Here is a 101,919-nt window from a genome sequence, read left to right as displayed (position 1 = left end):
CTTCAAGGGCTTCTCCGCTTTAATCCACGATTAATTCATATTTTTATTCTATATTGAGCACGGAAAGACTGATACAGGTATATGTTCCACGCTGCCGAGATAAAGGAGTTACAGCGCCGCATCGCCTTGTATGATGATGAAGCAGCCTATAAAGAGTTGTTCCTGGTATTCTACAAGCCGCTGCAGCAGTTTGCCAATTCTTTTGTGAGATCAAATGAAATGGCAGAGGAGATAGTGTCCGATACTTTCATCATGGTGTGGGAACGCCGTCATCAGTTGGAAACCATCTCCAATCTTCCTGTTTATCTGTACGTCAGTACAAAAAATACCGCACTTAAATATTTATTGAAACAACAGAAACAGGTAGCCATCACCATTGATGAGCTGTCTGTAGAGCTGGAAAGCCCGTATCACAATCCGGAAGAGCTGATGGTAACAGCCGAAATGCTGCACCGGATTCAACAGGCGATAAATGGCCTGCCTCCAAAATGTAAAATGATATTCAAGCTCATCAAGGAAGATGGACTGAAGTATAAGGAGATTGCCGAGATATTGAATATTTCTGTGAAGACCATCGACAACCAGCTGGCCATTGCATTGGCCCGCATTGCGCGGACGATCAACGTCAATCTCAAGAAAACCACCCGCTGGTAGCGGGTTTCCGGGCAACAAATTTTTTTTATTTCCTTTTAGTAGATGTTGTAAAAAAATGGCTCCTTGTAGAAGAGAGCATATTGTTTCACTGTTATGTCTACTAAACGCACCTGGGAATTAATTGGGCGAAAACTCGCCGGCGAGGCCTCCGCAGAAGAACTGCGGGAGCTGGATCAGCTATTGCGCGCGCATCCTGAACTGCATTTACCGGTAGATACTATGTCGGATATCTGGAAACAATCTGCGGATGCAGACCGGGCCGCGGGCGAAGATGCCCATCGCCGGCATATCCACCGGATGCAACAGATGGGGATAGATATAGGGAGAATGGAAGACCAGGAAGATGCCACCTATCTGCTGGAAGGCAGCAGGCGCAGGCACTATCGCCGTTACCTGGTAGCTGCCGGTATCAGCGGCGCTATGCTGCTGGCCGGATGGTGGGCCTGGAAGCCCGGCGGCAAACACCGTCCCGCGGCGTTGTCCGAAGTAAGCACCCGCAATGGCTCCCGTACCAGTATCCAGCTGCCGGATGGCTCACGGGTATGGCTAAACGCTGGTAGCAAACTCACGTACGACAAAGACTTCGGCAGCAGCTCCCGCGAAGTGTCGCTCAGCGGCGAAGCCTTTTTCGATGTCGCCAAAAATGCAGAACTGCCATTCATCATACATACCGCCGCTATGGATGTGCGCGTACTGGGCACCCGCTTCAACATCCGTTCCTACCCGGGCGATAAAAATACCGAAGCCGCATTGATACAAGGCAGTATCGAGGCCTCGCCGAAAGACAGGCCCGCAGAAAAGATCATCCTGAAACCCAATGAAAAGATACTGGTACTGAATGCCATCCCTTCAGGAGGCAGCGCCGCCAGCCGCCAGCACAGCGACCCGGTAGTGGCCGTACAGCGCCTGACCTATTACGAATCAGCTGATAGCACCGTAGCTATAGAAACATCCTGGATGGATAATAAACTGGTATTCCGCGATGAATCTTTCGCCTCACTGGCCAAACGCATGGAACGCTGGTATGGCGTAACTATCCGCTTCAGCGAACCGCAGGAAGAGCAATTGCGCTTCACCGGCGTATTCCAGGGAGAGACCGTCCAACAAGCACTGAACGCATTAAAACTGATAGCCGCATTTAATTACACCATAAAAGACAACGAGATCACCATCAACCAGTAAATATAAATTCCGTTATGAACAAAAGCATGTATAACAGTTCGTGAAAATGCAGCATAAAAAACGGGAAATGCGCCAACATTTCCCGCTGAAGCATTCACAGAAGCCTTGTCCGTATTGAGACACAGCAGGGACTTCTATTTTTCACCTCAAGATTTAAAAGTATGAAAAAATCGCTAACATTTAGGGAGCGAACACCCCATGCCCTTAAAAAAGCTCTTTTGATTATGAGATTAGCCGCGATATTGCTGCTGGCTGGCGTACTACAGGTAACAGCCGGGGCGAAAGGGCAAGGTATCACCCTCAAGCTCAAAGAGGTGGAGATTGCCAAAGTATTGAGTACAATTGAAAAGCAGGGAAGCTACCGCTTTCTCTATAACAACGCGCTCAAAGATATCCGCCGCAAAGTGGACGTAGATGCGCAGAACACCGCATTGCCCGAGCTGATGGGCAGTCTCTTCGAAGGCACCAACCTCCGCTACCGCCTCATGGAAAACAACCTCGTAGTGATCATGGCCAATACCAATGAACTACAGGATATCAGGATCACTGGTAAAGTGACCACGGGCGCAGGCGGCCAGCCGCTGCCCGGCGTTACCATCAGCGTGAAGGGCACCTCCCGCGGCACCGTTACCAATGCCGACGGTACCTATACTTTAACAGTGCCCGAAAACGCCACCCTGGTTGTTTCCTTCATCGGCTTCACCACACAGGAAGTGCCGGTAAACAGCCGGCCTGTTATCAATATCACCATGACCGAAGCCGTGACTACCGTAGAACAGGTAGTGGTAGTAGGTTACGGCGTTCAACGCAAGGTAGATGTTACCGGCGCCATCACACAGGTGAAAGGAGAAGAGATCTCCAAACAGCCCGCCACCAACGCCATGAGCGGCCTGCAAGGAAAAGTAGCCGGCGTACAGATCACCAACAGCGGCAAGCCCGGCGCCGCACCCACCATCAAGATCAGGGGCACCGGTACCATCTATGGGAACACCAACCCGCTGTATGTAGTAGACGGTGTGTGGTATGATGATATCACCTTCCTCAATCCTGCCGATATCGAAAATGTGAGCGTGCTCAAAGATGCTTCCAGCGAAGCCATCTACGGGGTGCGCGCCGCCAACGGCGTGGTGCTGATCACCACCCGCAAAGGCAAGGCCGGCAAGGCTTCTGTTAACTACAACGGTTATGTTGGCTACCAGAAAGTAACCAACGAAGTGAAGATGGCCAACGCCAATGAATACGCCACCCTCGTGAATGAGCTGGCCGCCGCTAACGGCACCGCACCGGTATTTGCCGATCCTTCACAATTTGGCAAAGGCACCGACTGGTACCACCAGATACTCCGCAATGCCATGATCACCAATCACCAGATATCTGTAAATGGCGGCACGGAAAAATCTACCTATAACTTTTCCATCGGGTATCTTTACCAGCAGGGCCTCGTGAAGAACAACGATTTTAGCCGCTATACTGCCCGCCTGCAAAACGATTTCCAGGTATTTGAACCACTGCGTATAGGCTATACCGTTACTGCCGCCGCACAGAACTCGCATGACGCGCCGGAGAATATCTTTACACAGCTCTATGGCGCTGCGCCGGTAGTGCCCGTGCGCTATGCCGATGGATCTTATGGCGATCCCAATCTCTACAACATCGGCGATGGCAACAACTATAACCCGCAGGTAACGCTCGATGTTTATAATCAAATTACCAAACGTTATGTGGTAACCGGTAACGTTTATGCCGACCTGCGTTTTGCCAAGCACTTCACCTTCCATACCAGCGCTGGTGGCGAATTTGGCGATAGTACCATCCGCAACTATACACCGGTATACAAGGCCACCTTCAAGCAACAGAATGCCATCAGTAAACTGATGCGCACCAGCGTGGAACGCCGTAACTGGATCGTGGAAAACACCCTGACCTACGACAATAAATTTAAAGATCATTCCCTGAAAGTGATGCTGGGACAGGGCGCGCAACAATACAGGCTCTATAAACTCATTGCCTCTGCCAACAATGTTCCCAACAGCAGTGAAGGAGACCTCTACCTGCGATTGGGAAACACAGATGGCCGTGAAATCAAAGATGAAGGCGACCTGTACACCGTAGCCTCCTATTTCGGCAGGGTCAATTATGCTTATAAAGATAGATACCTGCTCACCGCCTCCATGCGTATAGACGGTTCTTCCAAATTCGCCGTAGATAACCGCTGGGGCTATCTTCCCGCCGTGGGCGTGGGCTGGGTGATCAGCGATGAACCTTTCCTCAAAGAAAGTAAATGGCTCAATAGCTTGAAACTGCGCGCCAGCTGGGGGCAGATCGGCAACTCTTCCGTGCCGTCCAATATCCCCATCCTGCGCGTAGCCCAGGATCCTTACCTGACGGCCATCTTCGGAGGTATCGTGAATACCGGCGCCAGCGTCAACTCCATCGTGCCGCCTACTTTATATTGGGAAAAAGGAGAGGGTACTGATATTGGACTGGAAGCCAGCCTGCTTAATAACCGCCTCTATGCAGAACTGGGAGTATATAACAGGCTGACCAAAGAAGCCATCTTTGACATCCAGATTCCTGCAACTGTAGGTACGCAGTCCAGCACCATTATCGCCAACCAGGCGAGCATCCGCAACCGCGGCGCGGAAGTGACCATCAACTGGAAAGATAATATCAGCAAGGATTTCAGCTACGCTATCGGCGGTAACCTCGGTTATAATGAAAACAAGGTAATATCAGTAGTAACTGGTGGCAACCCGATCTATGGCGGCGGCGGCGCCTCCACCGGCGGCGCGCTCGCTACCCGCACCGTGGTAGGACGCCCTATCGGCGAGTATTTCGGCTATCAGGTAGATGGTATCTTCCAGACAGATGCGGAAGCAGCCGCTTCTGCACAGAAGACAGCAAAAGCAGGTGATTTTAAATATAGAGATGTTAGTGGTCCTAACGGAAAACCCGATGGCGTTATCGACTTCAACGACCGCGTGCCGCTGGGTAACCCGAACCCGAAGTTCACCTACGGCATCAACACCAGCTGGAACTACAAGCAATTTGACCTGGCGCTCGATTTTCAGGGCGTTGCCGGCGTACAGGTATACAATGCCAATCCCGCGCTGCGCTTCGGTAACGAGAACTTCACGCAGGACTTCTACAACCACCGCTGGCATGGCGCCGGTACCTCCAATACCTATCCTTCTGCGAAGATCGGCGGCGGCGATAACTATCTGCCCAACTCTTTCTTCGTAGAAAACGGCAGCTATTTCAGGATAAGGAACATGCAGCTGGGATACACCTTGCCCGGCGATCTCTCCAAGCGCTGGAAGATGCAACGTTTACGCATATACGTAAATGCGCAGAATGCTTTCAACTTCTTCAGGTATAAAGGATTTTCGCCTGAAATCGGCGGCGGGCCCAGAGATGCCGGCATCGATAACAACGTATACCCGCTGTTCGCCACTTACAATTTCGGCGTGAATGTAACCTTCTAACCTAAATTATCTGAATCATGAAACGTTATCATCAATATAAATATCGTATAGCCGCTTACGTGATGCCTGTCATCATGATGATGGGTACCGCTTGTGGCAAGAAGTTCCTCGATGTGCCGCCACAAGGGCAGCAACCGGGCGCACAGTTCTGGAAATCACAAGGAGACGCCACCAAGGCCGTGAATGCCATGTATGCCAATCTGCACGAATGGAAACAGGTGGCCTTTGCTGCCATTGCCATTGAGAGCCTGGGCTCAGATGATACAGAAAAAGGTTCCAGTCCCTCCGACGCTACTTTCTTCAACAAGTACGACGACTTTTCCGTGGGCGCTACCGAAGGGCAGCTGCTCGATTTCTGGAAAGGACAATACCAGGAGATCAACTTCTGTAACCAGGTGCTGGACAATGTTCCTGGTATCACGATGGATGAAAGCCTGAAAGCGAGATACCTCGCCGAAGCGAAGTTTATCCGCGCCTATGCCTACTTCCGGCTGGTAAGAGCTTATGGCGATGTGCCACTGCGTCTCACTGTGCCCAAAGGAGCGGAAGAATACAACATACCGCGCACACCGAAAGACCAGGTATGGGCTGCCATCGAAAAAGACCTCAGCGATGCCGCCGCCGTGCTGCCGCAAAGCTATGGTCCTGCTGATGCCGGCCGCGCCACCAAAGGCGCCGCGCTCGCCCTGCACGCCAAAGTAGCCATGTACCTGAAAAAATGGAACGATGTGCTTAACTACAGCAACCAGGTGATGGGCCTGGGTTATGTGCTCTTCCCCAACTACGAACAGCTGTTCCGCATTCCTAATGAGAACAATTCAGAATCTGTATTTGAGATACAATGCCAGCTGATACCCGGTAACCCGGACGCTTCCAACTCGCAATACTCCCAGGTACAAGGCGTGAGAGGCGTTGTAGGCGGCGGCTGGGGCTTCAACGTGCCCACGCCTGACCTGGTGAAAGAGTTTGAGCCCGGCGACCCCAGGTTGAACGGCACCATCCTCTTCCGCGGCACCACTACGCCTGAAGGCGATGCTATCCCACCCAGCGGCGATAACCCGATGTACAACATGAAATCGTATGTGCCTTTCCGTTTGTTTGTGACCGGCTACAACGAAGGCTGCGATCAGAACATACGGGTGATGCGCTACGCAGAAGTGCTGCTCATGAATGCCGAAGCAGCCAATGAACTGGGCAATGCTTCCCAGGCGCTGCAATCGCTCAATGCCGTGAGAAGGCGTGCCCGCGGCGGCAATGGCGCCATCCTTCCGGATGTGACCACTACCGACAAAAACGCGCTGCGCAATGCTATCTGGCATGAAAGGAGAGTAGAGCTGGCCATGGAATTTGATCGCTACTTCGATGTGATCCGCCAGGGACGCGCCGCACAGGTATTCGGTCCTAAAGGCTTCACCGCTGGTAAAAATGAAGTATGGCCGGTGCCACAGAACGAGATCGATGTAAGCGCTGGCAAACTGACACAGAACCCCGGCTATTAATCTCAAAAAAAGATCATCATGAAAAAAGCTCCTTTATATATGCTTCTGGCATCGGCCATATCACTTGCCGGATGCTACAAAAAATTTGATCCGGCCTCTTATGCGCCACCACTGCGCATTGGCGGCTATACCTCCGCCAGCGAGATCGCCCCGGGCAACCTGGTGGCCTATTGGTCGTTCGATGGTTCTTCTATCGACAGCGTCTCCAAAACTACCGGCGACAACAAAGGCGTCACCTTTACCGATGGCATCAAAGGCAAATGCCTGCAGGGCGCCAGCAAATCGTATATGCTGTTCAATCCCGGCGCATCCATCCTCAACCTGCAAAAATTCACCGTTACCATGTGGGTGAAATCACCGCAGAATACCGATGGCATCGTAGGATTGATAGGTCTCAGCAATACGCAGTCTTTCTGGGGCAACCTCGATGTGTTCTTTGAAAACGGCAGCACCGAAACCACCGGCAAGCTGAAAGTGCATGTATCCGGCGCCAACCAGGAAGCATGGCTCGGCAACTATGATCTGCAGAACCCCTGGAACAGCTGGACGCACATCGCGCTATCTTATAATGGTGCAGACACTTTTCGTATATACGTGAACGGCGCCCGTATCGACAGCAAAGCGGTAACGGGTTATGGCCCTGCCAAATTCGTGAACCCGGGCAAGATGGTATTTGGCACCATGCAGTTCCAGACAACGCCCAGTCTTACCTCGGCTACTTCTGCGCAGCCCTGGGCCAGCTATCTCACAGGTAACCTGGACGAAGTTCGTATATACAATACCGTTATTAATGACGATGATATCAGCTCGCTCTCTAAACTGGAAGCGAGAGGCAAATAAACTTTATGTGGCGGATCATTCCTGTTTTTATTGGCTGTCTGCTGGCAGCGCATGGTTGTAGCAAAGGCGGTAGCGATCATTCGCTGCCGCCCGCGCCGCCGCCGTCTTTCAGCCTCAACGCCCTCACGGTAAACGGCGTGTTTAACGGCTTCAAATACCAGGGCGTGAATACCTCACCGGTGATCAGGCTTTCCTTCACCGAAAAGATTGATGCCGGCACTGTAAACAATGCATTCAGCTTTGCCAGCAAATCCGGTACTGCCGTGCCTTTCACCGTATCGATGGATAATGGCGACAGCACCGTCATATTGCGACCATCGGCGCCCCTGCGATACCTCACCAGCTATGATGTGGCGGTGAACGGTAACCTGCGCTCGGTAAAAAAAGGCGAACTGTCATCTGCACTGAGCCTGCAAATGCTTACGCAGATAGACTCTACAGATAAATTCGCCCGCATCACGGATGAGGCGCTGCTCACATTGGTACAACAGCAAACCTTCAAATATTTCTGGGATGGAGCGCATCCGGTGAGCGGCCTCGCAAGAGACCGGAACACTTCGGGCGAAACCGTTAGCAGCGGCGGTTCCGGCTTTGGTATCATGGCCATCGTGGTAGCGGTACAGCGCGGATTCATCACCCGCGCCGCAGGCCTCGCACAATTGCAAAAGATCGTCGCCTTCCTGAAAACGAAAGCAGAAACTTTTCACGGCGCCTTTCCACACTGGCTCAATGGCACTACCGGCAAAGCCATCGCCTTCGGCCAGAAAGATGATGGCGCCGACCTGGTAGAAACGGCTTACCTGGTACAAGGCCTGCTCACCGCCCGCCAGTACTTCAATGATGCGGCCCTCAGCAGCGATATCAACAGCATCGCCGACGCCGTAGAATGGAGCTGGTTCAGGAAGAACAATGAGAATGTATTGTACTGGCATTGGAGCCCGGACTACAACTGGGACATGAACATGCCCATCCGCGGATGGAATGAATGTCTCATCACGTATGTGCTGGCTGCCTCTTCCAAAAATTATAGTATACCCAGGATCGTCTATGATGAAGGCTGGGCCAATAACGGCAGTATCAGGAACGGCAACCAGTACTACAATCTCCAGCTTCCGCTCGGCCCGGCCCTTGGCGGCCCGCTGTTCTTCTCCCATTATTCTTTCCTCGGTATTAATCCGAATGGATTGAAGGATCAGTATGCGGATTATCAGCAACAGGTAGTGAATCATACGAAGATCAACGCCGCCTATTGCAGTGCCAATCCTGCCGGGCATTATGGCTACAGTGCCGATTGCTGGGGACTTACCGCCAGTGATATCCCCGACGGCTATACGGCGAGTTCGCCCACGAATGATGTGGGCGTGATAGCGCCTACGGCCGCTTTATCATCGTTCCCGTACACACCGGATGCATCCATGCGCGCGCTGAAATTCTATTATTACAAACTGGGCGACAAGCTCTGGAAAGCATACGGTTTCACCGATGCGTTTTCACTCGAACAAAGTTGGTTTGCCGATTCCTTTCTGGCTATCGACCAGGGGCCGGTGATCATCATGATAGAAAATTATCGCAGCGGCCTGCTGTGGAATCTTTTTATGAGCTGCCCGGAAGTCAAGACCGGCATGCGTTCGCTGGGGTTTCAAGGCCCTGGCTTGTAAGATCATTTGATATTTCGCCCCTACCAATATTTCGCCCCTACGGGGCGTATTGATGGCGATCAATGACCCGTAGGGGCATCATATTGGTAGAGCGAAATGTCTATAACAATATTTTATGAAGAAATGTATTCTCTTTTTGTGCGGGATCATGCTAACCCTTTACGCGGCAGCGCAAAATACCAGGCGTAGCGCCCCCGCTATTCAACAGGGCCTCTCGGACAGCGCCCTGCTTGATCTTGTGCAACGGCAAACCTTCAAATACTTCTGGGATTTCGGCCACCCGGTATCCGGCATGGCCAGAGAGCGAAGCAACAAAGCCTATGATTATGGTGATGAAGTAGTGACTACCGGCGGCACCGGCTTTGGCGTGATGGCCATCATTGTAGCGGCCGAACGCGGCTGGATACCGCGCGATTCCGCCGTGGCGAGGCTGAACAAGATGATCAATTTTTTGAGGAAGGCAGATCATTACCACGGCATCTTTCCGCACTGGATGAATGGCAGCACCGGCAAAACAATTCCATTCAGCCGTAAAGATGATGGCGGTGACGTAGTGGAATCGGCATTCCTGTTCCAGGGCCTGCTCGCCGCCCGCCAGTATTTCAACCGCGAAACGCCGCAGGAACATGACCTGCGTAACAAGATCAACTGGACCTGGAACGAAGCGGAATGGAACTGGTACACCCGCGATGGCCGTGATGTCATGTACTGGCATTGGAGTCCTAACAACGGGTGGAGCATGAACCACGAGATCAGGGGATGGAATGAATGCCTGATCACCTATGTGTTGGCAGCATCATCTCCCAACTACGGCATCCGGCCTGAAGTATATTACCATGGCTGGGCCAACGGCGCCAACTTTCTCAACGGCCGCGAGTTCTTTGGCATCAAACTGCCGCTGGGCCCCGATTACGGCGGACCGCTGTTTTTCTCGCACTATTCTTTTCTCGGCCTCGATCCACATGGACTGAAAGACCGCTACGCCGATTATTGGGAACAGAATAAGCAGCATACGCTCATTAACCGCGAATACTGCATCCGTAACCCGAAAGGCTTCAAGGGCTATGGCGCCGACTGCTGGGGACTTACCGCCAGCGACACCTACGACGGCTACAATGCGCAGTCGCCGGAAAATGACTGGGGCACCATCACGCCCACAGCGGCTTTGTCGGCCTTTCCATATACACCGGAATATTCCATGCAGGCGCTCAAATATTTCTATTATAAACTGGGCAACAAAATATGGAGCCAGTACGGTTTCACGGATGCATTCAATGAAACCCGGCAGTGGTACGCTTCTTCGCATATTGCTATTGATCAGGGACCGATCATCGTGATGATCGAGAATTACCGCAGCGGCCTGCTGTGGAAACTTTTTATGAGCTGCCCCGAGATACAGCAGGGATTGAAGAAGCTCAATTTTCAAAGTCCGTATTTAAAGTAACAGACCATGCGCGCGATCCTGTTTGCGTTGTTGCTATTGGCAACGGCCACTTCTTCTGCACAAAATACATATTGCAATCCTGTCAATATAGACTATGGCTATTGTCCCATCCCTGGTTTTACAGAATGGGGCAAACACAGGGCCACAGCGGATCCTGTGATCGTCAACTTCAAAGGAGACTACTATCTTTTCTCTACCAATCAATGGGGGTATTGGTGGAGCAAGGATATGTTGCAGTGGCATTTCCTGCCGCACAAATTTCTGAAGCCCTACCATCATGTGTACGATGAGCTGTGCGCACCTGCGGTATGGGCCATGGGCGATACTTTGCTGGTATTTGGTTCTACCTACACCCGCGATTTTCCGATCTGGATGAGCACTGATCCCAAAGGCAATCAATGGAAAGAAGCCATCGACTCATTTGATATCGGCGGCTGGGACCCGGATTTTTTTCTGGATGATGATGGACGACTCTACATGTACAACGGCAGCAGTAACACCTATCCTTTGTATGGCGTGGAGATCAACCGGAAAACATTTCAACCCGTTGGCACGCGCAAGGAGCTTTTTCTGCTGCACCCGCAACGCTACGGCTGGCAAAGGTTTGGAGAGTATATGGACAATACTTTCCTCGATCCTTTCGTAGAAGGCGCCTGGATGACCAGGCACAATGGCAAATACTACCTGCAATACGGCGCGCCAGGCACAGAGTTCAGCGGCTATGCCGATGGGGTGGCTGTGAGCGATCATCCACTCGGGCCTTTTGTACCGCAGGAGCATAACCCGGTATCGTTCAAGCCTGGCGGATTTGCCCGTGGAGCAGGCCATGGCAGCACCTTTCAGGATAATGATGGGTATTGGTGGCATGTATCCACTATGGTGATATCTGTGAAAAATAGTTTTGAACGCCGTATCGGTTACTGGCCCGCAGGCTTCGATAAAGATGGCGTAATGTATTGCAATACGGCCTTCGGCGATTATCCGCATTACCTGAAGAGAAGCGGTGAGAAGGGTTCTTTCAGGGATGATGGCAATACCTTTACCGGCTGGATGTTGCTGAATTACGACAAGCCCGTTACCGTATCTTCCACGCTGGGCGGCTATCTGCCTAACTACGCCGTGGATGAGAGCATCAAAACGTATTGGAGCGCTGCCACCGGCAACAAAGGAGAGTGGCTGCAATCCGACCTGGGGCAACTCAGCACCGTACACGCCGTACAAATTAATTACGCCGATCAGGATGCCACTTTTTTAGGTAAACAGGAAAATATCTATCATCAATATAAACTCTGGTATTCTGTAGATGGTAAACGTTGGAAGATATTGGCAGATAAAAGCAATAACACCACAGATGTACCGCACGATTACGTGGAGCTGCAACAGCCGGTGAAAGCGCGTTTCATCAAATTGGAGAACATACATATGCCTACCGGAAAATTCGCTATCAGCGGACTGCGGGTATTTGGTAAAGGCAATGGCGCGGCGCCTGATACTGTAAAACAATTCCTCGTGCTACGCACAGAAAAAGATAAACGCAGCGCCTGGCTCAAGTGGCAACCCGTAGATAATGCTTATGCCTACAATATCTACACCGGCATCGCGCCTGATAAATTGTATAATTGCATCATGGTGCATGGCAGCAATGACTACTATTTCAAAGGAATGGACAAGGAGCTGCCTTACTATTTTTGTATTGAAGCCGTAAACGAGAATGGCGTTTCTGCAAGAACAAGTGTGATAAAAGTATTTTAAATAAATATGATCGCCCATCGGGCGATCATATTTATTTATGGCTGTTACGGAACTACCACAGTGTTTACATTGGAATAATCACTATAAACCAAAACAGGAGAGGTGTACACAATTCCTCTTGTTCTGTATTCATAAGTACCGGCGCCTCCCAATGCATTTACGTTAATCGGCGGAGGATTGTTAAGCCCGGTCATGGTATAGCTGTTCCATGCGGTGGTACCGGCTTTCCTGTATTCAAAGTAATTGGTATTGGAATATCCCAGGCTTGGAAAGTGACAAGGCTGACCGCACAACGAAATGAGCGGTATCGGCTGGATCAGGTGATCAGTGCCGGATACAGACCCATTTGCGGTGTAGGGGAAAGTTTGATAAGAGTTAGGTGTCAGGCTTGCGAAGCTGGTATAGCTGGTGCTGAAATAATCGATTTGAGCACAGTCGGTATGCAAGGTCACCTTGGTGCGGAAAGTGCCATAGCTACAGAAGTATTGATAGCGTATGGTGACCTGGAAGGCCACCCTGTACCGGTTTACATTGGAGCCTAAAGATCCGTCGTAGTACGTACTATCCAATTGAAAAGAGGGCACTCCCGTTGCAGCTGTTGCAGGCGCAAAAACAGGCCAGCTGCCCGCTGGCAATTGAACGGTACCCAGGCTGCCTGTTGTGACCAGGTTGGCAGGCACATCTATCCGGTAAAGGAAATTGAGCGAAACGGTGGTATTGGTATCGCTGGTGCAACCATTAATAGTGGCGATATATCCCAGGTAGGTGGCCTGGTAACTGGAAGGATCGATGAAGACGCCGCCACAAAGCCCGTCGGTACGGCTTAACGCGGCGCTCTTTTTCAAACTGTCCAGTCTCGACTGGGATAATTTATTCCCGTCCTTATCGGAAGGAAACAGCGCTACTTTCTCATTTGTAAAAGAATAACTCCGGGTAACAGGTTTGCTGTCAGTGGCCGCCGGACCTGGCGTTGGAACCGTATCATGTTTCTGACAGCTGCTAATAAATAAAAATAGAGATGCCGCCAGTAGCAGCGCATAGGAACTGATTTTCATAGTGAGGGTTTTAACAAATAAAACTAAGGGGAAGCGCTGCGAACGGAAGGCATTATTCAAATATCTTGTTTAACTGTTCTCCGGGGTTTTGGAGAAAGTCTGCCACGCTGCTCAATTCCTTTAATTCGCCATGCTCATAATCTGCACAGGCGAGGCATTTCTTCTTGGGATACCATACCAGCAGCCCTTCCGGGCTATAGTTGTCTACATCGGATAAAAGATCCAGGAAGGTATGTCCTTGCCAGTTGACCTCTTTGATATCTACAATGCGATTAAATTTCACGGTATCCAGATCATTGTTCTGTGCGGCTACGCATACAGCAGTGGGGTTATAGGGGAATACCATATCAGGCAAATGCAGGTTCACATCCACGCCGGCGTCAAGAAGCATTTTAACGGCGGGGTATTGGCGGCTGGAAACGGCCTGCCGTAGTGATCTTCCATCTTCTTTCAACTGATAACCATTGGCCAGCAGTACCGGGATGTTGTTATATTGATTGCCGTAAAGGGCTGCGCTGAGTGGCGTTTTACCTACTTGGTCGGGCGCATTTACATTTGCCTCTTTATCAATCAGCAATTGTACGATAGCAGGTTTACAATTGGAGGCGGCCATGAGCAGCGCGGGATGCGCTTCATCATTGACGGCCGCATTTTTGTTCAGCAACCAGTGTATCACTTGTGTCTTTTGTTCACACAAGGCCAGTGTTAATGGAGTTGTATCAATTTGCCCGGTAACATTGAAAACGGCATTCACGTCCGATCCCTGCGCGAGAATATTTAGGGATTTTTTGATTGACGGATTTTTTGATTTGAGGGAGCTGAAATTCCCCTCAAATCAAAAAATCCGTCAATCAAAAAATCCCTAAATATTTCAATAGCTGCTCATCACGCCCCAGCCAGAGCAGGCGTCCCAGCCCACGCCGGCGGTATAGCCGATGTTGGAGGGAGTGGTGATATTATCTCCCTGCGTAATATCGCGGCAAAAATTATTTGGCGTGGCATATAGTTTTGGCTGCACAAATCCTGCTTTGCTATTTTTCTTTTCATTGTTGAGCGCAAAGAAAGCGGCCATCAGCGGCGCCACGGCGCTGGTGCCGCCGATAACGGCCCACTGTCCATCTACCAATATTTTATAACCGGTATTAGGAGAGGCGTTGCCGGCAACGTCGGGTATACCACGACCTTTGAATTTTGTTTCTGCTGATAGCGGAACACCGGTCGTTAACTGGTAATCCGGCAAAGGGAAGAAATCACTCACACCGCCGCCGGTAGCGGAATCCACAGCATCATGCCATACGATCTCATTGCTGACGGTATGATTTGTGATCTGGGCTCTGGTGCCGCCGCAGGCCAGCACATAGGGGCTGGAAGCGGGAAAGTCCACATGCACATGCCCATCGTAGCCATTTACACCCGGTTGTTGATCTGATGAGCCCATATCGCCTGCGGCTGCGCAGATCGTCACGCCCAGCACGCTCGCGGCTTTGAATGCTTCATTGTAGCTATTCATAGACTGCTGCGTCCAGCCGCTTTCCGCTGCGCCCCAGCTGATGGAGATCACAGCAGGACGATTCACTTTATCGTGCAGGGCAGTGGTGATGGCATCGAGAAAACCCTGGTCGGTATTGGGTGCGAAGTATACCACGATCTTTGCGCCGGAAGCTACGGCCCCGGCCACTTCTATGTCCAGCATCACTTCTGCGTCGGGGCCATTGGCGGTGCCGGGATTGTTATAGCCGCCATCCACGCCTACCGCTTTGACTTTTGGCAGCGGCCTTTGCAAAGTGCTGAAATAAGTGCCGAGATCTTTTTTGCGGTAACCGCCGTCGAGCTCAATGAGCGCGATACATTGGCCTTTGCCCGTTACGTTCTGCGGATAGCCGTAGGCGTTAGCAACATCGTTGGGAGCATAGCCGCTGAAGGTTACGGTGCGCGGATTCACGGCGCCATCCATTTTCAATACCTGGAATAGCGGTTGCGCGGCGGCTCTGTTGTCGAGGCCGAACACGCCTTCCACTACGCCTTCCAGGTTGGCGGGAATATGAATCTGACCGGAGCGGCCGCGGAACATACGGCCATCGCCGGCATCGTAGTTGGCAAGATGCACCTGGAAAGCGGTTTCGAAATATTTGATCTTGCCGCGCAATATCACGCTGCGACGGGCATGATCAATAAGTGTTACAGAGAGGTGGTTGTCGGCTGCAAATTGTTCTATCAGCTCGATATCGCTCTGTGCGGCGCCAAATTCTTTTTCATATTCTTCCAGCGAATATTGTTGCCGGTCTTTGAGTGAAGTGTCGAGCGATCGTTTTCTTCGGATCCTGATGGTAACGTCGATCGCATCGCTGGTGTTAATGGTGGTCATTTTAGCGGCATCCGGAGCGGCTTTGGCGCTGCCTTTCAGCGGTACCATGGGAAATGGTCCTGATGAGGAATGGCTGTTTGTCATGACATGAACAGATTTAAAATGCCAGGAAATAAATACACGTGGCCTGTCGGAGATTTGCTGGTGCCCGTCGGTTTAATTTGGGGTTTATGAGATAGATCGAAGTTACTGGATTCCTGCGACACAAAAAAAACAGCCCCGCGGTTTGCGGAGCTGTGGATGATATAAATAACTGCTGAATCCTGCGATTAATAACCGGCTTGTGCGGCACGCTGTTTTCTTTTCTTCTTGTCTACCAATGCACCGGTACCAGCGCCTACGCCTGCGCCGATGAGCGTACCGATGGCAGCGCCTTTCAGGTGGTCTTTGTTCACGATCGCACCGGTGATAGCGCCTGCGCCAGCGCCTACTACTGCGCCTTTGGCGGTGTGGCTCCAGTCTTTCCAGATACGTTTACGATGCGGCGCAGCCGGCGCTGCTGCTGGTGCAGCGGCATTATTGGCGGCCGGTTCTGCTACGGGCGCTGCTGCAGTAGCACCGCTGGTATAGCCTTCAGCCGGAGAGGTGTGGATGTATTTACGGCCGTGTTTTACTGCATTCATGGAATCCACTACCTGCTGTTTTACAGCGCTGATCGTATTCATGGAATCGATGGTGGCTTTCTTCGCATTTTCAATAGCGGTGGCATTGTCGCTGTTACCCTTACAAGAGAACAGCATTGCTGCGGCGGCCATTGCTATGAATATCTGTTTCATGGTTAAAGTTTTTTACGCGTTAGTTTTCAACCCTGCCACTGTCGAAAACCGTGCCAATTTAGCTCAAACCGCCGCCAGTGCTTCATTTTCATATGATTGTCGTAGTTGTAGCGGGTCGGTTGCTCCTGTAACTCCATACAGTGAGCATAGCGCCCAAAGATACGATCAATGCGCCAATCCAGGGTGTGGCCGGCAATCCCAAAGTAGCTTGCTCTACTACGAGGCCGCCTACCCAGGAGCCGATGGCTACGCCCAGGTTGAAAGCCGCAATGTTCAAGGCAGAAGCAATATCTTCTGTGCCAGGCAGGTATTTCTCTGCCAGCTGCACAATGTATAATTGTAGTCCGGGCACATTGGCAAAGGAGAGACCGCCCATCAGGAACAATGTGATAACGGCTGGTATTTTATAATGCGCAGTGAAAGTGAAGATCACCAGCACTACGGCCTGTAACAGGAATATACGGATGAGCACACGCGCAGGATTGGTATTGGCTACTTTGCCGCCGATTACATTGCCGAGCGCAATCGCTACGCCATATACCAGTAATAACAGGCTTACCGCATTGGAAGAAAAGCCCGTCACTTTTTCGAGCAGGGTAGCCAGGTAAGTAAAGGCCACAAAGGTGCCGCCATAGCCCAGCGCCGTGATGGCCAGCACCAGCAGGATATGCCAGTTGCGCAATACCTGTAGCTGGTCTTTCATACGTAATACAGGCCCGTTTTTGATATCGCCCGGCATGAGCAACAGCAATGCGATGAAGCTGACGGCGCCCAGGATAGCCACGCCAATAAAGGTGCTCCTCCATCCGAAATGCTGGCCAATAAAGGTGCCCAGCGGCACGCCGGCGATGATCGCAATGGTAAGACCAGCAAACATAATGGAAAGGGCAGTAGCGCGTTTGTCGGCCGGCACCAGCGCCGCCGCGATGGTAGCGCCAACGCCAAAGAATACGGCATGTGCAAAGCCGGTGATGAAGCGGGCGATGAGCAAGGCAGTGAAATCAGGCGCGGCAGCAGAGGCGATATGTCCTGCTATGAACAACACCATCAAGCCCAGCAGCAGCGGCTTGCGGGGCAAACGCGTAGTGAGCGCCGTCAATACCGGTCCGCCTAATGCCACGCCCAGCGCATACATGCTCACCAGCAAACCGGAGGAAGAAATGCTCACTTTCAAACTACCGGCAATCGTAGGCAGGATGCCCACCGCCACAAATTCGGTGGTGCCGATAGCAAATGCGCTGATGGTGAGCGCCCATAACGCCGGCGGTAATCCTTTGCCCGCGCGTGTTTCAACAGATGCCGCTTTATGTTCTCTTTCTAATGTGATCGTTTCCATATTCGTCTTTTATTTTTAACAACACAAAATTATTCTGGCCTGAATCATTATCCTAATAACTTAAATTGTAGATTTGTATCATTAAAATGATAATTGATGTTACTCAATTTCGAATGGTTCCGGACCTTCAAAACCATTTATGAAACGGGCTCACTCACCGCAACTGCCCAGCAGCTCTATATTTCACAGCCTGGCGTGAGTTTACACCTCAACTCGTTGGAAGCCTATGTGGGATATAAACTGTTCGACCGCTCCGCGCGGCGCATGGTGCCCACTGAAAGGGCCAAAGTGTTCTATAACTACATTCTTGATGCGGTTAACAAACTGGAAGCGGCAGAGGAACATTTTCATAAAAGCTCGCAGGAGCATCTCTCCACCATCAGCATCGGCATGTGCCTGGAAACATTCCAGTTCACGCTGGAGCAATACATTTCTTCCCTGCCGTTTAATGTCAGCATCAAATTCGGGGAGTATCCCGAAATGCAGCAAGACCTCGACCATGGCCTGCTGGACCTCATCATCACACCACAGAAAGGCAACCAGCCCAACATCGCTTACAAGGCCTTTTCAAAAGAAAGGATCATACTGGTGGGCGGTGGTAAACAGGATGCCCGCCCTTTTGATAAACTCATCAAAGCCGGGAAATACAAGGAAGCAGAGGCCTGGCTCAAACAACAAACCTGGTACAGCACTGCCGCCGATATGGAAAATCTCCGCAAGTTCTGGCACACCAACTTCAACAGCCATCCCGATTTCAAGCCTAACTACATCGTGCCCAACAAATGTTCGATCGTACGTTGCATGATCAACAACAAAGGCTTCGCTGTTATCCCGGATTTCCTTTGTCGCAACGAACTGCAAACCGGCCAGCTCAAAGAAGTATGGCAAGGCAACCAGGTGATGGAGAACACGCTTTATTTCGGTAAAAGAAAGAAAACCATGTTCTCCAAAGAGATCAGCGTCATAGAAAGTTTCTTTGTAGAACAAGGGAAAGAAATGGCAGCTGCATAAACCTGAGCCACCCGGACAACAAAATTGAGCTGTTGGAGAAACCGGTCGCATAGCGCAAGTACCGATCTTTGTATCGTTCATTCATTAAATAATCACTATGACGATCACAAAAATTAAGCTTGGCCAGCATGGCCCACTCGTTTCCAAACTCGGACTTGGCTGTATGCGCATGTCTGTCAACAGGGGCGGCGGCGCAAGAGATGAAAATGAAAGTATTGCTACCATTCAGGCCGCGTTGGACAATGGCATCAATTTCCTGAATACCGGCGATTTTTACGGCAGCGGCCACAATGAGCTGCTGGTAGGCAAAGCGATCAAAGGCAGAAGGGATGATGCTTTCATCAGCGTGAAATTCGGCGCCGTCTTTTATAACCATCAATTGATCGGTCTGGATCTCCATCCCAGGTCTATCAAAAATTTCATCAACTATTCCCTGGTACGCCTGGGCATAGATACCATCGATCTTTATCAGCCTTGCAGACTTGATAACAGCGTTCCCATTGAAGACGTGATCGGCACGGTAGCAGATATGATCAAGGAAGGGAAGGTGCGTTACCTTGGCGTGTCGGAGATCACTGCTGAACAGCTGCGTAAAGCGCACAGCGTATATCCGGTAAGCGCTTTGGAAATCGGCTATTCATTGGCCGACCGGCAAATAGAAAGCAAGCTGCTTCCCACGGCCAAAGAGCTGGGCATCGGCGTGGTGGCCTTTGCCAACACCGCTGAAGGCTTGTTGACAGGGGAGATGAAAGCGCCGCTTGCTGCCAATGATTATCAAAATCATTTCTCACGTTTTCAGGGAGATAATCTCATCAAAAATCTGGAGAAAGTAGAATTGTTGAAAGAAATGGCGAAGAAAAAAGGCTACACGCCCACACAGCTGGCGATCGCCTGGGTGAATGCGCAAGGCAATGATATCATGCCGTTGGTAAGCATGAGCAAGCGATCCCGCTTGCCAGAAAATATGCAGGCCATGGAAATCGTCTTCACACCAGAAGAGATGAATACGCTGAATACGCATTTTTCGCCCGGCGCCATCCTTGGTAGTACTTATTTGCAACGATAGATAGCGTAGCTTCGCACAACCTTTAATACTTTACGTAAATGGTAAACCCGACCGAAATAGTTCCAGGCGTCGTCTTTTACGCTTATCTCACTGCCAGGCGAAAGGAGAAAGTGAGCTTTCTGAAAAATAATATCCTGGTATTGCAGGTGTCGGGGCAACTTACGCTGGAAACCGCCAGCCAGCAAGTGTCTATGCAGAAAGGTGAGATGTTGCTGATCGGTAAAAATCAATTAGGACAGATCACCAAATCTCCTTTGCCGGGTGAGGACTATGAGGTCATCGTTATTTCACTGGAAGAAGATATGTTGAGAAAGATCGCGCTGGAAGAGCAGATAGAAGTGCGGCAAAAATACGTAGGCCCACCGAACATACTTATTCCTGCCAACGAATTCCTGCAAGGCTATTTCCAGTCTGTGGTGCCTTATGTGCGTAATCCCTCCGGTAACATAACCGCCGATATCGGCCTGCTGAAAGTAAAAGAGGCAGTGAAGCTGCTATTGCATATCATGCCCCGGCTCAGCGATTTTCTCTTCGATTTTTCTGAACCGCACAAGATCGACCTGGAAAAATTTATGCGCAGCAATTTTCATTTCAATGTGCCGGTCGAAAAATTTGCACAGCTCACGGGGCGCAGTCTTGCCGGCTTCAAACGCGATTTCCAGAAGATCTTCGGAATGGCGCCCCGGCAATGGCTACAGGAGAGACGCCTGACGGAAGCCAGATATCTGATAGAGAAAAAACACCTGAAACCTTCTAACATCTACCTCGATCTTGGCTTTGAAACGCTATCGCATTTCTCTCATTCTTTCAAGAAAAAGTTCGGTAAAGCGCCGTCTGAATTGCCTGCGGGCGAACTATAAAAAGGGTCAGGCGCTTCAAGCGCCTGACCCTTTTTATAGCTTTTACCAGTCTTACATGATCTTCACTACAAATGCACCATCAGCTACATCACCGGGATGAATATTGCTCAGGTCTACAAGGCAGTCTTTGCCTTGTTGTTTCCATTTAAGGCTTTTATTGCAGCCAAGAATGCGCATGGTAGCCTGTTTGGCGGGTGTATAGTTGCGGAGGGTAAGTTGCTCGTGATATTGTGGAACGATGCAATACAGCGCGCCGGGCTTGCTGGTAAAGAACATTTCGATGTGCGCATGTTCTTTGGAAGGCATCACCATGCGGGAAATGCTGTAGTCGGACATAAAGGCGCCTTCTTTCATTTTGAATGGTTCGCCCGGGCTCCATTGCCGCTGTACTTTCCAGGGCTTGGTATTGTAAATGGCTTCGCCATTGACTTGCAGCCAGGCGCCGATATCGAGCAGCTTTTGCTGCATGATCACAGGGATGCGGCCATCGGCAGTGGGGCCGATATCCAGCAGGAGGTTGCCGCCGCGGGCTACGATATCGCAAAGCAAGAGCACGAGGTCGTTGCTCTTTTTATAGTCGTCGGCAGTTTCCATGCGGTTGTAGCCGTAGGATTGTCCGATACCCTGGCTCTCTTCCCATATCACGCCGGGTTGCATGCCGCTGCCATATTCTGAGGTGAGATAAGTGGCGCCATTGTTTTTACCGCGGGTATTGCTGCCCCAGCGGTCGTCTACCACTACTTCATCTTTTACCGGCGACTCATTGAACAGCCATGCCAGCAGGGCCGGGCTTTTCCAGGCGGTGTCGGGGATATCCCATTCTCCGTCAGAAAAGATAACGGAAGGCTTGTAACGGGTAACGAGGTCCTTGAATTGTGGCGTCATCACTTCATCGATATAATGGCGCTTGTCTTTCTGCCATACAGGATTGAACCATTCATAGAGCGAGTAGTAATACCCCATCTTCAGTCCTTCTTTGCGGACGGCATCGGTGAGATCGCCCAGCAGATCGCGTTTAGGCGTTCCCGTTACCGCGTTCCAGTTGCGGCCCCAGGATTCGTTGGCCTGGGCATTGTTCCAGAGGCAATAGCCCTCGTGATGTTTGGAGGTGAGCACGACGTATTTTGCGCCGGAGCGGCGGAAAACATCGGCCCATTGCGCCGGGTTGAACAGGGAAGCGGTGAACTGCTGTTCCAGTTGCTGATAAGGAACATCTTTGCCGAAGTTCTTATCATGGAAGGCGCGTACCTGCTGATGACTGCCTTCTTTGGTGCCATCGAGGTTGTACCAGTACCATTCAGAATACCCGCCAGGGCCTACTACAGCATAAGAGGGAACGGCGTATACGCCCCAGTGAATAAAGATGCCGAACTTGGATGCATTGAACCAGGCAGGGATGCCGCGTTTGTTGAGCGAGGCCCAGTCGGCCGTATACTTTTGCGCAAACAAGCCGCCAGAGGCGATCAGCAGTGATAATGACAAAATGAGCTTTCTCATAACGATGGAAGGTTGCTATGTTGCTAAAGATATAAAAAGTTATATTGGAAGCTAGGTCTGGTGAAGATTACATCTATCTTTGCAGTTTTAATATCATGTCTATCCTGCCTGTTGATCAGGGCTTATTCATCATCTTCGTATATGCATCACGATAAATCCATTCAATCATTCCTGGCGGGAAAATCACCGCAAACCCTGGCGCTGTTCGAACATTTTGTAGCCCGCTTTGCCGAAGTGGGGCATATAGAACTGCATGCCGCCAAAACCATGATAGGCGTGGTGAACGGGCGGGTGCGCGTTGCCTGGATCACCCAGCTGGGCAAGAACTTTGTGCATGTGGTATTCCCGTTTAAAAAGGCTTACCCGGATAATCTCTGCTTTCAGAAGATCGCGCAGGTGCCTGGAGAGCAGCAGTTCAATCATCACTTCAGGATGTATGCGCCAGAAGATGTGAATGAAGAGGTGATGGGATTTATGAAGATGGCCTGGCAGGAAGGCTTTTGAGACCCTTGAAAAAATTATCCCCGTCTGAATCGCCTTTCCCCGCTGCGCCGGACGCCGTATAATCTTCAGCTTTGCGTCATAAAAATTTTTTTATGACAACAACTAACAGATACCAGGGAAAAAGAGCATTAGTAGTAGGCGGAACGCATGGCATGGGACTGGCCACCGTCAAGGCTTTGCTGGATGGCGGCGCCACTGTGCTGCTCACCGGCCGCAATGAAAAGAACCTCGCTGAAGTACGGGACGCGCTGAAAGGCCGCGCACAGGTGTTGCGCACAGATACGGCAGACCTCCAACATATTCAGGCGCTGAAATCCTTTGTGGAAAAAGACTTTGGGCCGATAGATTTTCTGCATTACAATGCCGGTACGGCCAGGCTCGAAACCTTCGAAGCCATCACGCCGGAGATATACGACGAAACTTTCAATGTCAATACCAAAGGCGCATTCTTTACCGTGCAGCAGCTGGCGCCGCATATCACGGATGGCGGCGCGATCGTGTTCACATCTTCTGTTGCCGATGAAGGCGGCATCAAAGGCATGACCCTTTACAGCGGCTCCAAAGCGGCCTTACGTTCTTTTGCCGCCGGCATGGCGGCAGATCTGATGCATCGCAATATCCGGGTGAATGTGGTGAGCCCGGGTTTCATCAAAACGCCTACCATGGGGGTTCCTGGCCTGACGGCAGAGCAACGAAAGGCATTTGAAGATCTCGGTGACGCACGTACGCCGATGAAGCGGCACGGCTCCGCAGAAGAAGTGGCGAAAGCGGTGCTGTTCCTCGCCTTCGACGCTACCTTTACCACCGGCGCCAGATTGCTGGTGGATGGCGGCTTGCAGGAGATAGTTATTTAGAGATTTTTTGATTTACGGATTTCTTGATTTAGGGAGATTTTGGGCTCCCTCCTTAAATCAAGAAATCCGAAAATCAAAAAATCCCTAAATATCTACTAGATTTGTAGACTAATAAAAACATACCATGATCAAAAGATGTATGATAGCCGCCTGGCTGTTGTTGAGCCTCCACAGCGTTATTGCGCAGAACAAGACGGTGGTGTTCCAGTCTGATTTCGGTCTCAAAGACGGCGCCGTATCCGCCATGAAAGGTGTAGCCGTTACCGTATCGCCCGAATTGAAACTGTATGATCTCACCCATGAGATACCTGCTTATAACATCTGGGAAGCGGCTTATCGCCTGGAACAAACGGTGCCCTACTGGCCCGCAGGCACCGTGTTCGTATCCGTAGTAGATCCCGGCGTAGGCACCAACCGCAAATCCGTAGTGCTGAAAACAAATGCAGGTCATTATATCGTTACGCCAGACAATGGCACGCTCACGCTGATCGCCGAAACAGAAGGCATCGCCGAGATCAGGGAAATTGATGAAGCAGTGAACAGGCGGAAGGATTCTAAAAAATCTTATACCTTCCACGGCCGCGACGTATACGCCTATACGGGCGCCCGACTGGCTTCCGGCGCCATCACCTTTGAACAGGTAGGCCCTGCATTGCAGAAAGATGTGGTGAAGATACCCTATCAGCAGCCTGCCCTACAAAACGGCACGCTCAAAGGCAGCATCGCAATACTGGATGTGCAGTATGGTAATATCTGGACCAATATCCCCGCCGATCTCTTTAACCAGCTGCATCCGCAGTTTGGCGATATCCTGCATCTCGCCATCTTCCACAACAACAAAAAAGTATATGCCGGCGACCTGCCTTACAGCGAAACTTTCGGCGCGGTGGCAATAGGCAAGCCCCTGGCTTATCTCAACAGTCTCCTGCAATTGTCCTTTGCACTGAACCAGGGCAATTTCGCAGCAGTTCACCATATCGGCAGCGGCAACGAATGGAGCGTTGCGGTTACCATTACCCATAAAAAATAGTGAATGAATAGATATTTACTGTCCATCGGCCTGCTGTTACCATCAACCCTTTACGCACAGGAAAAAAGGGATACCACTAAACCGAAAACCGTACAACTGGGAGAAGTAGTAACTGTGGGAACCCGCAGCAGTGGCCGTACACGACTGAACACGCCCGCACCCGTAGATGTGTTTCAGCTCTCGAAGATACAAACGCTCGTGCCGCAAAATGATATCAACCAGATATTGCAATATGTATCGCCTTCCTTTAATTCCAACCGGCAGTCTTCTTCCGATGGCAGCGAACATATTGATCCCGCCAGCATCCGCGGCCTTGGCCCGGATCAGCTGCTGGTGCTGATCAACGGCAAACGCCGGCATACCACTTCGCTGGTCAACAACCAGGGCACGGTGGGCAATGGCTCCGTAGGCACCGACCTCAACGCGATACCCGCTTCCGCGATCGAGCGCATTGAAGTGCTGCGCGATGGCGCTGCCGCACAATACGGCTCGGATGCGATCGCCGGCGTGATCAACATCGTCCTGAAAAAGAATACCAACGAATTAATGGCAGCGCTCACCGGCGGCATCACTTCCCGCAATGATGGCGGTCTGGGACAACTCGGCCTTAACTACGGCACAGGTGTTGGCAAAAATGGCGGCTACCTCAACATCACCGGCGAGGCCTATTACCGCGATCGCACCACCCGCGCCCAAAATAATAATCTCATCATCTTCGATCAATCTTCTCTCAACAATTATTTCGCGTACGACTTTGCACAAGACCCTGCTGCATCCAGGAAGTATGACGATGATATGTTGAAACAGAAAGGCTTGAAGAGAGATGATTTTAATTTCCAGATAGGCGATGCGCGCATTAAGAATATCGGCAGCTTTTTCAATCTGGGCCTGCCTTTCCGCGATGGCAAAGGCGAGTTCTATGCCTTTGGCGGTTACAGTTACCGGCAGGGAGAAGGGTATGGTTTTCGCCGCCTGCCCAGCGATCCCTCGGTAAATGTGTATAGCATCTTTCCTGATGGCTATCAGCCCAACACTACTTCACATATCCATGACCGTAGTATTGCCGTAGGCGTGAAACATAAGCTGGGCGCCTGGAATGCGGACCTCAGCAATACCATCGGCGATAACCGTTTTGATTATATCGTGAATAATACGGTAAATGCTTCGCTGAAAGATAAATCGCCTACCAGTTTCCAGGCCGGTGGCCACGAGTTTTTACAGAACACTACCAACCTGGATATCAGCCGCCGTTTTGCGCAGGTGGCCGCCGGCCTGAACCTCGCATTTGGCGCGGAGTTCAGGGTAGATGATTACCGTATCCGCACAGGAGAGGAGGCCTCCTGGAAGAACTATGCGCTGGTACAGAACCCTGATGGTACGGTGTCCAATCCATCCGGCTTGCAGGGCGGTTCGCAATCTTTCAATGGATTCTCCCCGCAGAATGCGATCAACAAAAGCCGCAACAATACCGGCGTTTATGCCGATGCCGAATTGGACGTGACTTCCCGCTGGCTTATCGGTGGCGCAGCACGCTTTGAACATTACAGTGATTTTGGTTCCACCCTCAGCGCCAAATTTGCCACACGCTATAAAATTCTGGAAGGCCTCAACGTGAGAGGGGCTGTGAGCAATGGTTTCAGGGCGCCGTCTTTACATCAGCAATACTTCAGTTATGTGAGTACTGATATTTTGCCGGACAACACACTGGGGCAATCAGGCTTCTTCAACAACCAGAGCGCCGTGGCCAGGGCATTGGGCATCCCGCAGTTGAAACAGGAAACTTCGGTGAATTATAGTCTGGGTATCACGGCCCAACCCGCGAGAAATTTCAATATCTCTGTAGATGGCTATCTGACGGATATCAAGAACAGGATTGTGCTCACGGGCAGCTTCGGCTTTGATCCGCAGGGCAACCCGGTGCCGGCTATCCAGCAGCTGCTCAATCCCCTGGGCGCTCACTCTGCGCGCTTCTTCAGCAATGCGGTGGATACCCGCACCGCCGGTGTAGATGTAGTGGCGGATTACACCGCGCATATGCAGGCACATACCCTGAATGTGTCGCTGGGCTTCAATTACAACCGCAACAAGATAGTAGGCAGCCTGCATCTGCCGGCGCAGCTGAAAGGGCAGGAGCAGGTATTCTTTTCGCCGAACGACAGTATCCTGATCACGGAAGGCACGCCCAAAGTGAAAGCCAACCTGGCGCTTACCTACAGCTATAAAGGTTTCAGCGTGCTGCTGCGCAATGTGTATTTCGGTAAAGTGATGCGCAACAGTTTCCCCTATGGAGAAGTGCAGGAGCATGCCGGCAAAGTGGTGACTGATCTGTCGCTCAGCTATACCGTGCATCGCTTCACGTTTACATTGGGCGCTAATAACATCTTTGATGTGTTCCCGGATAAACAGGTGTATGGCAATAGTTACTTCGGAGTGTTCAAATACGCCTCCGTACAGATGGGCTCTTTAGGGGCTAGCTATTTTGCAAGACTCACGTTAAGGCTGCCGCATAATTAGTGTTGAGCGGTGCATTTGTGACAAGGAAATACTATACATTTGTAAGAAACCTACACAAACTGCTATGATCAACATCGCTTTGCCAATTTATGAAGACGTAGTGTTATCGTCTGTATCCGGCGTGCTGGATATTGTTGCAGGCGTTAACGGCTATCTGGCTGCGGCCAGCGCTCCACCAGCCTTCAAAATAACGCTGGTGAGTGAAAGGGCGAAGAACATCCAGCTCTTCCTGCCTGCACAGTTTGTTGACAGTAAAACCCTGGACGAAATGCATGAGGCAGACCTGATCATTGTGCCTGCCTTTCCCGCAGGGCCGGACCCCATTATTGAAAAGAACCAGGCCCTGATCAGCTGGCTGCGGGAGATGCATGCCCAAGGCACAGAGGTAGCAAGTCTTTGCATGGGCAGCTACTTCCTCGCGGAGGCCGGGTTGCTGAAAGGCAAACCCTGCACCTCACACTGGATAGCTATCGCGGATATGAAGCAACGTTATCCGGATATCAACGTGCTGCCGGATCTTGTGATCACTGATCAGGATGGCATCTACACCAGTGGCGGCGCGTTCTCATCGCTGAACCTGGTATTGTATCTCGTGGAAAAATTCTGCGGCCGCGAAGCAGGTATCTGGGCGAGCAAGATGTTCTCCATCGATATCGACCGCAACAACCAGGCGCACTTTGCCGTGTTCCAGGGGCAGCGCCGTCATGAAGATGAAGAGATACTGAAAGCGCAAACTTATATTGAACAGAACTACCATCTTCCTATCTCTATCGACCAGATAGCGGAGATAACGCATATGAGTAAACGAAATTTCATCCGGCGCTTCAAAACCGCTACCAGCAATACGCCGCTGGAGTACCTGCAAAGGGTGAAAATTGAATCAGCCAAGAAAGCGCTCGAACATGGCGGCGAGAATATCAGCACGCTGATGTATGATGTAGGGTATAACGACCTGAAAACTTTCCGCATGGTATTCAAGCGCATCACCGGGCTTACACCGCAGGATTATCGCCGAAAATACAGCCGTGTGGCGGCAGAAGCATAGCATATTTTTTCCCGCAAAGCAGCAAAGATACAAAGCAGCAGAGACATAGCTTTACGTCTTTGCTGCTTTGCGTCTTTGCGGGAAAAAATGCGTACTACAGTTTCTGTGTGAAGTGGTGGGCGGAGATATAATAACCTTGCTTGAAATACAGCTTGTGCGCAGGCGCCAGGGCATGCCCTGAATCCAGTTGCAAGTTGTCCACTCCCTGTTTTTTTGCCAGGTTGTGCACATGATCCAGCAACAGGGCTGCATAGCCTTTGTTGCGGTGGTGGGGAGAAGTGACCAGGTCGTCGATATAGATGGTTCTGCCGGAATGCAGTTTGTGCATATGCCGGAAACCGGCAACGGCAGCCACTTTGGATGGATCTTCATCCGCAGTGACATAAACAAGCTGGTAGCCGTCTTCTTCCTGCATCTCCTTGATCATCGGTATCAACCGCTCTGCGGCGATATGCGGACGGAGCACAAGGATCACATCTTTGCAGGCTTCGAGCGCTGCATCGTCGGTAGCATAATGAACAGTACGTGTCATAGTTATGATTTATAAAGCAGGTGGAAGGAGCGAGGCGATGGCGATACGGTTCCAGGCATTGATGACTGTTACCGCCATCACGATTTCTGCCGTACCTTGTACGCCGAAATGTTTTACGGCCTCCTGGTAAGTGGCCTCTGTAAGCCCTTTCTGGCTAACGAGCGTCACTTCTTCGGTCAGTGCCAGCAGAGCTCTTTCTTCTTCGGTGTAAAGCGGTGTTTCACGCCAGGCGTTGAGGAGGTAAATGCGTTGTTCTGTTTCACCGAGTTTACGGGCATCGGTGCTGTGCATGTTCAGGCAAAAGGCGCAGCCATTGATCTGCGAAGCACGTATCTTGATCAGTTCTTTCTGAATCTTGCTGAGCACTTTCAGATTGTCCATTGACCGGGAGAAGGCGTACATCGCTTTGTATGACTCCGGCATTTCGTCCGGCATATTGAATCTCTGTTTCATCTGATATTGAATTTGCGAACAAATGTACCAAGTGTGTGGACTATCTTGGTAGTCCACTTTTTAATTGATAGATAGTCCAGATGTTACCATTTAAAACATTGATCCGGATCGACAAGCAATCGAAACAACCGGTATACCAGCAGATCGCCAACCGCTTTGTGGGCCTGATCCAGGAAGGGGTGCTGAAACCTGCTTCCTTCCTGCCTGGCAGCCGTGTGCTGGCTGAGCAATTGCAACTGCACCGCAAAACCGTGGTGGCGGCCTATGAGGAGCTGATCAGCCAGGACTGGATCGTGTCTATCCCGCGCAAAGGCATGATGGTAGCCACCAATCTGCCAGTGGTGAAGCCGCGCACCTTTGCGGATATCTCTTCTCCCTATGATCACGGTCCCGGCTATACGTTTAATGAAGTGCCGACTATTACAGTCAGCGTCGGTAACAGGGCAGTCAACACCCGGCTGGTGGTCAACGACGGCTTCCCGGACGTGCGTGTTGCGCCGCTGGACGAGTGGGTAAAAGAATGCCGCTCCATCATCCAGAGCCCGCGCTACAACAGGCTGCTGATGTATGGTACGGCCAAAGGCAGCGATACGCTGCGACAGGAAACGATTAAATACCTCACCAATACCCGTGGCCTGAACATCGGGCTGGACAATATTTTGCTGACCCGCGGCGGGCAGATGGCCATCTATGTGGCCGCCGCCACGCTTATCAATAAGGGAGATTATGTGATTGTGGGCAGTCCCAATTATTTCTTTGCAGACCTTACGTTTGAGCAGCTGGGCGCTAAATTGCTGCGTGTGCCGGTAGATCAGGACGGTATTGATGTAGATGCAATCGAGCAATTGTGCCGTACTAAAAAAGTGAAGATGTTGTATGTCATCTCCCATCATCATCATCCCACTACGGTAACGCTCAGCGCCGAGCGCCGCATGAAATTGCTCGACGTGATCCGCAGGCACAAGCTGGCGGTGATAGAAGATGATTACGATTATGATTTCCATTACAGCTCGGCCCCGATCGTGCCCCTGGCCAGCGCCGACCATGGCGGTAATGTGATCTATATTGGTTCGTTTACCAAATCGCTCGGACTATCCCTGCGCATGGGCTTTATGATTGCGCCGGCGGTATTTGTGCAGCAGGCCATGGCTTTGCGCCGACTGATGGACCTTCGCGGCGATAACCTGTCGGAAGAGGCGCTGGCGCGTATGCTGGCCAGCGGCAGCATTGAGCGGCATCTGAAAAAATCGCACAAGTTGTATATGGAGCGCCGCGACCTGCTCTGTGAACTGCTGCAAAAGCATCTCGGCGATGTATTGCATTTCACGCCACCACTCGGCGGTATGGCGCTGTGGCTGCCTTTCCCGAAGAACATACCACTCGGCGAGGTGGCCGCGAAAGCGGGTAACATGGGCGTAGCCATGACAGATGGACGGCATTACAGCTATGCCACCAAACCCTTGAATGGCTTGCGTTTCGGCTTTGCGTCGTTCAATAATAAGGAATTGGCGGAAGTGGTGGCGGTGTTAACGAAGATTATCCGGAAAGATTACCGTTAGGCCTTTACTTTCAGGCGCCAGGTTTCCTGTACCCTGCGGTGCTGCCGCAATTGCTCCAGTTGCGCGTCATCGGCAATTGACAGCAGATGGGTGAGAGAGCCGAGCTTGTGCCGCTCCCTTTCGGCCTTTTGGTCCACTTCAAAACCTGCGGCCGCAAAGAAGCTGGCAGCCGCTTCAACAGATTCGAATTTATTGTCTTCGATGCGATGCTGTTCCAGGAAGCGTTGCAGCTCATCATTGCGATTTAGCTGTTTATCCGGATCGCTGCTTTTGATATAGATATCGGCCGTGATCCAGTAGCCGCCGCGCAGCTGGAGCGCCTTGCGTACATTGGCGCAGAGTTGCTGCTTTTCGCTGTCGTTGAGGTACATGAGCAAGCCCTCATTTACAATGGCAATTTCACCAGGTGGGAAACGATCGATAATATTCATGAACTGTGCTTCATCCAGTGCGTTGAGCGGCAACAGTTCCAAGGTGCCGGTAGCAGGCTGCTGGCCGTTTTGCAGGGCTTGAACAAAAGGCTTTTTGCTGACGATCATATCGGGCAGATCGGTATCAATATAGTGGTAGTTGCCTTCCCGTACCGCCTGCAATCCGCGGAAAGAGAAGCCAGACGATAGTTCCAGCACATTGGTAACAGGCAGAGGGGCCAGCAGTTGGTCGATACTTTTGTAGCGGTGTTCGAAATGCACCACCCTGGCCCAATATAGCAGATCGTTGTTGGCGATGTCCGGTGAATACTCATGGTTGCTCATCATCAGCTCGGCCGCCTGGCGTGCAAAAGGAATATCGGTGAGGCCTTTCAGCAGCAGGAGCGTGCTCGCCGAAGGGCTGATGGTATTAAAATCCCTTGTTTCCATGATATCTTTTTTCAGGAAGACGAATGAACCGGATGGATATTTTATTTTTTAAAATTTTTGTGGATGATGTAGCAATGAGCAGGGATCATGTTTTGATGCCCCGGATGGATGATCGCATTTTGAAACCCGGATCAACATCCGCATTTTTTAATACCCGGGCTGACGCCCGGGCCTACCGAGCTATCGACCCTACGGGGCTGATCGAAGCGTGTGTTGATTAATGCGATTGATACCGCCCCTACGGGGCGGCATATTGGTAGATGCGATACGGGCTACCAATATATCGCCCCGTAGGGGCGAAAGCAACTCGCAACATCAACGGATCATTTTCATAATCCGGTTCCAGCGCAGTCCTTCATCACCGTAGCTCATCCAGGTGAGCCATGCCTTGCCAACTATATGGTCTTCCGGAACAAAGCCCCAGAACCTTGAATCCAGTGAGTTGTGGCGGTTGTCGCCCATCATCCAGTAATAATTCATGCGGAAGGTATAGTGGTCGGCGGGAGCGCCGTTGATGAGGAACCGGCCATCTTTTTCTTCCAGTTTGTTGTGCTCATATATTTCAATGATGCGGCGGTATAATTCGATATTGTTTTTATTGAGCGCGATGCTTTGTCCGCGTTGTGGCACTACCAGCGGTCCGTAGTTATCCTGGTTCCAGCTGAAGTGAAGGGTATCGTGCGGAAATACGGCGATATCAGGTGTTTGACTGAGATAAGGGGTGATGCTTTTGATGATGGGGAACGACTGCAAGGTAGCCACCTCAGAAGTGGTGAGGTTACAGAGGTAAAGCCCGGGCTGGCCGGTTGCTGCGGGTTCGTCGATGACGCCCATTTCCTTCAGGCGCATGGGGTTGAGGGCTTCGCCATTGGTTTGCACAAGGTATTGCAGTTCGCTGGTGGGCGACGTATAGGCTTTCACGTTATTGACCCAGGCGATGCCCTGTATGATCTGCAGGGTGTCGCCGGCTTGTGCTACGCAGCGTTTGATGATGTTCTCCCGCTTATCTACCGGCCGGGCGAGGATATGGTAGCGGTTCCATACGTTTTCACGGCCCAGTTCACGTACGAGATCGTAGTAGTTATTGGTGGCTTCCACTTCCAGGGCTACGGTATCGCCGGAGGGGAGGTTAAACACTACCACATCATTGCGGCGTATGGCCGAAAGGCCGGGCAGGCGCTTGTAGGGCCATTGTACGGCAGTGCTGTAGGAAGGGGTATATTTTGTAAGTGGCACCTTGTTATGCACGAGAGGGATGGCGAGGGGCGTGACAGGGATGCGCGGCCCGTAACTTACCTTGCTCACGAAAAGATAGTCGTTGATCAGCAAGGTCCTCTCCATCGAGCCAGAGGGAATGCTATAGGCTTCAAAAATGAAGGTGCGTACCAAAGTGGCCACCAATAAGGCAAAGAGGCCGGCGTTGATCCATTCGCGTATCACGGAAGGTTTGCCGCTTTTCTTTTCCCGCTTGAAAAATCTCATGATAACAATTTTAATATGTTGAATCTATATCATTTAACAGGGATGGAAATGCATATTTTGATCAGCGGTGATTAGTCTCCTGCAAAGGTTTTCTGGTGGAGTGGCCGCGCTGCAAGAAAAATTCCCTATCTTTATCTCGCAAAAAACAACCCGCCAAGTCATATGGGAAAACAGGAAACCTCCTCCAACAAGAAAGAGCACGAAAAGAAAAAACAGCAGCGGAAGCAGGAAAAGGAAGAGCGCCGGAATGAGCGGCAGGCCAGCAAAAATAAAGGCAAAAGCCTCGAAGATATGATGGCCTATATCGATGAATTTGGCAATATCACTTCCACCCCTCCTGACCCTTCCAAACGTGCAGAGATCAAGGCCGAAGATATCCAGATCGGCGTGTCCCGCCGCCAGGATGAACCGGAAGAGCTGATCAGAACCGGTATCGTTACTTTCTTCAACGAGTCCAAAGGATTCGGATTTATCAAGGACCTCAAAACACAGGAAAGCATTTTTGTGCATGTGCGCGGACTGATAGACCGTGTAAAAGAAAATTCCAAAGTTGTTTTTGAGGTGGAGATGGGACCGAAAGGGCCGAATGCGGTGAATGTGAAACTGGCCTAGCTTGTTCTTTTCTTCCACACATTGGAAAAAATTTGCCACACTAACCCCGGGATATTCTGTTGTTGCGCCTTGTGAAAGAAAGGCATGATTTTATGGAGAAAGAAAGAATAACAAAAGCAATAATTTTTTTCTTTCCATCCAAAAAAGATCATTATGCCAAATTCATCAAGGAACACCCGAGCCGCTTCTTCCAAGCCTGCCACCCGCTCCTCTGATGGCAGAAAGGGAAAAGAAGAAATGCCTCATTCGAAATTCCATGCGCTATTTATGGATGAGATCAAAGATATCTATTGGGCGGAGAAGCGCCTGGTAAAGGCATTGCCTAAAATGCAAAAGGCCGCTACCTCCGAAGAACTCGCTGCTGCCATTGGAGAACATCTGGAACAAACCAAGGGACATGTGTCCAGACTGGAAGAGATTTTTGAGCAGATGGGACAAACCCCTGCCACCAAAAAATGCGAGGCCATGGAAGGCCTCCTGGCAGAAGGTGATACAGTACTGAATGATACAGAAGAAGATTCTATGGTGCGCGACGCGGGTATCATCATTTCTGCACAGAAGATAGAACACTACGAAATTGCCGCCTATGGCAGCCTGCGCACACTGGCAAACCTGATGGGGCATAACGACGCTGTTCAACTGCTGGAACAAACACTCAATGAGGAGAAAGAAGCAGACGCGTTGCTTACCCACATTGCAGAAGGTACTGTTAATGAAAGTGCGCTTGCCGAATAAAAATAGCTGTTAAAAAGAGAACATGAATCCTGCCTGGCCGTTCCGCAAAAGCGGAACGGCTTTTTTATTGCAGGTATCAGGACCAGTGCCAGTCGCGGATCTCAGGCATATCCTCCAGGTGCTCACGGATATAATGACGATGTTCCGCTAACTTGTTTTCAAAGAATTTGATCACGCCTTCCGCCGGCGGATAGCGGTGCGCCGCCCGCTCCACCGCCGCAATGGCCAGGTGGTAGCGGCTCATATTGTTTAATACCGTCATGTCGAAAGGAGTGGTAGTAGTGCCCTCTTCCATAAAGCCGCGCGCATGAAAACGTGTTGGTCTTGGCCGGCCATGTACAAGGTCGTGTATCAGTCGCACGTAACCATGAAACGCAAAAATAACCGGCGCATCGTCTGTGAACAATTCCCGGAAATACTCCGTGGTAGCGCCATGCGGGTGATCTTGCTCCGGTGATAATGCCAGCAGGTTGACTACATTCACTACCCGCACTTTCAGATCGGGCAGCTGCTGCCGTAACAGCCATGCCGCCGCCACTGTTTCGAGGGTAGGCACATCGCCCGCGCAAGCCAGCACCACATCCGGCTGCTGCCCCGCGTCGTTGCCGGCCCATTCCCATACGGAGGCGCCACGCGAACAATGCGCCGCCGCTTCGCCTGCTGACAGCCATTGCAGCATGGGCTGCTTACCAGCCACCACCACATTCACCAGGTTGCGGCTGCAAAGACAATGATCCATCACGGCCAACAGGCAATTAGCATCCGGCGGCAGAAAGATACGTATCACCGTACTTTTTTTATTGACCACCGTATCAATGAACCCGGGCCCCTGGTGGCTGTAGCCATTGTGGTCCTGTCGCCAGCTGTGAGAGGTGAGCAAGTAATTGAGTGAAGCAATATCCTTGCGCCACGGGATCTCGCGGCACATCTTGAGCCATTTGGCATGTTGACTGAACATGGAATCGATGATGGTGATGAAAGCTTCGTAAGAGGCAAACAGGCCATAGCCGCCCGTGAGCAGATAGCCCTCTAACCAGCCCTGGCAGAGGTGTTCACTGAGCACTTCCATTACGCGGCCTTCAGGCGATAGCTGCTCATCGGTATCGAGTTGCAATGCTGTGAACATCCTTTCTGTGGCTTCAAATACAGCGCCCAGGCGGTTGCTGTTGGTTTCATCAGGAGAGAACAAACGGAAATGATGCTCATCTTTATTTTTTGTGAAGATATCGCGCAGCAGGTTGCCGAGGCGCGTGGTGCCCTCTTCCGTAACGGCGCCGGGCGTTTGCACCGGCACGGCATAATCCATGAAGTCGGGCATTTGCAATTGGCGCAGTAACAGGCCGCCATTAGCATAGGGCGTGGCGCCCATGCGCAGCGGGCCTTTGGGCGCCAGCGCTTGCAGCTCGGGCAGCAGTGTGCCATGCTCATCAAATAATGTGGTGGGTGCGTAGCTGCGCAGCCATTGTTCCAATAATGCCAGCTGTGCAGGGTTTTCGCGGACTTCTGTCAGCGGTACCTGATGCGAGCGGAAGGTACCCTCGATGGGTTGGCCGTTCCAGCTTGCGGGGCCTGTCCAGCCTTTGAGCGTGCGCAAGATGATCAGGGGCCAGCGGGGAAGGGCGAAAGGTTGTCCGCCGCGCACGGTAGACTGCATATAACGTATCTGGTGGTAAGCCTTGTCCAGCGCATCTGCCAGGGCTTCGTGCACATCCATCGGATCATCGCCGCCAACGAAGATGGCTTCATAGCCTAGACCGGAAAACAGCTGTGCGAGCGCATCGTCGGGCATCCGGGCCATCACGGTAGGGCTGGAGATCTTGTAACCATTGAGATGCAGGATGGGCAATACGGCGCCATCGCGCAGAGGGTTGAGGAAGTGGATCGATTTCCAGCTGCCTTCCAGTGGCGCGGTTTCGGCCTCGCCGTCTCCCACCACACAGGCCACGATAAGATCAGGATGATCGAATGCTGCGCCGAAAGCATGCGCCAGCGAATATCCCAGCTCGCCGCCCTCGTGTATGGAGCCGGGCGTATGCGGGCTTACGTGGCTGGGCACGCCGCCGGGAGAGGAGAACTGCGTGAACAGCCGCCGCAGGCCCGCTTCATCACGCGAGATATCGGGATATACTTCGCTGTAAGTGCCTTCCAGGTAAGTGTTGGCCAGCAAGGCAGGCGCACCGTGGCCCGGACCGCAGATGAATAATACTTCTGCATTGGTATCTTTTATCAACCTGTTGAGATGTACATAGATCAGGTTGAGGCCCGGAGAAGTGCCCCAGTGGCCCAGCAGCCTGGGTTTGATGTGTGCTGCCCGCAGCGGTTCGCGTAGCAGCGGGTTGTCTTGCAAGTATATTTGTGCGGCCGACAAATAATTGGCGGCCTGCCAGTAACGCTGCATCAATTGCAGGGTGTTTGCGGATAGTGTGCTCATACGCCGGTTGTTTTGTGCGCCTGCAGCCATTGACGGGCATGCTGCGCCATGACTAAAGCCTCGTTGGTGGCCATCACTCTCACGGTTACGGCGCTGGCCGGCGCCGAGATCACCGCAGCATGCTGCGCGTTGGCGTGGAGGTCCAACTGGATGCCCATCCAGTTCATATTTTCACATATGCGTTCCCGTATGATGGCCGCATGTTCGCCGATACCGCCGGTAAACACGAGGGTGTTGATACCGCCAGCGGCGGCAGCGAGCGCGCCCAGGTGTTTGCGGGCCTGGTAACAGAATTGCGCAATGGCGGCTGCAGCCCTGGGATGATCGGGCGCGGCCTCCAGAAGCCGCTGTACCTCTGGCTCCTGGCCGGAGACGCCTTTGAGGCCCGCCTCTTCTGTAAATAGTTTTTGCAACGCGGCCCCGTCCATTTTTTTATTGTTCAGCAGGTACAACAATACGCCGGGGTCCATATCGCCGCTGCGGGTGCTCATCATCATACCGCCGGTAGGCGTCAGGCCCATCGTGGTGTCGATACTGCGGCCCTGCGCGGTAACCACCATGCTGGCGCCATGACCCAGGTGTGCGATCAATACCTTGCCCCTGGCGGCTTGCGGCGTTATGGCCTGTAATTGCTGAAGAATATATTCATACGATAATCCATGAAATCCATAATGGATGATACCATCTTCCCGCAGGTGTGGCGGCAAGGGATAATACCTCGCCACCGCCGGCATATGCGCATGAAAAGCGGTGTCGAAACAGGCCAGGGTAGCAGCTTGCGGAAAAGGATGCTGACAGTCGCGTATCAGCTGCAGTTGTGCCGGCAGATGATTGGGAGCAAGGGGAATTAATTCCTCTAGTGTGGCCATTACCTGTGGAATAACTTCAGTAGTATGAAAATGATGGAGGCCTCCCTGCACGATCCGGTGTATGATCGCAACAACCGGATAGGTCTTCAGAAAAGGTAAACATACCTGCAAGGCATGCGTAACATCCGGCAGCTCCCATTGCTGTTGCGCGATGATACGGCTGGCGCCGTCTTTAACGGTGACCTGCCCGGAATGCCCGATGCCATTGGCTTCCGCTGTTAGCAGCAGGCGGGCATTGCCTGTATCCGCTATGGCGCATTTCAAGCTGGATGAGCCGCTGTTGACCGTCAATATCACTGGCTGTTGCATATGTTGTTTATGTCAACAAAATGCCTGCCGGGCCATAGAAAAAAGGCAGCGCCGGAAAAAAGCGCTGCCTAAAACAACAAACAAATATGAGGAAAGATGAAACGTTTCAGCTCGTACGGGCATTATAACGTTAACGCATATACGCAATTACTCTTCCGGGTCCAGTGTTTCTTCTTCATCACGGCCCCATTCACCAGGCTCATCATCTTCCAGGTTCTCCGGTTCTTCCAGCTGATCGTCGTCATCTTCCAGGTCTTCATCGCGGGAACGGCGCGTACCGGGCGGGATACCGGGATCAAGGGAACCGTAGCGATTTTCGTCCTTCAAAGGCCCTGCAGTAAGGCCAGGGGTGAAAGTGGTGTGCTTTTGCATAGGAAAAAATTTTAGGTTCAGTGAAAGCGGCACAAAGACTACGCCATTTCCTGGTTTTTTATTATTTTAACCGCATGATCATTGATACATTACAACAAGCAAGCCTGTACCATGGATTGGGACAACGATTTATTACTGCGTTTGACTATCTCGCCCGGACAGACTTTACCCGACTGGAAAAAGGAAAATATGAGATCGACGGCAGCCATATCTTCGCCATTGTAAATGAATACGATACAGTAGATGCCAGTAGCGAACAGATGGAGGCCCATAAAAAATATATCGATGTACAATACATCGTGCAGGGAGAAGAGATGATAGGGCACAATTTCATGAATGGCCAGCAGCCTTCACAGGCTTATTCTGATAGCGAAGATTACATGCTGTTCGCAGAGAAACCATCGTTCTTTACCAAACTGCAACAAGGCCATTTTGCGATCTTTTTCCCCACAGATCTGCACATGCCGAACCTGCAGGTATCGGCGCCCGCGCCAGTAAAGAAAGTAGTCATAAAAATAAGTGTCAGCTAAGATGAGTATCATATTAAGACCGATCCGCCCGGACGACGATCAGGCCCTGGCCAGCATCATCCGGAAGGGCATAGAAGAATTTGACGTGCCCACAGAAGGCACGGCCCATACAGATCCTACCACCGACCGGCTGTTTGAGCACTTCAAGGCGCCGGGTGCGCTTTATTGGGTGGCCGAAGAAGATGGCGTTGTGCTGGGTGGCTGCGGCGTATATCCTACGCCCGGGCTGCCAGACAAATGCGCGGAACTGGTCCGTTTCTTTTTATCTGCCGCCGCCAGGGGCAAGGGTCTTGGTTTACAGCTGATGGAAAAGACTTTCATCTCTGCCAAAGCCGCCGGATGGAAACAGCTTTACATCGAATCATTCGCGGAAATGAAACGCGCCGTAGCCATGTACGAGAAAGCGGGCTTCCGTTACGTCCCGGCAGCACTGGGCAACTCGGGCCATCATGCCTGCACGGTGTGGATGGTGAAAGATCTTTAATATTAATCACTCACGCATATATGAACCTGATAGGAAATATTATCTGGCTCATCTTCGGAGGCCTCTATACCTGCTTAGGCTATCTTGTTGGCGGGCTAGCGCTTTGCCTCACTATCATCGGTATTCCCTTTGGCCTGCAATGCTTCAAGATAGCCGCTCTCACGCTGGTGCCTTTCGGTCGCCAGGTAAGGGAAAAGCCAGGCGCCATCGGTTGCCTGTCTACCATCTTCAACATCATCTGGATATTCACTGGCGGCATCTGGATCGCGGTAGGTCACCTCTTTTTCGGTTGCCTGCTGGCGATCACCATCATCGGGATACCCTTTGCCCGTCAGCATTTCAAGTTGATGAGCCTTTGCTTTGCGCCTTTCGGTAAAGAGCTGGTGTAATTGTTCCCACCAATATGCCGCCCCTCCGGGGCGATATACAAGCAGCCAGCGTTTCAGCCATCAACATATCGTCCCGTAGGGACGGCATATTGGTAGCCGATGCATCACCTACCAACAACCGCCCCGTAGGGGCGGCACCTTAATAGTTATAATGATATGCAACTCACAGGAATCATCATAGGTATCTTACTACTGGCCGGCAAACCGCTGCCACAGGCGCCTGCCGTGAAAGAAGGCGATATCATCTTCCAGGAAAGCAGCGGTGACTTCAGCAAAGCGATACAACTGGCTACACATTCGCGGTACAGCCATTGTGGCATCATCTTCAAAAAAGACGGGCAATGGTACGTATATGAGGCGATAGAGCCGGTACACTATACCCCGCTACAGGAGTGGATTGCAAGAGGTGTGCAGCGGCATTATGTGCTCAAGCGCCTGCATCGTGCGGATAGCGTGCTGACGCCCGGAATGATCGAACATATGAAACAGGCCGGCAATCAATACCTTGGCAAGCATTACGATTTTTATTTTGGCTGGTCAGATGAAAGGATGTATTGTTCCGAACTGGTATGGAAGATATATAAACAGGCTACCGGCCTTGAATTGGCTGCCCTGCAGCCTTTGAAGGATTTCGACCTCGGCAGCGCGCCCGTGAAAGCACAGTTGCAGAAGGTGTATGGCGGTAAGATTCCTGCATCGGAAATGATCATCTCACCCATACAATTGTTCAACTCCCCGCTGCTGGAAGAAGTAAACCATTAGCATATGAAAAAATGCCTGTTGCTGCTTTGGTGCAGCATCGCTCTCCACGTGACGACCAGCGCCGCACAGGTAAAGGTGCTGGTCATGGCTTCCCGCGATAAGGACCATAAAAACATGATCGCCGCTGCCAGGCCCTGGTTTGCACGGCTGGCGGCCGCACAGCATTACCAGATCGATTTCTCCGACGATACCAGTTTGATCAACACCGCCAACCTGCGGCATTACCAGGTGTTTGTGCAATTACAGCTGGCGCCTTTTGACTTGTCTGACCAACAGCAGGCCGCCTTGCAACAGTACATTGAAGCGGCCAATGGCTGGGTAGGCATTCATGCCGCAGGCCTTACCGGCAGCGAGTTCTATGCCAAGGGAAGACGGAACTGGCAATGGTTTGAAGATTTCATGGGCGGCGTGAAATATTCCCCGCATCCTGCTTTTCAGCAGGGTGTAGTGAAGATAGAAGATACTGCACACCCACTGATGAAAGGCGTGTCTGCCAGTTTCCGTATCGGCGATGAATGGTATGAGTTCGGTAAGAGCCCTCGTGGAAACGTGCATGTACTGGGCATTGCAGACGAATCGTCTTATCATCAGAACAAACCGATGGGCGATCATCCCGTTATCTGGACCAATGAAAACTATCCGCGTACCGTTTATATTGGAGTAGGACATAGCCCGGAAGTATTTGCCAGCAAGGATTACACGACGCTGTTGCAAAATGCCATTCGCATCGCGGCCACACCGCTCCAGTAGAGGCATGTGCTGGTATTGTATGAGAATGGCGGGCATCATATCGCCTTCTCAAAGGCCACCCGCCAATGGCTCGATATGGGCCTTGCATACTTGCCGTTGAATGATTATTTTGGGAGTACATCATTCCACGTAAGACTATGGAAACATTCAACCCGCAACGACGCCGTTTCATCAAAGGCGCTGCCGCTTCCCTGGCGCTGGCAGCCATCAGCAGCCCTGCACTCAGTTTTATCCATCCGCCCAAACCTTACCGTGTAGCCCTTATCGGCGCCGGATGGTATGGGAAGAGCGACCTCTTTCGCCTGATACAGGTAGCGCCCGTAGAAGTGGTCGCCCTTTGCGATGTAGACAAACACCAGCTTTCAGAAGCCGCCGCCATGGTGGCCCAACGCCAGGCCTCGCGCAAAACGCCCGCTACGTATAGTGACTACCGTAAGATGCTCTCCGATCACAAACTGGATATCGTATTGATTGGCACTCCTGACCATTGGCATGCACTTACCGCTATTGCGGCCATGCAGGCAGGCGCACATGTGTATGTGCAGAAGCCGATCAGCGTAGATGTGATGGAGGGAGAAGCCATGGTGGCCGCCGCCCGTAAATATAACCGCGTTGTGCAGGTAGGCACACAACGCAAAAGCACGCCGCACCTGATCGATGCAAAGAAAAATGTGATAGATGCCGGCTTACTTGGCAAGATCGCGCATGTAGAGATGTGTTGCTACTATCACATGCGCAACAACGGCAACCCGCCAGAGCAGCCTGTGCCCGACTTCTTCGATTACGAAATGTGGACGGGTCCTGCGCCGCTGCGGCCCTACGACGGCCTGCCGCATATCCGCTGGTGGCGCACTTTTATGGAATATGGCAATGGCATCATGGGCGATATGTGCATCCATATGTTCGATACAGTTCGCTGGATGTTGCAGCTGGGATGGCCTCATCGCATCAGCTCCACCGGTGGCATTTATGTGCAGCGCGAAGGCAAATCCAATATCGCGGATACGCAGTCGGCGATTTTTGAATACGATCAGCTCAACTGTGTATGGCAGCACCGTACCTGGGGAACGCCCGCCGATCCTGCATATCCCTGGGCTTTCAAAATATATGGCGAGAAAGGTACGCTGGCCGCCAGCACCATGCAATATGATTTTATTCCTGAAGGCAAAAACGGAACACCGATTCACAAGGAGGTAGTGTATGAAAAAGAAAAGTATCCGGAAGATGTGACTGAAGCGGGCATCGAGCTGAATGCCGCGCCAGCCACACGTTTGCACATGCTCGATTTTCTGGCGGCCATTGAGCATAATACCCGGCCGGCAGCGGATATTGAGCAGGGGCATATCTCTACGGCCAGTTGTATCCTGGCTAATCTCTCCATGAAACTGGGCCGTCCGCTCAGTTATGATCCTAAAAAGCGTATAGTCGTTAACGATAGAGAGGCTACTGATTTACTGCGGAGACCATACCGCGGCCCATGGCAGCATCCGGAGGTGTTATTGTAAATCTGATATGGTGAAAATATAAAAAACTGCATCTGTTCTGGTGTGTGTATTTCCTGCAACTTTGTAAAAAAATAAAGGAAGGAAAAATGTTGATCACACCATGTACGCAGGAAGACCTGCCTGTAATTCTCGCCCTGTATGATGCTGCCAGGGCTTATCAGCGAAGTAAGCAGTATAATGTATGGCCTCCTTTCGATCTGGCTCTGACAGCAGCAGAGGTGAAAGAGCAGCGCTTGTATAAGATAGAGATAGAAGGGGAGATCGCCTGTATTTTTTCTATTGTATATAATGAGCCGCCGATCGTATGGAAAGATGCGGAAGAGAATACAGCGATCTATCTGCACCGAATCGCTACCAATCCGGCTTTCAAGGGCCGCCGCCTGCTCACGCCCATCATAGAGTGGTCGCGGACGCACGCCAGAGATATTCACCGCTCATTGATCCGCATGGACACCTGGGCAGATAATGATAATCTCACTGCCTATTATGTAGGCTACGGCTTCAAGTTATTAGGCACTTCCTACATGCCGGCGGAAGAAGCCAAGGCAGCGGGTTTGCCAGGCCACTACTGGGATAACACCGCTAACCTTTTTGAAATGAATATTTAGGGATTTAGGGATTTTCGAATTTTGGGATTTTGGGATTTATTGATCGTGTTTTGTTGCCCGGTACAACAAAACACAATCAATAAATCCCAAAATCCCAAAATTCGAAAATTCGAAAATCCCTAAATCCCTAAATCCCTAAATTCTTATCGGAATACCGGCATAGCCGGGAAGTACCATCCATTATAAGTGATGGTTTTCTTCAGTGCGCCGCTGCTGGCGTCGTAGATCAGTATACGGTTGATATTGCCGGTATAGGGGCCATTGATAGTAGTGGCCACCAGTTCGTTTGTAGCCTTGTTATAGGCAATACCACAACCATAGAAGTACTGGCCGCTGGGCAGTGTAATGAATGGCGTATTCAGGGAGGTGATATCACCGATCACATAGCGATACACTTTGGTGCCGCCTGCAAAGCCGTTGTTGGCCGGCAGGAATACGACGTTGTCAACAGTAGATGCGCAGATGCCTGCATGGCGCCATGCGCCCCAGGGAGAGGGGATGCTTACAGGCAATTTTACCGCTGATCTGGCCAGAGTGCTGGCATCGATGCGCACGAGTGAATCGGCGGTAGCAGCCCACACGCTTCCTTCTTTCGCAATGGCAAAGGCGAGGTTGGCCTGGCCCAGGTTGCGCACGAGGCTGTAGTTGGTGCTGTTGAGCGCCACGATGCCATCTGTTTGCGATAAGGCGAAAATGTAGTTGCCGGCCAGGGTCATATCGCCGGTATAGCCGGACACGCTGCTCAGTTTTGTACCGAGGGTGAGGCCGGGTAACGCTAAGGGATATACGCCGTCGCCGGTGCTCAGCAGGCCGCGGCTGGCGTCTATTCCCAGGAATGTGTGACCATCATTGGCAGGCAATGAATTGATACGGCCGCTCTGTACCATCGTTGTAGCGTCTGTAACCACCAACGGTCCGCCAGCTTTCACCACGATGTACATCTTACCATTGAAGATAGTGGCGTATTGCAAGGTGTTCGTAGGGGCGCCTAAGCTATCGGAAGGGTTAGCCGCCTTGTAAACATTGGGTACCAGCGAATCGCCGCTGTAAGAATAGAAATAGAGGTCGCCGTTCTCATGGCCGAACCAGCCTTCGTTGGCAATAAAGAAGCCGTTGCTGTAATTGGCGGGCAGACTGGCGGCATTCATCGCGCCTTTGCTGCCATTGATGGGCGACAGATCCCTGGTGTCGTTCTTGGAACAGGAAACAACTGCTACGCACAACAGTACATAGAAGAGATGCAATAGATTTTTCTTCTTCATAAAGGTTTACTTTGAAAGGGAATAATGGATGCCTGCATGTACAGCTCGCGATACTGCCACATGCCCGCACCGGGTTTCATGTCTGGTAAAAAAATCGGTACCATGTCCATACTTTTCACCCGAAAATATTGGACGACTGACGGCAATTGGCAGGTCTTCTGGCTCTCCTGCTTTTCCGGTGGCCTTCCCGTCCGCAATAGCTGCGGACAGTGGCGGGAGCAGATCCGGAAAAACGATTCAGATGAATGCAGGATCACAGCTACGGGGATAGCTCCGGTATTGCACCGGATTCCCTTTTAATGTTTCGGTTCGGCGAACCTTAACAACCAATTACAGCCGCAAACCTACGTTAACTAAAATTAATTACCAAGCGGAACTATAGAGTATAACGGAGATGTATATACGTTATTTGCAGCTTATCATGATCGCCCCATGTTGTATTTATTTTAACTTTTGAGAAGGTTACCTTTTGCAGCAAGGGCGTATAAAGGGTAAACAGACTTGCTATGCGTCCCTCCATTCCACTGTGGGTATTACCCGCCCTGATGCTTGCTGCCTGTCAGCAAGGAACCTATCATCAAGACAAACAAGACAAGCCAATGGCTGAAGTAGCCGCCATCGCGGATTCCGCCAGTTTCTCAAATGATATTACTTCACTCAATTCCGCTTCGCGAAAGCGGGTGCGCACGGCCGATGTCCGGTGTCGCGTCAGGAATGTTTATGCCGCCACTTCCAGGCTTGAACAAGCTGTGAACGGTGTTAATGGCGTAGTGGTGGAGAGCGCGCTCACCAATGATTTTGGCGCACAAACAGACTTGCCCTACAGTGCAGACTCCCTGCGGCATATACAGCTATATACGCCCACGGCCAATCTCACGCTGCGCGTGCCCACCGCACAACTGGATTCAGTGGTGGCCGTACTCACCAATAATGCTACGTTTATTGATCACCGTAACTTCAAGGATACGGACTATACGCTGGCCTATCTCTCTAATTCTTTAAGGAACAATCAGCCCGTAGAAGAGAAAGTAAAACCCGGGAAAGGCGCTACGCCACTGCAAGTAGCGCAGTATCATGATGGGAAGCGGGAATCATCTATCGACCGGAAGATAGAGAACATGGAGATACTCGACAATGTGCATTACGCTACCTTCACGGTACAGTTATTCCAACCACAGGAAGCAGATGTGCAGATCATTGTCAACCCGGAACGTATTACCCGCGCAGGTTTCGGTACCGAGTTGCTGACAGCGCTGCGCAATGGCGCAGATATTTTCCGCAATGTATTGCTTTTCTTCCTGCAACTGTGGCCCTTCCTGTTATTGCTCACAATAGGCCTCGCAGGCTACCGGCGCTGGTTTTCACGCTCTGCGTGAAAAAAATTATCTTTACTCCTATGAGGAAATTATATTCATTGATCGCTGCCTTGCTCTTCGCAGTTCCGTTGTTGGCCCAGCAGTATAACAACTATTTCAACGCGCGTTTTCATATCAGCATGTTGTACCCGAAAGATTTTACTGCACAACCCGAATCCTTTAATGGCGATGGCAGAAAGTTCGTCGCCAAAGATGGTCAGGCCGAGATCATCACCTACGGCTCCCTTGTGCTTGAAGAGACAGGAACTACCACCAGTCAGCAGTTTGAAGACTATGCCTTTGACCTCAAGGTAGCGTATAAAGTGATCAAACCAGATTACCTGATCATGTCCGGCACTAACAGAGATGGTAATATCGTGTACCGGAAAACATTGAAGAGGAAGATCAGCTATCCCGGAGATACCGGCAAAAATACCTGGGTATGGCAAACGGTGATGATCACCTATCCGCCGTCACAACAGGCGCAGTACGCGGACTATTGCAAGTATATCGCGCAACAATTCAAATGAGACCAGGATTAAACGGATTTATAAGATTACCCTGATTTAACGCGAAGATCGCTGGTGGCGGATTTAAGCGAAGAAGCCCTTGAAGCGCTCAAAGCGCTTCAAGGGCTTGAACCTCGTTGATCTTCGCGTTAAATCAGGGTAATCTTATTAATCCGTTTAATCCTGGTCCAGGCAAATTTTTTTTTCTATATTTAGCGGATATCAACCTTTATATGACTAAACCCGTTACTGCAAGATTATTATCGCTGGATTTTTTTCGGGGTGTAACTGTAGCCGCCATGATCATGGTGAATAACCCCGGCGACTGGAACCATGTGTATGCACCTTTGGAGCACAGCAAATGGAATGGCTGTACGCCCACTGACCTTATTTTTCCTTTCTTCCTTTTCATCGCAGGCGTATCGATCCCGTATGCATTGGGTACGCGCCGCGAAGATACTTCACAACACCGGCGTCTTATCTTGCAGGCCTTACGGCGTGCATTGATCATCATTGGCCTGGGCCTGTTGTTAAGGATCATGTTTTCCTGGGACTTTGCGCATCTCCGCTTCCCTGGCGTATTACAGCGCATAGGGGTGGTGTTTGCCATCTGTGCTATTCTCTTTATTAAAACCAGTCGCCGCACGCAGATATGGATCTTCGGCAGCCTGCTGGTGATCTATTATCTGCTGATGAATGTTGTGCCAGTGCCTGGCACAGGCGCTCCCAATATGGAGCCGGAAACTAATCTCGCTGCATGGATCGACCGCCTCGTTTTCACACCGGCGCACCTTTGGGCGCAAAGCAAAACCTGGGATCCGGAAGGCTTGCTCAGCACCGTCCCAGCTATAAGCACCGGCCTCTTTGGCGTGCTCGTTGGCGCCTGGCTGCGCCGCAAAGACCGCGATGATGCGGTAAAAGTAACCTGGATGTTCGTATATGGATTCGCCGCCGTGATACTGGCGCTTATCTGGGATACTTTCTTCCCGATCAATAAATCCCTCTGGACCAGCTCCTTTGTGTTATACACCGGCGGATTGGCCACCATGGCCCTCGCTGCCTGTTACTGGCTCATCGATGTACAGAGAAGAAAAAAATACCTGACCTTTTTTGTCGCCTTCGGACGCAATGCCATCACGGCTTATGTGCTCTCCGGTCTCGTACCACGACTTTTCAATACCATCAAAATAAGCGGCGGCACCTTACAGCACTGGCTATACGAAAACTGGTTCAGCTCCTGGTTATCTCCTTTGAATGCTTCGCTGGGCGCGGCTTTGTTCCTCGTGCTGCTCATCTTCCTGCCCATCATCTGGATGTATCGCAAAAATGTGATCGTCAAGATCTGATCATCTCGCAGAAAATAAAATTCGATATAGTAAATGGAACTGTTCCCTACCCAATACTCCACTTTATCCTCAGTTGCCCTGAAACACAGGATAGAAAAGGATTACGGCTTTAGCGGCTTATCATGTAAATTCCTCCAAAGGGGCGTGAGCGATACGTATATGCTCAGCAACCAGACGGATAAATATATCTTGAAAATTTTCCGGACGGTGCACCGCACTAAAGAAGAGATCAGCGGCGAAATAGCATTGCTCGAACTCCTGCGAAAGAAAGGCGCCAAAGTCTCTTATGCGCTGCAAGACCTGCACGGCAACAGTATCCAGGCATTCAATGCCGCGGAAGGCCGGCGCTATGGCGTGGTGTACACTTTCGCCAAAGGGCAGCGCGAAACGATATTGAGCGATGCGCAGCTGAAAGTCCTGGCACATGAAATGGCCTTTCAGCACAATATCCTTGCCGATGCGCGCGTCCCTTATCCGCGGCCGGTATACACCGCAGCTACCACCGTGTGGGAGCCGCTCCGCGTACTGGAACCCATGTTTAACGAGTACGGCTACACGACGGAATACGAATGGCTCAAAACCGCCGCTGCCGATGTGTTGAGAAACCTGGAAGCCCTGCAGCCACAGCATTTCAGCAGGGGATATTGCCATTTTGATTATTTCCCGCACAACTACTTTTTCGATGAGCAGAACGGCATCACCGTTTTTGATTTTGATTTTGCGGGAGAAGGTTACCTCGCCTATGATCCAGCCAGTTTGTATACCTTCTATGTAATGTTGCTTTCCATGAAGCGTATCACAGCAGCAGATTTTCAGCACAGCATGCAATGGTTCATAACGCATTACCGGCAGGTGAGGAGTTTCTCCGACGATGAAGTGAAAGCCTTGCCACTCTTGGGTTTCATGCTACTGCTGCGTTACCTGCAATTTCAATATGAAACCTACGACGATTATACCCATCACTATTTCAATCCCCGTTTCGTGAAAGAGCGGATCGGCCTTCTGCAACAATTGTTGGAGCAGCCTGTAATGCAATCGCAGTAAATTCAGTAACTTTAGAAAAAAGATATTATGTCGATTACATCAGAGACAGAGTTAAACGGAATGAAGCGCATCAGCGAAGTGGTAGGTGTAACGCTGAAAGAAATGCGCAACTATGCGAAACCTGGTATGACCGCCCAAGAGCTGGATGAATACGGTGGTGAGATATTAAAGCAGTACGGTGCGCGCTCGGCCCCGAAGCTCACATACGGCTTTCCCGGCTGGACCTGCATCAGCGTCAACAAAGAAATCGCGCACGGTATCCCATCTTCCCATAAAATATTACAGGAAGGCGATCTGGTGAATGTAGATGTGTCTGCAGAACTGGATGGCTATTGGTCCGACAACGGCGGTTCTTTTGTATTGGGCCAGGACCTGCATGGTCATCAGCCTTTGATCGATACCTCCAAACGTATTTTGCACAAGGCCATCCACCTGATCAAAGGCGGGGTGCGCATCAGCGATGTTGGCAAATTGATCGAATCAGAAGCGCGGAAATCCGGCTATACCGTGATCCGCAACCTGGCCGGCCATGGCGTTGGACGCAGCCTGCACGAATCGCCGGAAGATATTCTCAACTGCTACGAGCCTGCCAACAGGGGCCGCTTCAAGCGCAATAGCATCGTAGCCATCGAAACATTTATTTCCACGGCTTCCAATTTCGCCAACCAGGAAAGAGATGGCTGGACGCTCACCGGCAACAAAGGCGGCTTCGTTGCACAGCATGAACATACGATCATGATCACTGATGGCGCACCTGTGATCCTCACTGCTGCCAACGAAATCTGGAATTAATTGGTAATTTGCGGCCATTATGGCTTTATACACTACCACCGGCGCCGTTACCATCACTTGTAACAAGCGCCTCACACCGTACCTGGAACAGGAAGTAAAAGAGTTGGGCTTTACGGTGGAAGAGACTTTTGTGACAGGCGTGCGCTTGCAGGCATCCATCAATGAATGTATCCGTTTGAACCTGCAGCTGCGTTGCGCCAGCCAGGTGCTCTACAGCCTGAAACAATTCGAGGCCCGCGATGCAGATGATATCTACCGCGAACTGAAATCATACCCCTGGGAAACCATCTTGCCTGATGATGGCTATTTCTCTATCACCAGCAATGTGCTCAACGATACCATCAACAACAGCATGTTTGCCAACCTGCGCGTGAAAGACGCTGTGGTAGACCGTTTGCGCGAGAAAACCGGTAAGCGGCCTTCTACCGGTGCGGAACTTACCGGCGCCGTAATACATCTCTTCTGGAAAAATGAACATGCCGAAGTGTTCATCGATACTTCCGGCGATTCGCTGGCCCGTCATGGCTACCGCAAGATACCTGGCCGCGCGCCCATGCTGGAAGCGCTGGCCGCCGCCACCATCCTGGCTACCAAGTGGGATCGCCAATCGCCCTTCATCAACCCGATGTGCGGCTCCGGCACCGTTGCCATTGAAGCAGCGCTGATCGCCACTAACAGCCGTCCGGGCCTTTTCCGCGATAACTACGCTTTCATGCACCTGCGCGGCTATAACGACGCCCTCTACCTCCAGGAACGTGGCGAGCTGGAAAAGCAGATCAAAGAAGTGCCCGGCCTACGCATCATCGCTACAGACCTCAGCGAGGCCGCCATCGTGAATGCCCGCAAAAACGCCCGTGCCGCCGGCGTAGATGATATGATCACTTTCAAAGTATGCGACTTCGCCGCCACCGAAGTGCCCGAAGGTACTAACGGTGTCGTATATATGAATCCGGAATACGGCCTCCGCCTTGGAGAGCTTACCGCCCTTGAAACCACCTACGCCCGCATTGGCGACTTCATGAAACAAAAATGCCGCGGCTACCACGGCTACATCTTCACCGGCAACCTCGATCTCGCCAAAAAGATCGGCCTCAAAGCCAGTCGCCGCATCGAATTCTACACTAGCACCATCGACTGCCGCCTGCTCGAGTACGAACTGTACGAAGGCACGAGAAGGTAGTCTTGCTCAGGATTATAAGGATTGAAAGGATTACCAGGATTTTTTTACTGGATTAAAAAAGATTAAAGAAGATGGAAGAGGAGATCAATGAGGTTCCAGCCCTTGAAGCGCTCAAAGCGCTTCAAGGGCTATCGTCGTAAAGGTCTTCCCGTTCATCTCCTTTAATCTTTTTTAATCCAGTAAAAAAATCCTGGTCATCCTTTCAATCCTTATAATCCTGAGCAAGACAAACTACGCGGCGTTTAGCGCCGCAACGTCTTCAGGAGCGAGGGACAATGTTACGCCCTGCATCAGTTCATGCAGTTGCGCTTTGTTGGTGGCGCTGGCAATGGGCGCTACGATGGCGGGACGGGTGAGGAGCCATGCCAGTGAGATGCCCGCTGGTGTAGCGTTGTATTTGGCGGCGAGTTGATCCAGTACTGCCAGGATACGTTGGCCTTTGTCGTTCAGGTAGCCGAGGGCTTTCTGGCCGCGGGCGCTGCTTTTTTGTACGTCTGCGGGCGTGCGGTATTTGCCGCTGAGGAAGCCGCTGGCCAGCGAGTAGTAGCTGATCACGCCGATCTCGTTGTCGGTGCAAATCTTTGCCAGCTCGGCTTCATAGCCGGCGCGGTCGTACAGGTTGTATTCGGGCTGGAAGGTATTGTAGCGCGGATAGTGATTTTTTTCGCTGGCACGCAAACTTTCCAGCAGGCGGGCAGCGCTCATGTTAGAGGCGCCGATGGCGCGCACTTTGCCGGCTTTTACGAGCTCGGCATAGGCTTCCAGCGTTTCTTCTACCGGCGTAGATTCGTTGTCGTAGTGCGTTTGATAAAGATCAATATAGTCTGTTTGCAGGCGCTTTAAGGAGGCTTCCGCTGCTTTGAGGATATAGGCCTTGCTTACATTTTTACCATCGCCGAGGCCCATGTCGGCGCCGGCTTTAGTGGCAACGATCACATGATTGCGGTTGCCGCGCTGCTTCATCCATTGACCAATGATCGTTTCGGATTCACCGCCTTTATTGCCCGGCGCCCAGCGGGAATAGACATCCGCCGTATCTACCAGGTTGAAACCGTTGCCGGTGAATTCATCGAGCAGGGAGAAAGAAGTGGATGCATCGGCCGACCAACCGAATACATTGCCGCCAAAGGCCAGGGGCGCCACTTCCAGCCCTGACCGTCCCAGTTTCCGTTTTTCCATAAGATTAAATTTTTACTTCCAAAAATGCTATTGTAATTTAGTTACTTTTGTTGTTTATACATTCATCCTTATATGGCACACCGATCAGTAAACATCTCCCGCGAAGATTTTATCTGGCTCACCTCCACCTATGGTAAAGACACCGGCAATTCTTATTACGATACGAAAGAAGATGTGATCCATGAGATATTCAGGGATAAGATACTGATTGGTACGGCTTTCCTGAGTCATGCTTCCTATGAGCTGAGTTTCGCCGGAGAGACGCTACAGATAAGGAAAAACCGTCTCGACAATTACAAGCTGCACGAAAAAGCCAGGCTGATACCGGATGATATGCAGGAAGAAGATGAAGATGAGCTGATGCTGCGATGGCACAACCTGCTCCGCGAGCTGCGGATCCGGGAGAAGCTGAAAGGCCTCGGTAATGCCCATGATTCGCTGGCGCAGCTCTACCTGGATATTTTCCAGGAGGATGAGGCAGAAGAGCAGATCGCCCTGCTGCCGGAAGTGATACGCCCTGATCCCTCAAGCATCTGGGAGGAGCTCTCGCTCGCCTTGCAGAATACCGGCAACCTGGCCGATTTTGAATGGCAGGAACTGACCGATACAGGCATCTACTCCCTCAACGAACTGACGCCACTGCAAGATGCCGGCGCCGTGCTGGAAGTACCTTCCGCAGAAGCATATGAAGATATCCTCGCCGCTCCCGATTTTGCGAAAGCACTACTTGACTTTGTCAACCATCAACTGGTGGAATACGAATTGAAAATAGTGGCCACCGGCACCGCCATCGATGAGTACCAGGCCTTCACGTGCTTGTCCATGCAGGATTTCAGGCTCGCCAATGCCATGCACAAAATGGAAGAACTGGGCCTTGTGTGCTTCTTCTAAAACATTAAAATCTCCTTAAATCCGCTCGCTACAGGGACACAACAACTCATCATTGAATACCTTAGTAGCTCCAAATTTTATGTTCTGTTGAGGTTATTGCGGCAAATATTCCTGGTACTCATCACCGTATTTATCCTGCCTCTTTCGCAGGAAGGTCATGGTGTTGCTACCAGTACGCCGTATCATCTTCCCGCTTTATCTTCCTCACTGGCTTATGGCCATCCTGTTCCGGCAATAAAACCACAGGCGCGCTATCGCCAGACCGTCGAGAAATTCAAACGCCGTCCGGTAGGCATCAACGACTATAACGACCAGGCCTGCGCCGTTACTGTCACCACCTGCCGCAATCGTTTTATCTACGTACAACGCACCCGCAAAGGATATCATCAAAACAGGTATCTCCATGTACCTATACCGCTCCGCAGCTGGAGAGGCCCGCCCATAGCCTGATCTCACGAACCTGTCTTTTTTCTTTTCTGACGCGCCGCAACCTGCGGGGCCCGTTAAATAATGTGAACTTATGAACATGCATACCTTCGCAAAGAGGGGGCTTATGCTGCTATCACTAGGTGTGATATCCTGCACGGCACTCTTTGCAAAGCCGGTGGCAGACAGCCTTTCCCTGCACCAGGCGATTGCGCTCACGCTGGCGCACTATCCGGCTATACAATCGAAACAGGCTTTGATCAAGGCCGGAGAAGCAGCGATCACCGATGTTAAACACAACTGGTATCCTGCATTGAAATTACATGAACAAGTGAACGCCGGTACCGACAACGGTATCTATGGATCTTATTTTACCATGGGCATGATCCCCTCTACCTCCGGCGGTATCCGTGCCAACAACAGTGATCAGCTGATGAGCGGCAACATCGCGATGGCAGAAATGCAATGGGAGATCTACAACTTCGGCGCCTATGGCAGCCAGCGGCAGGCAGCGCAATCCGCGCTGCACGCAGAACAGGCCGACCTGGACAATACCGCCAACCAGCTTACCGCCACCGTTATACAGGACTATCTCGAACTGTTACGCCTATACGAATTAAGGAAGATACAGGAAGATAATATCCGCCGTACGGCAGAAGTACAGCGGGCCGTTACCGCCATCGTATTGCATGGCCTCAAACCTGGCGTAGACAGCGCCATCGCGGCAGCAGAGCTGTCCAAAGCAAGGCTAAACCTCCTCGATGTGATCAACCAGTACAACCAGGTACGCATTCATCTTGCTACGCTCACCGGCCTGGATACCGCGCTGGTACGCCCGGACACGGCCAACGGCGCCCGCCTCATCGGGATGCTGAACGCCGGCGATACCATGGATACTGCCATGAGCAGTCATCCCATGCTGCAATACTATGAAGCGCTTTACCAGCGCCAGCGCGCAGAAGAAAAGGTGATCCGCAAAAAGGATCTGCCTAAAGTGAGCCTGCTCGCCGCCGGATGGATGCGCGGTTCCAGCGGATCTTTCAATGATTACTACGACAAGAACCTCTGGAGCGGCCTCGGCTACAGCCGCCGTAACTACCTGCTCGGCGTAGGCATCACCTACAACCTGGTGGATATCAAACACACGCGCGACAAGCTCGCGGTGCAACGCTACAAATCAGCCGCCGCACAACACGACCTGGAAACCACGCGTAACACGCTCGACGGGCTCCTGCAGCAGTCGCGCGCCGACATACTAACGTCAAGGGATAAACTGAAAGAGCTGCCCTTGCAGCTGGGCGCCGCCCGTGCTGCCGCCGTACAGAAAATGGCGTTGTATAAAGCCGGCTTAACCAACATCATCGAGGTTACCAACGCACTGTTTGTGCTCAACCGCGCAGAAACAGACCTGGTGCAAACCCGCGATGCTGCCTGGAAAGCCCTGTTCAGGGCCGCCTACGCCAACAATAGCCTGTCACAATTATTACCTGAACTGAACTAAATGGAAATATATGTCACTTGTATCTTCCGCACTGAAAAAGCCGATAGCCGTAGTGGTGATCACCGCCGGCGTGCTGCTGTTCTCCGTGCTGGCCATCCTGAAAATACCGATCGACATCTTCCCAAAGCTTAATCTGCCTACTATCTATGTGATAGAGCCTTACGGGGGCATGTCGCCGCAACAGATGGAAGGCTTCTTCGCTACCAGCTTGCAGGACCAGTTCCTGTATGTAAACGGTATCAGGAACATCTCCAGCAAAAACATACAGGGCTTGACCTTAGTAAAGCTCACCTTCTACGAAACTACCGATATGGCGGAAGCCTCCGCCCAGGTGGCCTTGCAGGTAAACCGTGCGATGAAGTTCTTCCCGCCCGGCGCCCTGCCGCCACAAGTGGTGCGCTTCGACGCCTCCTCTTTACCGGTAGGTGAATTGGTGTTGAGCAGTCCTACCCGCTCGCTCAAAGAGATCGCCGACCTCGCCAGCACGCGCATCAGGCCTATGTTTGCGACCGTGCCCGGCCTGTCGGCGCCGCCGCCCTTCGGCGCCAACTCCCGCTCCGTGATCGTGGATGTAGACCCGCAAAAGCTGCGCAGCTTCAACCTCTCGCCAGATCAGGTGGTGGAAGCTATCGCTAAAAATAATGTGATGACGCCCTCCGGCAACATCCGTATCAACAATACCATGTACGTTACCACGCTCAACTCCCTCGAGCAGAAGGTGGCGGACTTCGGCAGCATCCCCGTTAGCACCAACGGCAATGCCAGCGTATTTATCAAAGACGTAGCCCGCGTAATGGACGGCTCGGATGTTACCGTTGATTACGCCCTTGTAAATGGCAAACGCTCTGTGTACATCCCCGTGGTGAAAACAGCCGATGCCTCTACCTGGGAAGTAGTGAAAACACTGAAAGGCAAACTGCCCGAAATACAGAACCTCTTGCCGGATGATGTGCATCTCTCTTATGAATTTGATCAGTCGGTATTTGTGATCAATGCCGTGAAAAGCCTTGTCACAGAGGGTTTGCTGGGAGCGCTGCTCACCGGTTTGATGGTGCTGCTCTTCCTGCGCGACCTGCGCAGTTGTATGGTGGTGGTGGTAACGATTCCTGTGGCGGTGCTCAGCGCGGTAATGTGCCTGCAGCTCTCCGGGCAAACGATCAATATCATGACCCTGAGCGGACTGGCGCTGGCCATCGGTATCCTGGTAGACCAGGCCACGGTAACGATCGAGAATATACATCAGCATCTCGAAATGGGGAAATCCAAGCGCAGGGCCATTTTCGACGCCTGCGAAGAAATTTCTTTTCCGCTCTTGCTGATACTCTTATGTATCCTCGCAGTGTTTGCGCCTTCCTTTATCATGAAAGGCGTGCCCCGCGCCATGTTCCTGCCGCTGGCGCTGTCGATCGGTTTCGCGATGATTGCTTCTTACTTTGCCGCGCAAACATTGGTGCCCGTGATCTCCAACTGGTGGCTGAAAACGCATTTACACCAGCATGCGCATGCCAGTCTTGCCCTCGATGATGCCGAAGTGAAAGAGATCAACAGTCACCTGCGCCATGAACATCAACATCCGGAAAAAGTGAAAGGCTTTGAACGTTTCAAACTCGCCTTCATGAACCTTTTGGAACGCGGCATGAAAAAAATGCGTATATCCGTTACCGTATACCTGATTGGCGCGCTGCTGCTGGCAGGCGGCTGCTACTGGTGGATAGGGAAGGACCTCATGCCGCACGTGAATGCCGGCCAGTTCCAGCTGCGCCTGCGTGAACCTGATGGCACCCGCCTCGAACGCACCGAAGCCAAAGTGCATGAAGTGCTTAATCTCATCGACAGTACCGTGAATGGCCATGTGGCCATCAGCTCATCTTATGTGGGCCTGATCCCCAGCAGTTATGGCACCAGCAACCTGTACATCTTCAACAGCGGTACGCACGAAGCGGTAGTACAGGTGAACCTGGACGAAGATTATAAGGTAGATATTGAAAAGTTGAAAGATGAATTGAGAGATAAGATCAGGCAGCAGATGCCGGAGATGCGCGTCTCCTTTGAGCCGATCGACCTTACCGAGAAGATCATGAGCCAGGGCGCCTCTAACCCGATTGAGGTGCGTGTGGCTGGTAAGGATATGAAGCAGATACAAGACTTTGCCGGCAAGATCGTGCACAATATGCAGCAGGTATCTTACCTGCGCGATGTGCAGATCGCGCAGCCGATGCACTTCCCGGTGATCGCGATCAATATCGACCGTTTCAAGCTGGCGCAGATGGGCCTCGATATCAGCCAGGTGGCGCGTTCCATCACTGCCGCTACTTCTTCCAGCCGCTTCACAGAAAAGAACCAATGGCTCGATGAAAAGGTAGCCTACACTTACCAGGTGCAGGTACAGGTGCCGGAATATAGCATGACCGCCATCAACGACCTGAAAGAGATACCGCTTGTAAAAGGGCAGCCACGGCCAGTGCTGGCCGATGTGGCCACCTTCAGCAATACAGAAATGCCGGGAGAATTTGACCGTGCCGGTCCGCGTAGGTTCGTTACCGTTAGTGCCAATATCAGCGGCATCGACCTCGCTACTGCCACCAAGGCCGTGCAACGTGCGGTAGCCGATGCAGGCGCCCCGCCCAAAGGTTTGATCACGGAACTGAAAGGCGCTTCCAGTTTGCTGGTGGAAACGCTCGACAGCTTGCAGGGCGGGCTTGCCGTGGCCGTCGTTGTCATCTTCCTCTTGCTGGCGGCCAACTACCAGTCATTTAAATTATCGTTAGTAGTGCTAACGACTGTGCCGGCGGTGATCAGTGGCGCCTTGATCGCCTTGCTGCTCACCGGCGCTACGCTTAACCTGCAATCGTATATGGGCATGATCATGTCTACCGGCGTGTCGGTGGCCAATGCCATCCTTATTGTCACCAATGCGGAGAAGTTGCGCCACGAATACCGCGATGCGCGCAAAGCGGCCATCGTGAGCGCTGGCGTGCGTTTGCGCCCCATCCTCATGACCAGCCTTGCCATGATTGCCGGTATGATACCGATGGCTTCCGGCCTCGGTGAAGCCGGTGATCAAACCGCACCGCTGGGCCGTGCGGTGATCGGCGGCCTGATCGCCTCCACACTGGCGGCTTTGCTCATCCTCCCGCAGGTATACGCCTGGATGCAAGGTAAAACCTCTTATGAAGATCCTTCACTGATGCCCGCAGACAAGGTATCCCTATCTCATCACCATCAATTATCTCAACATGAAATCATATAAATATCAACTGCTGTTCGCAGCAACAGCGATATCAATAGCGGCCTGCCACTCTGCTGCCATGCCAGAAAAAAAGAAGGAGGCAGCAACGCAGCAATACCAGTTGGCAAGGGCTGTAAAACGGCCACTGTCGGGCAGTATACAGTTGCCCGGTGTGCTGGAGGCTTATGAAAAAGTGAGCATCTATCCCAGGGTGAATGGCTTCGTGAAAAGTATCACGGTAGACAGAGGTTCCCGCGTGAAGAAAGGACAGGTGCTGTTGCAGCTGGAAGCGCCGGAGATCACGCAGCAGTACTTTGCAGCGCAATCAAAATATATACAGGCTAAAGCGATGTTCGCCGCCAGCAAGGATAACTACGAACGTACTGTGGCCACCGCAGAAACGCCGGGTACCATTTCAGCGCACGACCTTGAGCTGGCCAAAGCCCGCATGCTGGCCGACAGCGCCCTGATGAACAGTGAGAAGGCTAATTTCAACGCGATGGAAGCAACACGCAGTTATCTCACTGTTACCGCGCCTTTTGACGGGGTGATCACGGAGAGGAATATACATCCCGGCGCGCTCGTGGGGCCGAATACCAAAGTAGATGATAAACCGATGCTCATGCTGGAACAGGAAGACAGGCTCAGGTTGGTGTTGCAGGTACCGGAGATGTACAGCGCACAACTGATGCAGCGCTCTGCGGTGAACTTTGAGGTGAATGCCTTGCCAGGCAGCAGTTTCACCGGCAACATCACGCGGCAGGCCGGTACGCTCAACGACAAGTACCGCTCAGAAGCCGTAGAAATAGATGTGCCTAACAGCAAGCATCAACTCAAGCCGGGCATGTACGCCGAAGTGACGATCCCGGTGGATGGCTCTGCACAGGCCCTGGTAGTGCCTTCTACGGCAGTGGTAATGTCTACCGAGAAGAAATATGTCATTGTGGTAAAAGACCATCACGCCAGATGGGTGGACATACAGGAGGGCAATCATCACAACGATTCCACGGAAGTGTTTGGCCGCCTTGAGGAGAAGGACCAGGTGATCGTGAATGCCTCCGACGAGATCAGGGATGGCATGCTTATCAGATAAAAAAAACGGCCGTCCCGATGAGTCGGGACGGCTTTTCAGCTAACTGTTCCGTCTATATTGATTTTAATGTTCCTATTGAAAAAAGGGAACGATAACATCCACCTAGTAATCAATAACGGATTTTACCTGTTGTTCAAAAAAAACTTCCTTCCGCTCATGTGGCCTACATGACGGTATATATTGAATTACTTCATTTAAAAGGATGATTGCCTGCCGGGTTATCGCCTTGAAGGGGCTTCTGTTGTTCGTGCTTATCTATTCCGTATTTTCTTTATTAACACGGATCGATTTCAAATTGTTTTGAGCGGAGGAAAATTAGAAGTTAAAAAGCTCGCGTACGCCGAGGGCCAGCATCTGTACGCCGATCACGGCGAGGATAAGTCCCATCATCTTGGTGATCACCATCATTACGTTGGGGCCGATCACTTTTACGATGCGTTCGCCTGCAATAAAGAGGAGATAGGTGATATAGCAGATGACGGCATAGATTGCCATGACGATGGCCAGGTGAACGATATCTTTGGCGGCAGAATAGCTCATGGAAGTGGTGATGGCGCCAGGGCCCGCCAGCAGGGGCATCGCAAGCGGAGTGATGGCTACGCTGATACCCTGGTCGGCCTTTACGGGCTGGTCGCCCAGTTTGCTGCTTTGTATCTTGTCTTCCTTGCCGCCGCGCACCATCTCGTAGCCGATCACAAATACCAGGATGCCGCCGGTTACACGCAGCGCCGCCAGCGTGATACCGAATACATGGAAGATGAGCTTGCCCGCCACGCTGAAAACGGCAATGATACAAAACGCAATGAGTACTGATTTGGTGGCAATATTACGTTTGGCCTTTTTATCCATATAGGAGGTGAGCTCCATAAATACCGGGATCGCTGATATAGGGTTTACGATCGCCAAAAGGCCCATGAATACAGTGGTTGCAAACGCAATGTAGTTATCGAATAATGCCATCATACAGGCAATATATGAAAATTTATCAATTATAAACAGATTTCAGTTAATTGCGCAAACGGGGGAGTTGCCAGTTGTAATGCAGGCTTAAAAGGCGTATGCCCACTATAACGGTAACGGCTACACTCTGTAGAAGGTCTGCCGGCATATTATAGTTCGATCCGACAATATACAGCGTACCGCCGATGATAGAAGCGCCGGCATATATTTCACGGGTGAAAAGGATGGGCTGCTCGCCGGATATTACATCGCGGAGCATGCCGCCGAAAGTGCCCGTGATCGCGCCCAGCGCCACGCAGATAGGCATGGGCAGGCCTGCCGCCATGCCTTTGTTGATGCCTGTGATGGTAAACAGGCCCAGGCCAATGGCATCGAAAATGGTCAGCCACCTGTGCAGTCTTTTTACATAAGAGAAGAACAAGGACGCAATGATGGCGGCAATGATGATGGCGCTGTTGCTGAGCTCATCGGTCATCCAGGCTACGGGCGTGGCGCCGATGAGCAGGTCGCGCACGGTACCGCCGCCGATGGCCGTAATAAAGGCCAGCGCCAGTAAACCAATCACATCGTAAGATTTGTTGATGGCGGCCGTAGCGCCGGAAATGGCAAAGGCAAAGGTGCCTAATAGTTCAAGTGCGTGTATGAAAGTGAGCTGCATGCTTAATAATCGTAGTCGTATTCTCCCCGCAAGGTACGCTCGATTTGGTTACGCAGATCATGGCTAAATCCCTCTACTTCAATTTTGGGGTGATGATCCAGATTGATGCGGAATCGTCCTTTCTCTTTGATCACCAGGTCGTAGATGTCTTCCAGCAACGCATATAACAGCCTCCGGGTATTTTCGGCAATCTGCGCCAGGAAAGAGTCTTCCAGGTTGTGGAATTCACGGTTCTTATAAGACAGTGTAACTTGTATCATAACATATGGTTTTTCGACAGGATAAAACTTTCATTTTTCTGTCAGCTGGCACGGGTTATCTTAACCAACTGATTCTCATTAAATAAATGTTATTAATGCATAAAAATAGATAAAAAGATATAATCTTTGTTCCAACAGCCAATCATTTTATCCACATGTATAAAAAAGCGGACAGATTTATACTACCTTCCTCGGTTATAACTTATTCTAGCATAATGAAAAGAATCACACTGATTGTTTTACTGATTGCTGTGGCCAGTCATACCCTGCTGGCGCAGCCAGGAAAAGGAGTAAGGTGGAGCCGCGACGGCCGCTCCATCTGGAAATTCACACCGGGAGGCCTTGCGCAGGAACCTATTGCCGGCGGCGCTCCGGAAGTAAAGATACCTGCCGCCAAACTCATTCCTGCCGGGAAGTCCACCCCGCTGATGGCCAGGGATTTCTATTTCTCTGATGACGAAAAAAAAGTATTGCTCTATACCAACGCACATCGCGTATGGCGCTATGATACCCGGGGCGATTACTGGGTGCTGGATATTGCCAGCGGCAAGCTGCAACAGCTCGGGAAAGACAAACCCGCCGCTTCTCTCATGTTCGCCAAACTCTCGCCTGATGGCTCCAAAGCGGCCTATGTGAGCGGGCATAACCTTTACGTGGAAGATCTCTCCACCGGCAATATCAAGGCACTCACCACTGATGGCACCCGCCGTTTCATCAACGGTACCTTCGACTGGGCCTATGAAGAGGAGTTCGGCTGCCGCGACGGCTTCCGCTGGAGCCCCGATGGCAAAAGCATTGCCTACTGGCAGATCGATGCCACGAAGATCCGCGATTTCCTCATGATCAATAATACCGATTCCATCTACTCCTTCACCGTACCGGTGGAATACCCGGTAGCAGGTGAAAGCCCTTCTGCCTGTCGCGTAGGCGTAGTGGACATCGCCACCGCCAGCACTACCTGGATGAAAGTGCCCGGCGATCAGCAACAGCACTATATTCCACGTATGGAGTGGATCCCCGGCCGCAACGAACTGATCATCCAGCAGCTGAACCGCAAACAGAATGAAAGCAAGATCATGATCTGCCAGGCTGCTAACGGTAACGTACACACGCTGTATACCGAAAGCGACAGCGCCTGGATAGATGTGAAATCCCGTTGGGATGAAGACAACATCGCCGGATGGGACTTCCTGCGCGGTGGTAAATCTTTCATCTGGGTGAGCGAGCAGGACGGATGGCGCCATCTCTATAACATCTCCACCGATGGCGGTAAGGCCACCCTGCTTACGCCGGGCAACTATGATGTGATCAACATCTCCAAGATTGATGAAGCCAACAACGTGATCTATTTCCTCGCATCGCCGGAAAACCCCACCCAGCAATACCTTTACAAGGTGGCGCTGAGCGGCGGTAAAGCAGCGCGTGTAACGCCTGCCGACGAAGCCGGCACACATGATTATAAAATATCTCCTTACGGCAACCTGGCCATTCATACGTTTAACAATGCCAGCACTTATCCTGTAAAAGAAAGTGTGGAACTGCCCGCCCACAAAAGCAATAACAATGCGGTGATGAATGCGATCAAAAAATCTGCTGCCACCGCTTCCGGCTTGGAATACTTCAGTATTACCACTGTTGATGGCGTGCAGATGAATGGCTGGATGAAAAAGCCGGCGAACTTTGATCCTTCTAAAAAATATCCGATCGTATTTTATGTATACGGTGAGCCCGCAGGTGCCACCACACTGGATGTGACGGGAGCCGGCCGCAATTTTCTCTACGATGGCGATATGGCGGCTGACGGTTATATCTATGCCTCTATGGACAACCGAGGCACCCCGCTGCCCAAAGGCCGCAACTGGCGCAAATGTGTGTACCGCAAGGTAGGTATCATCAATGCCCGCGACCAGGCCATGGGCGCGCAGGCGCTGATGAAAAAATATCCTTTCATCGATCCGGCGCGCACAGCGGTATGGGGCTGGAGCGGCGGCGGTTCCATGACGCTGAACCTGATGTTCCAGTATCCGGAGATCTACAAAACAGGTATTGCGATCGCAGCAGTGGGCAACCAGCTGACCTACGATAACATCTACCAGGAAAGATATATGGGCCTTCCGGAAGAGAACCGCGAAGATTTTGTGAAAGGATCGCCCATTACCTACGCCAAAAATCTCAAAGGAAACCTGCTTTACATCCACGGCACCGGTGACGATAACGTACATTACCAGAACGCTGAAATGCTGCTCAATGAACTGATCAAATACAACAAACAATTCCAGTTCATGTCCTACCCGAACCGTACCCACAGCATCTCTGAAGGGCCTGGTACTTTTGAGCACCTGTCTACTTTGTACACTACTTATCTGAAATCACACCTGGAGGCAGGAGCTAAATAAAAAAATAAGTGAGCTTGCCCGGCTGGGGGCAAGCTCACTTATTTTACTATCTTCGTGGCCCTAATTAAAAAAGTTTTATGTCCAAAACCAGCATCACAGGCATTGTAGCCGCAGTAGTGGTGATCATTTGTGCGTTTCTGCCATGGGCTGTTATTGAGAGCCGTCATTTTGTTTTTACCGGGATGAATACGACCGGGTCCAATTATGGAGAGCCGGGCAAGCTGAATATTGTGTTGTCGGTGCTCGCCTCGGTATTGTTTGTGGTAAAGAACAAGTGGGTGGCGCGTATGAACCTGTTTGTTGGCGGCTTTTTGCTGGCATGGACTTTCCGCAACCTGATGTTATTCTCCCGTTGCGAGATCGGGGAGTGCCCGCAAACGGGTATGGCGTTATATCTCTCGCTGGCGGCGGCAGCTGTTGTTTTTGGCTGCGTGCTGTTCACCAAAACCCGCCAATGATCTACCACACTTTATGTAATATCCAGGCGCCTGCCAGGATGCCTGCGCCCATGAGCCAGTAGCGTATTACGACAAGCAGCGGGCGTTGCGCGGTTACTTTCGCTTTAATGAAACTGAAGAGGGTTAAGCCCAGGAAAACCAGCATCATACTGGTTTGTGCGGCGGCGCCGAAATTTTCATTGGCCAGGAAAGGGCCGAAGGAAAGGCAGCCGCCTGCCACGAAGAAGATGCCGGTGAGGATCGTACTGCGTATGGCACGGATACGGCTAAACGTAGTTTCCTGTACCTGTTCCGTAGCCAGTGTTTGTTCCCACAGCCGGGCATCTTTCTGCATTTCTTCCGCTATCTGTTCGATGGTGCCATCGTTGATATCCAGTTTTTGCAGCTTGTTACGTTCCGCTGGTGTGAGCAGGGGGCTATCATGTTGTGTGTCGCCCCTGTTGGCCTGGAAGGCGCCATACATCACGAGCAGGGCGCCTGCGGCGAGGATGGCGAGATGGATATTATAGAAGGTTTGTACCTCGAGGTCGAACCCCTGGATCACCTGTGTGGCAAAGAACAGCAGGAACAGGCCATCGGGGAAGCCTATGAGGAAATCGGTCGTCCATCCGGAACTGCGGATCGCCTTTGATGATGTGGTCATATCAAATGTGGCCGGTTAGCTGAAAGCCTTTTCGAGGCTTTTCTGGATCAGGTGAATGCACTCCTGTACCTGTGTGGCATTGATGCACAGGGGAGGCGCGAAGCGTATTTTATCGCCATGTGTTGGCTTGGCGAGCAGGCCGTGTTCTTTCAGCACCAGGCAGAGGTCCCAGGCGGCTTCGGGGTCATCGTGTTTGATCACGATGGCGTCGAGCAATCCTTTACCGCGCACGGTGGTGATATATGGTGATTGCAGCTGACGCAGGCCATTACGGAGCAGTTCGCCCATAGCAGCGGCATTGTCGGCCATATGTTCATCTTTCAGTACCTGTAATGCGGTGATGGCCACTTTGCAGGCGAGCGGGTTGCCGCCATAGGTGGAGCCGTGTTCGCCAGGTTTGATAGTGAGCATGATTTCATCGTCGGCCAATACGGCGCTTACCGGCAAAGTACCGCCGGATAAGGCTTTGCCGAGGATGAGGATATCCGGCCTTACATTTTCATGGTCGCAGGCCAGCATCTTGCCGGTGCGGGCGAGGCCGGTCTGTATTTCATCGGCGATGAAGAGCACATTAGCATCCTGGCAGTATTGACGGGCTTGCGCGAGGTAGCCTTCATCCGGCACCATCACGCCTGCTTCGCCCTGGATGGGCTCTACAAGGAAGCCGGCAACATTTTTATCCTGCAAGGCCTGTTCCAGCGCAGGCAGGCTGTTGAACGGGATCACTTCATAGCCCGGCATGAAAGGACCGTAATGGTTGCGGGCGGTAGGATCGCTGCTGAAAGAGATCACGTTGAGCGTACGGCCATGGAAATTGTTGGCGCATACAATGATCTTAGCCTTGTTTTCCGGGATGCCCTTTACGAGGTATCCCCAGCGGCGGGCCAGTTTCAGCGCGGTTTCCACGGCTTCAACGCCGGTATTCATCGGCAGTACTTTGTCGTAGCCGAAATATTGCGTGATATATTGCGCATATTCTCCCAGCAGGTCGCTATGAAAAGCGCGGGAGGTGAGCGTGAGCTTCTGTGCCTGTTCTATAAGAGTGGCAATGATCTTGGGGTGGCAATGCCCCTGGTTCACGGCGGAATATCCTGATAAAAAATCGTAGTAACGTTTACCGTCTACATCCCACAGATATACGCCCTCGCCGCGCTCCAATACAACCGGTAAAGGGTGATAGTTGTGCGCGCCATACTGTTCTTCCAGTGCCAGGTAATGCTGGGTTCTTTCGCTGATCGTGAATGCTGGTATCATAATTTCAAAAGTACGTCATTTCGCGGAGATTGCCTGACAGCGGCTGTGGAAGCGCTTCAAGTGCTTCTCCGCTTAGATCCGTAATTCTTAATTCTTAATTCTTAATTCGTAATTAATATTATTTAGCCCTTGAGCTTCCTGATTAGATCGATGTATTCCTGCATGGCTGCCTCTTTGCTTTTGCCCTTCAGTGATTCCCATGCTTCGTGTTTGGCTTTCGCTACAAAATCAAAAGGGTTGGCAGGAGGAGGGGTGTCGATGTCGCCGGTAGTGCCCTGTTTGTATAAAGCATAGAGTTGCAGCAGGGTTTCGTTGGAGGGTTTTTCTGTCAGCGTTTTGCTGGCTGCTACAGCGGCTTCGAATTGTTGTACGAGTTCCATATATGTGATAATTGGTCATCACTAAGATGCAGATAATTAATCATTCCGTCAAAAAAAGCTGTGTGTAACTAATTACTCACAGCGCACAAACTAATGAACTAATTTTAATACCTTTGCAGGCTGAAAAGGTTATAAGGACTGCTAGACAAGCCTTTGGACCAGCAAAATATCATATGAAGAATATTCGTAATTTTTGTATCATTGCCCATATTGACCACGGGAAGAGCACCCTGGCAGACCGCTTATTGGAGTTTACCAAAACAATTTCTGACCGCGACATGCAGGCGCAGGTGCTGGATGACATGGACCTGGAACGTGAGAAAGGTATCACCATCAAGAGCCACGCTATTCAAATGAACTACACCGCCAAGAACGGCGAAAAATATATCTTTAACCTGATCGATACCCCCGGCCACGTGGACTTCTCTTACGAAGTATCCCGCGCGCTGGCCGCCTGCGAAGGCGCGCTGCTACTGGTAGACGCCGCCCAGGGTATCCAGGCGCAAACCATCTCCAACCTCTACCTCGCACTGGAAAACGATCTTGAGATCATCCCGGTGATCAACAAAATTGATATGCCCGGCGCGATGATCGAAGAGGTGAAAGACCAGATCATTGAACTGATTGGTGTGAAGGATGAAGATATCCTCCTGGCCTCCGGTAAAACCGGTATCGGCATTGAGGAGATACTTGAAGCGATCGTAACCCGCATCCCCGCTCCGAAAGGCGAACCTGAAGCCCCGCTGCAGGCGCTCATCTTCGACAGCGTATTCAACTCTTTCCGCGGTATCATCGCCTATTTCCGCATCTTCAACGGTACTATCAAAAAAGGCGACAAGATCCAGTTTGTAAACACTGGTGAAGAATATGAAGCCGATGAAGTGGGTATCCTCAAACTGGGCCTCGAACCTAAAAATATCGTCACCACCGGCGACGTAGGCTATATCATCACCGGTATCAAGAACGCCAAGGAAGTGAAAGTGGGGGATACCATCACCCTCGCCAGCAACCCTTGCCTGGAGGGCATCAAAGGCTTCCAGGAAGTGAAGCCGATGGTATTTGCCGGTATCTTCCCGGTAGTGACAGAAGACTTCGAAGAGCTGCGCGATTGCATGGACAAGCTCCAGCTCAACGATGCCTCGCTCACCTATGAGCTGGAAACCTCGCAGGCGCTGGGCTTCGGCTTCCGCTGCGGCTTCCTCGGCATGCTGCACATGGAGATCATCCAGGAACGCCTCGAAAGAGAGTTCAATCAAACCGTGATCACCACCGTGCCCAACGTAGGCTTCATCGCCCACGATACAAAAGAGAAAGTAATACAGGTGAACAACCCGGCTGAAATGCCCGACCCTACCAAGCTGGAAAGGATCGAAGAACCTTTCATCCGCGCGCAGATCATCACCAAACCGGAATACATCGGTAACATCATGACGTTGTGCCTCGGCAAACGCGGCATCCTGCTCAACCAGAGCTACCTCACCACCACCCGTGTGGAACTGATGTTTGAACTGCCGCTCACCGAAATCGTATTCGACTTTTACGATAAACTTAAAAGCCAGACCCGCGGCTATGCTTCCTTCGACTATACGCCGATCGGCTTCCGCGACAGCGATATCGTGAAAATGGATATCCTCCTCAACGGCGATAAAGTGGATGCCCTCAGCGCATTGATCCACCGCAGCCGTGCGCAGGACTTTGGCCGCAAACTCTGCGAAAAACTGAAAGAACTGTTGCCACGCCAGCAATTCCTCATTGCCATACAAGCCGCCATCGGCGCCAAAATCGTGGCACGTGAAAATATCAGCGCCATGCGTAAAGACGTTACCGCCAAATGTTATGGCGGCGACATCTCCCGTAAGCGTAAACTTCTCGAGAAACAGAAAGAAGGTAAGAAACGTATGCGCCAGATCGGTAACGTAGAAGTGCCGCAGGAAGCATTCCTCGCCGTCCTCAAACTCGATGATTAATGTAGTTATTTGTTTATTTTGTTATTTAGATATTTGGTTCAGATTAGTTCCTAAATTGAACCAAATATCTAAATAACAAAATAAACAAATAGCTAAATGAAAACATTCTTCCTCTTACTTGCGGTATGTTTTTCCGCGTTAGCCCATGCGCAGCAAGCCTCTCCGCTGCCAGCCAGCCAGGTGATCAAAGAAGCCGGCATACAGGCCTCCAAAGAAAAGAAAAAGGTATTCATTATTTTTCACGCTTCCTGGTGCGGATGGTGCCATCGCATGGATACTGCCATGAATGATGCTGTCTGCAAAAAATCATTCGATGATAACTATGTGATACGTCATATCACCGTGCAGGAAAGCCCCAACAACAAAGCATTGGAAAACCCCGGCGGCGCTGATCTCCTGAAAAATTATCATGGCGATGAGCAAGGCATTCCGTTCTGGCTCGTATTAGACGATCACGGCAAACTCCTCGCCGATAGCCGCATGGCCGCCGCCGATGGCCAACTGAAAAACGTTGGTTGTCCTTCCGAAAAAGAAGAAGTGGATTATTTCATCACCGTACTACAGAAAACTTCCCGGCTGGGCGCGTCCGCGCTGGATGCGATCCGTGCGCGCTTTGCGCGGAGATAATTTTTGGATTTAAGGATTTTCGGATTTATGGATTTAATGGAAGCGGAGATGGCAATATTGTTTGTCTTCGCTTCCATTAAATCCATAAATCCGAAAATCCATAAATCCAAAAATCCCCGAACAGTTTTCCTGTTTCCAATGTTTATCACTTAAACTGTATGTATGCGAAAATGGTTAAGGATCGGGCTTATTGCAGGAGGATCGCTGGTGGCGCTTATGCTGGTACTGTTGCTGTGCGCCGCCTGGTATATTCATGCTAACAAAGCCGCTTTCCTGGCGCAGATAACGACACAGGCCAATGAACGGATCAATGGACAGCTGACGATAGAAGACATGGAACCCTCGCTCATCAGGAGTTTTCCGAATATCTCGATCGCATTGAAGAAAGTAGTGCTGCGCGACAGCCTCTATGCGCAACACCAGCAGCCGCTGCTGGATGTGGACTATATTTTCGTACGGGTGAACACGTGGTCACTGTTACGCAAGCACGTAGATGTGAAAGAAATTACCCTGCAAGATGGCGCTATCCGCCTGTTTACGGACAGTACAGGCTACAGTAATACCTATGTGCTCCAGAGAAAGGAGAATGCCCCGAAAAAGACGCCCGGCCGCCAGGCCGATTTCCGCAAGATCATACTGGATCATATCCGCTTTGTGATCGACAACCGGCAGAAACTGAAACTGTTCGACCTGGAGATCAAATCACTGGAGGGAAAAGTACAAAGCTTCGATTCCAGTCTCGCCATCCATCTCAATACAAATATCCTTTCACACAGCTTTGCATTTAATACCAGCAAAGGCAGTTACCTGAAAGGCAAAGTCATGGACATGCGCCTGGATGTTACGTTCAACAAGCATTCCCGCGTATTGGATATTCCGCAGCAGGAGATCAGGATAGATGGTAAACCAGTGAAGATAAAGGGAGATTTTGTATTTGCAACACAACCGCCTGCCTTCCATCTCCTGATCAATGTCAACCAGGTATTGTTGAGCGAGGCCGCCTCCTGGCTTTCTCCCAATATCTCTTCCAAACTCAATACTATTGGCCTTGGCGCCCCGCTGGATGCAGAAGCAGAGCTGAACGGCCATATGAAATACCGCGATACTCCGCATGTAGTTGTGACCTGGAAAACGGCTAACAACGTGCTCACTACCAGTATGGGAGAATGGACAGATTGCAGTTTTACCGGTCGTTTCAACAATGAAGTGATACCCACCGCAGGGCATAACGATGAAAATTCAGCAGTTAATATTTTTAATCTCTCCGCAAAATTATCCGGCGTAAATATCAAGGCTGACACCATCCGCGTGGTGAACCTCAAGCAGCCCTTGCTGCGCGGGCATTTCAGGTCGCAGTTCCCTTTAACCGATCTCAATGCATCGCAGGATATGCCTTTGCAGTTCAGTGAAGGCAATGCGAATGTAGATTTGTATTATACAGGCCCCGTGCTGAAAGATGATCAAACGCCTTCTTCTTTGCGAGGCATCGCACAGGTGAGCAAGAGCAATTTTGTTTACCTGCCCCGTGAACTGTCGTTCCACGATTGCAGCGCCACCCTGCGTTTCACCGGGCAGGACCTGCTCCTGGAAAACATCCGCCTGCAAACAGGGCACAGCAATTTGCAGATGGATGGCAAAGTGAAAGATATTCTTCACTTCTATTTTTCAGCGCCGGAGAAGATCGTGATCGATTGGAATATCCGGAGCGAGCAGATCGATCTGAATGAATTTAAATCTTTCCTTGCGCCGAGAAAGAAAGGGAAAGCTGCCGTAGCAGCCCGCAAAGCCAGGATGGGCAAGGTGTCGCAGCAGCTCGATCAGATGCTGGCAGCCAGCAACGTGAACATGCAGGTACTGCTGAACAAACTGGTATATAAACATTTTACTGCCCAGCAGGTGAAAGCGTCGCTGCTACTAACGCAAACGGATATACTCCTGAACCAGATATCCCTGCAACATGCCGGCGGCAGCCTACAGGTGAAAGGTAATGTGCATCAGCAGGGCAATAACAATATTTTCAAGCTGAATGCGAATATGAACAATGTGAGTATCAGCCAGCTGTTCTATGCCTTCGATAATTTCGGGATGGAGGCCTTGTCTTCGAAAAACCTCCGTGGTACCGTGTCTGCAAAGGCCGACCTGAAAGGCAATGTGCTGGACAACGGCGCGCTGGCCAAACATTCCCTCTCCGGCTCTGTGAGCTTTAACCTGAAACAGGGCGCCCTGCTGCATTTCGGGCCGCTGGAAGATATCGGGCAATTTGTATTCCGCCGGCGCCACCTGGACAGCATTACGTTTGAAAACCTCAGCAACACTTTCCGGATAGATGGCAGCAAGATATTCATTCCTCCTATGACCATTGCCTCCAGCGCCGTAAATATCGATATGCAGGGCGTTTACGGCCTCAATGGCGGCACCAATATCAGCCTGGATATTCCCTTGCGCAATCCGCAGAAAGACGCCGATATCACCGATAAAGAAGAGAAACGGCGCCGGAGCAGGAAAGGTATTATCATCCATCTCCACGCCGTATCCGAAAAAGACGGGAAGGTGAAGATCAAACTGGGCAAGGGAGATAATTGAATGACGATAACTAGAATTTAAATGCGATACTGCCGTTGAAACTCCTTAACTGCTGCGGGTTTACGGTGGAATAACCGATCCAGTATTCTTTGTTGGTAAGGTTATTCACTTTGATACCCAGGCGGAGGCGGGTGGTTTCATAAAATACGCTGCTGTTCAACACCGCATAGGCAGGGAGGATAAAGGCGCCGAGGTTAGCGTCATTCACCACTTTATTATCGCTCGCGTACATACCGCCGATACCAAATCCAAGTCCTTTTACAAGGCCCTTGCCAATACGGTAGCTGACCCAGAGGTTGGCAACGCTGGGAGCGCCTGCGGTGGCGGGTCTCAGGCCATCCAGATTTTTCCCGATCTTTTCGTATTTCGAATCATTATAAGCATAGCCGGCCACAATGTCCAGGCCACGCAGCGGACTGGCAACTACTTCTGCCTCTATGCCTTTGCTGTATTGCGTTCCGTCCTGTACGGAAAAGTTGGGATGATCAGCGTCTGCACGTATCACATCTTTCACACGGATCTCATAATAGCTCAGGCTGGCGGTCAGCTTCCCTGCCAGCAAAGCGAGCTTCATACCGCCTTCCAGCTGATTGGCCTGTTCCGGCTTGAATGCTTTTCCCGTAGCGGTAACGCCTTGTTTATTTGTGAAACCGTTCTGATAGTTGGCAAACAAGGACACGATATCTTTTACCGGCTGGTAAACGATCCCGAACTTGGGCGACAAAGCCGTTTGCGTATAGCCGCCAGCGTAAGTGCCGGTGGCATCGTTGTAATTACCTTTAAAGTCGTAGTAGTCCAGGCGCAGGCCAGCTTGCACCAGCAGGTTATCTGTAATGTTCAGCACATCTGAAATGTAGGTGCTGTAAGTGTTGGCGATAAACTTTTGCGGGTAGGTGAAAGCATATCCTTTGGTATCGTATACCTTATCCAGGTTTCTGCGGTTGAAGTCCTGGTACGTAGGAATGTATCCGTGAGAAGGGATGGTATCATAGGTGTTGCCGGCAAAGAACTGATCGGAGTGATGATGGAAGAAATCGAGCCCGCCTACAAAACGGTTCCTGAGACTGCCAATTTTGAAATCGCCGTTGAAGTTCTGTTGTATCTCTGTTACCTGGTCGCGGCTATTGTTCGTGAGTTGATCATTACGGGAGATGTAGTTGGCGCCGGGAGCGGCGCCGGGCTTCACCTGGGCGTCGGTCAGCAGGTAGAAGTAGGGCGAGGGGCCATCAGAAAAGCTGTTGGTGCTGGTGAAGTTGGTTTGCATAGACCACTGATCTGAGAGCTTGTAATTCATTTGTCCGACCAGGTTAGTGACCCTGGAGGTTTGGTACAGGTCATTGGAGCTGTAAGCGCGTTTATAATCTATGGGTAATTTGTCGGCACGGTCGGTACCCAGGTCTGCGATCTTCTGGCCAGGAGAGAAGAAGAATACGCCCAACCCGGTGTTTTGTCCTGCGAAGTATTCTACATCAAAATTAAAAGACAGGCGGTCGTTTGCGCGGTAGCTGATACTGGGCGCCAGTGCGATGTTCCGGTTGAAGCCATAGTCGCGGAAAGAGCCTTCATCATTGTAAGCGGCATTTACGCGCAGCAGTACGGTGCGGTCTTTATCAAGCGGGGTATTTACGTCGGCGCTGAAACGTTTAAAGCCATAGCTGCCGGCGGCAAAGCCGGCCTCGCCACCAAAATGATCGTAAGGTTTTTTGGTAACACGGTTAATCAGGCCGCCATAAGAGGTAAGGCTGCTGCCGAACAAGGTGGCGGAAGGGCCTTTGATCACTTCTATTCTTTCCAGGTTAGCGGCATCGATGCGTGAGGTAACATTGCCCGCAACGCCGTTGCGCAGCTGGCTTTGTACGATGAAGCCGCGGGAGTTATAGTAGCTGCCGCCATCGCCGCCACGGCCGCTGGCGTCCCACATTTTAGTGATGCCGGTGGCATTCTGCATGGCATCATCCACGGAAAATACCTGTTGCTGTTGCAGCAGATCTTTGGTAATGGTAGAATACACCTGCGGGTTCTCCATATTTTTAAGTGGCATCTTGGCCACATCGTAAGTGGACGCACGCGTAAGCCTTTGCTGGGCGCCTGTTATCACCACTTCCTGCAAAGCCTTGCTGGAAGCGGTTAATTTCAGGGAGATGTTGGTGGTTTTGCCGCCGCTCACCGTTATTCTTTCTACAACAGTGTTATGTCCTGTTACGGAAACGGTCAGGTCATAGCTACCCGGGGTAATATGATAAAAGACAAATGAGCCATCATCGCCGGTAACGGTGGTGGTATTCGTTTCGCGGATCAGTACTAGTACATCTGCCGCTGCTTTGGCGTCTGATGTATACACTTTGCCCCGGATGGCGCCTGTTTTCTCTTCCTCCGGATCTGCTGCAGATGCCTTACCTACGGTCAATATGAATAGTACCAATGCCAATATTCCTGATATCCTTGAGTGCATAGTTTAATTTTCTGCAAAGTTGACGAGCGCATCATCCTTACTCAAATCAGATCAGGAAAATGATTTACGCAATTGGGAAAAAGGCGGAAGCAAAAAAATGTTACCATGCCGGGGTTACCTTCTGTTGTTTTTCAGTATTCAAGGAAGTTTTTACTTATGTTTGTCAGGCGCCAGGTTGAAAATTTGACCAGGCTAACGGTAACGAATACACGTAACCCTGTTGCTATTTATTGCACAAGCATCCGCATCCATACTGAAATTACCGGGTACCGGTGTCGAGAACAATGTGATCACCCGAGTGTTATTAGAGAAAACCCGTGACTATAAAAATTTATCAGAATAAAAATCTCGAATCATGAAAGCAGTAGCAGTCGCAAAATTTAAAGACACGCCGGTAGTGATGGACCTGCCGAAACCCGTGATACGCCCGGGCGCCGTGTTGATCAAGGTCGCCGCCGCCGGTATCAATCCTTTTGATTGGAAGATGATAGACGGTATTATGAACGATGGAAAAACACCACATCATTTCCCTTTGATCATGGGCGTAGATGGGGCTGGTACGGTGGAAGAGGTGGGAGAAGGCGTAACACGTTTCAAGGTAGGAGATCGCATCTTCGGGCAGTTCATCCACATGCCTATTGGCGAAGGTTCTTATGCGGAGTATGCGATCGTGCCGGAAAAGGCCGCTATCACACAAGCGCCGAAGAAAGTCAAACCGGAAGAAGCCGCCGCAGTGCCTACTTCCGGCATGACGGCACAACAGCTGCTGGAAGGTCTTCACCTGCATAAAGGCGACGTGCTCCTCATCAATGGCGCTACCGGCGGCGTAGGTTCTTTTGCCACACAGCTGGCGGCTGCACAAGGTATCCAGGTGATCGCTACTGTTTCTGACGATGTAGCCGCGGCCCGTATGAAAGAGCTGGGCGCCAAATATACTGTTAACTATCATGCATCCCCATTGGTGGCGCAGGTGAAAACACTTTTCCCTGAAGGCATCAATGGCTTGATCGACCTCGTCAGCGATGCAAAAGGATTCGCTGCAAACCTCGACCTGTTGCGGACCGGCGGCGGCGCTTACACCACCATGTTTAACGCAGATGAAGATGCGATGAAGGCCAGGAATATACGCGGAGGCAACTTTGAAACCAAAAGCAGCGCCGCTGCGCTGGACAGGCTCGCGCATGCGATCGACAGCGGAGAACTGCATATACCTATTGGGACGAGGATAAAGCTGGAAGACGCGCCTGAAGCCATTGCGCAAAGCCGCCTGGCAAGAGCGAAAGGAAAGACGATTATTGTAATCGGAGGATAAACAGTAAAGCCCTTGAAGCGCGCAAAAACGCTTCAAGGGCTTCGCATTATTTTACAGGCACAGTAGCCTTGTATATTTCTACGGCATCACTGGTAGTGATCTGGTAAGATTCTCCATAAGCAGCAAACACGCTCTGGCCTTTCTTCAGCTCGATAGTGTCAGAACCTTTGATGGTAGCCGATCCTGAGAGCACGATCATGATCTCCGCTGCTGCGGCGGTATTTTCGTATAGCTGTCCGCGTTGTACATTGATACGGCTCACTACAAAGTCCGGGGCGGGAGAGTGGTAGATCCTTTCGAGGCCGCCTTTCACGGCATCGCCGCTGAGTATCTGCGGATGTACGCCTTCAAAGCGGGTATGCTTCAGCAGTTCCGGCACATCGATATGTTTGGGGGTCAGGCCGCCGCGCAGCACATTGTCGGAATTGGCCATCAGCTCTACGTTCTGGCCTTCGAGGTAGGCATGCGGGATGCCGGCATCCTGGAACACCGCTTCGCCGGGCTGTACCTGCATGATGTTGAAGAAGAAGATGGAGAAGATGCCTCTGTCGAGCCGGTCGTGGCTCTGCGGATCATTGAGCACTGCCCTTGCTGCCCAGAAGCCCGGATCGGTTTTCGGGAGCTTGTTGGCGCGATACAGCGGTATGTAGCGGTCGGTGAGCGGGCGCAGGATGATGTTGACCATCGACTGCGGCATTTCCATGACCGTTTTGTAGAGGCCATAGTAGCCGTCTTTTTCGTATATGCTTACCAGTGAGGTGAACTCCGCAGTGTCCAGCAGCACCTGTTTCAGTTGTTCATGCGGCAGGAAGCCATGCAGCAGATAAAATTCGCTGAGGGCTACCATGATCTCCGGTTTGTGGTTGTCATCTTTGTAGTTACGGTGCGGCGCATTCAGCGGAATGCCTGCTTCGTTCTCCCTTGCAAATCCTTTCTCCGCTTCTGTTTTCGTTGGATGCACCTGGATGGAGAGCATATCTTTTACATCCAGTATCTTGAAGAGATAGGGGAGCTCTTTGAACCGTTCCCAAACGGCGGGGCCTACGATGGCGGCAGGGTTTTCCTTGATCAGCGTGTTGAGGGCTTCAGGGCCATTGGCGGTCGCGATCTGTGAAGGTGCGCTCTGGTGCGCGCCCATCCAGTATTCGGCGCAGGGTTTGTCGGACGATGGAATGCCCAGTAATGCGGGGATATACTCAAATCCGCCCCAGGCATAATGTTGCACTTTCCCGTCCAGTCTGAATAGTTTCATATATAGTCAATACGTTTGATAGAAATGATTGGCTGCAAAAATAATAGTTAAAACCTGATTATCAGTTTGATTAACCCAAAATTTCGTACACATTTATGAAGCGGCACCTGCGCCTCGGCCAGCAAGGAGAGCGGCTGGCGCTGGCCTATGTACGCCGCTATTGCGACGTGCTGCATACCAACTGGAAATACGGGCGCAAAGAGATCGATATCATAGCCGCACGCCAGGGCGTGATCTATTTTATTGAGGTGAAAACGCGCAGCAGCAAACGTTTCGGCTTTCCGGAGCAGGCGGTGGACCATCGCAAGGAAGCGCATATCCGCGAAGTGGCCGAGGCCTACCTGCGGACATATGACCTACAGCCCGCCGCAATCCGTTTTGATATTATCTCCGTAATTATAAAAGAAGCTGCCATGCATGAGCTGATCCATTTGCGGGATGTGTTTTGAGATTAACTAACGCTTAACAAAAATGATATCTATGAAATAATTTTAATAGAAAATATCTTATATCTTTGCGAAGCATTTTAAAATTTAACCCTGTCTTCAACCAAAAAAAATCATCTCCTCGGAAAAACGCTGCGTAACAAGCCGTTCAGGTTGTTGTTCATCATAAACAAGCATTGTTATGAACTTGTGGAGCATATTGATTTTTACAGGTATTTTGACTGTGGACGCCGGTAAAGGTATCAGATCGGGTCAGGCTTGCAACATCAGGCAGGAAGCGCCTTTCAGCGCCTGCGTGTTTATTCGGGCTGCTGCAGATGACCGCAGCATTCAGCTGACCGTTTTAAATCAGCAACATTTTCCGGTACGTATGATCCCTTTCGCACCGGGAAGCCTTCATACCGGGCAACAGGTGCAACTAAGCGGATTGCCATCCGGCAAGTATATTCTTCGTATAACCGTGGACGGTAGTACTACGGAAGAAGAGATCGTCATCAAACAGCGCTGATGCTGTTTTGCATTGCTTTCGAGAGTCAAAAGAAACAATTGCGAATTACGAATTAATAATTACGGCCCATAGCGTAGATCTACGCTATGGGCCGTAATTATTAATTCGTAATCCGTAATTATCCTACCAGATGCCGGTATAGTTATGCGGTGTGATGGCTTTCAGCTCTTTCTTCAGCGCAGCGCTGATCTTGAGGCCATCGATAAATTTATGCATGCTTTTTTGTGTGATCTGCTCGCCGCCGCGGGTCAGCTCTTTCAACGCCTCGTAAGGCTGCGGATAGTTCTCACGGCGCAGCACTGTTTGAATAGCTTCCGCTACTACGGCCCAATTGCTTTCCAGGTCGGCATTCAGTTTGGCCTCATTGAGGATCAGTTTATCGAGGCCTTTCTGGATCGACTTGGTGGCCAGTAAAGTATGACCGAATGGAACGCCCAGGTTGCGCAGCACCGTAGAATCGGTAAGATCGCGCTGCAGGCGGGAGATCGGCAGTTTGGCGCTCAGGTGCTCGAACACGGCATTCGCGATGCCCAGGTTACCTTCTGCATTTTCAAAATCGATCGGATTCACTTTATGCGGCATGGCGGAGGAACCTACTTCGTTCTTTTTGATCTTCTGCTTGAAGTAATCCATGGAGATGTAAGTCCAGATATCGCGGCAGAAATCGATCAGGATATTGTTCACGCGTTTCAATGCATCGAATTGCGCGGCGATGTTATCGTAATGTTCGATCTGGGTGGTATAGGTCATGCGTTGAAGGCCGAGGGTATTGTTCACGAACTTCTCGCCGAACTTCTCCCAGTTGATCTTCGGAAATGCCACATGGTGCGCGTTGAAGTTACCGGTGGCGCCACCAAATTTGGCTGCAAAAGGAATTTCGCCCAGCAGTTTGATCTGTCCTTCCAGTCTTTCTACAAACACCAGTATCTCCTTACCCAGGATGGTGGGAGATGCGGGTTGTCCGTGCGTACGGGCCAGCATCGGCACTTTCAGCCAGGCTTGTCCCAGTTTCTTCAGTTCCAGCACCAGGTTGGCCAGGGCAGGCATATATACATGCTCGATCGCGTCTTTCCAGAACAGGGGCGTGGCGGTATTGTTCACATCCTGTGAGGTCAAACCAAAATGCACCCATTCCAGCTTGTCTTCCAGGCCCAGGTTCTTCATCTCATTCTTCAGAAAATATTCCACTGCCTTCACATCGTGGTTGGTGATCTTCTCTGTTTCCTTGATGAGCTGTGCATGCTCCACGGTAAATTCCTGGTAGATCTTGCGCAGGCCGGGCACTTTGGCCTTTGGCAGCGTAAACAGTTTCTGCTCCGACAGGGCAATAAAATACTCCACCTCTACCATCACACGGTAACGGATCAACGCAAATTCAGAGAAATAATTGGCCAGCTCGTCCAGTTGCTTGCGATAGCGCCCGTCCAGCGGGGAAATGGCAGTTAATGGTTGTAATTGCATATTTATTTACTTTTGCAGCTTCAAAATTACTGAAATTGGAACGGAAAGTAAAAGTAGCAGCTGTAAGTTATTTGAATACAAAGCCTTTATTGTATGGATTCAGGAATCATCCGGTAATGGAGATGATGGAATTATCAATGGATTATCCGGCCAAGATAGCCCAGCAACTGATCGATGGAGAAGTAGATGTAGCGCTGGTGCCAGTGGCTATTATCCCCAAGCTGAAGGAATATCATATCATCGCAGACTATTGCATTGGCGCAGAAGGACCGGTAGCATCGGTATGTTTATACAGCGACGTGCCCCTGCATGAAATAAAAAGGATCTACCTCGATTACCAGAGCCGTACCTCCGTAGCACTGCTGCAGGTGCTCGTAAAAGAGTACTGGAAGCTGGAGGTGGAGTTTGTAGCCACCAATGGCGATTACCAAAGCCTGATCAAAGGCACTGACGCTGGTCTCGTGATCGGCGACCGCGCGCTCGAACAGCGCAAGGTATCGCCCTTCATCTACGACCTCGCCGAATACTGGATGCGCTTTACCAGCCTGCCTTTCGTGTTTGCCGCCTGGATCAGCAACAAGCAATTGCCGGCCGCCTTCACACAGGCATTCAATAACGCCACCAGTTTAGGCATCCACAACATCCCGGCAGTAGTGGCTGAAAACCCTTACGACACCTACGATCTGGCCACCTACTACACACATAACATCAGCTACCCGCTCACCCCGGCGAAACGCCAGGGCATGCAAAGATTTTTGAAATATTTAGAGATGTAAGGATTTTTTGATGTGAGAATTGTATGGATGTTTTGTTGTTTAGAGAAGATTAAAAAAACAACAAAACATCCATACAATTCTCACATCAAAAAATCCTCACATCTCCAAATAATTTGGCTTATCTTCACTGTTCACACAATGTATCGGTCATGAAAATTGGCATCCTCGGAAGCGGCCCTGTGGGGCTTACTCTTGCTAAGGGGCTTATTCAGGCGGGTCATCATGTAACTATCGGTACAAGAAACCCTGCCAAGGAATCGCTGCAACAGTGGATAAAGAAAGCCGGAAAGCAGGCCACAGCAGGCACTTTCAGGCAAGCGGCGGAATTTGGAGAAATGATCCTCATCTGTACTAGCTGGATCGGCACTCAGAAGGCCATCGAAGCTGCCGGCATCTGGAATTTCAAACACAAAACGATCGTCGACGTTACCAATCCATTAGATGGTAAAGGTCCCGACGAATATGGCCGCCTTACTTTTCTCATCGGCCACAGCAACTCCGCAGGCGAACAAATACAAGCCTGGCTACCTCCCGACGCATACGTTGTAAAGGCCCTCAGCTGCATCGGCCACGAGCGCATGCTGCTACCTAACTTCGAAGAAGGAACACCCACCATGTTCATCGCCGGCAATAGCGCTGATGCCAAAAAACTGGTCATCGGCCTCCTCCACGAAATCGGCTGGAACGATGTAGCCGACATGGGCCGCATCGAAATGAGCCGCAGCATAGAACCACTCTCCATCCTGTGGTCCGCCTATGGCTTCTTGAATGATAGCAGCGGGCATGCGTTCAAGCTGCTTAAGAAGTAGCGCGCGAAGGTTGTCTTTGCTCAGGATTATACTGATTGAAAGGATTACCAGGATTTTTTTATAAGGATTAAAAAAGGATTCGCGAAGATCAAGTCGACTTGACCTTCGCGAATCCTTTTTTAATCCTTATAAAAAAATCCTGGTAATCCTTTCAATCAGTATAATCCTGAGCAAAGACTAACTCCGCAATTTCTTAAACGCATTGATCAACCCATTCGTGCTGGCGTCGTGATTGGTGATCAGTTGGTCGTCTTGCAGTTCGGGGAGGATCTTGTTGGCGAGTTGTTTGCCGAGTTCTACGCCCCATTGGTCGAAGCTGTAGATGTTCCAGATCACGCCCTGAACAAAGATCTTGTGCTCATACAAGGCGATGAGGGAGCCGAGGGAGCGTGGTGTGATCTTTTTGAGCAGGAATGAGTTGGTAGGACGGTTGCCGGTGAATACTTTATAGGGCAGTACTCTTTTGATCTCTTCTTCGGGTGTGTTGGCCTGTTCCAGTTCTGCGCGTACTTCGGCGGCTGTTTTGCCATTCATGAGCGCTTCTGTTTGTGCAAAGAAGTTAGACAGCAGCTTCACATGATGATCGCCGATAGGATTGTGGCTGATGGCCGGAGCAATGAAATCGCAAGGGATGATGCGCGTGCCCTGGTGAATCAGCTGGTAGAAGGCATGTTGGCCATTGGTGCCGGGCTCGCCCCATACGATAGGACCGGTTTCGTAGGTAACGTTAACGCCTGTACGATCTACGTGCTTGCCATTGCTCTCCATATTACCCTGCTGGAAATAGGCGGCAAAGCGGTACATGTACTGATCGTAAGGAAGGATGGCTTCTGTGGCGGCGCCGAAGAAATTGCCATACCAGAGGCCTATCAGCGCCATGATGGCGGGAATGTTTTTATCGAGCGGTGCTTCCTGGAAATGGTTATCTACCGCATGCGCGCCATCGAGCAACTGAATGAAATTGTCGTAGCCGATGGAGAGCGCGATAGACAGGCCAATGGCGGACCACAGGGAATACCTGCCGCCTACCCAGTCCCAGAACTCGAACATGTTATCCGGATCGATACCAAAAGCTTTTACTGCTTTCTCGTTGGTAGAGAGGGCGGCAAAGTGTTTGGCTACGAACTTTTCATCTTTGGCATGTTCCAGGAACCAGTTGCGCGCAGTATGCGCATTGGTCATGGTTTCCTGTGTGGTAAAGGTTTTGGAGGCGATGAGGAAGAGCGTTTCGTCGGGTGTGATCTTCTTCAGCGTTTCTGCGATATCGGTGCCGTCTACGTTGGAAACGAAGTAGGGCTGGATATTAGGCTTCCAGTAAGGTTTCAGCGCTTCGGTTACCATCACGGGGCCGAGGTCGGAGCCGCCGATGCCGATGTTCACGATATAACGTATAGGCTTGCCCGTATAACCTTTCCATTCGCCGGTATGTACCTGGCGGCAGATGTGGTCCATTTTGCTGAGCACTGCTTTTACGCTGGGCATTACATCGCGGCCGTCGAGCATCACCGGTTTGCCGGAGAAGTTACGCAGGGCGGTATGCAGCACGGCGCGGTCTTCGGTCACATTTATTCTCTCTGCATGGAACATCGCTCTGATGGCTTCGCTCACGCCGCATTCGGCGGCCAGCGCGAGCAGCAGGCTGCGTGTATCGTCAGTGATGATATTCTTGGAATAGTCGAACAACAGGTCTTCAAACTGCAAGGAGAAATTGTTGAATCGTTCTCTGTCTTCCATGAACAGCGCACGCATGTGCACTTTTTTCATTTCGTTGGCATGTTGCTGCAACAACGGCCACGTCTTGGTGGCTACAGGATTGATAGATGGAAACATATGATGAGTATATTTGTGCGCGTCAAAAGTAATACTTTAGATTCATGATTTCTGCTTCCTGTATAATTGCCAGGATATGGTAACAGCGATGATGCCGATGGCGATGATACAAGCGTGTATGATGATATTCTCCGCCGGTATATCTGCCTGTTTTCTCTTCACCAGTATACCATAAAATGCCCACACATTAACAAGTGCATGTATGATATTGTTGCGCAGTAACACCATGATAATACTGGTGATGGTGCCTACGCTGATCATGCCTACGGCCCAGTTTACCTGTGCTTCCGGGCTGTCCTGCCATCCGGCATATACGAACAATGCCGCGAAATTGCTGATGGTGGCAATGCTTACCCATCCGAAATAAAGACTGAAGGGGAGATGAATGAAAAATTTTTCAGGAGGAGTAACGGCATCTACAGCGATCCGGCAACGGATATGGATGATGAGCAGCGATGCTGACAAGAGCAGCATCAAGGGTATAGTAACAGGCAGCAGTTCATAATGCCAGGCAAACAGCCAGCAGGCGTTGGCAACGCAGGATATCAGGAACCAGTCTTTCATGCAGTTCATCAATCTGGCGAGCATTTCCGGTTGTTTATCAGAAAAGGATAACCATAATTGATAGACGACGAAGGAGAGGACGGCGAGATAGATGAGGCCCCATATTTCGAAGGTGAAAGCCGCTGGCGTGAAGAGGTTGGGGTATTCGGCCGATACTTCCCTGGCAGTTTTTCCATTGATGGGAAGCAGTGCGCCCAGTGCATTTACGGTGATCATGATGATAAAGCCAATAGTATTAAAGACGGCTCTGTTCTTATAATGGAGGGTTTCATGGGACACCATAACGGATTAGCACTTTTTTTAATATTATTGGTCTGATAACCAACAATTTCCGCAAATATTATGCTAAAACCAAAAAAGGATTTTTCCTGCAAAGACGCTGCTTTGCGCATTTGCGAGAAAAAAGCCGCTATGATCAACATATTTTTCCCTACATTTGCGCCCTATGACAGCAGAGCAACTTAAAGCTATGAGGGACCGTCTTCACGTCCTGGGAGGTTTTCTTTAACGTCCCTGACCGATTAGCCAAAATAGAAAACGACAAACAACTGAGCCTGGCTCCCGGTTTCTGGGATGACAATGCACGGGCCACTTCCATCCTGAAAGAGATCAAGGTAAACAAATATTGGGTTGACCTTTACGACCATGTACATACTGCCATAGAAGACAGCAGCGTACTGAACGACTTTTTCAAAGAAGGGGAAGCAACAGAAGAAGAAGTAGAACAGGCATACCTCGCCGCACTATCCGCATTAGACGACCTGGAATTCAAGTCTACCTTGAATCAGCCGGAAGATGAAATGCCCGCCGTACTCACCATCAACTCCGGCGCAGGCGGCACTGAAAGCCAGGACTGGGCCGAGATGCTGCTGCGCATGTACCGCATGTATGGCGAAAAGCAAGGATGGAAAGTATCAGAGATCGACACCCAATACGGTGAAGGCGCCGGTATCAAATCGGCCACACTGGAATTTGAAGGCGATTTTGCATACGGCCATCTCAAAGCGGAAAGCGGCGTACATCGCCTCGTTCGTATCTCTCCCTTCGATTCCAACGCACGCAGGCACACCTCTTTCGCCTCCGTATATGTGTACCCGTTAGTGGATGATACCATTGAAATTGCGATCAACCCCGCCGATCTCGTATGGGAATTTTACCGTTCAGGCGGTAAGGGCGGACAGAACGTAAACAAGGTGGAAACCGCTGTACGACTGAAACACGTCCCTTCCGGTATTATCATCGAATGCCAGCAGGCGCGTACACAAGGCGAGAACCGTGAAAAAGCACTCACCATGCTGAAATCACAGCTCTATGAAGAAGAGCTCCGCAAACGCGAGGAACTCAAAAACGCCGCCAACGCCAACAAACGCAAGATCGAATGGGGCTCCCAGATCAGATCGTATGTGTTCCATCCATACAAAATGATCAAAGACCATCGCACCGATTTTGAAGTAGGTAACGTAGGCCCCGTCATGGACGGTGAGCTGGACGGATTCATCAAGGCATACCTGATGATGCAGAAAGAAGAGGACAATAATTAATAAGTATCCATTAATAATTAATAAGCCCCTGCCCGCGGAATAGGTTAACTTCGCGGCGGAAAGATATTTTGTGCTATAGTTATTAATTGACAACAAAATCGTATTACATGAATACAGGATATTTTGATTACGCGGCGCCAAGCAATGAGCCTGTTCTCAGCTATGCACCCGGCTCCCCCGAAAGAGCGGCCCTCAAAAAACAATTAGCAGCTTTCAAAGCCGAAGTAGCAGATATACCAATGTATATCGGCGGTAAGGAAGTGCGTACCGGCAACACGGTAGACCTCCGTCCTCCGCACGAGATCAAACATAAACTCGGCCATTTCCATCAGGGAGACGCTTCCCACGTGAAAGAAGCCATCAAGGCCGCACTGGCCGCCCGTGAAAAATGGGCCAATATGGACTGGGAACAACGCGCCGGCATCTTCCTGCGCGCCGCTGATCTCATCGCCACCAAATACCGTTATCACATGAACGGCGCCACCATGCTGGGCCAGAGCAAGAACGCCTTCCAGGCAGAAATCGACAGCGCTTGTGAGCTGATCGACTTCCTCCGCTGGAATGTACACTACCTGAGCGAAATTTACCGCCAGCAACCCGTAAGCGCCCCCGGCATCCACAACCGCATGGAATACCGTCCCCTGGAAGGTTTCGTGCTGGCAATAACGCCTTTCAACTTCACCGCTATTGGTGGTAACCTGCCTACTTCTGCCGCCATGTGCGGTAACGTAGTGATATGGAAACCCGCTAATACACAGGTGTTCGCCGCACAGATGTTCATGAAAATACTCATCGAGGCAGGCCTGCCCGATGGCGTGATCAACCTCGTATATGCAGGCGGTCCGCTCATCGGCGATATCTGCTTCGCTGATCCTCATTTCGCCGGTATCCACTTCACCGGCTCCACTGGCGTATTCCAGACCATGTGGAAAACTATCGGCGAGAACATTGCCAAATACAAAACCTATCCGCGCATCGTGGGTGAAACCGGCGGTAAAGACTTTGTGCTCGTGCACAAATCTGCCGACGTAGACATCGCCGTAGCAGCACTGGCGCGTGGCGCCTTCGAATACCAGGGCCAGAAATGCTCCGCCGCTTCCCGCGCTTACCTGCCTAGCAACATCGCTGAAGCCATCAAAACCAAACTGGCGGCCGAAGTGAAAACCATGAAAATGGGCACCACCGAGGATTTCAGCAACTTCATCAACGCCGTGATCGATGAACGCGCTTTCGACAAGATCGCCAGCTACATCGATAACGCGAAGAAAGATCCGAAAGCCAAGATCATCGCCGGCGGTAACTACAACAAATCAGAAGGCTACTTCATCGAACCTACGGTGATCGAAACCACTGATCCTAACTACGTGACCATGTGCGAAGAGATCTTCGGACCTGTATTAACGATCTACACATACGATGCAGAGAAATTTGATGAGATCCTGCATATCGTTGATACCACTTCCGAATACGCACTCACCGGCGCTATCATTGCACAAGACCGCTATGCGATCGAACAGGCAACGAGGAAACTGGTGAACAGCGCAGGTAATTTCTATATCAACGACAAGCCCACCGGCGCAGTTGTAGGCCAGCAGCCATTTGGCGGCGCCCGCGCTTCCGGCACCAATGATAAAGCCGGCTCCATGCTCAACCTCTATCGTTGGCTGAGCGCAAGAGCTATCAAGGAAACATTTGTACCGGTAACGGATTACAGATATTCCTTCCTGAAAGAAGCCTGATAAATGTTCATGATTTAATACAAGAAAGGCGGTGGATTTTTCCATCGCCTTTCTTATTTTATGCCAATAAGTAAATGTAATTACTGCATCTTCTTCAGCGCTTCCAGCGATTCTGTAACATGCTTTTCGCCATCACGCATGGAGTTGAATGTATGCACCACCACGCCTTTTTTATCTACGACGTAAGTGACGCGGCCCGGTATCACAAAGGTTTTGGGCACGCCGAATAATTTGCGCACTTTGTTGTCAGGATCAGCGAGCAGGGTGAAAGGCAGATTGTGATGCGTGGCAAAGCTGCGGTGCGAAGCCACATCATCACCACTGATGCCGATCACCATCGCCCCGTATTGTTTGAACTGCTCGTATGCATCACGGAAAGAGCAGGCCTCTTTGGTACATACGCTGGTTTCATCTTTCGGATAAAAATAGATCACCAGCGGTTGTTTGCCCAGCACACTATTGATGTCAAAGGTTTTCCCATTCTGATCCTGTAAAGAAAAGGAGGGTATCTTGTCTCCCGTTTTTATTTGCGACGCTGCATCGTTGCTCCAAAGTTGAAAGAAGGCTGCCATAAGAATAATTGACTTTAGTAGTTTCATGATCATGGTTTCTGACTACTAAGGTACGATAAGGAAAGGGAATGAGACCACACCAATATATCGCCCCTCCGGGGCGTATGCATTGGTGACGCGCATGCTACCAATATATCGCCCCTCCGGGGCGTATGCATTGGTGACGCGCATGCTACCAATATATCGCCCCTCCGGGGCGCAATGCATTGGTGATGCATGTGCTACAAATATGTCGCCCCTACGGGGCGCAATGCATCGTAACGTATATGCTATCTACATTGCGCCCCGTAGGGGCGATATATTGGTAGACAACGCATGTGCTACTCGCACAGCGCCCCATAGGGGCGCCATATTGGTAGCGCTTATCTCGTGTTTTTCAGAAATGATCTTTTTATCTGCCTCATTAATCATTATTTTTGGCCCCTAAAACGTTGTGTTTTGAAAACCATACTAAACGGCAAACAGCTGTCGATCACGATAGACCGGCTTTGTCATCAACTCATAGAGAATCATCTGCAATTTGAACAAACGGTGCTGATCGGTTTGCAGCCGCGCGGTATCTTCCTTTCCGACAGGATCTACAGCACTTTGAAGAAGCTGTTGCCCGATGCGAAGATCCATTATGGCAAACTGGACATTACGTTTTACCGTGATGATTTCAACAAAGGCAAGGGCTTGCATGTTCCTAATGAAACCAGTATAGATTTTTCCATAGAGAATAAAAAGGTGGTATTGATAGATGACGTGTTATATACAGGCCGCACGATCCGGTCTGCGCTGGATGCGATGCTGGATTTCGGCCGCCCCGATTCCGTAGAGCTGCTTACGTTGATCGACCGCCGCTTCAGCCGCCAGCTGCCCATTCAGCCTGATTACACCGGCCGTACCATCGATGCGTTCATCTCACAAAAAGTAAAGGTATTATGGCAGGAGCGGGATGGTAAAGATGAAGTGGTACTCGTTGATTAACAATTAGTATTTCGGAATTCAGGTTTCACTCTTTATATTTGCATCTTGATGTCACTTTCTGTAAAACACTTACTCGGAATTCGCGATCTGCAGCGTCAGGATATAGAACTTATTTTTCAAACAGCCGACCAGTTCAAGGAGGTTTTACAAAGGCCGATTAAAAAAGTTCCTACGCTTCGCGATACCACGATTGTCAATTTATTTTTCGAGAATTCTACCCGCACCCGCATCTCTTTTGAGCTCGCAGAGAAACGTCTCGGCGCTGATACCGTTAATTTCTCCGCCTCCGGCTCTTCTGTATCAAAAGGGGAAACACTGATAGATACGGTCAACAACATCTTGTCCATGAAAGTGGATATGGTGGTGATGCGCCACTCTGCCAGCGGTGCGCCGCACTTTCTTGCCAAACACATCGATGTGCCTATCCTCAATGCAGGTGACGGTATCAACGAACATCCCACGCAGGCCCTGCTGGATGCCTTTTCCATCCGCGAAAAGCTCGGCGCCGTGGAAGGTAAAAAGGTTGCGATCTGCGGCGATATCATGCACTCCCGTGTGGCCCTCTCCAACATCTACTGCCTCAAAAAACTTGGCGCTGATGTAACAGTGGTAGGCCCGCCCACCCTGATACCGAAATATATGGCTGCCGCACTCGGCGTAAACGTTACTTACAATATCCGCGAAGCACTGGAATGGTGCGACGTAGCCAACGTGCTCCGCATCCAGCTGGAACGCCAGAACACGCCGCTGTTCTCGTCTCTGCGCGAATACTCATTGGCCTATGGCGTGAACAGGGAACTGCTCGACAGCCTCCAGAAAGAAATTGTGATCATGCACCCGGGCCCTATCAACCGCGGCGTGGAACTGAACTCCGACGTGGCAGACTCCCGTCAGTCCATCATCCTCGACCAGGTGGAAAATGGCGTAGCCGTGCGTATGGCGGCATTATATCTCCTTGCAGGAAATAAATAATTGTCTGAACCAGGATTAAACGGATTAATAAGATTTTCCTGATTGAAGGCGAAGATCAATTCGGATAAAGCCCTTGAAGCGCTCAAAGCGCTTCAAGGGCTTCTTCGCTTACATCCGCTACCATTGATCTTCGCTTTGATCTCGTGGCTTAAATCAGGAAAATCTTATTAATCCGTTTAATCCTGGTTCAGACAATTTAAAACGACACCTTTAACCCCAAGGTATACGACCGGAAAAATGGATAGGCGTTACCGTTATACCCCCCGGCTTGCTCCGGATCATAGTATTTAATCTTCATGTTATTGGTTTCCCAGAGGTCCTGGCCAGAGAAGTATATCCTGCAAGTCTTTACCAGCAAGCGTTTCAGCCAGGCGGATGGCAGCGTGTAACCTATTTGCAGATTTTTAAGACGGATATAAGCGCCATTCATCACCCAGTGTGAAGAAGGCTGGATATTTTGTTGGTCGTCTGCATACAACCGCGGGAACAGGGCATCGGTATGGTTAGGGCGCCAGTAGTCCTGGTTTACGCTCCATGGCTGTTGCCAGCCGTTGACGAAGGGAATGTTATAGCGGGGATCGGGCATCACCTTGCGGTCGGCTACACCCTGGAAGAACACTGAGAGATCAATGCCTTTCCAGCTGAAGCCCGCATCGATACCATAAGAATATTGCGGATCGGTGCTGCCGAGGTATACGAGGTCGTGCTGGTCAATTTTGTTATCGCCGTTGATATCACGGTAGCGCAGATCGCCGGGGCCGGTGGTGTTGCTTTGATAGGCGTGTTGTTTCACTTCGTCTGCGCTGTTGAAATAACCGTCTGCGATATAACCGAACAGGGAAGCATACGGATAGCCGTTCACGCCCTGGTTCCAGCCGGGCTGCGCTTGCACGCCATCGTTGCGCAGCACTTTATTTTCGCTGTGGAAAAGATTGGCGTTGATATACCAGTTGAATAGGGTGCTGCGGCTTCGCCAGCCTACGTTCAATTCCCAGCCGCGCGATCTCATCTCGCCTTTGTTGAAACGCAGTGGCCATGCGCCTTCCGTGGAAGCGGTCAGCACAGGTATCTGCATATCGCGGTTGTACTTGATGAAATAATCGGCGGATAAACTAAGTTGCCCGCGAAAAAGTGTGGCATCCCAACCATAGTTGTTGGTGGAAATATTCTCCCAGCCTTGCGCCTGCGGGATCAGGTTGTGATACACGAAGGGGCTTTGTAGTGGCTGCTGCCGGAAGGTAAATGTTTGCAGACGTTCATCATTAGGAATTACATTCCAGCCATTGACGTTGCCGAGACGGCCCCAGGACCAGCGCAATTTAAATTCATTGAAGAAAGGCAAAGCATTGTTGAACCATTGTTCATTGTTGAGGCGCCAGCCAGCAGAGAAGGAAGGGAAAGCCTGCCATTGCTGCACTACATCGGTTTGCAGGCCGGCCTGGTAAAGGCGTGCGCCGATCAGGTTAGCTTCGATGAGATAGCGGTTGTCGTAATTGTAATTCACTTTTCCGAAGAAGGACGTGAGTGCGCCGGTGATGCGGATCTGCTGCGTTTGCTGCGGCGGCTGCGCAAAGCGGCGGTTGTCTATTTCTCCTGGAGTGATGTTGTAAGATACATCGGTATTTTGTTCGGTGTTGTACGTTTCCTGTGTGATGCCGCCCAGCAGGTGGATATTGTGTTTATCTTTCTTTACGTCGTAATCCGCGAGCAGCTGCGCATTGCCGCCGTTGGCCACCAGCCGGTTCTTTTGCAACATATTGTCCGGTTGTACGTAAGCCACAACAGCATTGCTATTCCACAGCGGGATGCGCTGGCGGCCGAGATTGTCCTGCATGGTGTGCTGCTGCGGGCTGTAGATGAGGCGGAGCGTAAGGCCTTTCAGCAAGCTGTCGGCGCGCAGTGTGAATACGGCATCTACATAATTATTTTTTTCTTCCCGTTGTCCGCCATCTTTGAGGATAGCGTATACCGGCGCGCCGCCTGCGGCATAGTTCATCGTGCCGGGCACATATACCGGCACATTATCAGGCCCGCGGTAAAGCCCTGCCAGCAAGCCATTGGGGCCTTCTACCGCTTGTGCGGGAGAGCGGGTATTGGTTTGTGCGAAAGACACCCGCGTTTCCAGGCTGAAATATTTCGAGAGGCGGTTGCTAAGATTGATGCGGGCATTCACACGATGTGTTTTATCCGGCCCGATGGCGAAGAGGCCCTGTCGCCCGAAATACCCCAGGGACGCGGAAAACTGGTTCTTGTCTGTGCCGCCTTTAACAGACAGGTTATAGTTCTGCACGCCTGTTTTACGCTTGGTGAGCAGCGGCAGTTGTTGGAAATCATAATAATATTTGTAGTAGCCGGGGCGATCGGGATCAAGGGCATAGCGGTTGCCCTGTTTCATCCAGTCGATCTCGAAAGACTGCCAGGGCGCGGGTTTGCCGGCATTGATGGCGGCTTCGTTGGCCATGGCGGCATCGTCATAGGAGTGGAGGCGTTGCGGCAGGCGGATAGGGGTTTCAAATCCCGCAAGGGTATTGAAATCCACCGAGAGCTTGCCGGGTTTGCCGGTACGGGTGGTGACGAGCACCACGCCGCCTGCGCCTCGCGCCCCGTAGATGGCCGCTGCTGCGGCATCTTTGAGGATCGATACGGATTCAATATCATCAGGGTTCAATACGGCCAGCGATCCGGGTACGCCGTCTACGATAACGGGCGTATTGGCCGAAGAGCCGGAAGATACGCCGCGTACCTGTATGGTGAAACCTTCTTTACCGGGTTGCCCGTTGCTGCGCGTTACTACGAGGCCGGTGGTGGTTCCTTGCAAAGCCGCTATCACATTGGCTACGGGTCGGCTTTGCAGGCGCGCGCCCTCTACCTGCGAGATGGCGCCGGTGATATTGGCGCGCTTTTGCAAGCCATAGCCCAGCACTACCAGCTCATTGAGTTTTTTGAGATCGGGTTGCAGCATTACGGAGAGATTGTGGCGATCGCGCACATTCACTTCTTTGGTTTCAAAGCCGATCAGCGACACTTGCAGCACTGCTTGCCCGTTGGCCACTTCTACTTTGAACTGGCCGTCTTCATTGGTGGCATTGCCATTCTGCGTGCCTTTTTCACGGATGGAAACGCCGCGCAGGGGCTGCACGCCATCGCTCACGTATCCCGTGATCTGCCAGCGGGCATTGGGATCGGGCGGTTTGTTATCCGGCGGGGCGGGCGCAGGTTCGGGGTTGTTGAGTGGTATCACGATGATCTGGCCATCATGTATCTCTACTGTAAATTTATTGGGGGAGAAGAGGAGGCGGAGCACATCGCGGAGGGCGGCGTTGTGCACATGAATGCTAACGCCCTTGCGGTTTTCCAGCTCATCGGAAGAAATAGCGAAAGTATATTTAGTTTGTTTTTCGATATCCCGGATCACTGTTTTGAGGCTCACATTGCGGTATTGGAGGGATATCTTTTTAGCAATAGTTTGTTGTGCCGCTGCCAGATGGCCGGCGAGTACCAGGATCGCAATAAAAAAAAGTTCAGGCGCCCTGCCTAACCTGGAAACTGAGCGCAGCGCCTGGGGTACAATTAGCTGCATAAGCAATGCTTCAGGCGCTTGTTAGTAGATCTCTACCAGGTTATTTTTATGTGAGATATTTATTTGCAGGGTTTTCTTGATGATGTCCAATACCTCGTCCAGCGGCATGTTGCGGAAGGTGGCCAGCAGTTTTCTGTCGGCCAGCTGAGGGTTGTTGATGCTCACCTGGATATGATAGCAATCTTCCAGGGCGCCGGCTACTTCAGAAAGCGGGCTTTCGTCGAAGATGAGGCACCTGGTTCTCCAGGCGAGCACATTATTGTTCTTTTTATGTAAACGTGTTTCAATGTCGGTACCTTGATGTTTGAGTGAGGCTTCTACGCCGGGGGTGAGGATCACATTTTTTTCGGCGCCTTTATAGGCGGCGCTTACCTTGCCGGTTTGCACAAATACTTTCACGCCGGCGTTGGCGGCTTTTACGTTGAAAGAGGTGCCGAGCACCCTGATGGCCACTTCGGGGGCATCTACTGTAAAGGGATGCGTATCGTCTTTCGTTACATCGAAGAAGGCTTCTCCTTTATCGATATAAATATTACGGGAAGAAGAGCCGAAGTTGCGCGCGTAACGCAGGGTGGTATTGGCATTGAGATATACCATGGAACCATCGGGAAGATGGAGGCTGTCCTGGTTTTGTGCGGTAGTGATGGTGGTGTATTGTCCGGGGCCGAGCCATATCCAGCTGATGGCAAAGATGGCTATGGCGGCGGCGGCACTCCACCAGTATTTGCGGGAAAGGGAGATGATGCGTCCTTGCTGTGGCGCCGGGGCGGGCGTGGTGGCCGTTGCCGGTGTCTGGTCAAGGATGGCGGACAGGCGTTGCCATTGTTGTTCGGTATCCTGGGCGGAGGCGGCGGGGAGAGGATCTCCATGCCACATATCCCTCATGTCGAGGAAGATATCCAGGTTACCGGGGTCCTGTTGAATCCATTCATTGAGCAGCCTTTTATGCTGTTCGTTGTCCGGATGCTCCAGGTAACGGATCACAATATCTATGTCGGTTTTACTATTCATGGCTACTTATTGATAATACAACCAGCGAAACACTTACCATTAATCGATACTAAAAAAAATTTCCACGGCGTGGAACCGTGGTTATTGCTTATTGATAAGGACTACTCTCAATTTTTTCAAGGCGGTGGTAAGATGTGCATATACGGTATTAATAGAGATGTTGAGTTGATCGGCGATTTCGGCGGGCGACAATCCTTTCAGGCGGCTCAGTTCAAAAACGCGGCGGCATTGTTCCGGAAGTTTTTCGAGGGCAGAGCGGTATTGCGCTTCGAGTTCCTTGTGCTCTAACAGGCTATGGTGGCTGTCGGCCAGCGACGTAGTCTGTAACTGTTCTTTCGTATAGGCGTCTTTCCTTTGTTCTTTCTTGATCCTGTTGAGGCAGGTATTCACCGTGGCTCTGGCCAGATAATGCTGGATGGGGGCGCGTTCATCAAGGTTTTCTGCATTCTTCCACAGGTTAAGGAAAACATCCTGCACCATATCATTGGCATCATCTTCATCCTTCACATAACGTACGGCGATATTATACATAGAAGGAGCAAACTGTCGGAAGACAGCCTCAAACACATCCTTGTTCCGGGTTCTGATACCTTTTACTATTTCGTCGTTACTCAGTTGCAACATGCGCTGATCTTTTGTTTCCTCTTGATACGAAGATAGATATAATAACTTTTTTTCCGCTTTAACATTTTCTTCACTAATGGTAAGCGTCGTTCCGGGTGTATTGTAATTATACGGCCGCTGACGAATTGGGCATAATAACAAAAATCATGCACAAGAGCAGTTCCCGGGACTAGTCATCATCATTTTTAACCATACACAAAATTGAAATGCCATGAAAAAAACAATGACAGGAATGTTCGCCTTAGCCGCCATGATCATGGGAATGACCGCTTTCAAAAGCACCAGCGCTGCTCCGGTAAAAGGTGCCGACAGCATCGCTATCGTATCAGTAGATTCTTTGTCTGGTATTGATACACTGAAAAGCGCAGATACCCTGATGCACATCGATTCGCTGGCCGGCCGCATGGACTCTCTGAGTGCCCGCATGGACTCAATCAGCAATGTAGATTCACTTGGCAGTGTTGACACATCAGCTGCAAAAGGTATCGATTCTCTCTCAGCGATCGATTCCCTGAAAAAAAATGATTCTCTCCGTACAGTGGAAGCTGGCTCTATCACCGGCAAGATCTCTCCTGCCGAAGGTGCTGCTGAAGTAGAAGCTGTAAACGGCGCCGACAAACTGAAAGGTGCTATCTCTCAGGGCGCTTTCACCATTCCCGCTGCTAAAGCTGGCACTTACACCGTAACTATTCACGGTAAAGCGCCATTCAAAAATGCGGTGATCAAAGATGTGAAAGTGGAAGATGGTAAAGCCACCGACCTCGGCGAGATCAAGCTGGAGCAATAAAACCGTACTAGCAACCAACAACAAATACCATCCTCATGAAACCTTATTTGGTTTGATCCATGAAGCTGCATCCTTAATAAGGTGCAGCTTCTTTATGACCCCCAGGGCGATTTTTATTCCCAGGGCTTTTTCATTTTTGGATTTGTTTATTTGGGGATTTATTTATTTGGGTTTTGTGCATATTTCACCCCAGGCTGTTGTGGTAATGCCATATAAGAGAAGCAGACGCAATGAACAGAACGGTTTTTCTTGTAGAAAATGAACAAAATGAATCCATGTTACCTTGGATGATTTTATTAGATTCATTTCGATAATTCCATTGTTCACGAAAAACCAACTCTTATGACTAACCAGAACAGAATCTCTGTGGTAGTCCCTCCGGAAGTACTGCAGCAAACCCAAACCAAATTTGAGGAAATAGCCCAGCTCCTGAAACCTTATCTACAGGTACTTACAAAAGAAGATCGCCAGTCCATGCTCAAAATGGGCGACGGCACCATTCCCTTCGTACAAAAGGCGCTGGATTATGCGCGCAACAAGCCACAGTTTGCGCCGCCTTACCTGGATATTCCGGAAATGGAAAGGGATGTTGCTGCGGCCAATGTTTTTACTTCCATGCACCGGGCATCGGATCAACTGAACTCCAAGTTGGATGATACGATTATGCTGGCGGGCAGTGAAGCATTCCAGGCCGCATTAGGCTACTATAATTCTGTAAAGCAAGCTGCCAGGATGAATGTTCCTGATGCAAAACTCATTTATGAAGACTTGCGGCAGCGTTTTCCCGGCAGACCAAAAGGTAGTTCCAACGGGGAGTAGACGCTATTCCAGGTATTAAACACACACAAAGAGGTGGTAAAAAGGTTTCTTTTACCACCTCTTTTGATGATTTATATACCTCGGGGCTATTTAAAAGTGGTAAAAAGATACCTTTAATAGCCCCGAAGGGTGTTAAAGCATGCTCGCAGCCATTTTTTAATACCTAAAAACTAATTAATTACATTAAAAAGATCATTTTAATATAGATAATGATTTATAACAGAATTAAAATTGTAATAGTCGAAAATCAGCGTTCAAACAAATGGTTGGCTGAGAAACTGAATGTTGCCATAGGCACCGTATAAAAATGGTGTACAAATAAAATGCAGCCAACTGTTGAAACACTTTTTCAAATTGCAGAAGCGCTGGATGTAGACGTGAGAGAACTGTTGGTCAGCACAAAGAAATCCTCATGAAACATTTATCTTTGCGCAACATTTTTTTCGCATGCGCACTATCATCCTGCTTTTCATTTCAAACACCTTCATGACCTTCGCCTGGTACGGCCATCTCAAACATCAGGATGTAGCCCTCTGGAAAGTGATCCTCATCAGCTGGGGCATCGCCTTTTTTGAGTACTGCTTTATGGTGCCGGCCAACCGCCTGGGCGCACAGGAAGGCTTCACCGGCTTCCAGCTTAAAACCATACAGGAGGTGATCACCCTCACCGTATTCAGCCTCTTCGCCATCTTTTTTTTGAAAGAGCCATTGCGCTGGAACTACCTGGTATCCTTCTTTTTCATCATCGGGGCCGTATATTTTATGTTCAAGAAGTAGATAAGCGGTTGTTTTATCAAGTAAGGTTGGTTATCTTTAGCGATACGATATCAACCGAACTAAAACCGCTTTGAGAGAAGAAGCCAACATACAATTATTGGCAGAACGTGTAGCATCACTGGGCGACCAACAGGCCTATAAAGCCCTGTTCCGTATGTTCTATAAGCCACTCAGCCAGTTTGCCTATTCTATCCTGAAGTCGTGGGAAAGCGCTGAGGAAGTAGCTTCCGACGTGTTCCTGAACATCTGGAAGAACAGGGAACGACTGCTGCAAGTGGAAAATCTGCGGGTATACCTGTACGTTTCCACCAAGAACATCGCACTCAACTACCTCACCAAAGCCTCCAGGGTACAGTATTTCAGCCTGGACGAACTAGCGGTTGATTTCAGCGTAAGCTATGCCACACCGGAACAGATATTCATCTCCGGCGAAATGGTGAAACATATAGAAGCAGCCATCAATGCGCTGCCGCCCAAAAGAAAAATGATCTTCAAACTTATCAAGGAAGATGGCCTCAAATATAAAGAAGTAGCACAGATCCTCGATATCTCCGTCAATACCATCGATGTGCATATGGCGCATGCCGTGCGAAAGATCAGTGAGGTGATCAATCTGTCTTTTTACAAATCGAAATAATTACGCGGGCTTGTTTACCATGGCGCGCAGCAGGCCTAGCGCGAGGGGATGAGGCTCGTCCGGGGTGGACTTCACCTGTGGCACAAAGAGCGTGGCGATAAAAAAGGGATGGCCCTCCAGTTCCAGTATCCTGGCTTCATTCATGGAATCGCTGCCCGCGATCCGGAAGCCGTTGTGATGCAGCTGATCCTGGTAGGCAGGGTTCAGGCCGAAATTGCAGTAATAGTTTTCAATGATATGCTCGCCAAGCAAACGGTATGCTTGTGACGACTTGTCTGTAATGCTGATCTCCAGCGCTTTTCCGGCCATCGGGCAACTCAGCGGATTGATGACCAGCTTCGATGCATAGGGATCATATTCCGCATGCTGCGCATCGCTGATACGCAGCACATTCCGCGCAAATTCGATCACCATATGCTGAAACCCGCCACAGGTGCCCAGTACAGGCACATGATTGCGCCGCGCATGGTTGATCAGTTTCAGCACGCCATTGAAATCTTTATACGGGCTTCCAGGCGCAATCCAGAAAGCATCATAGCGCTGTATGATCGATCTGAACCGGCGGATGATCTGATCCGTAGGAATCCAGTCGGTGCTCATCGTTAGCCGCAATGCCGCCCCGGCATGTACGAGCGCGTTTGTTGTTGCCTTGTGTGTATAGGATGCAGGATCAAAATCGCCGACAATGCCTACCCGCGCCCCTTTGGATATTGAGGGATCGGGAGGGTAGATGGTGTCCGTCATCCAGATTTGAGTGATTTGCCGGCCCTGGAGCAGGTCCTTGTAGGCCTCGTCCAGCTGCTGAAATATAGCTATTGGCACCATCGTTTCCCGCGATAGCTGATCACTTATATAAAAATGACGAAAAAGATCATTGGATATCCCGAGCTTTTCGGCAATAGCTCCATGTGTGATGAATTCATTGCGTTTCAGCCCTTCTGCCTGGATATAGTGGATAGTACCGGCAAATGATCTTTTCTGTCCCGATCTTTTTTCTTCCATGATGGTGAAATTAATATCTTATTGGGTGTTTGTAAATGGTGTTCCCGGATGTATTTTATTTTGTTGGCATTGGTGTAGATGGAATCTAACCGGTAATAAAACATGACTATACTGTCCCCGGATAGATAAGATTTGCTGGCGCTTCTCGCTGTGTCCGGGAATAGCGCCATTTGATACTCCATGGTATCCAGGAAATGTTTCAGTTCCTTCCAGCTTGCTTCAGGTCCATGATAGGCGGTGTCTATATGGTCGGAGAGATGGCGCCAGCCGTATTTGTCGGACAATTTTCTGGATTGGGCAAAGAAATAATCGCTCTTGCTGGTGACGCAGGCACTTGTCAACAACAGCAGTATAAGGTAGATGCAAGAGCGAGGTTTCATGAACCATAAAATACATAAAACTTTTCAAAAAAAACTTTCCCCCCGAGTAGTAGATTCTCCCTCATCTCTTGTCCTTCTCTATATAAGCATGCTTTTTTATCATACACATGGAACAGGAAAGAATATGGTTATTGATTGGCAGAAAAGTATCGGGCGAAGCCACCCTGGAGGAATTGCGCGAGCTGGAAGAACTGTTGAAAAATGATCCGTCGCTAAGATATAAATTTTCTGTACTGAGCAACTGGCAGCCGCCGGCCCGCGACGCTATCTGGGACGAAAAGACAGAAAGCGCGCTGGCCCGGCATCTGCAACGCCTGGAAGACGCGCCTGAAACAGGAGAGGAGCTGCCCGAATTCCGGGAAAGCACCCGCACCCGGCGACTGGTAATGGCCTTGTCCTGCCTGGTGCTGCTGCTCGGCGGCTATTGTGTGTTCCTGCTCACCAAGAAAAAAGAGCCCGCACCGCTGCCCGCAGAGATCGCGGAAATACAGACCCGCGACGGATCCCGCTCCAAAGCAGTATTGCCCGACGGATCAGAAGTATGGCTCAACGGCGGCAGCCGCATCACTTATAATCCTGCCATGAACAATGGCAACACCAGGGAAATATTCCTTTCCGGAGAAGCATTTTTCAACGTCGCTAAAAATGCCGACCGGCCCTTTATCATTCACACCGCCCGGATGGACGTAAAGGTATTAGGCACCGAGTTTAACGTGAAAGCCTATCCGAATGATAAAACCGCTGAAACATCATTGATCAGCGGCGCCGTGGAAGTATGGATCAACAACGGGCAAACCCGCAAAGTTTTGCTGGAACCCAGCCAGAAGATCGTGTTGAACATTGCACCGGAAATGCCCGCCACAGCTCCGAAGAACAATGATCAGAACACACATGCATCTGCCGCATTCAAAATAGAAAATGTAAAGGTCAATCCACAGGATAGTGTAGTAAAAGAAACCGCCTGGTGCGATAACCTGCTGGTTTTTGACAATGAGAGCTTTGAAGAAATTGCAACAAGCATGGAACGCTGGTATGGTATACAAATACACCTTGCCAACAATAAACTGAAAACGTATCACTTCACCGGTACCTTTAAAAATGAAACTTTCACAGAAGTATTGGAAGCATTAAAAGTAACGTCACCCTTCCATTACAGGATAGTGGGCAATGAAGTATTTATCAACCAATAAAAAAGTAATGAACAACACAGTAACAGTCTAATCCAAACCTGCGAAAGAAAAAGGGCAAATGCTGGAAACATCTACCCTTTTGTTTGAGTCCACGGCAGTGTCATGGCTAATGGCACGCTGCCGTATTTATTGACCTTTAACAACCTAAATGTATGCAAAAAAACAGACATTCTGTTACGCTATTGCACTTAAGAACCATCGGAAAAGTTTTACTGCTAATGAAACTGGTGTCAATTGTAATGCTGCTCACATGCGTCCATGCGTTTGGCAACGTATATGGACAGCGTACGAGGATCAACGTAAAAGCGGAGTCGCTGCAACTGACACGCCTGTTGAAAGTGATTGAGAAAAAAAGCAACTGCCGGTTCGTATACCGCAACGATCTCATACCAGCCGACCGCACGGTATCTCTCGATATGGCAGACGTGCTGCCGGAAGAGGTGCTGGACAAAGTGCTCCTGAACACAGGACTGACCTATAAACAGCTCTCGGCCAACCTCATCGCCATCGCGCCGGAAAATACCGTGATCGCCGATATCGTGATCACCGGCCGCGTGGTAGATCCCGCAGGCCATCCCATGCCCGGCGTTACCATTCGCATCGCCGGTCTCAACAAAGGCACCGCCACACAAAGCGATGGCCGCTTCAAAATTGAAGCCCCCTCCACCGCCACGCTGGTATTCACTTTCATCGGATATGGCGAACAACGTATACCTGTGAACGGCCGCACCAGCATCGACGTAATCATGAAAGATGATGCCAAAGGCCTCAACGAATTTGTAGTAGTAGCCTACGGCACACAATCCAAAGCCTCGCTCACCGGCTCCGCCACCACCGTGAAATCAGTGTCGTATGATAAAGCGCCCCGCACCAGCTTCCAGGAAAGTTTGCAGGGTAATGTACCCGGCGTACAATCCACCAATGGTTCCGGCCAGCCAGGATCTGTGCCCAGCATACGTATCCGCGGTATCGGCTCCATCACCGCCGGCAGCGCACCGCTCTATGTAGTGGATGGGGTGCCCGTGGTTTCCGGCGATCTCACCAGCTATAACGTGAACTCACTCGCCGGCATTAACAGCGCTGATATCGAAAGCATCACCGTATTGAAAGATGCGGCATCCGCCTCTATCTACGGTTCCCGCGCGGCGAACGGCGTAATCCTCATCACCACAAAAAATGGTAAAGCCGGCAGAACGAAAATAACCGCCTCTGTTCAGCAGGGTATCAACAATCTCACCATCCCTAAAAAAGATTATCCGCTCAATACTTCCGAGATGATCGAACTGCTTCGCGAAGGATGGATGAACGCTTCTCCTGGCAATACAGAAGCCACTTTCCAGAACCAGATCAAAGCGCGTGGCATTGATACTACCATCAATACAGACTGGGTAGATGCGCTCACCCGCAACGGTAACTTCACACAGGCCAACCTCTCCGCCAGTGGTGGTAACGAGAAAACGAAGTTCTATGCCTCCGGCGGATACTATGAGTCTAAAGCAGCGCTGCGCGGCGTAGACTACAAGCGCATGACGGGCAAATTGAACCTCACTAATCAAACTACCAACCGCCTTTCTTTCGATGTGAACCTCGCCGTAGGCTATCAAAAATCCAGCGCAGTAGGCGATGCCGGCGGCTTCGCCAACCCGGTACGTTCACTCGTTCGCTTGCAGCCATGGCTGCGCGTTTACAACGACGATGGTACATATGATTTCAGCTACAATAGCACCTTCAATCCTGTTGCCGTTATTAATAACGTGCAGCGCGAAGGTGTGATCTATAACCTGCTTGGCGGCGTAGGCGGCAAATATAAATTCAGTGAAGACTTCGCATTCGAAACCAAATTGAGCCTCGACCTGAGCTATGCGCGCAGCCGCTTTTTCTATCCGCCGAACTTCGGCGATGGCCGTAACTACAATGGTTATGGCGGCGTTACCAACAGTCTTTGGAACAACTGGGTATTCACCAACATCTTCCGTTATAACCATCGCTTCGGCGTACATGGCGTGAGCGCTTTTGTGGGTTACGAATCACAGAAAACAATCAATACCAATAACAGCACTGCCGCCAGCAATTTCCTGCCGGATATGAATCAGCTGGCAGGCGCCTCCAAGCCGGAATCCGCCAGCTCCACCGGTACTTCCAACTCGCTCACGGGCCTCTTCCTCAACGCGAGCTACGACTACAACCAGAAATACTATCTCACCGCCTCTATACGCCGCGATGCCTCTTCCCGCTTCGGCAGCGAAA

89 protein-coding genes, 1 pseudogene and 1 riboswitch (1 of these 91 cut by a window edge) are annotated in these 101,919 nt (G+C 50.9%); of the genes and pseudogenes, 58 read left to right on the top strand and 32 right to left on the bottom strand.

Features of this window, described 5'->3' with window-relative positions; genetic code table 11:
- Positions 1-81 precede the first annotated feature (81 nt).
- The 8 genes from FPG75_RS25790 (at position 82) to FPG75_RS25755 (ending at position 12,514) form a co-directional block, all read left to right on the top strand.
- The gene (locus FPG75_RS25790; protein ID WP_143310928.1) at positions 82-654 is read left to right on the top strand and encodes an RNA polymerase sigma factor; all 573 of its coding nucleotides are present in this window, start codon (positions 82-84) and stop codon (positions 652-654) included.
- Positions 655-747: 93 nt separating this feature from the next.
- The gene (locus tag FPG75_RS25785) at positions 748-1,836 is read left to right on the top strand and encodes a FecR family protein (RefSeq protein ID WP_143310927.1); all 1,089 of its coding nucleotides are present in this window, start codon (positions 748-750) and stop codon (positions 1,834-1,836) included.
- A gap of 224 nt (positions 1,837-2,060) precedes the next feature.
- Positions 2,061-5,321 carry a TonB-dependent receptor gene (locus tag FPG75_RS25780; RefSeq protein ID WP_201748017.1) on the top strand — a complete coding sequence of 1,087 codons (3,261 nt, stop codon included), beginning with the start codon at positions 2,061-2,063 and terminating at the stop codon, positions 5,319-5,321.
- Between the two features lie 17 nt (positions 5,322-5,338).
- Positions 5,339-6,820, top strand: coding sequence for a RagB/SusD family nutrient uptake outer membrane protein (locus tag FPG75_RS25775; protein ID WP_201748016.1), 1,482 nt, complete (start codon positions 5,339-5,341; stop codon positions 6,818-6,820).
- Between the two features lie 18 nt (positions 6,821-6,838).
- Entirely contained in the window at positions 6,839-7,660 is an 822-nt protein-coding gene (locus FPG75_RS25770; RefSeq protein WP_143310926.1) for a LamG domain-containing protein, read from the top strand.
- A gap of 5 nt (positions 7,661-7,665) precedes the next feature.
- The gene (locus tag FPG75_RS25765) at positions 7,666-9,318 is read left to right on the top strand and encodes a glucoamylase family protein (protein WP_143310925.1); all 1,653 of its coding nucleotides are present in this window, start codon (positions 7,666-7,668) and stop codon (positions 9,316-9,318) included.
- Positions 9,319-9,433: 115 nt separating this feature from the next.
- Positions 9,434-10,762: a glucoamylase family protein gene (locus tag FPG75_RS25760; protein ID WP_143310924.1), complete on the top strand. Its 1,329-nt coding sequence runs from the start codon at positions 9,434-9,436 to the stop codon at positions 10,760-10,762.
- Positions 10,763-10,768: 6 nt separating this feature from the next.
- Positions 10,769-12,514, top strand: a complete 1,746-nt coding sequence (locus FPG75_RS25755) for a family 43 glycosylhydrolase (RefSeq protein ID WP_143310923.1) — start codon at positions 10,769-10,771, stop codon at positions 12,512-12,514.
- 44 nt (positions 12,515-12,558) lie between these two features.
- On the opposite strand, the gene FPG75_RS25750 is transcribed toward FPG75_RS25755, so the two are convergent.
- The 5 genes from FPG75_RS25750 to FPG75_RS25730 form a co-directional block, all read right to left on the bottom strand.
- Positions 12,559-13,569: a hypothetical protein gene (locus FPG75_RS25750; RefSeq protein WP_143310922.1), complete on the bottom strand. Its 1,011-nt coding sequence runs from the start codon at positions 13,567-13,569 to the stop codon at positions 12,559-12,561.
- Between the two features lie 52 nt (positions 13,570-13,621).
- Complete coding sequence (locus tag FPG75_RS25745) at positions 13,622-14,344, bottom strand: ankyrin repeat domain-containing protein (protein ID WP_262712077.1); 723 nt, start codon at positions 14,342-14,344, stop codon at positions 13,622-13,624.
- A gap of 96 nt (positions 14,345-14,440) precedes the next feature.
- A complete protein-coding gene (locus FPG75_RS25740; RefSeq protein WP_201748015.1) occupies positions 14,441-16,018 on the bottom strand; it encodes a S53 family peptidase in 1,578 nt (525 codons plus the stop codon).
- 185 nt (positions 16,019-16,203) lie between these two features.
- Positions 16,204-16,710 carry a glycine zipper domain-containing protein gene (locus tag FPG75_RS25735; protein WP_143310920.1) on the bottom strand — a complete coding sequence of 169 codons (507 nt, stop codon included), beginning with the start codon at positions 16,708-16,710 and terminating at the stop codon, positions 16,204-16,206.
- An 88-nt stretch (positions 16,711-16,798) separates the two neighbouring features.
- Positions 16,799-18,046, bottom strand: coding sequence for an MFS transporter (locus tag FPG75_RS25730; protein ID WP_143310919.1), 1,248 nt, complete (start codon positions 18,044-18,046; stop codon positions 16,799-16,801).
- Between the two features lie 96 nt (positions 18,047-18,142).
- Between FPG75_RS25730 and FPG75_RS25725 the strand changes: the two genes are divergently transcribed.
- The 3 genes from FPG75_RS25725 (at position 18,143) to FPG75_RS25715 (ending at position 20,983) form a co-directional block, all read left to right on the top strand.
- On the top strand, positions 18,143-19,057 hold the full coding sequence (locus FPG75_RS25725) for a LysR family transcriptional regulator (RefSeq protein WP_143310918.1): 915 nt from the start codon (positions 18,143-18,145) through the stop codon (positions 19,055-19,057).
- Between the two features lie 97 nt (positions 19,058-19,154).
- Positions 19,155-20,123, top strand: a complete 969-nt coding sequence (locus FPG75_RS25720; protein ID WP_143310917.1) for an aldo/keto reductase — start codon at positions 19,155-19,157, stop codon at positions 20,121-20,123.
- Positions 20,124-20,161: 38 nt separating this feature from the next.
- Positions 20,162-20,983, top strand: a complete 822-nt coding sequence (locus FPG75_RS25715) for a helix-turn-helix domain-containing protein (protein ID WP_143310916.1) — start codon at positions 20,162-20,164, stop codon at positions 20,981-20,983.
- A gap of 51 nt (positions 20,984-21,034) precedes the next feature.
- Here the strand turns inward: FPG75_RS25715 and FPG75_RS25710 are convergent, their stop codons facing one another.
- Complete coding sequence (locus FPG75_RS25710; protein ID WP_143310915.1) at positions 21,035-22,480, bottom strand: alpha-L-fucosidase; 1,446 nt, start codon at positions 22,478-22,480, stop codon at positions 21,035-21,037.
- Positions 22,481-22,621: 141 nt separating this feature from the next.
- Between FPG75_RS25710 and FPG75_RS25705 the strand changes: the two genes are divergently transcribed.
- From FPG75_RS25705 to FPG75_RS25685, 5 genes are all read left to right on the top strand, one after another.
- Positions 22,622-22,984: a DUF5655 domain-containing protein gene (locus tag FPG75_RS25705; RefSeq protein ID WP_143310914.1), complete on the top strand. Its 363-nt coding sequence runs from the start codon at positions 22,622-22,624 to the stop codon at positions 22,982-22,984.
- A 92-nt stretch (positions 22,985-23,076) separates the two neighbouring features.
- Positions 23,077-23,838 (top strand): SDR family NAD(P)-dependent oxidoreductase, encoded by a 762-nt coding sequence (locus tag FPG75_RS25700; RefSeq protein WP_143310913.1) that lies wholly within the window; start codon positions 23,077-23,079, stop codon positions 23,836-23,838.
- A 124-nt stretch (positions 23,839-23,962) separates the two neighbouring features.
- Positions 23,963-24,868 carry an SAM hydrolase/SAM-dependent halogenase family protein gene (locus tag FPG75_RS25695; protein WP_143310912.1) on the top strand — a complete coding sequence of 302 codons (906 nt, stop codon included), beginning with the start codon at positions 23,963-23,965 and terminating at the stop codon, positions 24,866-24,868.
- A gap of 3 nt (positions 24,869-24,871) precedes the next feature.
- Positions 24,872-27,382, top strand: coding sequence for a TonB-dependent receptor plug domain-containing protein (locus tag FPG75_RS25690; RefSeq protein ID WP_143310911.1), 2,511 nt, complete (start codon positions 24,872-24,874; stop codon positions 27,380-27,382).
- A gap of 64 nt (positions 27,383-27,446) precedes the next feature.
- Positions 27,447-28,427 (top strand): GlxA family transcriptional regulator, encoded by a 981-nt coding sequence (locus FPG75_RS25685; RefSeq protein ID WP_143310910.1) that lies wholly within the window; start codon positions 27,447-27,449, stop codon positions 28,425-28,427.
- 94 nt (positions 28,428-28,521) lie between these two features.
- Here the strand turns inward: FPG75_RS25685 and FPG75_RS25680 are convergent, their stop codons facing one another.
- Positions 28,522-28,959 carry a GNAT family N-acetyltransferase gene (locus FPG75_RS25680; RefSeq protein ID WP_143310909.1) on the bottom strand — a complete coding sequence of 146 codons (438 nt, stop codon included), beginning with the start codon at positions 28,957-28,959 and terminating at the stop codon, positions 28,522-28,524.
- A 9-nt stretch (positions 28,960-28,968) separates the two neighbouring features.
- Positions 28,969-29,412, bottom strand: coding sequence for a carboxymuconolactone decarboxylase family protein (locus FPG75_RS25675; protein WP_143310908.1), 444 nt, complete (start codon positions 29,410-29,412; stop codon positions 28,969-28,971).
- An 80-nt stretch (positions 29,413-29,492) separates the two neighbouring features.
- Between FPG75_RS25675 and FPG75_RS25670 the strand changes: the two genes are divergently transcribed.
- Positions 29,493-30,971, top strand: a complete 1,479-nt coding sequence (locus tag FPG75_RS25670) for an aminotransferase-like domain-containing protein (protein WP_143310907.1) — start codon at positions 29,493-29,495, stop codon at positions 30,969-30,971.
- Here FPG75_RS25670 and FPG75_RS25665 read toward each other — a convergent pair.
- Complete coding sequence (locus FPG75_RS25665) at positions 30,968-31,831, bottom strand: hypothetical protein (protein WP_143310906.1); 864 nt, start codon at positions 31,829-31,831, stop codon at positions 30,968-30,970. The two genes, FPG75_RS25670 and FPG75_RS25665, sit on opposite strands and share 4 nt — an antisense overlap.
- Positions 31,832-32,146: 315 nt before the next feature.
- Positions 32,147-33,313 carry a signal peptidase I gene (gene lepB / locus FPG75_RS25660; protein ID WP_143310905.1) on the bottom strand — a complete coding sequence of 389 codons (1,167 nt, stop codon included), beginning with the start codon at positions 33,311-33,313 and terminating at the stop codon, positions 32,147-32,149.
- 162 nt (positions 33,314-33,475) lie between these two features.
- Between lepB and FPG75_RS25655 the strand changes: the two genes are divergently transcribed.
- Together FPG75_RS25655 and FPG75_RS25650 are read left to right on the top strand one after the other, a co-directional pair.
- Entirely contained in the window at positions 33,476-33,925 is a 450-nt protein-coding gene (locus FPG75_RS25655; protein ID WP_143310904.1) for a cold-shock protein, read from the top strand.
- A 153-nt stretch (positions 33,926-34,078) separates the two neighbouring features.
- A complete protein-coding gene (locus FPG75_RS25650) occupies positions 34,079-34,660 on the top strand; it encodes a YciE/YciF ferroxidase family protein (RefSeq protein WP_143310903.1) in 582 nt (193 codons plus the stop codon).
- A gap of 76 nt (positions 34,661-34,736) precedes the next feature.
- Here FPG75_RS25650 and FPG75_RS25645 read toward each other — a convergent pair whose 3' ends face one another.
- The 3 genes from FPG75_RS25645 to FPG75_RS25635 all read right to left on the bottom strand — a co-directional run bounded on the left by FPG75_RS25645 (position 34,737) and on the right by FPG75_RS25635 (position 38,641).
- Entirely contained in the window at positions 34,737-37,091 is a 2,355-nt protein-coding gene (locus FPG75_RS25645) for a phosphoketolase family protein (RefSeq protein ID WP_143310902.1), read from the bottom strand.
- Positions 37,088-38,269: an acetate/propionate family kinase gene (locus FPG75_RS25640; RefSeq protein ID WP_143310901.1), complete on the bottom strand. Its 1,182-nt coding sequence runs from the start codon at positions 38,267-38,269 to the stop codon at positions 37,088-37,090. Before FPG75_RS25640 ends, FPG75_RS25645 begins: the two co-directional genes overlap by 4 nt.
- Positions 38,270-38,416: 147 nt before the next feature.
- A complete protein-coding gene (locus FPG75_RS25635; protein WP_143310900.1) occupies positions 38,417-38,641 on the bottom strand; it encodes a hypothetical protein in 225 nt (74 codons plus the stop codon).
- Positions 38,642-38,715: 74 nt separating this feature from the next.
- Between FPG75_RS25635 and FPG75_RS25630 the strand changes: the two genes are divergently transcribed.
- The 7 genes from FPG75_RS25630 to FPG75_RS25600 all read left to right on the top strand — a co-directional run bounded on the left by FPG75_RS25630 (position 38,716) and on the right by FPG75_RS25600 (position 43,669).
- Complete coding sequence (locus FPG75_RS25630; RefSeq protein WP_143310899.1) at positions 38,716-39,171, top strand: YhcH/YjgK/YiaL family protein; 456 nt, start codon at positions 38,716-38,718, stop codon at positions 39,169-39,171.
- Position 39,172: 1 nt separating this feature from the next.
- Complete coding sequence (locus FPG75_RS25625) at positions 39,173-39,655, top strand: GNAT family N-acetyltransferase (RefSeq protein ID WP_143310898.1); 483 nt, start codon at positions 39,173-39,175, stop codon at positions 39,653-39,655.
- A gap of 20 nt (positions 39,656-39,675) precedes the next feature.
- Positions 39,676-40,044, top strand: coding sequence for a YccF domain-containing protein (locus tag FPG75_RS25620; RefSeq protein ID WP_143310897.1), 369 nt, complete (start codon positions 39,676-39,678; stop codon positions 40,042-40,044).
- A 156-nt stretch (positions 40,045-40,200) separates the two neighbouring features.
- Positions 40,201-40,806 carry a YiiX family permuted papain-like enzyme gene (locus FPG75_RS25615; RefSeq protein ID WP_143310896.1) on the top strand — a complete coding sequence of 202 codons (606 nt, stop codon included), beginning with the start codon at positions 40,201-40,203 and terminating at the stop codon, positions 40,804-40,806.
- 3 nt (positions 40,807-40,809) lie between these two features.
- On the top strand, positions 40,810-41,556 hold the full coding sequence (locus tag FPG75_RS25610) for a ThuA domain-containing protein (protein WP_143310895.1): 747 nt from the start codon (positions 40,810-40,812) through the stop codon (positions 41,554-41,556).
- Positions 41,557-41,693: 137 nt separating this feature from the next.
- The gene (locus FPG75_RS25605) at positions 41,694-43,061 is read left to right on the top strand and encodes a Gfo/Idh/MocA family protein (protein ID WP_143310894.1); all 1,368 of its coding nucleotides are present in this window, start codon (positions 41,694-41,696) and stop codon (positions 43,059-43,061) included.
- An 86-nt stretch (positions 43,062-43,147) separates the two neighbouring features.
- Complete coding sequence (locus FPG75_RS25600; protein ID WP_143310893.1) at positions 43,148-43,669, top strand: N-acetyltransferase; 522 nt, start codon at positions 43,148-43,150, stop codon at positions 43,667-43,669.
- A 143-nt stretch (positions 43,670-43,812) separates the two neighbouring features.
- Here the strand turns inward: FPG75_RS25600 and FPG75_RS25595 are convergent, their stop codons facing one another.
- Positions 43,813-44,931, bottom strand: coding sequence for a DUF5074 domain-containing protein (locus FPG75_RS25595; RefSeq protein ID WP_143310892.1), 1,119 nt, complete (start codon positions 44,929-44,931; stop codon positions 43,813-43,815).
- Positions 44,932-45,062: 131 nt separating this feature from the next.
- Positions 45,063-45,277, bottom strand: a riboswitch (cobalamin riboswitch).
- 160 nt (positions 45,278-45,437) lie between these two features.
- On the opposite strand from FPG75_RS25595, the gene FPG75_RS25590 reads away from it, so the two are divergent.
- The 6 genes from FPG75_RS25590 (at position 45,438) to FPG75_RS25565 (ending at position 51,157) form a co-directional block, all read left to right on the top strand.
- Positions 45,438-46,307: a DUF4349 domain-containing protein gene (locus tag FPG75_RS25590; protein WP_143310891.1), complete on the top strand. Its 870-nt coding sequence runs from the start codon at positions 45,438-45,440 to the stop codon at positions 46,305-46,307.
- Positions 46,308-46,327: 20 nt separating this feature from the next.
- Positions 46,328-46,816 carry a hypothetical protein gene (locus tag FPG75_RS25585; protein WP_143310890.1) on the top strand — a complete coding sequence of 163 codons (489 nt, stop codon included), beginning with the start codon at positions 46,328-46,330 and terminating at the stop codon, positions 46,814-46,816.
- Positions 46,817-47,028: 212 nt separating this feature from the next.
- A complete protein-coding gene (locus FPG75_RS25580) occupies positions 47,029-48,141 on the top strand; it encodes an acyltransferase family protein (RefSeq protein WP_143310889.1) in 1,113 nt (370 codons plus the stop codon).
- Between the two features lie 33 nt (positions 48,142-48,174).
- Positions 48,175-49,185, top strand: coding sequence for a phosphotransferase enzyme family protein (locus tag FPG75_RS25575; protein ID WP_143310888.1), 1,011 nt, complete (start codon positions 48,175-48,177; stop codon positions 49,183-49,185).
- A 27-nt stretch (positions 49,186-49,212) separates the two neighbouring features.
- A complete protein-coding gene (gene map / locus FPG75_RS25570) occupies positions 49,213-49,977 on the top strand; it encodes a type I methionyl aminopeptidase (RefSeq protein ID WP_143310887.1) in 765 nt (254 codons plus the stop codon).
- A gap of 19 nt (positions 49,978-49,996) precedes the next feature.
- Complete coding sequence (locus FPG75_RS25565) at positions 49,997-51,157, top strand: THUMP domain-containing class I SAM-dependent RNA methyltransferase (RefSeq protein ID WP_143310886.1); 1,161 nt, start codon at positions 49,997-49,999, stop codon at positions 51,155-51,157.
- A 231-nt stretch (positions 51,158-51,388) separates the two neighbouring features.
- On the opposite strand, the gene FPG75_RS25560 is transcribed toward FPG75_RS25565, so the two are convergent.
- On the bottom strand, positions 51,389-52,336 hold the full coding sequence (locus tag FPG75_RS25560; protein ID WP_143310885.1) for an aldo/keto reductase: 948 nt from the start codon (positions 52,334-52,336) through the stop codon (positions 51,389-51,391).
- A 72-nt stretch (positions 52,337-52,408) separates the two neighbouring features.
- Between FPG75_RS25560 and FPG75_RS25555 the strand changes: the two genes are divergently transcribed.
- From FPG75_RS25555 to FPG75_RS25535, 5 genes are all read left to right on the top strand, one after another.
- A complete protein-coding gene (locus tag FPG75_RS25555) occupies positions 52,409-53,227 on the top strand; it encodes a DUF6630 family protein (RefSeq protein ID WP_143310884.1) in 819 nt (272 codons plus the stop codon).
- Positions 53,228-53,314: 87 nt separating this feature from the next.
- Positions 53,315-53,677, top strand: coding sequence for a hypothetical protein (locus FPG75_RS25550; RefSeq protein ID WP_143310883.1), 363 nt, complete (start codon positions 53,315-53,317; stop codon positions 53,675-53,677).
- Positions 53,678-53,780: 103 nt separating this feature from the next.
- A complete protein-coding gene (locus FPG75_RS25545) occupies positions 53,781-55,154 on the top strand; it encodes a TolC family protein (protein WP_161596922.1) in 1,374 nt (457 codons plus the stop codon).
- A gap of 10 nt (positions 55,155-55,164) precedes the next feature.
- Positions 55,165-58,404, top strand: coding sequence for an efflux RND transporter permease subunit (locus FPG75_RS25540; protein ID WP_143310881.1), 3,240 nt, complete (start codon positions 55,165-55,167; stop codon positions 58,402-58,404).
- On the top strand, positions 58,391-59,476 hold the full coding sequence (locus tag FPG75_RS25535) for an efflux RND transporter periplasmic adaptor subunit (RefSeq protein WP_143310880.1): 1,086 nt from the start codon (positions 58,391-58,393) through the stop codon (positions 59,474-59,476). The genes FPG75_RS25540 and FPG75_RS25535 overlap by 14 nt, the downstream gene beginning before the upstream one ends.
- Positions 59,477-59,791: 315 nt before the next feature.
- Here FPG75_RS25535 and FPG75_RS25530 read toward each other — a convergent pair whose 3' ends face one another.
- Genes FPG75_RS25530 through FPG75_RS25520 form a run of 3 tightly spaced genes read right to left on the bottom strand, consistent with a single transcriptional unit; the run spans position 59,792 to position 61,354 of the window.
- A complete protein-coding gene (locus FPG75_RS25530) occupies positions 59,792-60,439 on the bottom strand; it encodes a MarC family protein (RefSeq protein WP_201748014.1) in 648 nt (215 codons plus the stop codon).
- Between the two features lie 43 nt (positions 60,440-60,482).
- On the bottom strand, positions 60,483-61,094 hold the full coding sequence (locus FPG75_RS25525; RefSeq protein ID WP_143310879.1) for a trimeric intracellular cation channel family protein: 612 nt from the start codon (positions 61,092-61,094) through the stop codon (positions 60,483-60,485).
- Between the two features lie 2 nt (positions 61,095-61,096).
- Entirely contained in the window at positions 61,097-61,354 is a 258-nt protein-coding gene (locus tag FPG75_RS25520) for a hypothetical protein (protein ID WP_143310878.1), read from the bottom strand.
- A 215-nt stretch (positions 61,355-61,569) separates the two neighbouring features.
- On the opposite strand from FPG75_RS25520, the gene FPG75_RS25515 reads away from it, so the two are divergent.
- The gene (locus FPG75_RS25515; RefSeq protein WP_143310877.1) at positions 61,570-63,750 is read left to right on the top strand and encodes a S9 family peptidase; all 2,181 of its coding nucleotides are present in this window, start codon (positions 61,570-61,572) and stop codon (positions 63,748-63,750) included.
- Positions 63,751-63,827: 77 nt separating this feature from the next.
- Positions 63,828-64,208, top strand: coding sequence for a hypothetical protein (locus tag FPG75_RS25510; protein ID WP_143310876.1), 381 nt, complete (start codon positions 63,828-63,830; stop codon positions 64,206-64,208).
- A 1-nt stretch (position 64,209) separates the two neighbouring features.
- Here the strand turns inward: FPG75_RS25510 and FPG75_RS25505 are convergent, their stop codons facing one another.
- The 3 genes from FPG75_RS25505 to FPG75_RS25495 all read right to left on the bottom strand — a co-directional run bounded on the left by FPG75_RS25505 (position 64,210) and on the right by FPG75_RS25495 (position 66,485).
- Positions 64,210-64,851, bottom strand: coding sequence for a VIT1/CCC1 transporter family protein (locus FPG75_RS25505; protein ID WP_143310875.1), 642 nt, complete (start codon positions 64,849-64,851; stop codon positions 64,210-64,212).
- A gap of 15 nt (positions 64,852-64,866) precedes the next feature.
- Positions 64,867-66,105 carry an ornithine--oxo-acid transaminase gene (rocD, locus tag FPG75_RS25500; RefSeq protein WP_143310874.1) on the bottom strand — a complete coding sequence of 413 codons (1,239 nt, stop codon included), beginning with the start codon at positions 66,103-66,105 and terminating at the stop codon, positions 64,867-64,869.
- Positions 66,106-66,227: 122 nt separating this feature from the next.
- On the bottom strand, positions 66,228-66,485 hold the full coding sequence (locus tag FPG75_RS25495) for an acyl-CoA-binding protein (protein WP_143310873.1): 258 nt from the start codon (positions 66,483-66,485) through the stop codon (positions 66,228-66,230).
- Between the two features lie 173 nt (positions 66,486-66,658).
- Here FPG75_RS25495 and lepA point away from each other — a divergent pair, with 173 nt between their 5' ends.
- The 3 genes from lepA to FPG75_RS25480 all read left to right on the top strand — a co-directional run bounded on the left by lepA (position 66,659) and on the right by FPG75_RS25480 (position 71,662).
- On the top strand, positions 66,659-68,452 hold the full coding sequence (lepA, locus tag FPG75_RS25490) for a translation elongation factor 4 (protein ID WP_143310872.1): 1,794 nt from the start codon (positions 66,659-66,661) through the stop codon (positions 68,450-68,452).
- A gap of 96 nt (positions 68,453-68,548) precedes the next feature.
- Positions 68,549-69,079, top strand: coding sequence for a thioredoxin family protein (locus FPG75_RS25485; RefSeq protein ID WP_143310871.1), 531 nt, complete (start codon positions 68,549-68,551; stop codon positions 69,077-69,079).
- 162 nt (positions 69,080-69,241) lie between these two features.
- Positions 69,242-71,662 (top strand): AsmA family protein, encoded by a 2,421-nt coding sequence (locus FPG75_RS25480; RefSeq protein WP_143310870.1) that lies wholly within the window; start codon positions 69,242-69,244, stop codon positions 71,660-71,662.
- Positions 71,663-71,672: 10 nt separating this feature from the next.
- On the opposite strand, the gene FPG75_RS25475 is transcribed toward FPG75_RS25480, so the two are convergent.
- A complete protein-coding gene (locus FPG75_RS25475) occupies positions 71,673-74,114 on the bottom strand; it encodes a TonB-dependent receptor (protein WP_143310869.1) in 2,442 nt (813 codons plus the stop codon).
- Positions 74,115-74,469: 355 nt separating this feature from the next.
- On the opposite strand from FPG75_RS25475, the gene FPG75_RS25470 reads away from it, so the two are divergent.
- On the top strand, positions 74,470-75,426 hold the full coding sequence (locus FPG75_RS25470) for a quinone oxidoreductase family protein (RefSeq protein WP_143310868.1): 957 nt from the start codon (positions 74,470-74,472) through the stop codon (positions 75,424-75,426).
- A gap of 46 nt (positions 75,427-75,472) precedes the next feature.
- Here the strand turns inward: FPG75_RS25470 and manA are convergent, their stop codons facing one another.
- A complete protein-coding gene (gene manA / locus FPG75_RS25465; protein WP_143310867.1) occupies positions 75,473-76,678 on the bottom strand; it encodes a mannose-6-phosphate isomerase, class I in 1,206 nt (401 codons plus the stop codon).
- Between the two features lie 95 nt (positions 76,679-76,773).
- Here manA and FPG75_RS25460 point away from each other — a divergent pair, with 95 nt between their 5' ends.
- Together FPG75_RS25460 and FPG75_RS25455 are read left to right on the top strand one after the other, a co-directional pair.
- Complete coding sequence (locus FPG75_RS25460; RefSeq protein WP_143310866.1) at positions 76,774-77,127, top strand: YraN family protein; 354 nt, start codon at positions 76,774-76,776, stop codon at positions 77,125-77,127.
- A gap of 178 nt (positions 77,128-77,305) precedes the next feature.
- A complete protein-coding gene (locus tag FPG75_RS25455) occupies positions 77,306-77,632 on the top strand; it encodes a T9SS type A sorting domain-containing protein (protein ID WP_143310865.1) in 327 nt (108 codons plus the stop codon).
- Between the two features lie 123 nt (positions 77,633-77,755).
- Here the strand turns inward: FPG75_RS25455 and purB are convergent, their stop codons facing one another.
- Complete coding sequence (purB, locus tag FPG75_RS25450) at positions 77,756-79,093, bottom strand: adenylosuccinate lyase (protein ID WP_143310864.1); 1,338 nt, start codon at positions 79,091-79,093, stop codon at positions 77,756-77,758.
- A 35-nt stretch (positions 79,094-79,128) separates the two neighbouring features.
- On the opposite strand from purB, the gene FPG75_RS25445 reads away from it, so the two are divergent.
- Positions 79,129-79,869, top strand: a complete 741-nt coding sequence (locus FPG75_RS25445) for a menaquinone biosynthetic enzyme MqnA/MqnD family protein (protein WP_143310863.1) — start codon at positions 79,129-79,131, stop codon at positions 79,867-79,869.
- A gap of 149 nt (positions 79,870-80,018) precedes the next feature.
- Positions 80,019-80,678: an NADPH-dependent F420 reductase gene (locus FPG75_RS25440; protein ID WP_143310862.1), complete on the top strand. Its 660-nt coding sequence runs from the start codon at positions 80,019-80,021 to the stop codon at positions 80,676-80,678.
- Positions 80,679-80,855: 177 nt separating this feature from the next.
- Here FPG75_RS25440 and pgi read toward each other — a convergent pair whose 3' ends face one another.
- Together pgi and FPG75_RS25430 are read right to left on the bottom strand one after the other, a co-directional pair.
- Complete coding sequence (gene pgi, locus FPG75_RS25435) at positions 80,856-82,508, bottom strand: glucose-6-phosphate isomerase (protein WP_143310861.1); 1,653 nt, start codon at positions 82,506-82,508, stop codon at positions 80,856-80,858.
- Between the two features lie 42 nt (positions 82,509-82,550).
- A complete protein-coding gene (locus tag FPG75_RS25430; protein WP_143310860.1) occupies positions 82,551-83,354 on the bottom strand; it encodes a hypothetical protein in 804 nt (267 codons plus the stop codon).
- A 163-nt stretch (positions 83,355-83,517) separates the two neighbouring features.
- Between FPG75_RS25430 and prfB the strand changes: the two genes are divergently transcribed.
- Positions 83,518-84,613, top strand: a protein-coding gene (gene prfB / locus FPG75_RS25425; RefSeq protein ID WP_143310859.1) for a peptide chain release factor 2 whose coding sequence is annotated in 2 segments (ribosomal slippage) — positions 83,518-83,577 and positions 83,579-84,613 — 1,095 coding nt in all. Because the reading frame shifts where the segments join, the coding sequence is not laid out codon by codon here.
- 107 nt (positions 84,614-84,720) lie between these two features.
- Positions 84,721-86,352, top strand: coding sequence for an L-glutamate gamma-semialdehyde dehydrogenase (pruA, locus tag FPG75_RS25420; RefSeq protein WP_143310858.1), 1,632 nt, complete (start codon positions 84,721-84,723; stop codon positions 86,350-86,352).
- Between the two features lie 80 nt (positions 86,353-86,432).
- On the opposite strand, the gene FPG75_RS25415 is transcribed toward pruA, so the two are convergent.
- Positions 86,433-86,924, bottom strand: a complete 492-nt coding sequence (locus tag FPG75_RS25415; protein WP_143310857.1) for a peroxiredoxin — start codon at positions 86,922-86,924, stop codon at positions 86,433-86,435.
- 438 nt (positions 86,925-87,362) lie between these two features.
- On the opposite strand from FPG75_RS25415, the gene pyrR reads away from it, so the two are divergent.
- Positions 87,363-87,893 (top strand): bifunctional pyr operon transcriptional regulator/uracil phosphoribosyltransferase PyrR, encoded by a 531-nt coding sequence (pyrR, locus tag FPG75_RS25410; RefSeq protein ID WP_143310856.1) that lies wholly within the window; start codon positions 87,363-87,365, stop codon positions 87,891-87,893.
- Positions 87,894-87,941: 48 nt separating this feature from the next.
- The gene (locus FPG75_RS25405; protein ID WP_201748013.1) at positions 87,942-88,865 is read left to right on the top strand and encodes an aspartate carbamoyltransferase catalytic subunit; all 924 of its coding nucleotides are present in this window, start codon (positions 87,942-87,944) and stop codon (positions 88,863-88,865) included.
- Positions 88,866-89,061: 196 nt separating this feature from the next.
- Here the strand turns inward: FPG75_RS25405 and FPG75_RS25400 are convergent, their stop codons facing one another.
- The 3 genes from FPG75_RS25400 to FPG75_RS25390 all read right to left on the bottom strand — a co-directional run bounded on the left by FPG75_RS25400 (position 89,062) and on the right by FPG75_RS25390 (position 94,080).
- Positions 89,062-92,445, bottom strand: a complete 3,384-nt coding sequence (locus FPG75_RS25400) for a SusC/RagA family TonB-linked outer membrane protein (protein ID WP_143310854.1) — start codon at positions 92,443-92,445, stop codon at positions 89,062-89,064.
- A 21-nt stretch (positions 92,446-92,466) separates the two neighbouring features.
- Positions 92,467-93,456, bottom strand: a complete 990-nt coding sequence (locus FPG75_RS25395; protein WP_143310853.1) for a FecR family protein — start codon at positions 93,454-93,456, stop codon at positions 92,467-92,469.
- Between the two features lie 81 nt (positions 93,457-93,537).
- Positions 93,538-94,080 carry an RNA polymerase sigma-70 factor gene (locus tag FPG75_RS25390; RefSeq protein WP_143310852.1) on the bottom strand — a complete coding sequence of 181 codons (543 nt, stop codon included), beginning with the start codon at positions 94,078-94,080 and terminating at the stop codon, positions 93,538-93,540.
- A gap of 211 nt (positions 94,081-94,291) precedes the next feature.
- On the opposite strand from FPG75_RS25390, the gene FPG75_RS26285 reads away from it, so the two are divergent.
- The 5 genes and pseudogenes from FPG75_RS26285 to FPG75_RS25365 all read left to right on the top strand — a co-directional run bounded on the left by FPG75_RS26285 (position 94,292) and on the right by FPG75_RS25365 (position 97,100).
- Positions 94,292-94,867 (top strand): carboxypeptidase-like regulatory domain-containing protein, encoded by a 576-nt coding sequence (locus FPG75_RS26285; RefSeq protein ID WP_236652900.1) that lies wholly within the window; start codon positions 94,292-94,294, stop codon positions 94,865-94,867.
- A 342-nt stretch (positions 94,868-95,209) separates the two neighbouring features.
- Positions 95,210-95,686 carry a hypothetical protein gene (locus FPG75_RS25380; RefSeq protein ID WP_143310851.1) on the top strand — a complete coding sequence of 159 codons (477 nt, stop codon included), beginning with the start codon at positions 95,210-95,212 and terminating at the stop codon, positions 95,684-95,686.
- Between the two features lie 317 nt (positions 95,687-96,003).
- Positions 96,004-96,102: pseudogene (locus FPG75_RS26345) on the top strand (transcriptional regulator); the annotation flags it as partial.
- A gap of 31 nt (positions 96,103-96,133) precedes the next feature.
- Positions 96,134-96,463 carry a DMT family protein gene (locus FPG75_RS25370; RefSeq protein WP_143310850.1) on the top strand — a complete coding sequence of 110 codons (330 nt, stop codon included), beginning with the start codon at positions 96,134-96,136 and terminating at the stop codon, positions 96,461-96,463.
- A 70-nt stretch (positions 96,464-96,533) separates the two neighbouring features.
- Positions 96,534-97,100 (top strand): RNA polymerase sigma factor, encoded by a 567-nt coding sequence (locus tag FPG75_RS25365; protein WP_236652899.1) that lies wholly within the window; start codon positions 96,534-96,536, stop codon positions 97,098-97,100.
- Here FPG75_RS25365 and FPG75_RS25360 read toward each other — a convergent pair whose 3' ends face one another.
- Both FPG75_RS25360 and FPG75_RS25355 read right to left on the bottom strand, forming a co-directional pair.
- Positions 97,101-98,102: a CTP synthase C-terminal region-related (seleno)protein gene (locus FPG75_RS25360; protein WP_143310849.1), complete on the bottom strand. Its 1,002-nt coding sequence runs from the start codon at positions 98,100-98,102 to the stop codon at positions 97,101-97,103.
- The gene (locus FPG75_RS25355) at positions 98,030-98,482 is read right to left on the bottom strand and encodes a hypothetical protein (RefSeq protein WP_143310848.1); all 453 of its coding nucleotides are present in this window, start codon (positions 98,480-98,482) and stop codon (positions 98,030-98,032) included. Before FPG75_RS25355 ends, FPG75_RS25360 begins: the two co-directional genes overlap by 73 nt.
- A 107-nt stretch (positions 98,483-98,589) precedes the next feature.
- Here FPG75_RS25355 and FPG75_RS25350 point away from each other — a divergent pair, with 107 nt between their 5' ends.
- Positions 98,590-99,672, top strand: a complete 1,083-nt coding sequence (locus tag FPG75_RS25350; RefSeq protein WP_143310847.1) for a FecR family protein — start codon at positions 98,590-98,592, stop codon at positions 99,670-99,672.
- Positions 99,673-99,890: 218 nt separating this feature from the next.
- Positions 99,891-101,919, top strand: the 5' portion of a protein-coding gene (locus FPG75_RS25345) for a SusC/RagA family TonB-linked outer membrane protein (RefSeq protein WP_161596921.1). The gene runs 1,208 nt beyond the window's last position; only the first 2,029 of its 3,237 coding nucleotides appear in the window; it begins with the start codon at positions 99,891-99,893; its stop codon lies off the right edge, out of view.

Source organism: Chitinophaga vietnamensis (assembly GCF_902167635.1).
Lineage (GTDB): Bacteria > Bacteroidota > Bacteroidia > Chitinophagales > Chitinophagaceae > Chitinophaga > Chitinophaga vietnamensis.
Note: the sequence above shows the minus strand (reverse complement) of the source record. Positions and strands in the feature narration are given on the sequence as shown.

Excerpts from the sequence above, each read along its gene's own strand:
- FPG75_RS25415 (WP_143310857.1), bottom strand. The coding sequence starts at position 86,924 with ATGGCAGCCTTCTTTCAACTTTGGAGCAACGATGCAGCGTCGCAAATA.
- FPG75_RS25765 (WP_143310925.1), top strand. The coding sequence starts at position 7,666 with ATGTGGCGGATCATTCCTGTTTTTATTGGCTGTCTGCTGGCAGCGCAT.
- FPG75_RS25770 (WP_143310926.1), top strand. The coding sequence starts at position 6,839 with ATGAAAAAAGCTCCTTTATATATGCTTCTGGCATCGGCCATATCACTT.
- FPG75_RS25400 (WP_143310854.1), bottom strand. The coding sequence starts at position 92,445 with ATGCAGCTAATTGTACCCCAGGCGCTGCGCTCAGTTTCCAGGTTAGGC.
- lepB (WP_143310905.1), bottom strand. The coding sequence starts at position 33,313 with ATGAGATTTTTCAAGCGGGAAAAGAAAAGCGGCAAACCTTCCGTGATA.
- FPG75_RS25645 (WP_143310902.1), bottom strand. The coding sequence starts at position 37,091 with ATGAGCACACTATCCGCAAACACCCTGCAATTGATGCAGCGTTACTGG.
- FPG75_RS25655 (WP_143310904.1), top strand. The coding sequence starts at position 33,476 with ATGGGAAAACAGGAAACCTCCTCCAACAAGAAAGAGCACGAAAAGAAA.
- FPG75_RS25640 (WP_143310901.1), bottom strand. The coding sequence starts at position 38,269 with ATGCAACAGCCAGTGATATTGACGGTCAACAGCGGCTCATCCAGCTTG.
- FPG75_RS25525 (WP_143310879.1), bottom strand. The coding sequence starts at position 61,094 with ATGCAGCTCACTTTCATACACGCACTTGAACTATTAGGCACCTTTGCC.
- FPG75_RS25610 (WP_143310895.1), top strand. The coding sequence starts at position 40,810 with ATGAAAAAATGCCTGTTGCTGCTTTGGTGCAGCATCGCTCTCCACGTG.
- FPG75_RS25700 (WP_143310913.1), top strand. The coding sequence starts at position 23,077 with ATGACAACAACTAACAGATACCAGGGAAAAAGAGCATTAGTAGTAGGC.
- FPG75_RS25755 (WP_143310923.1), top strand. The coding sequence starts at position 10,769 with ATGCGCGCGATCCTGTTTGCGTTGTTGCTATTGGCAACGGCCACTTCT.
- FPG75_RS25685 (WP_143310910.1), top strand. The coding sequence starts at position 27,447 with ATGATCAACATCGCTTTGCCAATTTATGAAGACGTAGTGTTATCGTCT.
- FPG75_RS25520 (WP_143310878.1), bottom strand. The coding sequence starts at position 61,354 with ATGATACAAGTTACACTGTCTTATAAGAACCGTGAATTCCACAACCTG.
- FPG75_RS25730 (WP_143310919.1), bottom strand. The coding sequence starts at position 18,046 with ATGGAAACGATCACATTAGAAAGAGAACATAAAGCGGCATCTGTTGAA.
- FPG75_RS25775 (WP_201748016.1), top strand. The coding sequence starts at position 5,339 with ATGAAACGTTATCATCAATATAAATATCGTATAGCCGCTTACGTGATG.
- FPG75_RS25515 (WP_143310877.1), top strand. The coding sequence starts at position 61,570 with ATGAAAAGAATCACACTGATTGTTTTACTGATTGCTGTGGCCAGTCAT.
- map (WP_143310887.1), top strand. The coding sequence starts at position 49,213 with ATGTCGATTACATCAGAGACAGAGTTAAACGGAATGAAGCGCATCAGC.
- manA (WP_143310867.1), bottom strand. The coding sequence starts at position 76,678 with ATGAAACTATTCAGACTGGACGGGAAAGTGCAACATTATGCCTGGGGC.
- FPG75_RS25585 (WP_143310890.1), top strand. The coding sequence starts at position 46,328 with ATGAGGAAATTATATTCATTGATCGCTGCCTTGCTCTTCGCAGTTCCG.
- FPG75_RS25605 (WP_143310894.1), top strand. The coding sequence starts at position 41,694 with ATGGAAACATTCAACCCGCAACGACGCCGTTTCATCAAAGGCGCTGCC.
- FPG75_RS25390 (WP_143310852.1), bottom strand. The coding sequence starts at position 94,080 with ATGTTGCAACTGAGTAACGACGAAATAGTAAAAGGTATCAGAACCCGG.
- FPG75_RS25780 (WP_201748017.1), top strand. The coding sequence starts at position 2,061 with ATGAGATTAGCCGCGATATTGCTGCTGGCTGGCGTACTACAGGTAACA.
- FPG75_RS25470 (WP_143310868.1), top strand. The coding sequence starts at position 74,470 with ATGAAAGCAGTAGCAGTCGCAAAATTTAAAGACACGCCGGTAGTGATG.
- FPG75_RS25725 (WP_143310918.1), top strand. The coding sequence starts at position 18,143 with ATGTTACTCAATTTCGAATGGTTCCGGACCTTCAAAACCATTTATGAA.
- FPG75_RS25695 (WP_143310912.1), top strand. The coding sequence starts at position 23,963 with ATGATCAAAAGATGTATGATAGCCGCCTGGCTGTTGTTGAGCCTCCAC.
- FPG75_RS25575 (WP_143310888.1), top strand. The coding sequence starts at position 48,175 with ATGGAACTGTTCCCTACCCAATACTCCACTTTATCCTCAGTTGCCCTG.
- FPG75_RS25710 (WP_143310915.1), bottom strand. The coding sequence starts at position 22,480 with ATGAGAAAGCTCATTTTGTCATTATCACTGCTGATCGCCTCTGGCGGC.
- FPG75_RS25565 (WP_143310886.1), top strand. The coding sequence starts at position 49,997 with ATGGCTTTATACACTACCACCGGCGCCGTTACCATCACTTGTAACAAG.
- FPG75_RS25545 (WP_161596922.1), top strand. The coding sequence starts at position 53,781 with ATGCTGCTATCACTAGGTGTGATATCCTGCACGGCACTCTTTGCAAAG.
- FPG75_RS25720 (WP_143310917.1), top strand. The coding sequence starts at position 19,155 with ATGACGATCACAAAAATTAAGCTTGGCCAGCATGGCCCACTCGTTTCC.
- FPG75_RS25635 (WP_143310900.1), bottom strand. The coding sequence starts at position 38,641 with ATGCAAAAGCACACCACTTTCACCCCTGGCCTTACTGCAGGGCCTTTG.
- FPG75_RS25665 (WP_143310906.1), bottom strand. The coding sequence starts at position 31,831 with ATGGAAACAAGGGATTTTAATACCATCAGCCCTTCGGCGAGCACGCTC.
- FPG75_RS25790 (WP_143310928.1), top strand. The coding sequence starts at position 82 with ATGTTCCACGCTGCCGAGATAAAGGAGTTACAGCGCCGCATCGCCTTG.
- FPG75_RS25460 (WP_143310866.1), top strand. The coding sequence starts at position 76,774 with ATGAAGCGGCACCTGCGCCTCGGCCAGCAAGGAGAGCGGCTGGCGCTG.
- FPG75_RS25380 (WP_143310851.1), top strand. The coding sequence starts at position 95,210 with ATGACTAACCAGAACAGAATCTCTGTGGTAGTCCCTCCGGAAGTACTG.
- purB (WP_143310864.1), bottom strand. The coding sequence starts at position 79,093 with ATGCAATTACAACCATTAACTGCCATTTCCCCGCTGGACGGGCGCTAT.
- FPG75_RS25485 (WP_143310871.1), top strand. The coding sequence starts at position 68,549 with ATGAAAACATTCTTCCTCTTACTTGCGGTATGTTTTTCCGCGTTAGCC.
- FPG75_RS25455 (WP_143310865.1), top strand. The coding sequence starts at position 77,306 with ATGAACTTGTGGAGCATATTGATTTTTACAGGTATTTTGACTGTGGAC.
- FPG75_RS25580 (WP_143310889.1), top strand. The coding sequence starts at position 47,029 with ATGACTAAACCCGTTACTGCAAGATTATTATCGCTGGATTTTTTTCGG.
- FPG75_RS25495 (WP_143310873.1), bottom strand. The coding sequence starts at position 66,485 with ATGGAACTCGTACAACAATTCGAAGCCGCTGTAGCAGCCAGCAAAACG.
- FPG75_RS25590 (WP_143310891.1), top strand. The coding sequence starts at position 45,438 with ATGCGTCCCTCCATTCCACTGTGGGTATTACCCGCCCTGATGCTTGCT.
- FPG75_RS25735 (WP_143310920.1), bottom strand. The coding sequence starts at position 16,710 with ATGAAACAGATATTCATAGCAATGGCCGCCGCAGCAATGCTGTTCTCT.
- FPG75_RS25740 (WP_201748015.1), bottom strand. The coding sequence starts at position 16,018 with ATGACAAACAGCCATTCCTCATCAGGACCATTTCCCATGGTACCGCTG.
- FPG75_RS25560 (WP_143310885.1), bottom strand. The coding sequence starts at position 52,336 with ATGGAAAAACGGAAACTGGGACGGTCAGGGCTGGAAGTGGCGCCCCTG.
- FPG75_RS25750 (WP_143310922.1), bottom strand. The coding sequence starts at position 13,569 with ATGAAAATCAGTTCCTATGCGCTGCTACTGGCGGCATCTCTATTTTTA.
- FPG75_RS25715 (WP_143310916.1), top strand. The coding sequence starts at position 20,162 with ATGGTAAACCCGACCGAAATAGTTCCAGGCGTCGTCTTTTACGCTTAT.
- FPG75_RS25405 (WP_201748013.1), top strand. The coding sequence starts at position 87,942 with ATGTCACTTTCTGTAAAACACTTACTCGGAATTCGCGATCTGCAGCGT.
- FPG75_RS25625 (WP_143310898.1), top strand. The coding sequence starts at position 39,173 with ATGAGTATCATATTAAGACCGATCCGCCCGGACGACGATCAGGCCCTG.
- FPG75_RS25620 (WP_143310897.1), top strand. The coding sequence starts at position 39,676 with ATGAACCTGATAGGAAATATTATCTGGCTCATCTTCGGAGGCCTCTAT.
- FPG75_RS25675 (WP_143310908.1), bottom strand. The coding sequence starts at position 29,412 with ATGAAACAGAGATTCAATATGCCGGACGAAATGCCGGAGTCATACAAA.
- FPG75_RS25785 (WP_143310927.1), top strand. The coding sequence starts at position 748 with ATGTCTACTAAACGCACCTGGGAATTAATTGGGCGAAAACTCGCCGGC.
- FPG75_RS25615 (WP_143310896.1), top strand. The coding sequence starts at position 40,201 with ATGCAACTCACAGGAATCATCATAGGTATCTTACTACTGGCCGGCAAA.
- FPG75_RS25540 (WP_143310881.1), top strand. The coding sequence starts at position 55,165 with ATGTCACTTGTATCTTCCGCACTGAAAAAGCCGATAGCCGTAGTGGTG.
- FPG75_RS25505 (WP_143310875.1), bottom strand. The coding sequence starts at position 64,851 with ATGACCACATCATCAAAGGCGATCCGCAGTTCCGGATGGACGACCGAT.
- FPG75_RS25650 (WP_143310903.1), top strand. The coding sequence starts at position 34,079 with ATGCCAAATTCATCAAGGAACACCCGAGCCGCTTCTTCCAAGCCTGCC.
- FPG75_RS25430 (WP_143310860.1), bottom strand. The coding sequence starts at position 83,354 with ATGGTGTCCCATGAAACCCTCCATTATAAGAACAGAGCCGTCTTTAAT.
- FPG75_RS25630 (WP_143310899.1), top strand. The coding sequence starts at position 38,716 with ATGATCATTGATACATTACAACAAGCAAGCCTGTACCATGGATTGGGA.
- FPG75_RS25370 (WP_143310850.1), top strand. The coding sequence starts at position 96,134 with ATGCGCACTATCATCCTGCTTTTCATTTCAAACACCTTCATGACCTTC.
- FPG75_RS25440 (WP_143310862.1), top strand. The coding sequence starts at position 80,019 with ATGAAAATTGGCATCCTCGGAAGCGGCCCTGTGGGGCTTACTCTTGCT.
- FPG75_RS25555 (WP_143310884.1), top strand. The coding sequence starts at position 52,409 with ATGGCACACCGATCAGTAAACATCTCCCGCGAAGATTTTATCTGGCTC.
- FPG75_RS25600 (WP_143310893.1), top strand. The coding sequence starts at position 43,148 with ATGTTGATCACACCATGTACGCAGGAAGACCTGCCTGTAATTCTCGCC.
- FPG75_RS25595 (WP_143310892.1), bottom strand. The coding sequence starts at position 44,931 with ATGAAGAAGAAAAATCTATTGCATCTCTTCTATGTACTGTTGTGCGTA.
- FPG75_RS25395 (WP_143310853.1), bottom strand. The coding sequence starts at position 93,456 with ATGAATAGTAAAACCGACATAGATATTGTGATCCGTTACCTGGAGCAT.
- rocD (WP_143310874.1), bottom strand. The coding sequence starts at position 66,105 with ATGATACCAGCATTCACGATCAGCGAAAGAACCCAGCATTACCTGGCA.
- FPG75_RS25760 (WP_143310924.1), top strand. The coding sequence starts at position 9,434 with ATGAAGAAATGTATTCTCTTTTTGTGCGGGATCATGCTAACCCTTTAC.
- FPG75_RS25350 (WP_143310847.1), top strand. The coding sequence starts at position 98,590 with ATGGAACAGGAAAGAATATGGTTATTGATTGGCAGAAAAGTATCGGGC.
- FPG75_RS25510 (WP_143310876.1), top strand. The coding sequence starts at position 63,828 with ATGTCCAAAACCAGCATCACAGGCATTGTAGCCGCAGTAGTGGTGATC.
- FPG75_RS25670 (WP_143310907.1), top strand. The coding sequence starts at position 29,493 with ATGTTACCATTTAAAACATTGATCCGGATCGACAAGCAATCGAAACAA.
- FPG75_RS25360 (WP_143310849.1), bottom strand. The coding sequence starts at position 98,102 with ATGGAAGAAAAAAGATCGGGACAGAAAAGATCATTTGCCGGTACTATC.
- FPG75_RS25475 (WP_143310869.1), bottom strand. The coding sequence starts at position 74,114 with ATGCACTCAAGGATATCAGGAATATTGGCATTGGTACTATTCATATTG.
- FPG75_RS25535 (WP_143310880.1), top strand. The coding sequence starts at position 58,391 with ATGAAATCATATAAATATCAACTGCTGTTCGCAGCAACAGCGATATCA.
- pgi (WP_143310861.1), bottom strand. The coding sequence starts at position 82,508 with ATGTTTCCATCTATCAATCCTGTAGCCACCAAGACGTGGCCGTTGTTG.
- FPG75_RS25480 (WP_143310870.1), top strand. The coding sequence starts at position 69,242 with ATGCGAAAATGGTTAAGGATCGGGCTTATTGCAGGAGGATCGCTGGTG.
- FPG75_RS25355 (WP_143310848.1), bottom strand. The coding sequence starts at position 98,482 with ATGAAACCTCGCTCTTGCATCTACCTTATACTGCTGTTGTTGACAAGT.
- FPG75_RS25690 (WP_143310911.1), top strand. The coding sequence starts at position 24,872 with ATGAATAGATATTTACTGTCCATCGGCCTGCTGTTACCATCAACCCTT.
- FPG75_RS25530 (WP_201748014.1), bottom strand. The coding sequence starts at position 60,439 with ATGATGGCATTATTCGATAACTACATTGCGTTTGCAACCACTGTATTC.
- FPG75_RS26285 (WP_236652900.1), top strand. The coding sequence starts at position 94,292 with ATGAAAAAAACAATGACAGGAATGTTCGCCTTAGCCGCCATGATCATG.
- pruA (WP_143310858.1), top strand. The coding sequence starts at position 84,721 with ATGAATACAGGATATTTTGATTACGCGGCGCCAAGCAATGAGCCTGTT.
- FPG75_RS25680 (WP_143310909.1), bottom strand. The coding sequence starts at position 28,959 with ATGACACGTACTGTTCATTATGCTACCGACGATGCAGCGCTCGAAGCC.
- lepA (WP_143310872.1), top strand. The coding sequence starts at position 66,659 with ATGAAGAATATTCGTAATTTTTGTATCATTGCCCATATTGACCACGGG.
- FPG75_RS25705 (WP_143310914.1), top strand. The coding sequence starts at position 22,622 with ATGCATCACGATAAATCCATTCAATCATTCCTGGCGGGAAAATCACCG.